The sequence below is a fragment of the Fibrisoma limi BUZ 3 genome, from assembly GCF_000296815.2.
Lineage (GTDB): Bacteria > Bacteroidota > Bacteroidia > Cytophagales > Spirosomataceae > Fibrisoma > Fibrisoma limi.
On sequence record NZ_CAIT01000007.1, the window covers coordinates 172,058 to 287,400 of the forward strand.

80 protein-coding genes, 3 tRNA genes and 1 pseudogene (1 of these 84 cut by a window edge) are annotated in these 115,343 nt (G+C 51.4%); 48 read left to right on the forward strand and 36 right to left on the reverse strand.

Annotation, left to right across the window (positions count from 1 at the left end):
* Positions 1–17: 17 nt before the first annotated feature.
* Positions 18–752, reverse strand: a complete 735-nt coding sequence (locus BN8_RS17030; protein WP_009283159.1) for an HAD family hydrolase — start codon at positions 750–752, stop codon at positions 18–20.
* Between the two features lie 206 nt (positions 753–958).
* A complete protein-coding gene (locus BN8_RS17035; RefSeq protein ID WP_009283160.1) occupies positions 959–2,455 on the reverse strand; it encodes a nicotinate phosphoribosyltransferase in 1,497 nt (498 codons plus the stop codon).
* Between the two features lie 153 nt (positions 2,456–2,608).
* Here BN8_RS17035 and rpoN point away from each other — a divergent pair, with 153 nt between their 5' ends.
* The 15 genes and pseudogenes from rpoN to BN8_RS17100 all read left to right on the forward strand — a co-directional run bounded on the left by rpoN (position 2,609) and on the right by BN8_RS17100 (position 22,578).
* Positions 2,609–4,060, forward strand: coding sequence for an RNA polymerase factor sigma-54 (gene rpoN, locus BN8_RS17040; protein WP_009283161.1), 1,452 nt, complete (start codon positions 2,609–2,611; stop codon positions 4,058–4,060).
* A 132-nt stretch (positions 4,061–4,192) separates the two neighbouring features.
* The gene (locus BN8_RS17045) at positions 4,193–4,837 is read left to right on the forward strand and encodes a hypothetical protein (RefSeq protein WP_229368095.1); all 645 of its coding nucleotides are present in this window, start codon (positions 4,193–4,195) and stop codon (positions 4,835–4,837) included.
* 99 nt (positions 4,838–4,936) lie between these two features.
* Positions 4,937–5,734, forward strand: coding sequence for an enoyl-CoA hydratase/isomerase family protein (locus BN8_RS17050; protein WP_040006191.1), 798 nt, complete (start codon positions 4,937–4,939; stop codon positions 5,732–5,734).
* A gap of 67 nt (positions 5,735–5,801) precedes the next feature.
* Positions 5,802–5,875 (forward strand) — tRNA-Arg (locus BN8_RS17055).
* Positions 5,876–6,077: 202 nt separating this feature from the next.
* The gene (locus BN8_RS33935; RefSeq protein WP_083882515.1) at positions 6,078–6,221 is read left to right on the forward strand and encodes an Arm DNA-binding domain-containing protein; all 144 of its coding nucleotides are present in this window, start codon (positions 6,078–6,080) and stop codon (positions 6,219–6,221) included.
* Positions 6,222–6,272: 51 nt separating this feature from the next.
* A protein-coding gene (locus tag BN8_RS17065; RefSeq protein ID WP_374755517.1) for an IS3 family transposase occupies positions 6,273–7,381 on the forward strand; the annotation gives its coding sequence in 2 pieces (ribosomal slippage) (positions 6,273–6,534 and positions 6,534–7,381; 1,110 coding nt in all).
* 114 nt (positions 7,382–7,495) lie between these two features.
* Positions 7,496–8,575, forward strand: a complete 1,080-nt coding sequence (locus tag BN8_RS17070) for a 5-methylcytosine restriction system specificity protein McrC (protein WP_262493849.1) — start codon at positions 7,496–7,498, stop codon at positions 8,573–8,575.
* A 133-nt stretch (positions 8,576–8,708) separates the two neighbouring features.
* Positions 8,709–10,070, forward strand: a complete 1,362-nt coding sequence (locus BN8_RS17075; protein ID WP_009283166.1) for a gluzincin family metallopeptidase — start codon at positions 8,709–8,711, stop codon at positions 10,068–10,070.
* A gap of 44 nt (positions 10,071–10,114) precedes the next feature.
* On the forward strand, positions 10,115–12,268 hold the full coding sequence (locus tag BN8_RS17080) for a hypothetical protein (protein WP_009283167.1): 2,154 nt from the start codon (positions 10,115–10,117) through the stop codon (positions 12,266–12,268).
* Positions 12,269–12,298: 30 nt separating this feature from the next.
* The gene (locus BN8_RS17085) at positions 12,299–12,745 is read left to right on the forward strand and encodes a hypothetical protein (protein WP_040006193.1); all 447 of its coding nucleotides are present in this window, start codon (positions 12,299–12,301) and stop codon (positions 12,743–12,745) included.
* Between the two features lie 10 nt (positions 12,746–12,755).
* Positions 12,756–14,135: a hypothetical protein gene (locus tag BN8_RS17090; protein WP_040006194.1), complete on the forward strand. Its 1,380-nt coding sequence runs from the start codon at positions 12,756–12,758 to the stop codon at positions 14,133–14,135.
* Positions 14,136–14,207: 72 nt separating this feature from the next.
* Positions 14,208–14,354, forward strand: a complete 147-nt coding sequence (locus BN8_RS33370) for a hypothetical protein (protein WP_192579071.1) — start codon at positions 14,208–14,210, stop codon at positions 14,352–14,354.
* 388 nt (positions 14,355–14,742) lie between these two features.
* Positions 14,743–15,372, forward strand: coding sequence for a hypothetical protein (locus BN8_RS17095; RefSeq protein ID WP_040006195.1), 630 nt, complete (start codon positions 14,743–14,745; stop codon positions 15,370–15,372).
* Positions 15,373–15,614: 242 nt separating this feature from the next.
* A pseudogene (locus tag BN8_RS33940) lies at positions 15,615–15,749 on the forward strand (helix-turn-helix domain-containing protein); the annotation flags it as partial.
* 1,969 nt (positions 15,750–17,718) lie between these two features.
* The gene (locus tag BN8_RS17100; protein ID WP_009283169.1) at positions 17,719–22,578 is read left to right on the forward strand and encodes a cellulose binding domain-containing protein; all 4,860 of its coding nucleotides are present in this window, start codon (positions 17,719–17,721) and stop codon (positions 22,576–22,578) included.
* Positions 22,579–22,756: 178 nt separating this feature from the next.
* On the opposite strand, the gene BN8_RS17105 is transcribed toward BN8_RS17100, so the two are convergent.
* Positions 22,757–23,299, reverse strand: coding sequence for a hypothetical protein (locus BN8_RS17105; RefSeq protein ID WP_009283170.1), 543 nt, complete (start codon positions 23,297–23,299; stop codon positions 22,757–22,759).
* Positions 23,300–23,903: 604 nt separating this feature from the next.
* Positions 23,904–24,836: a DUF808 domain-containing protein gene (locus BN8_RS17110; RefSeq protein WP_009283172.1), complete on the reverse strand. Its 933-nt coding sequence runs from the start codon at positions 24,834–24,836 to the stop codon at positions 23,904–23,906.
* Positions 24,837–25,338: 502 nt separating this feature from the next.
* Here BN8_RS17110 and BN8_RS17115 point away from each other — a divergent pair.
* From BN8_RS17115 to BN8_RS17125, 3 genes are all read left to right on the forward strand, one after another.
* Complete coding sequence (locus BN8_RS17115) at positions 25,339–25,698, forward strand: hypothetical protein (protein ID WP_040006196.1); 360 nt, start codon at positions 25,339–25,341, stop codon at positions 25,696–25,698.
* Positions 25,699–25,902: 204 nt separating this feature from the next.
* On the forward strand, positions 25,903–27,063 hold the full coding sequence (locus BN8_RS17120; RefSeq protein ID WP_063827474.1) for an efflux RND transporter periplasmic adaptor subunit: 1,161 nt from the start codon (positions 25,903–25,905) through the stop codon (positions 27,061–27,063).
* Positions 27,064–27,084: 21 nt separating this feature from the next.
* Positions 27,085–30,270 (forward strand): efflux RND transporter permease subunit, encoded by a 3,186-nt coding sequence (locus BN8_RS17125; protein ID WP_009283176.1) that lies wholly within the window; start codon positions 27,085–27,087, stop codon positions 30,268–30,270.
* A gap of 201 nt (positions 30,271–30,471) precedes the next feature.
* On the opposite strand, the gene BN8_RS32930 is transcribed toward BN8_RS17125, so the two are convergent.
* Positions 30,472–31,020 carry a hypothetical protein gene (locus tag BN8_RS32930; protein ID WP_144051760.1) on the reverse strand — a complete coding sequence of 183 codons (549 nt, stop codon included), beginning with the start codon at positions 31,018–31,020 and terminating at the stop codon, positions 30,472–30,474.
* Between the two features lie 501 nt (positions 31,021–31,521).
* On the opposite strand from BN8_RS32930, the gene BN8_RS17135 reads away from it, so the two are divergent.
* Complete coding sequence (locus BN8_RS17135) at positions 31,522–33,366, forward strand: alkaline phosphatase (RefSeq protein ID WP_009283178.1); 1,845 nt, start codon at positions 31,522–31,524, stop codon at positions 33,364–33,366.
* A 26-nt stretch (positions 33,367–33,392) separates the two neighbouring features.
* Positions 33,393–34,775 (forward strand): purple acid phosphatase family protein, encoded by a 1,383-nt coding sequence (locus BN8_RS17140; RefSeq protein WP_009283179.1) that lies wholly within the window; start codon positions 33,393–33,395, stop codon positions 34,773–34,775.
* Positions 34,776–34,878: 103 nt separating this feature from the next.
* Here BN8_RS17140 and BN8_RS17145 read toward each other — a convergent pair whose 3' ends face one another.
* Both BN8_RS17145 and BN8_RS17150 read right to left on the reverse strand, forming a co-directional pair.
* On the reverse strand, positions 34,879–36,486 hold the full coding sequence (locus tag BN8_RS17145; protein WP_009283180.1) for a calcineurin-like phosphoesterase C-terminal domain-containing protein: 1,608 nt from the start codon (positions 36,484–36,486) through the stop codon (positions 34,879–34,881).
* Between the two features lie 73 nt (positions 36,487–36,559).
* Complete coding sequence (locus tag BN8_RS17150; RefSeq protein WP_040006285.1) at positions 36,560–39,067, reverse strand: phosphocholine-specific phospholipase C; 2,508 nt, start codon at positions 39,065–39,067, stop codon at positions 36,560–36,562.
* A 249-nt stretch (positions 39,068–39,316) separates the two neighbouring features.
* On the opposite strand from BN8_RS17150, the gene BN8_RS17155 reads away from it, so the two are divergent.
* Positions 39,317–40,303 (forward strand): ThuA domain-containing protein, encoded by a 987-nt coding sequence (locus BN8_RS17155; RefSeq protein WP_009283182.1) that lies wholly within the window; start codon positions 39,317–39,319, stop codon positions 40,301–40,303.
* A gap of 225 nt (positions 40,304–40,528) precedes the next feature.
* On the forward strand, positions 40,529–41,218 hold the full coding sequence (locus BN8_RS17160) for a YceI family protein (protein ID WP_009283183.1): 690 nt from the start codon (positions 40,529–40,531) through the stop codon (positions 41,216–41,218).
* A gap of 155 nt (positions 41,219–41,373) precedes the next feature.
* Here BN8_RS17160 and BN8_RS17165 read toward each other — a convergent pair whose 3' ends face one another.
* The 5 genes from BN8_RS17165 to BN8_RS17185 all read right to left on the reverse strand — a co-directional run bounded on the left by BN8_RS17165 (position 41,374) and on the right by BN8_RS17185 (position 45,762).
* On the reverse strand, positions 41,374–42,426 hold the full coding sequence (locus BN8_RS17165; RefSeq protein ID WP_040006198.1) for a sugar phosphate isomerase/epimerase family protein: 1,053 nt from the start codon (positions 42,424–42,426) through the stop codon (positions 41,374–41,376).
* Positions 42,427–42,523: 97 nt separating this feature from the next.
* On the reverse strand, positions 42,524–42,973 hold the full coding sequence (locus BN8_RS17170; RefSeq protein ID WP_083882516.1) for a four helix bundle protein: 450 nt from the start codon (positions 42,971–42,973) through the stop codon (positions 42,524–42,526).
* An 18-nt stretch (positions 42,974–42,991) separates the two neighbouring features.
* Complete coding sequence (locus tag BN8_RS17175) at positions 42,992–44,137, reverse strand: Gfo/Idh/MocA family protein (protein ID WP_009283185.1); 1,146 nt, start codon at positions 44,135–44,137, stop codon at positions 42,992–42,994.
* Positions 44,138–44,202: 65 nt separating this feature from the next.
* Positions 44,203–44,577 (reverse strand): four helix bundle protein, encoded by a 375-nt coding sequence (locus BN8_RS17180; protein ID WP_051041092.1) that lies wholly within the window; start codon positions 44,575–44,577, stop codon positions 44,203–44,205.
* Positions 44,578–44,628: 51 nt separating this feature from the next.
* Complete coding sequence (locus BN8_RS17185; protein WP_040006199.1) at positions 44,629–45,762, reverse strand: Gfo/Idh/MocA family protein; 1,134 nt, start codon at positions 45,760–45,762, stop codon at positions 44,629–44,631.
* 243 nt (positions 45,763–46,005) lie between these two features.
* Here BN8_RS17185 and BN8_RS17190 point away from each other — a divergent pair, with 243 nt between their 5' ends.
* From BN8_RS17190 to BN8_RS17205, 3 genes are all read left to right on the forward strand, one after another.
* Positions 46,006–47,262 carry an MFS transporter gene (locus tag BN8_RS17190; protein WP_009283188.1) on the forward strand — a complete coding sequence of 419 codons (1,257 nt, stop codon included), beginning with the start codon at positions 46,006–46,008 and terminating at the stop codon, positions 47,260–47,262.
* Positions 47,263–47,655: 393 nt separating this feature from the next.
* On the forward strand, positions 47,656–49,197 hold the full coding sequence (locus BN8_RS17195) for a serine hydrolase (RefSeq protein ID WP_009283189.1): 1,542 nt from the start codon (positions 47,656–47,658) through the stop codon (positions 49,195–49,197).
* An 867-nt stretch (positions 49,198–50,064) separates the two neighbouring features.
* A complete protein-coding gene (locus tag BN8_RS17205; RefSeq protein WP_040006201.1) occupies positions 50,065–50,661 on the forward strand; it encodes a hypothetical protein in 597 nt (198 codons plus the stop codon).
* A 70-nt stretch (positions 50,662–50,731) separates the two neighbouring features.
* Here BN8_RS17205 and BN8_RS17210 read toward each other — a convergent pair whose 3' ends face one another.
* Both BN8_RS17210 and BN8_RS17215 read right to left on the reverse strand, forming a co-directional pair.
* A complete protein-coding gene (locus tag BN8_RS17210) occupies positions 50,732–50,923 on the reverse strand; it encodes a hypothetical protein (RefSeq protein WP_009283191.1) in 192 nt (63 codons plus the stop codon).
* A complete protein-coding gene (locus BN8_RS17215) occupies positions 50,920–52,374 on the reverse strand; it encodes a pyridoxal phosphate-dependent decarboxylase family protein (RefSeq protein WP_009283192.1) in 1,455 nt (484 codons plus the stop codon). Before BN8_RS17215 ends, BN8_RS17210 begins: the two co-directional genes overlap by 4 nt.
* Before the next feature lie 73 nt (positions 52,375–52,447).
* Here BN8_RS17215 and BN8_RS17220 point away from each other — a divergent pair, with 73 nt between their 5' ends.
* The 4 genes from BN8_RS17220 to BN8_RS17235 all read left to right on the forward strand — a co-directional run bounded on the left by BN8_RS17220 (position 52,448) and on the right by BN8_RS17235 (position 56,983).
* Entirely contained in the window at positions 52,448–53,362 is a 915-nt protein-coding gene (locus BN8_RS17220; RefSeq protein ID WP_009283193.1) for a LysR substrate-binding domain-containing protein, read from the forward strand.
* Entirely contained in the window at positions 53,328–54,305 is a 978-nt protein-coding gene (gene meaB, locus BN8_RS17225) for a methylmalonyl Co-A mutase-associated GTPase MeaB (protein ID WP_040006202.1), read from the forward strand. Before BN8_RS17220 ends, meaB begins: the two co-directional genes overlap by 35 nt.
* A gap of 129 nt (positions 54,306–54,434) precedes the next feature.
* Entirely contained in the window at positions 54,435–55,466 is a 1,032-nt protein-coding gene (locus BN8_RS17230; RefSeq protein ID WP_144051776.1) for a plastocyanin/azurin family copper-binding protein, read from the forward strand.
* A gap of 2 nt (positions 55,467–55,468) precedes the next feature.
* Positions 55,469–56,983 carry a PQQ-dependent sugar dehydrogenase gene (locus BN8_RS17235; RefSeq protein WP_009283196.1) on the forward strand — a complete coding sequence of 505 codons (1,515 nt, stop codon included), beginning with the start codon at positions 55,469–55,471 and terminating at the stop codon, positions 56,981–56,983.
* Positions 56,984–57,093: 110 nt separating this feature from the next.
* Here BN8_RS17235 and wrbA read toward each other — a convergent pair whose 3' ends face one another.
* The 4 genes from wrbA to BN8_RS17255 form a co-directional block, all read right to left on the reverse strand.
* On the reverse strand, positions 57,094–57,699 hold the full coding sequence (gene wrbA, locus BN8_RS17240; RefSeq protein ID WP_009283197.1) for an NAD(P)H:quinone oxidoreductase: 606 nt from the start codon (positions 57,697–57,699) through the stop codon (positions 57,094–57,096).
* A gap of 189 nt (positions 57,700–57,888) precedes the next feature.
* A complete protein-coding gene (locus tag BN8_RS17245) occupies positions 57,889–58,347 on the reverse strand; it encodes a hypothetical protein (RefSeq protein WP_009283198.1) in 459 nt (152 codons plus the stop codon).
* A 53-nt stretch (positions 58,348–58,400) separates the two neighbouring features.
* Positions 58,401–58,919: a hypothetical protein gene (locus BN8_RS17250; RefSeq protein WP_040006204.1), complete on the reverse strand. Its 519-nt coding sequence runs from the start codon at positions 58,917–58,919 to the stop codon at positions 58,401–58,403.
* 206 nt (positions 58,920–59,125) lie between these two features.
* Entirely contained in the window at positions 59,126–59,680 is a 555-nt protein-coding gene (locus tag BN8_RS17255; protein ID WP_040006205.1) for an RNA polymerase sigma factor, read from the reverse strand.
* A 674-nt stretch (positions 59,681–60,354) separates the two neighbouring features.
* Here BN8_RS17255 and BN8_RS17260 point away from each other — a divergent pair.
* Positions 60,355–62,052, forward strand: a complete 1,698-nt coding sequence (locus tag BN8_RS17260) for a T9SS type A sorting domain-containing protein (protein ID WP_009283201.1) — start codon at positions 60,355–60,357, stop codon at positions 62,050–62,052.
* Between the two features lie 384 nt (positions 62,053–62,436).
* Here BN8_RS17260 and BN8_RS17265 read toward each other — a convergent pair whose 3' ends face one another.
* The 6 genes from BN8_RS17265 to BN8_RS17290 form a co-directional block, all read right to left on the reverse strand.
* The gene (locus BN8_RS17265; RefSeq protein WP_009283202.1) at positions 62,437–63,963 is read right to left on the reverse strand and encodes a SusD/RagB family nutrient-binding outer membrane lipoprotein; all 1,527 of its coding nucleotides are present in this window, start codon (positions 63,961–63,963) and stop codon (positions 62,437–62,439) included.
* A 21-nt stretch (positions 63,964–63,984) separates the two neighbouring features.
* Positions 63,985–67,221: a SusC/RagA family TonB-linked outer membrane protein gene (locus BN8_RS17270; RefSeq protein WP_009283203.1), complete on the reverse strand. Its 3,237-nt coding sequence runs from the start codon at positions 67,219–67,221 to the stop codon at positions 63,985–63,987.
* Positions 67,222–67,559: 338 nt separating this feature from the next.
* Entirely contained in the window at positions 67,560–69,011 is a 1,452-nt protein-coding gene (locus tag BN8_RS17275) for a SusD/RagB family nutrient-binding outer membrane lipoprotein (RefSeq protein ID WP_009283204.1), read from the reverse strand.
* A gap of 102 nt (positions 69,012–69,113) precedes the next feature.
* Positions 69,114–72,320 carry a SusC/RagA family TonB-linked outer membrane protein gene (locus tag BN8_RS17280; protein WP_040006289.1) on the reverse strand — a complete coding sequence of 1,069 codons (3,207 nt, stop codon included), beginning with the start codon at positions 72,318–72,320 and terminating at the stop codon, positions 69,114–69,116.
* Between the two features lie 398 nt (positions 72,321–72,718).
* Positions 72,719–74,215 (reverse strand): glycoside hydrolase family 130 protein, encoded by a 1,497-nt coding sequence (locus tag BN8_RS17285; RefSeq protein WP_009283206.1) that lies wholly within the window; start codon positions 74,213–74,215, stop codon positions 72,719–72,721.
* Between the two features lie 173 nt (positions 74,216–74,388).
* Positions 74,389–76,701, reverse strand: coding sequence for a glycosyltransferase family 4 protein (locus BN8_RS17290; RefSeq protein WP_009283207.1), 2,313 nt, complete (start codon positions 76,699–76,701; stop codon positions 74,389–74,391).
* A gap of 449 nt (positions 76,702–77,150) precedes the next feature.
* Here BN8_RS17290 and BN8_RS17295 point away from each other — a divergent pair, with 449 nt between their 5' ends.
* On the forward strand, positions 77,151–79,514 hold the full coding sequence (locus BN8_RS17295) for an efflux RND transporter permease subunit (RefSeq protein ID WP_009283208.1): 2,364 nt from the start codon (positions 77,151–77,153) through the stop codon (positions 79,512–79,514).
* 2 nt (positions 79,515–79,516) lie between these two features.
* Here BN8_RS17295 and BN8_RS17300 read toward each other — a convergent pair whose 3' ends face one another.
* A complete protein-coding gene (locus tag BN8_RS17300) occupies positions 79,517–80,530 on the reverse strand; it encodes a bestrophin family protein (protein ID WP_009283209.1) in 1,014 nt (337 codons plus the stop codon).
* Positions 80,531–80,601: 71 nt separating this feature from the next.
* On the opposite strand from BN8_RS17300, the gene BN8_RS17305 reads away from it, so the two are divergent.
* Both BN8_RS17305 and BN8_RS17310 read left to right on the forward strand, forming a co-directional pair.
* Positions 80,602–81,411 (forward strand): glucose 1-dehydrogenase, encoded by an 810-nt coding sequence (locus tag BN8_RS17305; RefSeq protein WP_009283210.1) that lies wholly within the window; start codon positions 80,602–80,604, stop codon positions 81,409–81,411.
* A gap of 88 nt (positions 81,412–81,499) precedes the next feature.
* Positions 81,500–84,121: an MGH1-like glycoside hydrolase domain-containing protein gene (locus tag BN8_RS17310; RefSeq protein ID WP_009283211.1), complete on the forward strand. Its 2,622-nt coding sequence runs from the start codon at positions 81,500–81,502 to the stop codon at positions 84,119–84,121.
* A gap of 72 nt (positions 84,122–84,193) precedes the next feature.
* Here BN8_RS17310 and BN8_RS17315 read toward each other — a convergent pair whose 3' ends face one another.
* The 5 genes from BN8_RS17315 to BN8_RS17335 all read right to left on the reverse strand — a co-directional run bounded on the left by BN8_RS17315 (position 84,194) and on the right by BN8_RS17335 (position 89,719).
* The gene (locus BN8_RS17315) at positions 84,194–84,736 is read right to left on the reverse strand and encodes a DUF6580 family putative transport protein (RefSeq protein WP_009283212.1); all 543 of its coding nucleotides are present in this window, start codon (positions 84,734–84,736) and stop codon (positions 84,194–84,196) included.
* A 9-nt stretch (positions 84,737–84,745) separates the two neighbouring features.
* Positions 84,746–85,330, reverse strand: a complete 585-nt coding sequence (gene cobC / locus BN8_RS17320; RefSeq protein ID WP_009283213.1) for an alpha-ribazole phosphatase family protein — start codon at positions 85,328–85,330, stop codon at positions 84,746–84,748.
* Positions 85,315–86,103, reverse strand: a complete 789-nt coding sequence (locus BN8_RS17325) for an adenosylcobinamide-GDP ribazoletransferase (RefSeq protein WP_009283214.1) — start codon at positions 86,101–86,103, stop codon at positions 85,315–85,317. Before BN8_RS17325 ends, cobC begins: the two co-directional genes overlap by 16 nt.
* A gap of 76 nt (positions 86,104–86,179) precedes the next feature.
* Positions 86,180–88,180: a porin family protein gene (locus tag BN8_RS17330; RefSeq protein ID WP_009283215.1), complete on the reverse strand. Its 2,001-nt coding sequence runs from the start codon at positions 88,178–88,180 to the stop codon at positions 86,180–86,182.
* Positions 88,181–88,939: 759 nt separating this feature from the next.
* Positions 88,940–89,719, reverse strand: a complete 780-nt coding sequence (locus BN8_RS17335; protein WP_009283216.1) for an HpcH/HpaI aldolase family protein — start codon at positions 89,717–89,719, stop codon at positions 88,940–88,942.
* Positions 89,720–89,852: 133 nt separating this feature from the next.
* Here BN8_RS17335 and BN8_RS17340 point away from each other — a divergent pair, with 133 nt between their 5' ends.
* The 3 genes from BN8_RS17340 (at position 89,853) to BN8_RS17350 (ending at position 94,298) form a co-directional block, all read left to right on the forward strand.
* Complete coding sequence (locus BN8_RS17340) at positions 89,853–92,918, forward strand: ligand-binding sensor domain-containing protein (RefSeq protein ID WP_009283217.1); 3,066 nt, start codon at positions 89,853–89,855, stop codon at positions 92,916–92,918.
* Positions 92,872–93,522: a response regulator gene (locus BN8_RS17345; RefSeq protein ID WP_009283218.1), complete on the forward strand. Its 651-nt coding sequence runs from the start codon at positions 92,872–92,874 to the stop codon at positions 93,520–93,522. The genes BN8_RS17340 and BN8_RS17345 overlap by 47 nt, the downstream gene beginning before the upstream one ends.
* A 287-nt stretch (positions 93,523–93,809) precedes the next feature.
* The gene (locus BN8_RS17350) at positions 93,810–94,298 is read left to right on the forward strand and encodes a YciE/YciF ferroxidase family protein (protein ID WP_009283219.1); all 489 of its coding nucleotides are present in this window, start codon (positions 93,810–93,812) and stop codon (positions 94,296–94,298) included.
* A 93-nt stretch (positions 94,299–94,391) separates the two neighbouring features.
* On the opposite strand, the gene BN8_RS17355 is transcribed toward BN8_RS17350, so the two are convergent.
* Complete coding sequence (locus BN8_RS17355) at positions 94,392–95,294, reverse strand: histone deacetylase family protein (RefSeq protein ID WP_009283220.1); 903 nt, start codon at positions 95,292–95,294, stop codon at positions 94,392–94,394.
* Between the two features lie 136 nt (positions 95,295–95,430).
* On the opposite strand from BN8_RS17355, the gene BN8_RS17360 reads away from it, so the two are divergent.
* From BN8_RS17360 to BN8_RS17370, 3 genes are all read left to right on the forward strand, one after another.
* The gene (locus BN8_RS17360; RefSeq protein ID WP_009283221.1) at positions 95,431–96,180 is read left to right on the forward strand and encodes a glucose 1-dehydrogenase; all 750 of its coding nucleotides are present in this window, start codon (positions 95,431–95,433) and stop codon (positions 96,178–96,180) included.
* 64 nt (positions 96,181–96,244) lie between these two features.
* Positions 96,245–96,685 (forward strand): hypothetical protein, encoded by a 441-nt coding sequence (locus tag BN8_RS17365; protein ID WP_009283222.1) that lies wholly within the window; start codon positions 96,245–96,247, stop codon positions 96,683–96,685.
* Positions 96,686–96,748: 63 nt separating this feature from the next.
* Positions 96,749–97,012: a hypothetical protein gene (locus BN8_RS17370; protein ID WP_009283223.1), complete on the forward strand. Its 264-nt coding sequence runs from the start codon at positions 96,749–96,751 to the stop codon at positions 97,010–97,012.
* 92 nt (positions 97,013–97,104) lie between these two features.
* Here BN8_RS17370 and BN8_RS17375 read toward each other — a convergent pair whose 3' ends face one another.
* The 3 genes from BN8_RS17375 to BN8_RS17385 all read right to left on the reverse strand — a co-directional run bounded on the left by BN8_RS17375 (position 97,105) and on the right by BN8_RS17385 (position 98,520).
* Positions 97,105–97,881 (reverse strand): YciE/YciF ferroxidase family protein, encoded by a 777-nt coding sequence (locus BN8_RS17375; protein WP_009283224.1) that lies wholly within the window; start codon positions 97,879–97,881, stop codon positions 97,105–97,107.
* Positions 97,882–98,354: 473 nt separating this feature from the next.
* Positions 98,355–98,429 (reverse strand) — tRNA-Glu (locus tag BN8_RS17380).
* Between the two features lie 19 nt (positions 98,430–98,448).
* Positions 98,449–98,520, reverse strand: a tRNA-Glu gene (locus BN8_RS17385).
* Positions 98,521–98,680: 160 nt separating this feature from the next.
* Here BN8_RS17385 and BN8_RS17390 point away from each other — a divergent pair.
* The 3 genes from BN8_RS17390 to BN8_RS33805 all read left to right on the forward strand — a co-directional run bounded on the left by BN8_RS17390 (position 98,681) and on the right by BN8_RS33805 (position 103,936).
* On the forward strand, positions 98,681–101,275 hold the full coding sequence (locus BN8_RS17390) for a M14 family metallopeptidase (RefSeq protein ID WP_009283225.1): 2,595 nt from the start codon (positions 98,681–98,683) through the stop codon (positions 101,273–101,275).
* 214 nt (positions 101,276–101,489) lie between these two features.
* Entirely contained in the window at positions 101,490–103,655 is a 2,166-nt protein-coding gene (locus tag BN8_RS17395) for a carbohydrate binding family 9 domain-containing protein (protein WP_009283226.1), read from the forward strand.
* The gene (locus tag BN8_RS33805; RefSeq protein WP_310589791.1) at positions 103,631–103,936 is read left to right on the forward strand and encodes a hypothetical protein; all 306 of its coding nucleotides are present in this window, start codon (positions 103,631–103,633) and stop codon (positions 103,934–103,936) included. The genes BN8_RS17395 and BN8_RS33805 overlap by 25 nt, the downstream gene beginning before the upstream one ends.
* A gap of 134 nt (positions 103,937–104,070) precedes the next feature.
* Here BN8_RS33805 and dapA read toward each other — a convergent pair whose 3' ends face one another.
* Together dapA and ligA are read right to left on the reverse strand one after the other, a co-directional pair.
* The gene (gene dapA, locus BN8_RS17405; RefSeq protein ID WP_009283228.1) at positions 104,071–104,967 is read right to left on the reverse strand and encodes a 4-hydroxy-tetrahydrodipicolinate synthase; all 897 of its coding nucleotides are present in this window, start codon (positions 104,965–104,967) and stop codon (positions 104,071–104,073) included.
* Positions 104,968–105,030: 63 nt separating this feature from the next.
* Complete coding sequence (gene ligA / locus BN8_RS17410; RefSeq protein WP_009283229.1) at positions 105,031–107,145, reverse strand: NAD-dependent DNA ligase LigA; 2,115 nt, start codon at positions 107,143–107,145, stop codon at positions 105,031–105,033.
* Positions 107,146–107,426: 281 nt separating this feature from the next.
* On the opposite strand from ligA, the gene rpe reads away from it, so the two are divergent.
* The 6 genes from rpe to BN8_RS17440 form a co-directional block, all read left to right on the forward strand.
* A complete protein-coding gene (rpe, locus tag BN8_RS17415) occupies positions 107,427–108,098 on the forward strand; it encodes a ribulose-phosphate 3-epimerase (RefSeq protein ID WP_009283230.1) in 672 nt (223 codons plus the stop codon).
* A gap of 57 nt (positions 108,099–108,155) precedes the next feature.
* Positions 108,156–109,562: an alpha-amylase family glycosyl hydrolase gene (locus tag BN8_RS17420; RefSeq protein WP_009283231.1), complete on the forward strand. Its 1,407-nt coding sequence runs from the start codon at positions 108,156–108,158 to the stop codon at positions 109,560–109,562.
* Between the two features lie 117 nt (positions 109,563–109,679).
* Positions 109,680–111,716 carry an OmpA family protein gene (locus BN8_RS17425; protein WP_009283232.1) on the forward strand — a complete coding sequence of 679 codons (2,037 nt, stop codon included), beginning with the start codon at positions 109,680–109,682 and terminating at the stop codon, positions 111,714–111,716.
* Positions 111,717–111,746: 30 nt separating this feature from the next.
* Positions 111,747–113,513: a glycosyltransferase family 39 protein gene (locus BN8_RS17430; protein WP_009283233.1), complete on the forward strand. Its 1,767-nt coding sequence runs from the start codon at positions 111,747–111,749 to the stop codon at positions 113,511–113,513.
* 95 nt (positions 113,514–113,608) lie between these two features.
* A complete protein-coding gene (locus BN8_RS17435) occupies positions 113,609–114,451 on the forward strand; it encodes a transketolase (RefSeq protein WP_009283234.1) in 843 nt (280 codons plus the stop codon).
* Positions 114,423–115,343 carry the 5' end (the start) of an NAD-dependent epimerase/dehydratase family protein gene (locus BN8_RS17440; RefSeq protein WP_009283235.1) on the forward strand. It continues 1,080 nt past the right edge of the window, so the window shows 921 of its 2,001 coding nt (coding positions 1–921); the start codon lies at positions 114,423–114,425; its stop codon lies beyond the right edge, outside the window. The genes BN8_RS17435 and BN8_RS17440 overlap by 29 nt, the downstream gene beginning before the upstream one ends.

Sequence of the window (115,343 nt, forward strand, 5' to 3'; positions counted from 1 at the left end):
ATAAACGTTGACCGGAATCAGACGACTGCCGTCTCGCGGGTGGCCAGAAGCTCGGGCAGCTCACGCAGGGACGACAGCAGAAAATCATGTGGATAGGAATCGAGCTGGTCGCGGGTGTGCGTACCGTTGGTTACCCCCAGGTTGAGCGCGACCCCGGCTGCCCGGCCCGACAGCAGGTCGGAGGGCGTATCGCCGATGTTGACAACCGACTTCACATGTTTTACTTTCAGGAGCTGCATGGCCCGCTCGATCATGTTCGGATAGGGTCGGCCGCGTTCTACTTCATCGCTGGCAATCGACACCTGAATCAGGCTATCCGGCCCGCCCAGCCGCTGTTCGTTGAGGCCGTCGAGCCAGCCGAGTTTACCCAGAATAATGTCCGTTACGACGCGGTAGAAGCCCGTGGTCAGGGCAATTTTGATTCCCCGCTGCCGGAGGTACTCAAACACCTCCAGGCACCCTTCCGTAGGCGTAGCGCCCTGGGTGAGGTAATGGGTTTCCAGGATTGTTCGGAAGGCGTCGTAGGAGACATCAACCTGATGCGGTACGTCGGGGTGGTTTTCGCCCAGTCGCTCCTTCCAGAGCGTCTCGAAGACATACCGTTTCGATAGACCCTGCATCGCCAGAATACGTTCATCGCTTACGTACAAGCCGGTTTCGGCGGCTGCTTCGGCAAAACACCGCTCGACCTCATGATGGTCTGTCACGGTCGTCCCGGCCATGTCAAAGACCACTAATTCAATTGGTTGCATACGATATGGAAGGAGAAAAGGGACGGTAAACAACGCAAAAAATCGAATACGGTCCGTCACTCTATCATTAACAAATTAAGAAAATCAGAAACGTATACCATGACATGCGTTAACACAACCGCATTGTGGGTGGGTTATGTTTTCGTGATTTCCGAAGGATAACGGCTCAGCAGGCGAACACCAGGCAGCCTCACACCCGTTGCCCTTTACCGTTTGACAACCCCCTCTTTTTCCCGCAAGGACAGGATTAGGTTGGTCTTTAATTCATGCAAACTCTTCTCCAGACCAACCGGATACGTATGCGGGTTGACGAACCGCTTCACGCCCGCGTGCAGGCTGTTCATCTGGGTCTGCACCCGCGCCCGGATCGTGTGGATGTCGGGGCTTTCGTACACCCGCTTGCCCGCCCGAAACACCGGTACGAGCAGGTCTTCCGATACATACGCTGGCTCAAATCGCCGGCGCTTGGTAAAATCCAGCGGGTCAATCATCGTAACGGTTCCTTCTGTGCCCCGCTCTTCGTCAAAGATCATGTCGGCCAGGAAGTTGGGCGTACCATCGGCGGTCAGCTCATAGAACCGACGTACCTGCTGGATGCCCGGCGTTGATGTTTTGATGGCCTGCTCCGATAGTTTGATCTTGTATTCCCACGTCCCGGTGGATTCATCCCGGAGCGCAGCCAGTTTGTACACCCCGCCCAGCGCCGGCTGATCGTAGGCCGTCACGAGCTTGGTACCAACGCCCCAGACGTTGATTTTTGCGCCCTGCTGCTTCAGGCTGTTGATGATGGTTTCGTCCAGATCATTGCTCGCCACGATGGCCGTGTCGTGGAAACCCGCTTCGTCCAGCAATTTGCGGGCCTCTATACTCAGGTAGGCCAAATCGCCGGAGTCCAGCCGGATACCGGCCAGTTTATGCCCGCGAGCCACCAGTTGCCGCCCGGCTTCGATTGCGTGCCGGACGCCCTGCAACGTATCATACGTATCGACCAGCAGCGTTACGTTGTTAGGCAGTACGTTGGCGTAGGTTTCGAACGCCTGCAATTCATTGTCGAATGACATCACCCAACTGTGGGCGTGTGTGCCCCGCACCGGAATGTCGTAGAGCTTGCCGGCCAGTACGTTGGAGGTAGCGTCGCAGCCGCCGATATAGGCCGCCCGGCTGGCCGTCATGCCTCCATCAACGCCCTGCGCCCGGCGTAGGCCAAATTCCAGAATCGTATCGGTTTCGGCCACCAGCCGCAACCGGGCCGCTTTGGTTGCTATCAGTGTCTGAAAATTAATCAGGTTCAGCAACGGCGTTTCCAGCAGTTGGCATTGCAGAATCGGGCCACGAACCCGTATCAGCGGCTCATTCGGAAACACAACCGTTCCCTCCGGAATAGCCTCTACCTCGCAGGTCAGTTCGAGGTTGGCCAGATACTCCAGAAATCCTTCTTCAAACAGGGGCTGTCCGTCGTTGCCGGTGAGCGTCCGCAGGTAGCGGATATCCTTTTTCGACAGGCTGAATTCGTCCAGATACCCAAGTACACTCGCCAGTCCGCAGGCTACCGTGAAGCCTCCGCCGAACGGATGTTTTCGAAAATACAGATTGAAAACGGCTTCTTTTTCGGCGGTACCGGACTTCCAGTACCCGTAGGCCATTGTGACCTGATAGAGGTCCGTGAGCAGGCTGAGCGAGGTGTCGTATAATTTATTGATCATGCCGCGAAGGTAGTTGGATTGGGCTAATGAGAAAATTTTTCATGGCCCCTAACAAACTTTTAACTAAATTGGTCTGATAATTGTGAGGGGCAATTTGCAACTGTTTCTCCACTCAGCGTAACCTATTGACTCATAGCCCAAAGTGTACCACCCATGCAGAAGTTAAGCCTAACCCAATCGCTTCAGCAGAAACTGTCTCCTCAACAGATACAGTTTATCAAGCTGCTGCAAATACCCACGGCCGAGCTCGAAACGCGGATTGAAGAAGAACTGGAAATTAATCCGGCGCTTGAAGAAGGAATGGGCGAAGAGTCTGATACGAACGAAGATGACCCCTTTGCCGACGAGTTCGAAGACGACTACAAAGACCGAAACGACGACCTCGACATTGACAGTTACCTTCAGGGCGAAGACTATACCGGGTATAAAATGCAGGGTGACGGCAACTACGGCGACGAAGACCGGGATATGCCGCTCGCGACCAGCTCGAGCCTGATCGACTCGCTCATGCAGCAGTTCGGCTACCTGCAACTAACGGAGGAACAGCGCCTTATCGGCCTTCAGTTGATCGGTAGTATCGAAGCCGACGGCTACATCCGCCGGTCCATGCAGGCCATTGTGAACGACCTCGCTTTTTCGCAGAACGTCTTCACCGACGTGAAGGAACTGGAGGAGGTGCTGAAAAAAATTCAGACGTTCGACCCACCCGGGATTGCCGCCCGGTCGCTGCAGGAATGTCTGTTGCTTCAACTGCATCGCAAAGACACGACCGATCCGTACGTCATACTGGCCATTCGGATTATTGAAGATTTCTTCGACGAATTTTCGAAGAAGCACTACGAGAAAATTCAACGGCGGCTGAACATCAGCGACGATTCGCTCAAGAAAGTCATCGATATCATCATTAAACTGAACCCGAAGCCCGGTTCGGTCGAAGGCGAAGAAGGCACGGCCCAGTACCTGATTCCGGATTTTATTCTGACAAACAACAACGGCAAGCTCGAACTGACGCTCAACTCCAAAAACGCACCCGAGCTACGTATCAGCCGGTCGTTTGCCGAGATGCTCGACACCTACGACAAGAGCAGCAAGCAGAACAAATCCCTTCGCGAAACCGTAACGTTTGTCAAGCAGAAACTCGACGCGGCCAAGTGGTTTATCGACGCCATCAAGCAACGCCAGCAAACGCTGCTGAAGACAATGAACGCCATCGTGCAGTTCCAGTACGACTTCTTCCTGACCGGCGATGAATCCAAACTCCGGCCGATGATTCTGAAGGACATTGCCGGGATGATCGATATGGACGTATCGACCGTTTCGCGGGTGGCCAACAGCAAATCCGTACAGACAGAATTCGGCATTTATCCGCTGAAATACTTCTTCTCCGAGGGGATTTCGACCGATACGGGCGAGGACGTCAGCAGCCGAGAGGTGAAAAACATCCTGAAGGAACTGATCGACAACGAACCCAAACTGAACCCGCTATCGGACGATAAGCTCGAAAAGATTCTCAACGACCGGGGCTACAACATCGCCCGGCGGACTGTGGCCAAGTACCGCGAACAACTGAATATACCGGTTGCGCGGCTGCGAAAACAATTGTAAAACCCATATTTACCGAATGTCGAGCCGCCGGAGCAGACTGAACTTTACAGTTTACTGGTTTTCAGGCGGTATATTTGCCGGGCAGACCGGTCGCGCCGGTCTGCCCGTAAACCGACAACGCAACATTTGATTTTGAGTACGCGCGTAGCTAAATTTCTTTCCGTCGTTTTCCACCCGCTGCTGATGCCAACGCTCCTGTTTGGCATCTTGCTGTATCTGGCCCCCGGTGTTTTGGGCGTCGACGCCTTTACCGGTACGTTGCGGGCAAGCCTGCTTGTGCTGCTGTTCATTGGTACGTTTGGCGTTCCGGCCCTGCTGATCTACTACCTCTATCGTAGCGGTTTTGTCAGCAGTCTCCACATGGACGACCGGCAGGAGCGTCGGGTACCGTACCTGCTGACCGGTTTGATCTATACGTTCCTGACCTTCCTGTTTGCCTTCAGGATGCAGCTTATTTCGGTGGTTGCCCCCGAGATTGCAGTGCTGCTGGGCAGTACGGCCGTATCAGTCCTGCTGGTTGGGATCATCAGTCTGTTCTGGAAGATCAGCGCCCACAGTGTTGGTATTGGTGGGGTTATAGGGACTATTGCGGGCATCATGCTGAAGTTCAACCAGACCGAACTGTTTTTAGTACTTCTGGCGGTAATCATCCTGGCTGGTGTGCTGGCCAGCGCCCGGCTTCAACTAAACGCCCATACGCCGGGGCAAATCGGAGCGGGCCTGGCGCTGGGGCTGACTATAAGCCTGATCACCGTCTTTCTGTTCATCAGAACGTAAGCTTTCGGACTCACGTATTCATTGCCGATACTGCGCATACGGTTTTGCCGTATGAGCCAAAAACCGTATGCTTGCATACCAATACGTGTGATCATCGCCATGTACGACTTGATAACCTACGAACTGCAAGCCGGAGTTTGCCGCATTACGCTCAACCGCCCGCAGGTATACAATGCCCTGAGCCAGGGGCTTATTCGCGACATTACGGCCGCCATTGAAGCCGCCGGTGCCGACGAGAGCGCACGGGTAGTTGTACTGACTGGAGCGGGCGACAAGGCATTTTGCTCCGGCGCTGACCTCAAGGAAGGATTCGCGAACGCAACGGCAGCGGGTGGTTCCATGCAACTCGGCGATACGTTGCGCAGCGGCTACCATCCGATGATCAAAGCCATCCGAAATCTGCCCAAGCCGGTCATCGGCCGCATCAACGGCGTAGCAGCCGGAGCGGGCTGTTCACTGGCCCTGGCCTGCGACGTCGTGATTTGCGCCGATGACGCGTATTTCAGCCAGATCTTCGTCAACATCGGTCTCATGCCCGACGCAGGCTCTACGTTCTTCCTGCCGCGGCTGATTGGTCCGCAAAAGGCGTTTGAGCTATGCAGCACCGGTCGCCGTGTGTACGGTCCCGAAGCCGCCCAGCTTGGACTCGTCAGTCGCTCGGTGCCCGCCACGGAGTTAGATCAAGCCGTCGACGACGTAGTAGGCTACTACGCTACGGCTCCCACCAAAGCCATTGGTGCAATGAAAAACGTGCTGAACCAATCACTGTATTCCGATCTTGATCACCAGTTAGAGCAGGAAGCTGACAATCAGGATGCTCTGGGCCGTTCGCAGGATGCGGCAGAGGGCATCGGTGCCTTTCTGATGAAGCGGAAAGCAAATTTTTCAGGAAAATAGATTGACAAGCGCCTTTTTTATCCCTACTTTTGCACTCCCAATCAACGGGAAACGCACTACGCGTGTCGCATTCGTAGCTCAATTGGATAGAGCACCTGACTACGGATCAGGAGGTTTGGGGTTCGAATCCCTACGAGTGCACAGAGTATCAACAACAGGAGCCTTGCAATTCACTGATTTGCAAGGCTCTTTTGCTTGTAATCAATAAGTTAGGTCTAATTGTGAGTGTTCGCTATCGTTCGCTTTAATTCTATCTTATTCGCCAAGTGTGATACGCTTTTGATACACACAGTCAAAGCGTTTTACCCAAGTAGGTTTGTGCCGTATTTAAACCTACGGCAAAATGATAACAGCAAAAGTTAACTTCAAACCTGTGTATAATCGACGTAAACAACTAGACCGTAATGGCAGAGCCTCCGTACTGATAGAAGCCTACCAGAATGGGAAACGTCGATATTTTAAAACAGGTATATGTAAGTATCCCTAAAATTCGGACAGTTTTGAATTAGAGAAAAATGCTAATTTTAAACTGATTCCCATGAAAAAGACCCGATTCACCGAATCCCAAATTGTCAAAATCCTTAAGCAGCAGGAGAATGGCATCCCCACCAAGGAAATTTGCCGCGAACATGGCATTTCTGAAGCTACTTTTTATAATTGGAAGAGCAAGTATGGTGGTATGGAAGCTTCCGATGTCAAACGGCTCAAAGACCTCGAAGAGGAGAACGCTCGCTTGAAGAAGATGTACGCTGATCTGGCGATGGACAATCAAATCCTGAAGGATCTGTTCACAAAAAAAGGTTGGGCCCTGCCACCAAAAGGCAATTAGCCGAGGAGATTGTTCAGGAGCACGCTATTCCCGTGAGCAGGGCCTGTCAGCTAGTGTCTTTACCGCGTTCGCAATTCTATTATAACACCAGGAAGGATGATACGGCTGTGATTGAGGTATTGCAGGATTTGGCTTTTGCCCATCCTTCGTATGGGTTCCGGAAACTGTTTGCCTATATCCGAAGATCTGGCCAGACCTGGAATCATAAAAAGGTGTATAGGATTTATAAACTGCTCAAGCTGAATAGAAAACGTAAGGGGAAGCGTAGGCTGCCAACTCGAGTGAAGCATCCGCTGCAACAACAGACCGCAATTAACAGCAGTTGGAGTATGGATTTCATGAGTGATACGATGGTAGGTAACCGTAAATTCCGGACGTTCAACGTCATCGATGATTGTACGAGGGAGGTGCTGGCGATTGAGATCGACACCTCACTTTCCAGCAAAAGGATCATCCGAACGTTGGAACGGGTGATAAAAGAACGAGGAAAGCCCAAGACCATTCGAACCGACAATGGCCCGGAATTTACTTCGGGTGATTTTGAGCTTTGGTGTAGGGGCGAGAAGATTGAGATTCAATACATCCAGCCAGGCAAACCGATGCAAAATGGGTACGTTGAACGGTTCAATCGACTATACCGGGAGGCTATTTTGGATGCTTACCTATTTTTTGACCTTGAACAGGTCCGGCAATTGACGAGCGATTGGATAGAGGAATATAATCTAAGAAGACCCCATGAGTCATTGGGTAATCTCACGCCCGAAGAGTGGAAAAGCAGGGTGATTGAAAACGAAGAAACTCTAATTGGTACTGTCTGAGATTAGGGGTACTTACAGTTAGCCTGGTTCAATTATAAAGATGGTAGATGGTGGGCAGGTCGATTCATCGGAGAAGCAACATTTTCTTATAATCAGCAAACTTACAAGATAATCATTACACCTAGATTTGGCCATGCATTCATCATGCGAATGTTTGAAGTAATCTTTAACATACGCTTGTTGGACTCTCAATCGGTCATCGCCAAATCAGATAATTATGAATCACTCCTGCGAAAGCTAATAGCTTTAATCTGGCTACAAAAACTTGCTGACGCTAACAGACACGGCTTACCTAGAACAAACGCAACTGACACTCATACTGGCTCATCCGTAAAAGGCCAAATCAATGTAAAGAAGACAATCCAAGAATACATATCGCACAATCACATTACAAGTAACGTACGTCACAGAACATACGATCCTATAGTTACAACTATTTTATGGCAGGCTTACCTTATACTAAGTAAACAATACAACATCAGGCAAATTAGCCACACAGACAGTGCTTTAGATGCTATTCAACACCTTCAACGTATTGCTGTACTCAACCAAAAGGTTACCCTTCATCAATATCGAAGCATTAAATACAAGGTATTATACCAGTCCTACAAGCCAGTGGTAGACTTGTCGTGGCAAATTTTAGCTAACAGCATGTTTAGCAACGAGCAAAAAGACAAAACAAAAGGATTTGGTTTGTTCCTAGATGTAGCTGAACTATGGGAAAGCTACTTGTACACGCTTTTCAAGCGAGCTTACACACCTCTAGGCTGGAACATTGAAAAGCCTGAAGTCGTCGCCTATCCAGGTAAGCTTTTCCAACGGAAGCTCATACCTGACATTGTACTTTCAAAAGATGACAAGTATTGTGTCTGGGATGCAAAATACAAACGAATGAACTTCAATCCTTACGACGTTGACAGATCTGATTTCTTTCAGATACATACTTATGTTCAATATTTTGCAGCTAACTATCAAGTAATATCCTGCGGTCTTATATATCCAGTAAATAATGAGCCTACTGACTACGAAAAACTAGTGGATAACACGCTTTTCGGACTCGGACAAATTAAAACGACATTCTCCATTTACACAATGAATGTAAATGAATATAAAGCACACAACAACATTAAAGAAACTGAAACAGATTTTACGAAAACATTTTATATTAATTTGCTAATGAATAATAATATATAAGCTTTCTTTTCAAAAGGGTTTACATATAACATATATTTAATATCAAGTAATAACTAGTACAAAAAGGGGATTTTTCCCGTAGACTTGAAATATTATAGAAGCTACTTTTGGCTGTCAAAATACAATATATGTAATGTCAGTCAAGCTAGATGTTCGTCTAGAAAGCGTGGGAACACGCTTTAGACTATTCCCACAACCCCGATTTCTTTCAGCATTTCAGACACCGGAAACTGTATATATATCAGTACCGCCTGAAGAAATAAAGCCAGGCCCAGCTGACAACAGGATGATTGTGATTGATGCAATAAATAAACTTCCATATTCAAGGTTTTTCCGCCCACCATACATAGGTGCTAAAAACCCACCTGTTCAACCGAGCTCAGATGGCCATTTTGATCATTTAGATATTGAAAGCAGGGAATTTTCCTGCGCAACCATGTACGCCACTGTGAGAAGAGTGTTAGATATATGGGAAGATTACTTTGGACATCAGATTGAATGGCATTTTGAAGCTGACTTCAGCCGACTAGAGTTAATACCACTAATTGAGTGGAATAATGCTCAATCAGGTTATGGCTTTTTGGAATTTGGATATGGGCGGTCAATAACCGGAGGTATTGATCGAACTCGTCCTTACTGCCAAAATTTTGATGTGTTAGCTCACGAAATTGGACATAGTATAATTTTCTCAAAAATAGGAGTACCCGAGAATAGCCAAGAAGAGCATTTAGATTTTTGGGGAATGCATGAATCGGCTGGTGATCTAGTCGCTATTGTTGCCTCTTTGCACTTTGATACTGTAATTACATACATCTTAAATAAATCGTGCGGCAACTTATTTACGGTTAATGAACTTGATAGAGTTGGAGAACTTTCTGAAAGTAGAGAAATAAGAATTGCGTTCAACTACAAACGAATGTCTGATGTGGGGGCCGAACCTCACGACCGCTCAGTTCCACTGACCGGAGGCATCTTTGATGTGTTTGTTGAAGTATTCCAGAAGGAATTAGTGAATAATGGTCTAATCACACAAGCTTTGGCAGATCTCTCTAATTCCGGCCCCAATCAAAGTCAAGACTTATCGGACATCCAGAATCGTTTTGCTGCAGCTTACAAAGGCAACGAAGCCGGTTTTAAAGACGCTTTATTATTCGCAAGAGATTACCTCGGTCAATTATTGGCAATAACCTGGAGTAATTTGTCGCCTAATCATTTGACTTACCATACTATTCTGAGAGGTCTACTACGTGCTGATAGGCAAATCACTAACGGAGAACACCAAGATACCATTAGAACTTGTTTTGCTTGGCGGGAGATTAGTTTGATTCCCGGCTCCCTATTGTTGCGCCCACATACGGTACAGGAATGTGGTCTTACTGCTGGCCCTGATTTTGTAGATGGATTAATAGAAAGACTTAATCAAAAAGATCCAAAAGTTATAGAAGCATTGCAACAAATTTTAAGGGATAAGCCAGCGAAAAAGAAGAAAAGTTAGAATTCAAAATATTTAATTAGCAAAAAATTCTAACAATCAAAACAATGAAATTTGCTTGTACTTTTATAATTGTACTTATTATCACAACATTGTCTGAAATTAATATAGTCAAAGGTCAAACAATATCTTTAAGGTATAATGAATATGATATAAGCGACAAGCATGCCCAAGATACAATTTTACTTGAAATTAATAGACCAGATCCAGCAATACCTTTAGCACAACTCACCATAGAAAAGAAGGGAGTACGATTTAATAAGCGTTCAGATCAGCAATTATTTAACGCTTTTAAAATAGATTCAACACCAATAAACAATAATATAAGGGTTATAGTAGATACAAGAGTAACTCAAAATACAGGTAGTTACGAGCTTTCTTTAGATGTATCTTCAAACAAGCCCTTAAATACCCTATTGATAAAGTTTAACCATTCACCAGCAATTATTAAAAATATAGAAGAACTAACAATTGAGCAGGAACTATATCACTATGGAAACCCTACCATTGTTAAACAACCAATACTTAGAATACAAGAGACATCAGGCAGTTCAAAAATAACGACTAGATTAACAGATATACTTGTAACAAACCAAATAATGATAGACTTTGAGCAAGACTCAATTAACTTAAACCCAAATCAACAAACAGATCTTACTTACACAACAAAAGGTAATTTTCCGCTTGGTCCATTAAAGGGCTCCTTTGAGATAAATGCCCCACAACTAACATCTGCCAAACAAATAAATTATAATATTATTACAAAAAGACCTTACTGGTACATACCAATAACATTAATAATGGGTATTGCCTTGAGCTTTCTTTTTAAGACAGTTTTATCAAATTACATTTCTTTGAATGAATCTAAGTTAATTATATATGAGTTAATAACTTTAATTAAAAAAGATCAACAAAAACATTTAGACGAAGAATTTAACAAGAAGTGCAATACTATTATAAGTGATCTTGTTAAGGAGGCAAAGTCAAGACCAAGTTTCAGAACAGCTGCGCTTAAACTAGATCAAGAGAAAAAGCGAGTAGAAGATTTTCTTAATGATAAAAGGGATGAGTTTAACGAATTAGTAAAAGATCTAAATAAAAGGAGAGAAATAACAAAGAGTGCATTTGAAGAACTAATCTCACTCCCTAAGTTTACCTCATTTACATTACAATCAATATTATATACAGTGCTTTTAAGTAAAGAAAAAACGATAGAAAATTACTTTATTGATGATAATATTTATGAACTTTCTAAACTACTAACTAGTATAAAAATGAATTTAGTGCTTGAGGTTTCTAAAAGTATTATTCATTGGAAAAATAAAATAGATAATTTGTTGCCAATACTAGAAAGTCACTTAAAGCCTTATTCTGAGACAGACTTAGAGCTGTTTAACAAATTAATTGCCATTAGGACGGCAGTGATAAAATCACCGAAAAATTTTCCAGAGGTAAAAACATCTATACCAATAACTAATGAATTGCAAACAAACTTAGAAGATGTTATTAAACTATATTCTTTGAAGATTATACAAACATTATATAAAGTTGAACCATTAATACGGCAATATTACTCATCTATGAGTAGTTATGAAGAATTGTCTACTAAAATAACTAGCTATATACAATTAATTAGGTCAGCGGCCCCTGAAGATCTTGTGCAGGTGATTAGTAAAAATTATAAAGATATAGCAAATGCTTGGAGAGAGGTAGTTTATCAGTCTCCCTTATCTGGATTAGATAAGGGTATAGATAATGACTTAATAAATCATAGATATGAGGATGCAGTTCAAAAAGCTATAACGATTATTAAAAACTCGGCAGGAGGTTTAGCACTCCAAGCTAACGCTGCCATGGTTTTGAATACAAACAAACAAATTATATTACAACACTTAAGCTCATCATTTACTACAAACACCAACGTTCTAACAATTCCATTTAACTCAGTATTTCAAGCGAGTAGTCAATTGGATAGAGAAATTATTGAAAATCGTATAATATCCTTTAAATCTTTACGGACTGCGCTTGTCTTGATAGGCATCATCTTTATTGGCTGTATGATCTATAAGACTACTTTCATTGGCACAATCGAAGAGCTCTTTGGAATATTTATATGGGCGTTCACATTTGATTTGTCCATAAATACAGCATTTGACTACTTAACAACTGGACTACAGAAATCTAAAACTATTATTAGTTGAACCAACATATTAACTTAAACATAATTAATCATGGCAAAGAAGAAGCAGCCTGAAGAAGAGGCAAGAAAGAAAGTATCTGAGCATAGAAAGTTTACCACAAAAGTCTCTAAAGATTTTTTTGTTAATAGCTTATTAGGGAGTGTACTAGTAGCTAGTGCAGACGGCCCAGACCCCTTTACTTTTGTAATAACAATAGATATTATACCTGGATTGACTATTAAATCCATTAATGTAAATGGAGTAATGGCTAAAGAAAACGATTTTAAGGTGTCTGGCAGTAAAATAACATGTGAGGTTAAAGCCTTTGTATCTACTTTCAACTTTCTCTTAATAATTGAAGCCGAAGGGACCTCAAATACATCAACTACTTTCAACCTTACTTGTGACAAAAAGAAGGTATTTGATAAAGACCAAGAAATTGTTATACTTTCAACAGGGCGGGGAGGTTTTGCCAAATCAAACGTACCACTACCATAACAGAACAGCCATGAAATACTTGTTAAGCTTCCTACTTATAATCGGGTTTACCGATAACGTATTTAGTCAGTGGTTAACTCAAAGTGCAGAAGGGCAAGGTAGCTTTTTATTTAAAGGAAGCAATATAGGAATTGATTTGGGGAAATCAGAATTTTCATTTACTATGAATAATCTCCACAAACCTGTACAGCTTTCTTCATCAAAAGACAATTCATTTGCATTTTACGGAATAGGACTTAAAGCTAAAAGTGAAGAAGGGTTAGGAAATCTTTTTTCAACCGGAGATTTGGTTCCTTCTGCTAAGTTAAACGGATATTTCGGATGGCAACTCAGTAATTCATATAATGCAGTTCGAAAAGCAAGTGATGCCGAACTAAGTGGTCAACTACAAGCTCTCACAATTGATCAAATTAAGCGAAGGTTTATACCTCTTATGGAGATAGCAATCGATGAGGAAATCAACTTTAGTCCACTTACTAATACAGTAGTAAAAGCGAAGCTATCAACCGATTGGGTAACACAACTAAGGACATCTCAACCAAAAACATTTCATGCCTATCTTAGCTCATATTTAGCTGCACAGGGAGCAGCTATTCCAGCACCAGACCAAATTCTCGTCAGCAATATTATTACAAACCTCCTCTCTAGACTTAAGAGTATAGTTCAAACTTTTGATTTGGAACTTAAAGTATTAAAAGATGAACTTGTAAAGTCTTTTGAGCAAAATATAAGAAATACATATTGGAGAGTCTCTTTGTTTACATTCGGTGGTATTGATGCCTTGAGCTTTAGAAGAGTTGATCAAATAAATACAGGTAATTTATCAAAAAGCTTTATAAAAGAAGAATTCCGCGGAGGTAACCTTGGTGTAGGCTTGAATTGGCAAGTTGACTGGTTCAAACTTGGCTTAACATATGCTTATAAGAAAACGAACAATTTCAATCTACTAGATAAAACTGAATATAAACTAACTACAACAACACCCTCTACATCGATATCTCAAATTTTAACTCAGGAGAGAGCAATCACTGGTTATTCAGGAACATATGGAGAAGTTGAAATCAATGAGCTCAACGCCGATTTACTTCTTAACATTAGCCTTGGAAAAGAATCTGAAACATATACTTTAATAAACCCTTATTTCAGAAGCAACCTCCTGAGTCGAAATAAACTATTATTGCCAGACAGCTATAGCTTTGGATTTGGAACTTATTTCTTTTCAAAACAATCAAAGTTCCTTGGTGGTCTATACGTCGAACTTCCTGATGTTGAAAACGCTTACGAAAAATTAAAGCCAATTGAAGATCAAAACATAAGAACAGCAATCAGGAGATTTAATTTCGGAATTGTTGCTAAATTCAGTTTAAATTCGATTATTTCATCTCAATGAACATATTACAATCGGGATATGATCTGATTTTTATTCTTGTATTCGCTTACGTCACTTTTTCTCAATAAATTTATGGCTAAGACAAACGTGCTCCATATTATTTTTGAAGAAAGTGGCGTTGAATATGTCGCTCGCCCTGCAACTCAGGAGCAAAAAGATGCAGTGCTACCAAAGATGAAGGTAGCAGGCTCGGATTTCAATTGCGAGTGTGGCGATTAATTTTGTGATGGTGCATGGTTTAGGCGGTGTATGTACTCAGGAGCATACCTGCTGCTATGGTAACAGAAAAATTAAAAATTGTTATCAATAATTTAATTGGCGATAAAGAGATTAGGGAGCTTAACGTATATAATGATACACTAATTCAGGATACAACCTCCCAGGAAACATTTTACTACTGTAAACATGGATTTAAAAATGCGACGCTAAATTTATTTTGATTTTACATGTTTGTTGGTGGTTTTCACATCCTGAAATTTCAATTAGAAAATCGCCAACAAACATGTATTTTTAATTAATTTGAGCTGAACTAGAAAAGAATTTTAAATTAAAATAAATAGCTTGATTAAGCGGACAATAGGGTATGTATAAAGTAAACTTTAACAGAATGAGCCGAAGCAATAATTTCATAAAAGCTGTTATAGAACAGTTCAAAAATAATTTCATCGACATAATTGCGCTTATAGTAGCAGTTATTGCTGTTATTATCAGTATACAGCAAGGAGAAAGCCAAAAGAAAATGACATTGGCGGGATGGCAACCTGTTCTCGCTATTGAGTTACTAAAAGCAGGCCTTAAAATAGATTCAACAAACCTAAAAGGAATTCTATTAAGAAACGTTGGTTTCGGGCCTGCAGAAATAAAAGAGTTTAGATATTATAAGGATAGTACTGCTTATGAAAACAAAATCTATAATCAAAAATGGTTGAACGAAAGTGATAAATTTATATCTTTTTCAAGTTTAGATGGATTTGGCTGGAGTGAAATTAATTTCTTAAATGAAGGTTATGTTCTTCCAAGAGAAGTAGGAGATAATAAGTTATATTTACTGGGAACGCCCAAACCTATATACGAGACTTCTGTAAGACCCGTTTTAGAAAATATAATAATAGAAATAAAATATAAAAGCCTTAGTAGTGAGGATACAACAACCTACTATTTGAGATTTTGCGAAAATTTCATCAAGAATAATATTAGAGACTCCCTTGAGAAACATCATTATGAGAAAAAGTTATAACTTTTAACAAATATTTCAAATTAATCTTAACTCTATATAACGAGCTTATGCCTAATTTACATTTATATATGTTTATATATTTTATTAAACCCTCTACAGGTGTGTTTAAAGAAGAAGTTCTCATATACTTTTAGGTCTTGATAGCTGGAGCTGTAATATGGTTATAAAGGTTCTGACACGAAGCTTTTTTAACTTCGTGTACCATGAACAAATCCCAACATCTGAAATGAAAGTATACCGCCGATTTTAAAGCTAATATGCTGCGGCTAGTGGCTAATGGTGAATCCATCATGGCCGTAGCCCGTAAGATGGGCATCAGCGATGGTCTGATTCTTGCGCGGCGAAAGGCAAATTGTAAAAGGAAAAAAACCGATTAAATCCTTCAGTAAGAAGTTGATCTTTTACACACACAGCTGCGCCAAGCGGAGATGGAGCGCGATATCCTAAAATAGCTGTCGCCAATTTCATTCAACAGACACAAGGCAAATACATCGATTCATTCAGGCCGAAGAAACCGCCTTTCCAGTCAGATTGATTTGTAAAGCGCGGGCTGTAAGTAGGAGTAGTTATTATGCTTATCGTAACGGCATAACCTTTACACAAGCGATTAACGTTCAACTCATGACAACGGCGATTGGAAACGATCTTTTAGGGTATACTCGCGACGCTATGGGAGTCGTCATGTGCAGGAATCGCTGAAAAACAGGGAGTAAAGCCAGGGCGACATCGGGTTCGAGGATTGATGCAAGAACAGGATCGGCGAGCGATTCAGCACTGTAGTTTCGTGCCAAAAATGACTAACTACCGGAATGGCTTAATAGTTTGACCTAACCGGTTACTTGAGTTCTGCAAGCCTACTGCTCCTAATCAGGTTTGGCGATATTAAGTATTTGCCTTTAGCAAGTGGAAAATGGGCTTATCTAGCCAGTTGGTCAGGTTTATTTCCCCGTTAAATCGTCGGTTGGTGGGTCGACAAGCACATGAAAGAAAGCCTAATTATGCAGGCTTTTATCAGGCACCAAACAGCGGCAACCGAAACCAGGCCTTATCGCCCACACAGACCAGGATAGTCAGTATTTTGGTCATTCTTTTCGGCAACGGCTGGAACATGGCGGTGTCGGCAAAGCATGGCTGAAGCGGAAAACCCCTATCAAAACGCCCATGCAGAATCATTCTGGGGGCGTCTAAAAGCTGATTGTAGGAAGATGGATGTTTTATCTACCTGCAAGACGCACGTAATGAGTTGTTCAACTATATAGAAGGGTGTTATAACGTTCGTAGACTGCACTCATCGTTAGGCTTTCGCTCACCGATTGACTTTGAAACCAATTTCATTAGACAATTTTGTTTAACTCTCATAGGCAAAGTGTCCGGCAAAACAGGACCACCCATTCTTGTTCGTTTGCCCTCATTAAGAGCTATGGTTCCTCCACCTCTGTCTATTAAGAATTGTCTCACGTAAAGGTGATTAAAACATGTAGCCACTTAGATAAAGTGTTTTATACGTGCTTTTCTATAATAGCTATTTTAAACTTAAACATTAATTGATAAGAAGGAATCAAATTATATATGTGGTTTTTGCTATATTTTTGATACGTGATAACAATAAACGATTACAAACGCCTGACTTTTAATTACTTACAAGGGTCCCTACGAGTGCACAAAGCCATCTCATATGAGGTGGCTTTTTTGTTTACTGGTAGTGTTACTTTATGCGCGAATGAAATTTAAAACCTACGGATTAGGTACATTAACTTTACCGCTCACAGTCTACTGTATTAACTAATAGTGACCTCAATTTGGGGAGGTCATGAACCTAACTTCAACTAAACTCATACATTGTTTATACATTACAAGTCAACTAAAAGCAATTTATACGCTTCAAAAATTGATATTTATAAATTTAATCTACAATTAAGTAGGGTATATTAACTATTTGGGGTCTAACACGTGAAGTCATCATCCCGGAAAACAGCACCACTCCATTCGTGCGCCCGTGGATTTAAGCCTTGGATGTCAACATCTAACCCGCTGAACCCGACTAAACATGAAACCTATTCCCCAAGCCTCCTTTGTCTTGCCCCCGGAGCATAGTGCCTGCAACAAGGTCAACGTCGACAGAAACGCGGGCAGATCAATACTACCAACTCGGAGTTCGGCTCTGGTCAGCCAACTGACTCTGGCTCTGCTGCCAATGCGCGTTTACTCTTCCCGATTCAACTGAACGGAACAGTCAATAACCCGGCCGTGAATCAGAATTCGGCTACTGACAATCAATTTATTACCAATCAATACCCCGGTCGAATGCCCGGACTCAATTTTCCTTTACCCTTAATTTAAACGTTCATGAAACGCAATCTACTGCGAGTGTTTACCGCCTTACTTCTTACCTGCGGGGGGCATCTGTTACCAACCAATGCCCTTGCCGATCCGGCTTTAGGCTACCGGTATGTCCGGCTGATCCTGGAAAACTCTCCCACCGGAACTGGGATAACAATTAACGAACTGGAATTTCTCAACGGCGACGTCGTTTACCCGAAACTGGCGTTTACGAGCAATACCGGCACGACCCTTGAAGCTTCCATCACCCCGGCGTCGAGCTGGCAGATGGCTAATAAGACTACCGCGACCGGCGCATACCTGGCCGGAACTGCTTCGAACGAAAGTACTCCGCTTACGTTTGACTTTAGGGACCGGCCCATCTACCCAACAGCCGTCCGCATCAGTAAGGCGACTTTCGCGACCATGCGCGAGTTCCGGGTAGAAGGCTCCAATGACAACACGACCTGGACGCGACTCTACGAATCGCCTGCGTCGTTGCCCAATTCCACGTATTTCCCGGTCGGCAATGGCGCTACGGGTACGTTTCAGTTCGGCACGGACCCCGTCGCGGTTGATTTGACGCCACCAGCAACACCCGTTCTGACAACCTCAAACATTACCCATAACAGCCTGACGGCTTCGTGGAATGCGGTGACCGACGAAGGGGGCGTCAAAGGTTACGAAGTGTTCCTGAACGGCACCTCGCGGGGCTTCACGCAGGACACGCAACTGGCCCTGAATTATGTTTTGACACCAGCCACGAACTATACGGTCGCGGTGGTGGCTTACGACAAGGAGTTTAACGCATCCGAACGGGCCAGCACCGTAGCGACCACCCAGCCGCCCGCGACGGCCGTGGGGTACAAATACCTGCGCTTCTGGATCAATAAAACTCAGAATAACGCGGGTTCAACCCTGCCGGAAATGCGCTGGTTGATGGGCGACAAGAAGTTTCCGTTTAATAACATTACCCTGAATACGGGCGATGCTGACGTAGCCATTTCGACATCCGTGCCGGGCACCAATACGTTTGATGCACCCTGGAAAGCACTGGATGGCCAAATGGGATCGCACTGGTACGAAGGTAATATTGGTACAGGCAAAGAATTTACCCTGGAGTCGAAGAGTGCCCTGATCTACGCAACCGGCGTTCAGTATACGGTACAGACCTACTCGACGATGAGCATTCAGGGGTTTCGCTGCGAGGGTTCGAACGACAAAACGAACTGGACGCTCCTCTACGAGCGCAATAGCGTTTCATCCAGTGACTTTGTCGTAACGCCAATTAACGGGTCCAACTATGCGGTGGGGACGTTCAATTTTGGTATGCAGTTGCCCGCCGACCTGGACGTGACACCGCCATTGGCCCCGACAAACCTACGGGCGACACAAACAACCAGCACCTCTGCTGACCTGGCCTGGGACGCGTCGACCGATGCCGGTTCGGGCGTGTCGGCGTATAAAGTTTACGTCAATGGCGCTCAGTGGGGTATCACGGCCGGAACGACGTTTACAGCCTACGCACTTTCGCCAGCCACGTCGTACAGCGTAACGATCAAAGCCGTGGATAAGCTGGGCAACGAGTCGACGCTGAGCGAGCCACTGACCGTTACGCCCAACGCATTATCCCCAGCGATCGACGCCATGGCGCTCGGTACGGATTTCTCCAACGATGTAGCGGGCGTCTGGAAGCCCGGTGTCAACTTCGCGACCGAGTGGGCTAATTACGCCACCGCCAACCCGTTCAATCCGGTATTCCTGGAGGAAATTAAAAACTACCGGGTGCTGCGGTTTATGTCCATGACAAGCACGAACAACAACTGGATCATCAACTGGAGCGACCGCCGTTTGCCCAGCGATCAGGACCAGACCGCACCGGCCAACTACACCAAAGACCGCGTGGTTGTGCTGAAAGGTGTGGCCGTAGAGTGGATGATTAAACTGTGTAATATCAACAAGTCCGACTTGTGGGTCAACGTACCGCACGCGGCCAACGATGATTACATTCGGCAGTTGGCTGCCACCGTCAAGCAGCATCTGGACCCGTCGCTGAAGGTGTACATCGAGTACTCCAATGAAGTATGGGGTGGTTTCGGTTCGGAAATCTACGCGACCCAAAAAGGAAAGGAACTGGGCTTCGATCAGGGTGACTTTAAACGGTATGCCTGGTTTGGCCCCGATAACTACGCTCGTTTTCGGTATTACGTGTACCGCACTACGCAGATGTTTGGGCTATTCAATGAGGTATTCGGCGCGGAAAGCAGTCGCGTCAAAAAAGTTTTAGCCGGGTGGAGCGGTCAACCTGACATGACGCGAGTGCATCTGGACGCTCTGGCCGAGGCAAAAATTAACCCGGCGGGTATCTGGCCGGATTACTACGCCATTGCCCCGTATTTTGGTTTCAATGGGGCAGGTACTGACCCCAACCTGCTCGCGCTGCTGCGGACGGAGGTGGGCAAAACCATCGACAATGTCAAACAGCACTACGCTATCTTGTCGGCGACGGGGCGCAACATTCCCTTGATTACCTACGAAGCCGGTCAGCACCTGACTAACAGTGGCGAAGTGGCCAGCCGCAACCCACTGATGTATCAAGTGTACATCGAATACCAGAATGCGCTCGCTCCTTACCTCGAAACGCTGGTGCACTTTGTCCACTCGGCCACTTTTGGGCAGGGCATGGCCTGGGGTTCCAAGGAGTTCATTGGTCAGCCGGACCTGACGTCGTTTAAATACCGGGCTCTGATGGACTGGCGGGCGGCCAATGTCAACACGCCAAAGATTCTGGCACCGTACATTACCGAGCAGCCAGAATCGCAAACGGTGGCCGAAGGCAGTGGTGTTACGTTCAAACTATCGGTAATTGGTGAGCAGCCGATGCAATACCAATGGCTTGAGAACGGACAGCCCATCGCCGGGCAGACGGGTTCGGAACTGGCACTGAGAGGTTTGGGTATGGAAGCCAATGGCCGACGCTATAGCGTACAGATCACCAACAGCCAGGGAGCCGTCACCAGCAGCGACGCTACGTTGACCGTGCAGGTTGTCGAGAAAATTGCCGCTCAGAAAACCACCAGCACCCTAACCATCGATGGTCAGGCTGATCCGAGCTGGAGTTCAGCCAAAGCGTATCCCATCAGCAAGGTAAGCGCTGGTTCACCGGGTGGTGATCAGGATGTTTCGGGGACGGTCAAGATGCTGTGGGATAACCAGTTTCTGTACGTACTGGTCAACGTAACCGACGATCAGTTGGTCCCGCAGAGCGGCAATTCGCCCTCCGCCTGGAACGCCGACGGCGCGGAGTTGTACATCGACGCGACCAATGATAAAACCACGGCTTACAACACCAACGACCGCCAGATGGTCTACAACGTGCAGGCTGCGGGCCTGACCTTTGGCAGCGGCCCTCTGTCGCTGACCGGAACGCAGGTAGCCCAAACGACAACCGCTACCGGCTACCAGATGGAGATTGCGCTTCGGTGGTCGGAGTTGGGCGTAATGCCGAAGGTGGGTAATTACCTCGGCTTCGATGCGATGCTGATTGACAACGACCAGCCCGGCACTAACAACAAAGATGGCAAAAAGTCGTGGTGGACGACCGAAGACAATTCCTGGCAGAACCCGTCGAAGTTTGGTACCGTCCGGCTCGAAGAAGCCGCTATGTCGGACAAGCTGAGCGTCTACCACCGGGACGGTGACAATAACCAAACGACTAACAACGCCATTCGACCCTATTTGACGCTCTATAATGAGGGTACTACGTCGGTTCCTTACAGCGAGATTACGATCCGCTACTGGCTGACGGCCGAGAACTTTGCGCCGATAACTAATCTGTCGGTGTACTGGGCAGCGCTGGGTACCAGCAAGGTAAAGATGAACTATGTGCCTCTGGAAACACCTCGCCAGGGAGCCTTTGGGTACGTAGAATACAGTTTTGACAGCTCTGCCGGAACGCTGGCGGCTACCAGCAACTCCGGAGAAATTCAGACCGGTGTGGGCAAACAAAACTGGACCAACTTCAGCGAATCCGACGATCATTCGTTTGCGGCCAATACCACCTACACCAAGACAGATCGCATTACTGTCTACCGCAACAATACGTTAATCTGGGGTACCGAACCAGCCGCTATCACGCCAGTAACCGCCCTGAAGGTGTATTCGGAAAACAAAAACAGCAACTCGACTTCTAATCAGATCAGCACGCATCTGAAGCTCGTCAACGAAGGTAACCTCCCCGTCGATTACAGCCAGCTGACGGTACGGTACTGGTTCTCAGCCGACGGTGATAAGCCCTTGGTGCACACCATTGACTTCGCCGAACTGGGCAACGCCAGCGTTCGGAGCAAGTTTGTGAAGGAAAACCGACAGGGTACTGACACGTATCTGGAGTTAAGTTTCGCGCCCTCTCTGGGTAAGCTTCACCCGGCCAGTTCAACAGGAATCATCCAGCAGCGGATCAACAAATCAGACTGGTCGGCCTTCAACGAAACGAATGACTACTCGTACCGGGTCGCCGGGCCACTGGCTGAGAATGCCAGAATTACGGCTTACCTGAACGGCACGCTGGTGTACGGTCAGGAGCCGGGGGTGGCCTCTGGCGCCCGCGTCGGCGCTCAGGAAGACGACACTCCCATGCGGGTGGTGGTGCTGGGCAACCCCATCCAGGGCGATGTGGTCAACGTGTCGGTCAGCGGGGTTGAGGGCCAGCCCCTGCGCCTACAACTGACGGACATTCAAGGCCGATTGGTAAGTGAGCGATCGGTTGAGCGGGCATTTGCCAACGGAGCGTATCAGCTCCCAACCGGTCAGCAGCGGGCAGTTGTGCTGCTCTTGCAGGTCAGTACGCTTACCGAGCGCCAGACAATCAAGTTGATAAAAGAGTAGTCGTTGCTCACTGCAACTACTGCGATATCAACTCGTAATCGGCAAACTGGCGTAGCTGCTCATGAATGAATTTCGTTCCTCTCAGGCCGATTAATCGGCCTGAGAGGAATTAACCAGTGAATCAGCAGACGTTACCTTGAACATTAGACAACTTCCATCTATGTATTTCATGATTCACTTAGCAACCGGCTTTGCGAGGAGCACGTTTGTAAATTAGTTTACTATCTCGTTCTACATAGTCAAGCGATATTATTGAATATGAGTATTTGGGCGTATGCAATACGCCACGGCTTCTAATAATTATGTTGTCGCCAACTTTCAGGCTAGGCAATTGCTGCAATTCATTAGCCTTTACCGGCCCATAACCAAGAATATAATCGTCGCCATTAATCCTGACCATCACTCCGAAACCTAATCGTGAGCCTGGCGGAAGAGAAAGAGAGGTTACAACAGCCTCCATATTGGTAAAAGCACGTATATGCTTCCTTATTTTAGCTTCACTGGCATATACTTTTTTACCTTCGGGAGATGCTTCCCATTTTTTGTACTTTATGCCATCAGGGGTAGCCTCCCATTTTTTCAATACAGCTTTCCTTTCGGCAGCAGAGATTGGCTTTGCCGTTGACGTTTTAGAATCTTCGTTTTTACTTTCACGATTAGCCAATACTAGTCCACTTACCACAACCAGCGATACGATCAGCGCATAAATGATTGTTTTCATTTTTTTGTAGTTTTAATTAACACAGACCTATCCCTTAAAGGATTTCAACCACTGCGGTGGGCTGTAAAGCTAGAAGTTTCTATCCTGGCGTCTGGTAATGACCTGTAAAAGAATATCAACGAAACGTAAAAGCTGCCGCTTCGGCGCAGGGCGACCTGTGTCATCTGATTTTACAGACGGTTATCGGATTTTACCCTCTACATAGTAGGACATACTGTACAATAATGTTGCCTATACAACAGACTTACCCAAACGCTCCCTCGTGAGGTACCTCATCTGCTTGGTTGATAAGGTGCCTTACGAGGAAACGTTATTAAGCATGTACAATTCGTATGGTTACATCGCTTCAGACATGAGCCATTTCAACAAAGGCGTCATGAGATTTACGGGTAAGAAACTGAACGCAGGGCTGCTCAAATCCAACGGGTGTATGAGCCAGTAAAGCGTATGGCCTCAAACACTCATAAATTGTTTTACCCATTGATTAAGGAGCTAACAGATTGAGACAGGTCAAGCTACTATTTAACCCATCAGGCCAGCCGCTATTTTTTCTAAAAAACGGTCGTTTAATTGAACAACCAGTTTTAACAACTGGCAAACTGAGTTAGTGGCGTACGCCTGGGGTAAAGAAGATCCTCTTTACAAACATGACAAGCTTCTCAATGAGAAACCCTAAAAAGAGACCGGCCACTCCACATGCCAGGGCCTTGGCAAACCAGGCTACTACCGGCATGGAGGACAAGCCCTGTTCTAAGTCATGCAATAGATGAGCGGTAAACGGTATGCCATGCGCGATGATTTCGGCGCCTACCCAAAGCATGGCGGCTGTACCCACGTAGCCTAGCCAACTCAAGAAATGCGGCATAAATTTGACAATGCCACGGCCTACTTTTTGAGTAGCAGGAGGATAGTTACCACCAGCGAGGTGTAACCCGATATCATCTGCTTTGACAATTAAGCCAACAAACCCATAGACGGCCACCGTGATAAACACTGCCACTGCCAGCATCACCATGATCTGGTTGACCAGGGGCTGGCCGGTTACTTGACTATAAGCAATGGCCATAATCTCGGCCGATAAGATGATGTCGGTGCGAACGGCACTCGTCACCCGTTGCTGCTCCAGTTGTTCGGGTGTTATAGGGGTTAAGGGCTCACTTTCTGGGTTCTCATGGTGGTGGGGGCTAAACAGCGAATGTACCTTCTCGTATCCTTCGAAGCATAAGTAAGCCCCCCCTAGCATAAGAATAGGTGTAATGGCCCAGGGGGCGAAGTAGCCCAGCAGCAAGGCTGCTGGGCTTAAAATAAGGAGTTTGTTGATAAGGGACTTTTGGGCAATCCGGTAGATGATCGAAAGCTCACGGGATGGATCCAGACCCACGACATACTTGGGCGTCACGGCTGTATCATCAATGACGATGCCCGACACTTTTCCGGTCGTTTTCGCTACCTGAGTCGGCACATCATCCAAACTGGCGGCACTTGCTTTTACCAAGGCCGAGATATCATCTAATAACGCAAAGAATCCTGAAGGCATCTGCAATAAGTTGGCTACTTCTACTATCAATGGAGAGGTTGCATGTATAAATTCTTACAGTTTTTGGGGGCGCTCCTTGAATGGAATGGTATCGGTGGGAGCAATACCCGTTTACCGCCAGATAGGTGCGCTTGTTTTACCCAAAAATGCTGTATTTACTCCTTTGTAGCAGCCTTTACAATAGGTTAACCGGCTTACGGGGTGAAAGTTGGCAACAGATTAAAAAATCATATGCATTGCCAATTTCCTGGTTATCATTCTGCCAGTTTACTTGGGCTGCTTGTACGTACAAGACTGTCTGGTTTTGCGCGGAACTGATTTGCAACAGAAATGCGAACCTGTGCCTGATTGTACCTTATTAACAAAAAATTCAATAAATCCCCTAACCTGCTGCAATCACTAATCAAACAGCTTGAGATTGAATTATATTTGTATACTCGTTGAAAAGAGGTACATGATCAAGCGTCGGCATACGTGGTTTCATCGGCTCTACTGTCTATTGATGGCTTTTTATGTCATTAACGTCAGTATTGATGCCCCCGATGGCTATGTAACCCCGAATACCAAAGGGGAGTACCACGAAGATTTGTCCGTCAACGAAATAGAGAGTATTGGAGAACTTGTGCTCGAGCACTGGTTTGGCCTGCATGATGCCGTTCCTGAGCATGATGAGCCCGAAGAAGACGAAGGGACTAATCAATTGACCAAACTCTTCTTCGACTGGTCAGTTCCTGCCCCGTCGGTTTGCTACCAATTTTTCCGAACGGAGGGATACCTATCCATTACGTACCTCCCCTACGTTACTTCCTGCTATTTCTTCAGCCCGGCTAAGGTAAATACCCCTCCCCCTCGGCTCGCATAGCCGTTTGCGATTACCCCCTGATGCGCAGATCACCGTACCGATTTGCCAATAATTCGTTGTTTCCCCTGCCAATACGTCTGCCACGGTCCCGCCGACGTCACTGAACATCTATGCCGTTTAGGCCCTGATTGTCAGCGTACGAGATGGATCATGGGTGCTTGCGCAGGGACAGTTCAGTCGATTATATCCCATTTATCCAATCATATGCGTATTCACATTGCGCGACCAGCACTGGTGCGCCAATTCAACACGCTTGTTCTGAGCGTGTTCAGTGCCGTTTCCTTGCTGACGGCCTGCTCCTCATCAGAGCAAAAACAGGAACAGGCCAAAACAGAAACGTATCCGGTCATCCAGCCCGTAGTAACGGATACCCTTTATACCAAGGAGTACGTAGCCGATGTCCAGGCAGTGCAGAATGTCGAGATTCGGAGCCGAATTGAAGGCTATCTGGATCGGATTCACGTCGATGAAGGGGCTTTTGTTCGAAAAGGTCAACTGCTCTTTAGCGTCAACAATCCCGCCTACCGGGAGGAACTCATAAAAGCCCAGGCCAGCCTCAAAAACGCGATCGCGGAAGCAAAAGCCGCCGAAGTTGAGTTGAAAAGCGTCTCAATCCTGATCGGAAAGAAGATCGTTTCGCCCATTGAGCAGGAGAAAGCCGAAGCTAAAGTAGCGGCCCTGCAAGCGCGTATTGACGAGGCCAGAACTGCGGCAACCGGCGCTAAACTTAAGCTGGCCCTGACCCAGATTCGGGCTCCGTTCGATGGTATCGTCGACCGGATTCCAAACAAGGCGGGCAGTCTGGTCGACGAAGGAACTCTGCTAACCACTCTGTCGGATAACCGGCAGGTGTTTGCCTATTTCAATGTTCCGGAAAACGAATACCTGGACTTCGTAACAGCCAGAGACGCTGTGCGTAAGAGCCCGGTTTCGCTCATCCTGGCGAATGATCAGGTCCACGCCAGTCGGGGAAACATCGAGAAAATTGATGGACAGATCGACAGAGCTACGGGCAACATTGCTTTCCGGGCCCGTTTTGCCAACCCAGGCAACCTGCTTAAACACGGTGCCAGCGGCAAAGTCCGCATGAATCAGTCCTTGACAGGCGCCCTGCTGATTCCGCAGAAAGCCGCCTTCGAGTTGCAGGATAAGTTATTCGTGTTTGTCGTGGGCACTGACAACAAGGTCCACATGCGCAGCATCGTCCCGAAACTTCGTCTACCTCAGCTCTACGTCGTGGAGTCGGGTCTGTCGGCCTCCGACCGGATTCTCTACGAGGGTATCCAGACAGTGAAAGAAGGCGATCAGATTGAGCCGCAGCTACTCCCGGCTCCGCAGTTCATGGCCCAGTTAGTGAACCAATAAACGGACTTAACCTCAGACAGTATGTTTGCCAGCTTCATAAACAGACCGGTTCTGTCCATTGTCATATCGCTCATCATCACCTTACTGGGCGTTTTGGCTATCGGGCAGTTGCCCATGACCCAGTTTCCCGCTATTGCCCCACCTGAGGTGAACGTAACGACCGAATACACGGGGGCCAACGCCGAAACATCCATTAAGGCCGTAGTTACTCCCCTGGAGCGGGCCATCAACGGCGTACCCGGCATGAAGTATATGTCCTCAGATGCCGGTAACGATGGCGTCAGCGTGATTCAGATCATCTTCGAGGTTGGTACCGACCCCGACGTAGCGGCCGTCAATGTGCAGAATCGCGTGGCGGCCGTCATGGCCGAACTGCCCTCCGAAGTGATCAAGAATGGCGTTAAAATTGCCAAAGAGGAAAACTCCATGCTTATGTACCTGAACATCTTCAGCAGCAATAAGGACCTGGACGAGAAGTTCCTCTACAATTTCGCCGATATAAACGTCCTGGCGGAGTTGAAACGTATTCCAGGTGTGGGTTTTGCCGACATTATGGGCGCCCGCGAATACGCTATGCGCATCTGGCTTAAGCCGGACCGAATGCTGGCGTTCAATTTGTCGGCTGAAGAAGTCATTGCGAAATTACAGGACCAGAACGTAGAGGCAGCTCCCGGTAAGCTGGGGGAAAGTTCTGACAAAAAAAGCCAGCCTCTGCAATACGTGCTTAAGTACACGGGCAAGTACACAACGGAAGAAGAATACGGTAATATTCCGCTCAAAGCCAATGCTGACGGTGAACTGTTGCGGCTGAAGGACATTGCCGACATTGAGCTAAGCACAACGTACTACGATGTAGTTTCCAAACATAATGGCAAGCCGTCTGCAGCCATCATGATCAAGCAGTTGCCCGGCTCCAATGCCAGTCAGGTCATCAAAGACATCAAAACACGCATGGCTGAACTGAAGCAGGAGACGTTTGCAACGGGTATGGATTATGAGATCACCTACGACGTTTCCCGGTTTCTGGACGCATCCATCCACGAAGTGATCAAAACATTGATCGAAGCCTTCATCCTGGTAGCCCTGGTCGTGTTCCTGTTTTTACAGGACTTCCGTTCGACGCTCATTCCCGCTATTGCCGTACCCGTATCGTTGATCGGTACGTTCTTTTTCATGCAGCTTTTCGGCTTTTCCATCAACCTCATTACCCTTTTTGCGTTGGTCCTGGCCATCGGGATTGTGGTCGATGATTCGATTGTGGTCGTCGAAGCCGTTCACGCCAAGATGGAACGGGAAAAGCTCAGCCCCTGGGAGGCAGCACAAGCCGCCATTAATGAAATAGGCAGGGCCGTTATTGCCATTACACTGGTGATGACCGCCGTATTTGTGCCTGTCACTTTCCTATCCGGGCCGACGGGTATTTTCTTCCGGCAGTTTGCCGTTACCATGGCCGTGGCCATCCTCATCTCGGCCGTAAACGCCCTTACCCTTAGCCCGGCCCTTTGTGCCCTCATTCTCAAACCAGTACATGAGCATAACTCCAGGCAGACACTCATGGGGCGTTTTTTTGCTGGCTTTAATGCCCGGTATGAAGCTCTGGCGGGGCGTTATCGTCGTTTTCTGGAAGTCATCATCAACCGGCGGGTCATCACCTTCGGCGTACTGCTGGCTTTCTGCGGGGGTACGTGGGCCGTTCAGTCGCGGGTACCGGGCGGTTTTATTCCCAACGATGATCAGGGTACGTTCTACGCCAGCGTTACAACCCCTGCCGGCGCTACCCTGGAGCGGACCCGGGCGGTAGTCGACCAGATTCAGCAGGCAGCTTCCTCGCTCAAAGCGGTCAGGTCGGTTTCGTCGCTGGCGGGTATCAACGTACTCTCGGACGGAACCGGAGCTACCTACGGCACCTGTCTGATCAACCTCAGCGGCTGGGACGAACGGGAGGAGTCCGTCGACGAGATCATTGCCCAGCTAACCGAAAAAACCCGTCATATCAAAGACGCTACGATTGAATACTTCCCTCCCCCGGCAGTGCCTGGGTACGGTAACGCCAGCGGTTTTGAATTACGACTACTGGACAAAACAGGACGCGCCGACTATAAAAAGCTGGAAACCGTCACCAACCAGTTTATCAAAGACCTGGTTGCCCGGCCTGAAATTGAGAATGCATTTACCATCTACGACGCCAGCTTTCCGCAGTACATGCTCTACGTAGACCCGGATAAAGCCGCTCAGAAAGGCGTGTCGGTCGGCCAGGCCATGCGAACGCTGCAAACGCTGCTGGGCTCTGAATACGCAACGAACTTCATTCGCTTCGGGCAGATGTACAAGGTGATGGTGCAGGCCCTGCCCGAATACCGGGCTCAGCTCGATGATTTGCTGAAGCTGTACGTCAAGAACGAAGCCGGTGAGATGGTACCTTACTCGGCATTCATGCGCGTAGAGCGGGTGTACGGTCTGGAACAGGCTACCCGCTACAACATGTACCTTTCGGCAGAGCTAAACGGCGAAGCCTCCCCTGGCTACAGCAGCGGTAGCGCTATCAAGGCGATTCAGGAAGTAGCCGCTACCAAACTCCCCAAGGGCTACGGCATCGACTGGGCCGGTATCTCACGCGACGAAGTGCAGACGGGCAACGAAGCCGTTTACATTTTCGCCATCTGTCTGGTCTTTGTGTACCTGATTCTGTCGGCACAATACGAGAGTTTTCTGCTTCCGCTGCCGGTTATTCTGTCGCTGCCCACGGGCGTTTTTGGCGCTTTCTTTTTTCTGTGGATAACGGGTCTCGAAAATAACATCTACGCCCAGATTGCCATGGTCATGCTGATTGGTCTACTGGGCAAGAACGCCATTCTGATCGTGGAGTTTGCCAACGGACGGCGTCAGGAAGGTCTGCCGGTTATCAAGGCCGCTATGGAAGGGGCGCTGGCGCGTCTGCGTCCTATTCTGATGACCTCCTTTGCCTTTATAGCGGGGTTGATTCCTCTTTGTATCGCTACAGGAGCGGGTGCTGTGGGTAACCGTACGATTGGTACAGCGGCAGCCGGCGGTATGCTTGTCGGGACGGTATTTGGTTTGTTGCTGGTGCCGGGCCTCTACGTAATCTTTGCCGGACTGGCCAGCCGGATTAAGCCTAACCGTCCTAAACAACATCAAACGGCGTTAGCTAAACAGCAGACCAACGGTGCCGTACTTCAAACCTCATAAACAGCTCGTCTTTTGCCTTGTGTTGAGCGTACTTAGTGGGTGACGGGAAACCTGCTGATCCCCAATACGACCCCGATTACTTCGCAGGAGTCAGGGCCTCGTGTGAGGTTGATATATGATGAACGCCCCGGCACATGCCGGGGCGTTCATTTACGGAAGATAATAAGATGTCTTACTCAGCCATGTAAAAATGGAGGTACATCACAGCTTATCATCGTAGTTGTCTCCACCAAGTAAGGCAAAGGCTTCCTGCTCTTTTTTGGTTAAGCCGTAACCAATAGCAATCCGTAAGCTGTTAGGACTTGAGGGACGGTACGTATCCGATTTGGTAAATACCAAAAAGCAATCTTCGTTGATATGAGCTACCCAGATAGGTTTAAGCGCGGAAAAGTCTCCATTCGATTCGGTGAATTGTAACGGTTTAAGGGGCTGTTTATAGTATTGCTCCAACGCGGTTTTGACTGAGTCAAACTTACTTTCCTTGTTGCTCAGAAACATGACGACTCCATGAGAGGGACCAGCAGGATAAAAATTATCTTTTTTATCAATTCCCCAATCGTCAAACCACCATTCCGTCTTGACGGATTGTGTTGAATCAACAAACTGTTCATAACCGACAGTGCACCCATTAGGATACTCCTTCTGCAACTCCGCTACCGTTATGGGAAAACGAATGGCGTAGCCTGCCAGTTGGGTTTGAAAAGGTTTAGGCGTGTGGCCTGGTCCGCAACCGCAAAGCAACAGCAACAAGCTTATTCGTAGAAATACCTGCTTTCGTATCTTTGGTTAGTAGGGGTTAGATGGGTAGCACTCCAGCCTCCTTTCATTTGTTTTGAACCTATCACTAATAAACGTTTCGAGTCATATCCCCTATTTGGACAACACATGACTGATTGTTATTATTTTCTAAGCTACTATATTCGGATAAACATGTAACTAATTACCAAAAATAGTTAAAAAATTAACACTTCTGTAAAGTATAATCGATTATACTAGCCTATACGATTTCGCTCAAATTATTAACAGCTTCATCTAAAACGGCTTTTTAGTTGGTCTCAGGTTTAGCTTCCTACCAGACGTCTTCCCAGTTATATCAGCCCCGTTTCAACATTACCAATCTATTAAGAGTGGCTCTGCGCCGTTCATGAAGGGTGGCTCCTGTCTACTTTTGCGCTTCAAAACGACTTTTCAAGTCAGACGAGCCACTTAACGGAAGGTACATTTCCTATCAGTCTGGCGTTTATAATCACCATGAACAAACACGTTTTGTTAGTTCTGCTCTTGTGGCTGAGCCTGGCTGCGGGGGCCAGTGCCCAGCCTGCAGGAACCTACTCCCCTGCTCAGGCGCATTCGCACAACGATTACGAGCAGACCATTCCGTTCTGGCAGGCATACGACCAACAGTTTGGTTCGATTGAAGCCGACATCTACGCCCGTGATGGCCAGCTCTACGTAGCCCATGCTCCGGCCGACATTAAGCCGACCCGATCGTTAGAAGCGCTGTACATCAACCCGATCGTTGAAAAAGTACGGGCGAACAAGGGCAAGGTGTACGCCGATGCTACGTATGGATTACAGTGGCTGATCGACCTGAAAACACCGGCTCCCGTATCGTTGCCGCTCCTGGTACGTTCGCTCAGCGCCTATCCCGACGTATTTGGGCAGAATGGCCCGGTTAAGGTGGTCGTGAGTGGCAATGTGCCTAAACCCGATCAGTTCGCCGATTACCCCGACTGGATACAGTTCGACGGGCGGCCGGACGTTGTCTACACGCCCGAACAACTGGCGCATGTCGGCCTGATCAGCCAGGATTTTAAGAAATACACGCGCTGGAATGGAAAAGGGTTGATCGTCAAAAAAGAGCGCGATAAAATTCAGCAGGTAATCCAGCAGGTTCACCAGCAAGGCAAAAAGATTCGGTTCTGGGCTACGCCCGACAACGTGAATACCTGGAAAGCCCTGATGAATCTGGGCGCCGACTACATCAACACCGATCAGATTGCGGGGCTTGGGCAGTTTCTACAGCAACGCCAGACGGCTGAGTACCTGAACCCGACACCCCACACACTCTACCATCCGACCTACCGTAACAACGACAGCCGCAGTCGCGTCCGGAACGTGATTCTGCTGATCGGCGATGGTATGGGACTGGCTCAGATTTACGCCGGGCTGACCGCTAACCGGGGCGATCTGAACCTGGCTAAACTCCTGAACATCGGGTTCTCAAAAACCAGCGCGGCCGATACGTACATTACCGATTCGGCGGCCGGAGCAACGGCGATGGCAACGGGGCAAAAAACAAACAACCGCGCCATTGGAGTCGATTCAGCGGGTAGATCCGTGTCGGCGATTCCGACGCTGATCAAGAAATGGAATATGGTTAGCGGGTTAATTTCGGCGGGGGCCATCACCGACGCTACGCCGGCCGCTTTTTACGCCCACGAGCCCGATCGTATGTTTGAGCGGGAGATCGCCCATGATTTTCTGCGTGAGCCGGTCGACATCCTCATCGGGGGTGGGTATCGGTATTTCAACGAGGAAAAAGTGCTGGATACCCTTCGGCAGCGTGGGTATCAGATCGGCACTACGTTCGACCAATTAACGAGCCTGAAGCGTCCGTTCATACTCCTCGACGATCAGTCGGTCGTTGCCATGAACAAGGGCCGGAAAGACTTCCTGCAGAAAAGCCTGCAAAAAACGCTGGACGAGCTAAAAGCCAACAAATCGGGCTTTTTTGTGATGGCCGAGGGCGCGCAGATTGACTACGGCGGCCATGCAAACGATGTGCGCTACGTGGTGCAGGAGATGCTGGACTTCGACCAGACCATTGGCGATGCCATTCGGTTTGCCGACTCGAACGGTGAAACGCTGGTCATCATCACGGCCGACCACGAAACGGGTGGACTAAGTCTACTGGATGGCGATCTGAAGCGGGGGTACGTCGATGGGCACTTCAGCACCAACGACCACTCGGGTATTATGGTGCCTGTGTTTGCCTACGGGCCACATTCCCTGGATTTTCGCGGGGTCTACGAAAACACCGAAATTCAGCGTAAAATCATGGCTATTTTGCAGCAGTACCACAAGGAAAACTAACCCTGAACCAGAATAACCCTCTCACTATGAAACCTTTCGGTTTATCTATACTCTTCGCGTTGGGTCTGCTTTCGGCTCAGGCCCAGACCCACAAAGACTATCCGCCATCGCTGTATCCGGATCGGGTCATCCTGGGCTGGCAGGGCAATCCGGCTACGTCCCAATCAGTCAACTGGCGCACCGATTCGACCGTCAGCAACGCGGTCGGCGCCATAACGGAGGCCGACCCTTCGCCCGATCTGGCCGGTAAAGCCATGGTCGTTCCTGCCACAACCGAACGCGTTGTGATCGACGGCAAGACAGTACTCTATCATTCGGTACATTTCACTAACCTGAAACCCGCTACACAGTACAACTACCGCGTCGGCGACGGAGAACACTGGACGGAATGGTTTCAGTTTAAGACAGCGCAGGATAAACCCGCACCCTTCTCATTTCTGTACTTCGGCGATGCGCAGAATGACATCCGGTCGCTTTGGTCGCGGGCCATTCGGGGCGCTTATTCCAAACTGCCGACCGCGAGCCTGATGATCCATGCGGGCGATCTGATCAATACGTCAAACACCGACTGGCAGTGGGGAGAATGGTTTGAAGCGGGCGGCTGGCTCAACGGCATGGTGCCGACCCTGGCTACGCCCGGCAACCACGAATACTACCGTAATGAGCAGGGCAAGCCGAGCGTATCGAAGCACTGGCGACCTTCGTTTGTGCTGCCCACCAACGGACCTGCCGGATTTGAAGAAACGGCTTACTACGTCGACTATCAGGGAACGCGCTTTATTTCCCTGAACTCCCAACTCGCTATTGTTGATTCGTCGGCGATGACAACCCAGGTCAATTGGCTCGTCCAGGTGCTAAAAAATAACCCTAATCGCTGGACCATTGTCACGCACCACCACCCCATCTATTCCACGGCCAAAGGGCGCGACAATACCAGGTGGCGGGAGCGAATGGAGCCGATCTACAAGCAGTATAAGGTGGATCTGGTGCTGCAGGGCCACGACCACACCTACGGCCGGGGGCTGAACATGCCGCTGGGCAAAAGCCGCAAACATCCCGATGGACCTATCTACGTCGTCTCGGTGAGCGGCCCGAAGATGTACGACATCGGCTTGCAGGACTGGATGGATCGGGCGGCTTCAAACACGCAGTTGTACCAGACCATTTCGATCAACGGCGACAAACTGACGTACCAGTCGTACACCGTAACAGGCGAACCCTACGATTCATTTGAAATCGCCAAGAACAGCAAAGGGCAGAACACGCTCACTGACCAGTCGCCGGTGCTGCCTCCTGAGCGGCTCGAACTGCCCGCCGAGTATCAGAAACGATACAAGCCTGAGCAACTGGAGGAGTATCGAAACCGGTTTCAGGAGTATAAAGCCCGTAAACAAGCTCAGAAAAAGTAGAGATAGAAATAGGCGGCCGGAGGTGGCGTGGTTGACGTGGTGTCAGGTTCCGAATCTGATACCACGTCAACCACGCCACCTCCGGCCATCAATTTTACCAAAGTTATTTAGCTGCCGTCGGGGACGGGTCCGCTACAACCCGGAACGACGTATTGGCCGTGAACGTCCGACCGTAGACATCCAGCGCCTGCACCTCAATCGTATGTTCACCAACGGCCAGTTTGCCTCCCAGACGGGCTTTCCACAGGTGCGTAGATGGTACCGGATTGGAAGGCCGCGTACCGACTAGCGGTTTTTCGGCCGTATCCCAATGGTAGCGTACACCACTCATAACCGGATCGGGCTCCTCAGCATGCTGCATTGACCGCCAGTTGCCGCCGTCAATACGGTACTGCAACGAGTCGCGCTCACTCCCCTGAAAGAAGTTAGCGTACACATCGTAGCGTCCGTTTTGTCCTTCAGTAACCACTTTAGGAACGTACAAGCCAATCTTGTGGCTCTCCGGCTGACCCGCTATCCGGTAGTCAAAAGAGTAGCGGTTCCCCTCGAACGTAAGGAAGCAATACCCTTTGGGCGTGCCGTCCCGCATGGTCGACACCGGTACGCCCTGCTGGTTCATCTCCCCGGAATACCAGTCGCCGGAGGTTGTACCGACATTGTATTCGTGGTGGGGTGTGGGCCGATCAAAGCCGTCTCTGGCACCGTGGAAGTAGTGCTGCTGTACGTGCGTATGCGCCGAGAGCGACAGTGTATTCGGGAACGACTTCAACGTAGCAAACAGGCGCTGCCGGTCGGCACTGCGGAACGATTCGCTGTCGCCTTCACTGAAAAGCGGAATGTGGTGACAAAGCACAATCAGGTAATCTTTTGGTACGTATTTCAGGTCGTTCTCCACAAAAGTCAGTTGGTCGGAGCGCAGGCCGCCCTGATAACCGGCACCGTCGCGGGGGTCGGGATACAGGATATCATCCAGCACGATGAAATGCACTTTACCCTGATTGAAGGCGTAGTTGTTCGGGCCGTACATGGCTTCGAAACTCTCGTCGGATAACGTATCGGCTTTCACATCGTAGTTCATGTCGTGGTTGCCGATTACCTGAAACCAGGGCAGGGCTAACCGCCGGATAGCGCCGTTATAGGCCGGGTACAGCGTTGGATTATCGCCTACCTGATCGCCCAGACTGATGCCGAACTGGAAAGGCTTGGTTTTACCTTGCAGCTCGTCAATAATACCGCGCTCAAAAAATTCAACCTGCTGATTCGTGTACACCTGCGGATCACCAAACACCAGAACCTGGTAGTTGTCCGACTCTTCAGCCTTACGCAGTGCAAAATCCACCGATTTAGGCAACTGGCCTGTTGGTGCCACACCCGCATACTTCAGCGAGGGCGAACCGGCGGGTTTATGGCGGCAGTAGAACTGAGGCAAATTCTGGTCATTCGTTGGCAGCTTATACCCCGTCGGCTTGATAACAAACAGAATATCATCGCCGTCGACGGGCAACTGGTACCGGCCGTTCTGATCGGTGAGCGTAACATCATGGCCGTTCGAAACAGCGACATTAACGACGCCCGGTTCGGTTTTCTCTTTCTTACCGTTACCATTCCGATCTTCATACACCAGCCCGGTGGCGGTTTGTTGAGCCCATGCGGATACATTACCGGCGAGGACTGCCGCCAGCGCCACGCCACACATTACTGTAAACTTCATACGTTGTTATTACTTGATAAATAAAAAATTGCGACTGTAGTCCGGGCTGAGCAATATACCCGAGGTCGTGATGTTACCGGCTGGCCAGCGTATCGACCCGCCCCATCAAGGGGTCGGTGAATCCGTCTTCTCCCGTTTCAACGCGCCCGGCGTACCGCTGCTCAAATGCGTCAAAACTGGCGACCTTCACGCTGAAGTCGTACCAATGGTGGCTACTCGCCAGCGGCAGGACAATCGACCGCTGAGAGTCCCGAATGAGCTGAATCGTCTGCGGGCTGGCTCCGTAGGCATTGTCGATCAACTGAACGGCGTAGCTGTACACCGGGTCGGTATTGTGCAGCGTCACGACGACGTTGCCGGTAACCCTGTCTTTTGTGTCCAGTTCATAGAGACAACCCACTTTAACCGGGGGGGTGGCCCGGCTGCCTTTAAACTCCCGGTAGAAGCCGTTCGGCCCCTGCACACACAGGTGAAAAGGACCATCCAGCGGCCAGGAATCGGTCAACGTATCGCCGGGAGCCACCGTGTATGACCGAAACTGCATGGTCGTACCGCCCCGTTCGCAGACCTGAAACGGCGCCCCGGCCGACCGCTTGCCAAACTGTTTGCTACCCGCCGATAGCGTCAGGATAAACTGACCGTTCTTCGTTTGCCCATCGGCGTAGAGTTCGTACGGCAGCGCGCTGGACGGCCGCACGCCCGTTTCCTGCTTAGGCAGCAGTGCGGCCGTCGTCGGGTTGGTGATGCTCTGGCGAATATCCGCTTCGGTCAGTTTCTGAAAATTTGTCGGTACGTCTTTGAACTGCGCCTTGTGAATACCTTCGATAAACGGCTCTTTAGCCACAAATGCGGGCAGTTTGATCTTTTCCCCTGTATAGGGCCGGAACGCCGACGACAAATCCCCGCAGACAGTACGTCGCCAGGTACTGATATTCGACTCCTTAATTGGCCGACCCGTTTTATGGCTGATCAGGTTTTCGATCAACCGCAACGTAGAGGTGTGATCAAACACTTCTGAACACACGTAGCCACCCCGGCTCCAGGGCGATACGATCACCAGCGGCACCCGGTAGCCTAACCCAATCGGGCCGGTCCGGCCAGCACCCGACCGTTTGGCTTCCTGTTCGGGGGTCACAAACTCCAGCCGCGTATCGATGCCCTTACTACTCCGACCTGTTTCGGGCTGATCGGGATGGGCAGGCACAAAGGGAGGTATATGATCGAAATACCCGTCATTTTCGTCGTAGGCCAGAATGAAAATCGTCTTTTGCCAGACCTCCGGCTTCTGGGTCAGGATGTCCAGCATTTCGGACAGGTACCAGGCACCATACCAGGGCGCCGACGGGTGGTCGGAGAAGTTCTCGGGAGCTACCACCCACGATACCGCAGGCAGCTTATTGGTCGTTACGTCCTGCCGGAACTGGTGCAGCACGTCTCCCTTCGGGATATTTACTTTGCGTTCAGTGTCGCCGTCCCGGTACGTTAGCGTCGTCAGGCTGCGGTAATCCGGATCGCCCGTGTTGGTGGTAAATGCCCGCCGACACAGCTCCTGTTCGCGCTCCGGAAGCTGACTGAACTTTTCGGGTGAATAGGTAACCAGGTCCTGCTGGACGGTCTGCTGCCACGCCCGTTGCCGGTCCAGGTTCTTCCTGACCGCCGAATAGGACGAATCCGTTTCAGCCAATTCGCCCAGTCTGGTCTCCAGCGCCCGCAGGCGTTCGGGCAGGGCTTTTTCTTCCTGCTGTAGATAGCGGTAGTACGCCGGGTGGAACCGCACGCGGTACTGCGTAAACCACTCGATGGGGTTGTCGGTGAAATTGCTCAGCCAGCCATCTTCTTCGCCGGTTAAGCCCGTGGGCAGGCTGATCTCATTCTGGTAGATTTTCCAGGAAACCCCCGCATCCTGCAGGCGTTCGGGAAACGTCACCCAGCTTACTTCGGCTCCGTAATCTACGTTTTCGTTCCGCACGTTGGCAATAGCACCCGGATCGCGCGGGTCGCGGGCCGTGCCCGTCCAGAAGTACAGGCGGTTCGGTGTTGTACCGGTAAGCGACGAACAGAAGTTCTGATCACAGACGGTGAACGCATCGGCCAGGGCGTAGTAGAACGGCAAATCCTGCCGGTTGTAGTAACCCAGCGTCAGGGGCATATCGGCGTATGCTTTACGACCCGATCGCTTGGCATCGAGCCATTTGTCGTACCGCCCCCCGTTACGGGCATCGACCTGATCGGTCCAGGAGTGCGGCAATGAACTCATCCAGGTGGCTTTAGTGTCGTGGATGTTGAGCCGGAAAGGTGCGTAGGTCTCCCCTTTTGCGTTCGTCTGAAGCCATACCGGATGGTTGCTGGGCAACGAAAACGAGCGGGGATCGTTGAAACCACGCACGCCCTGCAGCGAGCCGTAGAGGTGATCAAACGAGCGATTCTCCTGCATCAGAATCACTACGTGCTCGGCATCCAGATACGTTGTTCCGGGCTGAGGGTCGATAGTAAACGCTTTCTGAATCGATTCAGGCCAACTGCTCAGCCCGCTCGTGGCCAGCAAAGTTGCTTTTTTAAGGAACTCCCGTCTTGAATCCATCATCGTTACGCCGAAGGCTGGTAGCTTTTGATGACCCTAAAAGTACGGAATGCGGCCTATAAGCGGCTGCGGATTGTGTTATGATTACGTTATGTTCCAGCAAGAGGCAGTCGGTGGATTGCCCGAACGCGTACTTACGAAGCCGGATGAGACAAATGAATTCCCAGGTACTGACACTTCCGTTTTTCATCCGTTCTGCCCACCTTTACAAACAAGAGTACATCCCTTAACCAATCCTTACCCTCTGCTATGAACGTACGATACGTCTGCCTGCTGCTGTTACTGGTCGGCCTATACTTCCCGAGTGTCGCGGCAACCATCAACGAAAAGCCAAAAAAGGGGCTGAAAGTCCTCATCATCGACGGTCAGAATAACCACGTGCAGTGGCCCAAGATCACCTACATGATGAAGCAGTACCTGGAAGAGACCGGCAAATTCACCGTCGACGTTAGCCGGACGTACTACACCTGGAACGGTGATGATCTGGTGCAGCAATACCAGGTTCCGGGCGTCGGCAAATCCGTGCCGCTGCCAAAACCCCGCATGGACTCGGCTTATCACCCCGATTTTTCGAAGTACGACGTAGTGATCTGTAATTTCGGGTGGAACGCGGCCCCCTGGTCGGATGCTACGCAGGCCGACTTTGAGCAGTACATCAAAAAAGGCGGTGGTCTGGTTGTTGTCCACGCGGCCAACAACTCGTTTCCCAACTGGCCGGCTTATAACCGGATGATTGGGCTGGGTGGCTGGGGCGACCGCAGTGAAAAAGACGGCCCCTACGTCTACTACGATCAGAACGGCAAACTCGTACGGGATACCAAACCCGGTAACGCAGGCTCTCACGGCGCACAGACCGAATTCATGATCACCGTTCGTAATTCAAAACACCCCATCATGAAAGGCATACCCGAACGATGGCTGCACGCAAAAGACGAACTGTATGACCGGCTTCGCGGCCCGGCCGAAAACATGGACGTACTGGCAACGGCTTTTTCGCCCAAATCCAACCGGGGTACCGACCAGAACGAACCCATGCTGATGACGATCCAGTACGGCAAAGGCCGGATTTTTCATACCGCCCTCGGTCATGCCGACTATTCGGTAGCCTGCGTAGGGTTCATCACCACCCTGCAACGGGGCGCACAGTGGGCCGCTACCGGCAAGGTAGATATTCCCGTTCCCGACGATTTTCCAACCGAGCAGGCAAGCCGCCAGCGATCCTTCCCTCAGAACTAGCCAGCTTTCACAAAGTCCCGTTCACAGGTGACCGGCAGAAAACCAGTGCTCTTTGTCAGTAGCTGCTTCGGGCATTTGTTCGGCCTATTCTGATTAATAACCAAAAATGATGTAGGTACATCAGTATGAAATGGCCGCTTTACAGCTTTTGGGATAAAAGCGTTAAATCACCTGCTACCGCGTTTTCACCTTAGCAATTTGTATTTCAACCAATCCATTTCTTTCATGAAAGCCAACCAATTCGTTGCCGGTCTGCTGTCCGCAGTTCTACTCGCCAGTTCTTCCCTGATGGCTCATTCGATCGTGGGTAGTGGTCCAGGCGAGACCTCCAAAAAAGTAGTCGCCAAAGCTGTAAACTATACCGTCGACACCGAGCAGAGTTCGCTGACCTGGAACGCCAAAAAAGTAGGTGGTGAGCATACCGGAACGCTGAAGCTGGCCAAAGGGCAACTGACAGCAGAGGGCAACAAGCTGACGGCCGGTAATTTCGTGATTGACATGACGACCATCGTCGATACGGACATCACAAATCCATCCGGTAACAAACGGCTGACCGACCACCTGAAGTCAGAAGATTTCTTCTCGGTGGAAAAGAACCCAACTGCTACGTTCAAGATTACGAAAGTAGCCCCTATTGCCAGCGCGAAAGCAGGCGAACCCAATCATACCGTAACGGGCGACCTGAGCATCAAAGGGACAACCAAATCGATTTCCTTCCCGGCCGTGGTCAACGTATCAGGCAGCCGGGTTGAAGCTACGGGTATGGCCACCATAAACCGGATCGATTACGACATCAAATACCGGGCGGCCATCATCGGCACCGCAGCCGATAAAATCATCGACGATACGTTTACACTGAACATCAAGCTGGTTGCGAATAAAGGCGACAAGCTGACGGCCGAAAAAACGAAGTAACCTCTCCAGATCGATCAAGGGCGGTGGTAGTGCTGTGGTGTCAGATGCAAGAACCTGACACCACAGCACTACCACCGCCCTTGCATTTATCGTGGCTGCACAAATAAAAAGTGTCGGGTTTGTGAACCCAACACTTCGCACTTGAAAATCATAGTTTATAAACCCAGCACCCGCTTGTTGAAGGCTTCATCAGCGCCCGTTCCGGCGAAGTCGTCGAACGCCCGCTCAGTGACACGGATGATGTGATCGGCAATGAACGGCGCTCCTTCGGCGGCTCCCTGCTCGGGGTGCTTCAGGGCACACTCCCACTCCAATACGGCCCAGCGGTCATAATCGTACTGAGCCAGTTTGGAGAAGATACCCGAGAAATCAACCTGACCGTCGCCCAGTGAGCGGAAGCGGCCGGCCCGCTCAACCCAGCCCTGATAACCACCGTACACGCCCTGCTTACCCGTTGGGTTAAACTCGGCATCTTTAACGTGGTAGGCGAAAATACGCTCGTGGTAGAAATCAATGAACTGCAGGTAGTCAAGCTGTTGCAGTACGAAGTGGCTCGGGTCGTAGTTGATACCCACCCGTGGGTGATTGTTGGTATGCTCCAGGAACATCTCAAACGTGATGCCGTCGTGCAGATCTTCGCCGGGGTGCAGTTCATACGCTACGTCAACGCCAGCCTCCTCGTAGGCGTTCAGAATCGGCATCCAGCGCTCAGCCAGCTCCTTGAACCCGGTTTCGACCAGGCCCGCCGGACGTTGCGGCCACGGGTAGATAAACGGCCACAGCAACGCCCCTGAGAACGTAGGACTGGCCTTCAAGCCAAGGTTTTTGCTGGCTTTGGCCGTCATGATTAACTGATCAGTTGCCCAGGCCTGCTGCTCCTTCGGCTTACCGGCCAGTTCAGCCGGGCCAAATCCGTCGAACATGGGGCCATACGCCGGGTGAACAGCTACCAGTTGGCCTTGCAGGTGCGTTGCCAGTTCCGTGACCTCTACGCCGATTTCGGCCAGCTTGCCTTTGTAGTCATCGCAGTACGACTGGCTTTCGGCAGCCTGTTTGAGGTCAATCATACGGGGGTCCCAGGTCGGCACCTGGATGCCTTTGTACCCCAGATCAGCCATGTATCTGGCAATGGATTCAAGGCTGTTAAACGGCTCCTGATCGCCCAAAAATTGAGCCAGAAAAATAGCTGGGCCTTTCATTGTTTTCATGTGGTTTGGGAAAGAGCGAAAGAGTGAATGAGAGAAAGAGTGATCAGCGGATTCGACTTTTTCGCTCATTCACTCTTTCCTTCATTCGCTCTTTATTTCAGTCGCTCACTGTTTTGCGTGATTTTGATAGAATTTTCAGTAACTGATAGCCTTCATCGATTAGATCTGATAAGCGATGCTCGGGCATAAGATCAGTAAAAACAAGCGTTTCGAGCCAAAATAACGACTCGTCAAGCTCTTCAATCGTGACGCTCAACTTTGCAAAATATTCTTTCTGGCTTCTCCCTCGACTAACGGCCCGGAAATTGGCAGCCGCTGAGGAAGATGAGCGAATGAGCTGTTGACCAAAATGTTTCGCATCATACGAGTCAGGCAGCGTGCGACAAACTTTCACACATCGAAGCATAAACAGTTTCAAGCGACGTTCAACATCGTCTAGAAACTGACTCTTCGTGTGATTCGAGTAGTCGGCGGGCGGTTCGCCAACATCTCCGTCGTCCCAACCGTTCGCCCGATCTCCCATGATCTCATTCGCTCTTTCGCTCATTCACTCTTTCCTTTTATCTTACACCTCCACCCAGGCCTGCTTCCGGTTGCTTTCCAGAATCCGCTCGCAGATGAGCAGTTCGCGGTAGCCGTCAGCAAAGGTCGGGAAAGTCGGGTTTTCAGGCTGTTTACCGGCTTCGATGGCCGCATACACTTCCTTGAACATCTGCTTCGACGTATCCGGGAAGCCTTCGTTGTGGCCACCGGGGAAGCTGATCACCGACCGAACGTCCGGATGCACCAGCGCCGGGTCACGCATCAGCGTCTCGTTGTAGCCGTCGCGGTTACCGATCCACATCTCGTTTGGCGCTTCCGAATTCCAGGCAAACGTTTTCTTCGACCCGGCAATTTCGAGCTTCAACTGGTTCTTGCGGCCCGCCGATACCTGCGACACCGTAATAACCCCCCGGTTACCATTGTCAAAACGCAGCAGTACGTTGGCGTGGTCTTCGGTGTTGATCGCTACGTCGGCGTAATCCTCCGGTTGCAGCATCTTGCCCGAGTAGGTCTCCACCGGTTTCAGCGGCTTCTTCCGGGTTTTATGGATGGTGTTGAAATCGGCCAGAACCGCCGTTGTCTTCAGGCCGGTGATGTACTCGATGATGTCCATCAGGTGCGAACCAATGTCAGCAATCGCCCGCGAGTCGCCCGATTTGTCCGGCTCCAGACGCCAGTTGTAGTCCGTTTCGTAGAACAGCCAGTCCTGGAGGTAGGAACCAATAATGCTGTACACATCGCCCAGCTCGCCCTGCTCGCGCATGGCTTTCATCTGCCGGGCCAGTGGGTAGTAGCGCAGGTTGAAGTGTACGGCGTTGACAAGCCCGGTTTCTTTGGCCAGTTGTACCAGTTCTTCAGCTTCGTGCAAATCCTTCGCCAGCGGCTTTTCGCAGATGACGTGCTTACCAGCCAGCAACGCAGCCTTCGACTGCTGGTAGTGCAGGAAATTGGGTGTGCAAACGTGAATCGACTGAATGTCGTCCTGCTTAAGTAATTCATCAAACGTGTAAGCCCGGGCGATCCCGAGCTGATCGGCTTTTTGCTGAGCCAGTTCCTGGTTTACTTCGCAGAGGGCGGCCACTTCAACATTAGGCAAGCGACGGAGGGCTTCGATGTGTGCGGGGCCAATGAATCCGGTGCCAACAACACCAACTTTGATTTTTTGCATGAAATAATTAGTGAATTAGTGAAAGAGCGAATTAGTGAATGTTTACCGGGCCACCGAAGCAGCGCCTATTTTGTATTACTCCGTGATTTTGACAGAATTTTCAGCAATTGCTGACCCTCATCCAAGAGATCAGACAAACGATCAGCCGCTATAATGTCAGTGAAGACCAACATTTCCAGCCAGAAAACAGATTCATCGAGTTCCTCTACAGTTATGCTTAACTTAGCAAAAAACTCATTCTGACTACGCGAGCGACGAACAGCCCGATAATTACTGGCTACAGAAGAAGATGAGCGAACAAGCTGCTTACCAAAGTGCTGGGCTTCGTATGAGTCGGGCAGTTTCCTAAAAACCTGGATGCATCTCAGCAAAAACTGCTTCAAGCGCCTTTCCATGCTTTCGGCAAATTCAGCTTTTTCTTCAGGGGTATGATACATCATTCTGACAAACTAAAACCAAGCATTCGCTAATTCACTCATTCGCTCATTCACTCATTGGACAAACTTCGTCCACTTCTCCGTCGACTGGTTGGAGGCAATGACGGTTTCGATGAACGCCAGGCCCCGAACGCCGTCGTACACGCTGGGGAAGTCATACACCGGATCGAGTTGCTCACCGTTCATGTGAGCTTTCACAGCGTAGGCAAAATCCCGGTAGATGTTCGCAAAGGCCTCGAAGAACCCTTCGGGGTGCCCCGACGGAAGCCGGATGTGCGCCTTAGCCGCGGGCGACATCTCACCGACATTGGGCCGGATAAGCCGGTGCCCCTCCTGCGATTTGTAATGCAACGTATTCGGCTCCATCTGGTGCCACTCCAGCCCACCCAGTTCACCGTAGACAAAAATTTTCAGGGCATTTTCTTCACCATTGCTGATCTGACTGGCGTGCAGCACCCCCTTGGCTCCATTGTCGAACCGAAGCAGTACGTTGCCGTCGTCGTCGAGCAGGCGGCCGGGCACGAAGGTGGTCAGGTCGGCACACAGTTCCGTAATTTTCAAACCGGTGATATACTCCGCGAGGTTTTCGGCATGGGTACCGATGTCGCCCATGCAACCAGCCGCCCCCGAACGGGCCGGGTCTGTCCGCCAGATAGCCTGCTTGTAATCATTCCCTTCCTCATATTTCGACAGCCAGCCCTGCGGATACTCGACAACGACTTTGCGAATCTGGCCAAGCTTGCCGCTGCGAACGATTTCGCGGGCTTCCTTGACCATCGGATAGCCGGTGTAGTTATGCGTCAGGGCAAACACCAGCCCTGATTTTTCGACAATCTGCGCCAGCTCCTTTGCCTCCTGCAAGTTCAGCGTCATGGGCTTGTCGCAAATGACGTGGAAACCGTTTTCGAGGGCCAGTTTAGCTGGCGGGAAGTGCAGGTGATTCGGCGTAACGATAGAGATAAAATCCATCCGCTCCCCTTCAGGCAGTTCCTTTTCGCGCTGAATCATTTCCTCGAACGAATCGTAAATGCGGTCGTCGGGCAGGTAAAGTGATTGACCGGTACGTTTCGATTTTTCGGGCGATGCGCTGAATGACCCGCAAACCAGTTCGATTTCGTGATCAAATACGGCCGCGCGCCGGTGAACAGCCCCAATGAACGCGTCGAGGCCACCCCCGACCATACCCATTCGTAATTTCCTATGCATAGGTTGTGTTGTTGATTATGAGCGGTTTAAGAAATGATAGGATGAAAGGCAGAAAAATATGCCGTAGATTCTGGCCCGATTTAGCCATTTTTTGTGGCGGGAAATTAGCGGTTTTACTTTTTTTTCGGAAATTTTGCACAGAGAGTGCCTTTTTGTTGGTAAAACTGCAACGATTGGCGCTTTACTGTTGAAACCTGTTTCATCCAAACCCCTCTTCTGCATACAATGAACCTAACCGTCAATCAAACACGGCTTTTTTACGCAAGCTGTTTCGCACTTATCACCACGGCCTTTTCGTTCAGTATCCGGGCCGGTATTCTGGCTCAGTTAGGGTCGGAGTTGAATCTGTCTGCCGAACAACTGGGCTTTATCAACTCCATGTGGTTTTTGGGTTTTCCCATTTCCATGATTATTGGGGGGTTGGTGTATTACTCCGTTGGCCCAAAGACAATCATGCAGATCGCGTTTTTGTGTCACCTGATGGGGATTCTGCTGACGATCTATGCCGGTGGTTACACAACACTGCTGATTTCAACGTTCCTGATCGGGATTGGCAACGGTTGCACGGAAGCGGCCTGTAACCCCATGATTGCCGACATGTACTCGGGCATCACCATGAACAAGATGCTCAACCGATTCCACATGTGGTTCCCCGGCGGCATCGTGGTGGGTAGTTTGATCTCATTGTTCATGGGTCCTGAGAATCTGAACCTACCCTGGCAGGCACAGATCTGGGTAATTCTGATCCCGACGCTGATTTACGCATTCCTGTTCTTCGGCCAGACATTCCCCAAGGCCAAGATGGCCGATTCAACTTCGTTGGGCAGCAATTTTTGGGCGATGCTCACCCCGCTCTATATCTTCATGTTCTGCTGCATGGCCCTGACGGCTATCAGCGAATTTGGTCCGCAACAGTGGGTGGGTTTGATTATGAGTAAGTCTGGAGCCAGCCCGCTGCTGATTCTGGCCCTGGTAACGGGTTTGATGGCCGTTGGTCGCTATTTTGGTGGTCCTATCATTCACCGGCTCGACCAGACGGGCGTGTTGCTCGGCGGAGCGATTTTTGCAGCCATTGGTATTTACCTCTTCAGCAGCGTGACGGGCCCGATGGCCTACGTAGCGGCCGTTTTCTTCGCCATTGGCGTATGTTATTTCTGGCCCACGATGATTGGTTTTGTAGCCGAACGGATTCCGGCTTCGGGCGCACTTGGCATGTCGGTCATGGGCGGTGTAGGTATGTTCTCAACATCGATCTTTCAGCCGATTATCGGCGGCTGGATTGACGCTGAGCGGGTCGAAAAGCAAGCGGCTGGTCTGACAGGCGACGCATTGGAACTCGCTGCTGGTCAGGCTACGCTGGCCAAAATGGTTACGTTCCCGGGTATTCTGATCGTTGCCTTTATTGGGTTATACATCTTCATGCGCAATCGTCGGCCGGTGTACGTTGACGAGAGCAAGGTAGCGCAGCAGCCGCAATTATAATTCAGATTATAAAATCACAAAAAGCCCTGAATCACGACGGTTCAGGGCTTTTTTATGAATGACCGAAACATAGAAGCCCTGCCTACTACGTTCGTTCTGTCCACCATTCCGTGGCGAAACGCACGTGGGCGGAGTTCCAGCTACGTTGCTGAAATAACCCGTTGCACTCCGAACGGGCGTTAGTCAGTTTCCAACGCCTTCATCAGCTAAAAACTAAAAGCACAGACTTACTTCGAGCTGGCCAGCGCATCACTGAAGGCGGCTATGGTCGAGAGCCGATACATCGTTCCTGGGGCAGAACTTCACAAAAAACGCCGTGGCCGGTGATAAATAGCGCTTATTTTGGTAGCGGGTATTATCTTGTGAAGCACACATCATCTCGGTTTCCACGTCATGCGTCGCCCCATCGCTTTTCTGTTTGTTCTAGCTTGCCTGACCAGCCAGGCCTTATCTCAGTCCCAACCGGCATTTATCACCGATAGTCTCGATACGTACATCAAACGCGGCATGGCCGACTGGCAGATTCCCGGGCTGGCCATAGCCATCGTAAAAGACGGGAAAGTGGTGGTTTCCAAAGGCTACGGCGTTCGTGAAGTAGGCAAAACCGATCCGGTCGACGAAAACACGCTGTTTCTGATTGCGTCGAACACCAAGCTGTTTACAGGCACGGCGCTGGCCAAACTGGAAGACGATAAGAAGCTGTCGCTGAACGACAAGGTCACCAAGTTCTTTCCGGATTATAAACTCTACGACCCGGCCGCTACGCAACTGGTCACGGTCCGCGACCTACTGTGCCACCGGCTCGGCACCAAGACCTTTCAGGGTGATTTTACGTTCTGGGATACAAACCTGTCGCGGCAGGAAGTCATCAACCGAATGCGGCTGCTAAAGCCACCGGGACAATTTCGGCAGGATTACGGCTATTGCAACTCGGGTTTTGTGACGGCAGGCGAAATCATCCCGAAAGTGGCGGGGCAATCGTGGGAGCAATACGTCGAAAGTAACATTGTTCGGCCGCTGGGCATGACCAATACGTACATGCTGACCGCCGGTGCCGAAGGACGACCGAACATAGCCCGCCCCTACACAACCAGCTTCACCCTGGACGGAAAACTGGTCCGTCTGCCCTACGACAACGTTGACAACCTGGCCCCGGCGGGCAGCATGGTTTCCTGCGTGAACGACCTCAGCAAGTGGCTGATAATGCAGCTCGACAGCGGTCGTTTTGACGGTAAGCAGATTTTACCCTGGCGGGTTTTGCAACGTACCCGCGATGCCAATACGATCATGGGTAGCCGCAAATCGACGGTGTATCCGCGGCATTTCCAGGCATACGGGCTCGGCACGATCATGTCGGATCACAACGGTCGTCAGGTGTACGCGCACACGGGTGGGGCCTTTGGATTCGTGACCAACACTTGTTTCGTGCCCGAGGAGAAGCTGGGCATCACCATCCTGACCAACCAGGATAATCAGAACTTCTTCGAACTTCTGCGCTACATGATTATGGACGCATACCTGGGCGTTCCGTACACGGACCGTAGCCGGTTCTTACTCAATCTGATCAAACCCGACGAACAAAAGCAGGTGCAGGAACTGGAGGCTCTGGCCAATCGGGTAGCGAAGAAGAATAAACCGACTTTGCCGCTGGCTGCTTATGCCGGTACGTATCGGAATGAGTTGTACGGCTCCATCACCATCCGCCCCAACGGCGATGGCCTGAAAATAGCCTTCGAACATCACCCCAACCTGACCGCCACGCTCGATTACATGGACGGCAACGAGTTTCGAATGACCTATTCCAATCAGGCATTCGGGGTATTCCCAGCCAAATTCACGATCAATGGCAATACGGTGCAGGGGGTTGAAATCAAAGCCAGCGACTTTGTCGAATACGATCCGTATCAATTTACGAAAGTAACACGGGGACAGTAGCTTCACCCTTATTTGTAGAAGTTGGTGAGAATCTTTAAGCCCAGAAGTTACGGGGCTACCGAGCGGTGTGGATTTCAATATTATTACTTCCGCTACTATGGATAACGCTTACCATTAGCCACTTATACTACATCACAAACGGCTTTCAGTATGGATAGCAACTGGAGAGTGTACCCACCCTTGACCAAGGATCAAGGCCCTACCAATATTTTACCTGGATCGCCTATCAGACAGGATTTCAATGTGCTCAAACACACTTCTGAGTTCGAAAGTATGACTAGTCTTGAATGGACCGGCCTATCTAATCAAGAAGTGGCAAACCTAAGAAGTCTGATTGACTCTCAAGAACTAAGAGAATTACTACTATCGTATGATTACGGACTTAGTTGGGGAGCGGAAGTAAGCCTTGACTCTGCTGAAGACGCTAATGATGCAACATGCGGTTTTACGATTCATTCCAGGACAAATATACCCGCGGTCCTAATGCAGGAAATAGTAAGTTTTATCAAGGCTTACAGGATTCACTAAGAAGTATTTTTGCAGGATAAGTTCAAAGCTTACCAGGTGTCATTCATATATTTTAGCATATGACATATGATAAGTTACAAAACACAACCTTTTAAAATACAGCTTATGCAAAGGTTTAGAAAGCTGGCTTTTCTGCAATTTTTACCTTAGTCGCTTGCGAGTGCTCAGCAACTTCTAGAGCGACAGCTCCTGTTAAAGAATAGGTCATCGTATTGAGTTATTTGCATTTCGTTGCTCTTTTGTGGTGTCGGGTATTAAGCCTAACATCACAAAAAATGATACATTGAAAACTAGCCATTAGCCACTTATTAACAGTAACTGATTCTACCTTCTCAGCTTATGAAAATTTTTTTGTTCTTGTTACTGATACTTTCTGTATGTGCAAACGGGCAGTCAATATTACCCGATAAGCCAAAAAATTCTGTATCGTTTGGAGTTAATTATTTGAAATTAGATGCTCCTGATGCAACTGGTCCACATTTTCAATTTGCATATACTCGATTTATCACTGCTTATAAGCTGGCAGTGTCTATATCTTCCGGTTATTTTGAGAGCAACAATCGAATCAACATTGCAAATGATTATTATGTTAACAGCAACTTCAGAAGGCGGATAACTGGCGATTTAACGGTGGCATTTACACCAATCCGTACCGCTAAAAACCTTGTTACCATAGGTCTAGGCCCGTCCTTATGGCACAGAACCGACAAAACATATCAAAGAATTGATTACACCTTGACTCCCGATGGCGAAGTAACAAACCTCTTAGTTGATGGCAATTACGTGAAAAAGATTGATGCTGGTTTTCATGCAAAAGCGACCTATTCACACACTGTTACAAGGCGTTTAGTTGCATCAGGGCAGGTTGCCTTGACTAGGTTTAAAGAACTAAGTGTTATTCCAATGATTGGCATCAATATTGGCTACAAACTTTAATCTGTATCATTCATTATGTCAGGTTCCCAAACCTGACACAACGTTCACAAACCAACCTGTTCAATCAGGCTTATTCAGTCCGGTGCGGGTTACGTTTCAGCCAGAAATACCCACTGATCGACACGCCGAAACACGGCAGGGCAGCCAGCATTTTGAGCCAGTCAATGCGTCCAAACTGAAGGTACGTCGTGTAGGCGTGAACCAGTTGAAGAGCCCCTAAAAGGGTGATAAGACCGATTGTCAGTTTGCTTCCTCTATTCATAGCACGATAGCGTCTTTCTTGCTAAAGGCACGACCCAGCCGTTCTACTTCCGTCAGCAACGTAGCCAGATGGTCGTCGGTAGTGAGTGGATTCATGAGTGAAACGCGCAGGTACACCCGGCCCCGCAACGTTGTCTGCACAATATAAAACTGCCCGTCCCTGAGCAACTGCCGACGAATCTGGTTGTTCAAGTCATCGAGCTGGCCCGGATCGGTCAAGTCGCCAACGTAGCGAAAACACACGATGTTGGATTCCGGCTCAACGGCCAGTTCAAAACCCGCCCGCTGCTGAATCTGCCCCGCAAACCGACGAGCCAGGCCATAAAGCGTATCCACGTTTTCGGTGAAGATTTCGTCACCGTACGTCCGCAATACGGCGTACACCTTCGCGCTCATCATCAGCTTGGTACACTCGAACGCCCGCTTGCCTGAGTTGAACCAGTCCTTCGCGTTCGCATCAGCCCAGAGGTACTGCGCCTTCTGCTGGAACGTCCGGTACGAGTCGGTGTCCCGTTTGTAAAGCACTGCCGTGACCAGGGCCGGTATCATCATCATTTTGTGGAAATCAACGACCACCGAGTCGGCCCGTTCGATGCCCTGCACCAGCGGTCGATACGTATCCGACAAGGCCGCTACGCCCCCGTGTGCCCCATCGGCGTGAAACCAGATGTTGTGTTTGGTGCAAAAATCAGCGATGGCCATCAGGTTGTCGTACGAGCCGGTGGACGTAGAGCAGGCGCTACCTACTACGGCAAACACAGTCAGGCCCCGTGCTTTTGCCTGTTCCAGATACGGCTCAAGCAATTCCGTCTGCATCTGGAAGCGGTCATTCGTGGGTATCTTGATGATTCCGTCCGTTCCCAGGCCCATGATCCGGGCCGCCCGGTCCACGCAGTAATGGGCCTCGTCGGACACCATAATGGCCAGGCGGTCCGACGTACCGTTCTCCCAGACATCGGTTGGAGCCGCCACGGCCCGGGCTGTCAGCAAGGCCGTTAGGTTGGCGAGCGTTCCGCCTGACGTCAGCAGGCCACCCGCTTCGGAGCCGAGGCTTAGTCGACCGGCCAGCCAATGTGTCACAATACGTTCGAAGGCGTTGGCCGTCATGCCCATTTCGTACACGGCCATACCCTGGTTGAGCAGTCCGGTCAGCAAACCCGTCAGGGCCGCCAGCGGCAGCGGGGGTGTCACCTGGTGGCCCATGAACTTCGGGTTGTGCAGATGAATGGACCGCCCGATCATGTCGCGCAGCAACGGCAACGGGTCCGCGTTGACCGGCTTCTTAAAATCGGCCTGCCAGTACGCCAGTTGATCGTCAGGGTCGAGGTAGTTCAGAGTCGGTTGCTGACCGGTTTCGGCCTGCGCGAGGTGATCAGCCAGTACATCAACCAGCGCATGGGCTTGTGCTCGAAACGTCTCGGGCGAATAGGCGGTATGCAGTCGTTCGTTCATGACTCAAAGCAAACGAATCGTTGTGATAACCGGAAATACTTAATTTTGATGAATTGATACCAGAAACGCATCAATGGATCTCTACCAGCTCAAGCATTTTCTGGCGCTTGCCGAAACGCTGAACTACCGCCGAACGGCCGAAGCCGTATTCATTGCGCAACCGGCCCTGAGCCGGCAGATTCAGCAACTGGAGCGTGAAGTAGGTGCTCAATTGTTTCGTCGCGACAAACGTACCGTAACGCTCACCCCAGCCGGCGCGTATCTGCAACAGGAAGCCCGGCGACTGATCGAGCAACTGGAACAAGCGTTTCGAAAAACCGCTCAGATTCACCGGGGTGAAGCAGGCGAAATTCGTATTGGCCATGCCAGCTCGGCGATGCAGTCCATCCTGCCACGGCTGCTGGCAACAATTCGCGAGCAAACCCCGGACCTGCGGGCGCTGCTGATGGAGACCACCAACCGGTTTCAGATGGCGGCTTTGCATAACCGGGAGATCGACGTCGGTTTTTCGCCCAACGTCATTGCCCCGGCTGACATCAGCAGTCGAATTGTGTATGCCGAAAACTTCGTGGTGATACTACCTGAAAGCCACCCGATTACTGCTGAAACCTTCACAAACCTCTCGGTGTTTGCCCACGACGATTTTATCCTACCACCGTTGCCGGAGGGCATCGGCTACGTTGAAAGCATCCAGTCGCTGTGTCAGTCGTACGGATTTCTGCCCCATATTGCCTACGAATCGGCGTATTCCAGTACGGTACTGCGGCTGGTCGAAGCGGGGATGGGCATTTCCATCGAACCCGCGTCTACACTACGAGGCCAGAATTTACGCATTAAAACCATCGAATTAACCGACGTACCGCAGAAGGCCGAAATGCGGATGCTCTGGCTCACCGAACGTACCACCGAACTGACCCCGTTTCTGGATCTGATTGACCGACTACTTGATGCCCATGCGCAACCGACTCCCGCCCGATCAATACATTAACGGCATCCTGGCTGGCGACCGACTGGTGCTGAGCCGGGCCATCACGCTCATTGAAAGTCGGCTACCGAATGATCAGGCGCTGGCCCAGGAGGTGCTGAATGGCGTACTGACACAAACCGGTCATTCCATACGCGTGGGCATTACGGGCGTGCCGGGCGTGGGAAAAAGCACGTTTATTGAAGCCTTTGGCAAATACCTGACTGGGCAGGGGCACAAACTGGCGGTTCTGGCCGTCGACCCCACCAGCCAGCGGTCGGGCGGAAGTCTGCTGGGCGACAAAACCCGGATGGAGCAGTTATCCGTCGATCCGAACGCCTACATCCGCCCTTCGCCCGCGGGCGACTCGCTCGGGGGCGTTGCGCACCGAACCCGCGAGACCATGCTGCTTTGTGAAGCGGCCGGCTTTGATGTGATTCTCATAGAAACGGTGGGCGTCGGGCAGTCTGAAACGCTGGTACATGGTATGGTCGATTTCTTTCTGCTGCTGATGCTGGCGGGGGCCGGTGATGAGCTTCAGGGTATGAAACGGGGCATTATGGAACTGGCCGATGCGCTGGCCATTACCAAAGCCGATGGCGACAACCGCCCCGCAGCCGACCGTGCCCGCGTCGAATACCAGAACGCCCTGCATCTGTTTCCGCCCACGGGTACCGGCTGGTATCCGCCCGTACTGACCTGTTCTGCAACAACCGGCGATGGCATCACCGACATCTGGCAGTTGATTCAGAACCATCAGGAGCAGATGACCCGCAACGGGCACCGCGATCGTCGGCGGCAGGAGCAGCAACTGGCGTGGTTTCGCAGCCATCTTCGGCGTCGGCTCGAAAGCCGCTTCTTTCAGCAGGCAGGCGTTTCGGAGCAGTTAAAAGCGATGGAGGAACAGATCAAAGACGGTACGTTGCTGCCCGTGCAGGCAGTAGAAAACCTGCTGCGAAACATTTAGAAATAGTGGTAAATTTGGTGATTGGTTATGCAGTTTAACTGCATAAACTTAGTCATTTACGCTCATCCAATGCCCAAACTTTCTGTTTTCTGGCTGTTTATACTGACCAATTTGTTCAGTTCCTCGACAATGGCACAAGTACGTCGGGATACGACCATCGTGCTGAAAGCAATCACCGGTCTCCAATTCGATCAGCCCCGATTAGTCATTAAACCTAATACGCGCCTGCGTCTGGTGCTGCACAACACCGACGACATGGCCCACAACCTCGTGCTGACCAAACCCAACTCCCGGCTCCGGGTGGTTGAATTTGCCCTGGCACTCGGCGAACGCGGTCCCAAACTGGATCACGTACCACCCATGCCCGAGGTACTGGCCCATACCCGAACGGTCGATCCGGGCAATGCCGATACGTTGACCGTAACCCTGACCGAGGGCGCTTACCCGTACGTCTGTACGTACCCGGGCCACGGGTCCATCATGTACGGTGTGCTGTATGTAGTCGACAATGCTAAACGCCTGCCGCCCCTGGATGCTGACCCGAACGTACCGAATCGGTCGGGAAGCGAGGATCATGCCCACCACGCGCAGAAGGCGCCGGACCATCCCTATTCGGTTCAGCTTCCGGCCGTTTACCGGACGTTTATGCCCGATTGCAGTCCGGCCGCTATCGCCGTTGGCCTACCGGCTGTCGGTACCGGCCCGGAGCAGTCGTATTGCTGGGATGCCGGTACGTGCCGACTCCGCTACGCCTGGGCGGGCGGCTTCGTCGATAACGGCGAACAATGGGAAGGCAAGGGCCAGCGTCTGACCAAGATTGTCGGCGACATTTACTACCGGGAACAAACCGAGTTTCCGTTTCAGACGGCCGCCGGAAAGCCCAAACCGGACGTACGATTCCGGGGGTATCGCCTGGTTAACCGCTACCCTGAATTTCAGTATTCGATCGGTGCCGTGACGGTTCGGGAGTTGATCAAGCCCGTAGCAAAAGGGCGTGGACTAATCCGGACGTTCACCTTTGACAAGCTGACGGAACCGCTTACGTTCGCCGTTGCCGACGACGGAATGCGCTACCAGACGTCGCTGGGGCCCGTTACGAAAGGTTCGGTCCGGATTCCGGCCGGTACGCGTCAGTTCACCGTAACCATGTCGACCTTGTAATCATGCTGACTACCCTGCTCATTTCGGCCGTTCTCGCCTGCTCGGCCCCGGCTGATACCATTTCCGATTATTATGAGGTTGAAACCATCCCGACCCCGCCCGGCCTGACGGTTGAAACGGGTGGCATCGCCTTTCTGCCCGATGGGCGGCTGGCGGCTTGCTTCCACCGGGGGGAGGTGATGCTCTACAATCCTAAGACTAAAATCTGGAAGCTTTTTGCGGAAGGTTTACACGATCCGTTGGGCATTCTGGTCATCAACAACCGCGAGATGCTGGTTATGCAGCGCCCGGAGCTGACTCGCCTGCGCGATACGGACGGCGACGGCGTGGCGGATCAATACGAAACCGTAACGGATCAGTTCGGGATGTCGGGCAACTACCACGAGTTTGCCTTTGGCCCTGTTCGCGATGCCAAAGGCAATTTGTATATCGGCCTGAATACAGCCTCCAACGGCGCGGGCATCCGGGCTGAACTACGTGGGCAGTACGATTCGCTGGGTCGGCCGGGCCGCATGTATTCGTGCGTACCGTATCGGGGCTGGGTTATGCAGATTACACCCGACGGCAAAATTCACCCCTACGCCAGTGGTTTCCGATCGCCAAATGGCCTTGGGTTTGATGCGCAGGGGCGCCTGCTGGTACCCGATAATCAGGGTGACTGGCTTGGCACCAGCAAGATCTACTACGTAGAGAAGGGGAAGTTCTACGGCCATCCGGCCAGCCTGGTCTGGAAAGACGGCTTTCCGGACATCAATCCATTGACGCTCCCGGTCAAAACCCTCGACAGCATGCGAACGGTTGAAGCCGTGGCACTACCACACGGCCGGATTGCCCACTCCCCTACGCAGATTGTGGTGGATAATTCCAACGGCAAGTTCGGGCCGTTTGCCGGGCAAACGTTCATGGGCGATATGGACTACCCGCACCTGATCCGGGTGCTGCTGGAAGAGGTAGACGGTCAGGTGCAGGGTGCGTGTATTCCGTTCTTTGCGAAGGCTGGCTCGGGTACGACTCGGTTGCGCATCGGTAACAACCGCCTGGCCTTTGCCCCGGACGGCAGTTTGTGGCTCGGCCAGACTGATCACGGCTGGCTCGGCACCCGGGGTTTACAACGTATCCGCTACAAGGGCGGTGTTCCGCTGGATATTATGGCTATGCACCTGACGCCAACCGGCTTTGACCTGACGTTCTCCTTGCCGCTCGACGAAGCAAGCGCCCGGCAGCTAACCAATTACCGGTTCCGGCGCTATTACTACAAATACCACCAGACCTACGGTTCGCCGGAAACCGACATCAGCGAGGTTCCCGTCACAAGTGTTCGCCTGTCGGCCGACCGCAGAACGGTATCCATTACGCTCAATGAGCTTAAGCCGGGCTACATCCACGAACTGACGCTGGGGAACTTACAGACCGAAGGTGGTCGTAAGCAACTGATGAATAAGCTCATCTGCTACACACTTAACCGCTTAACAACGGAAGCGAGCCGGATTGAATCGGCACAAAAAAATGGCCGCTAAGCCAGGCTGTAAAATGGTACCCAAGAAACGTACGCTCCTTCATAGGAACGTTCACGTATCACCCCAAACCCCTGAAAGGGTTTGGGGTAATTCTCAAAATGAAAGCGGTACTATTTCTTCCCGCCAAGGAACATCTCCGTTACCTCTGCAACGCGCTTACCCTGGAAACGGGCCGCATTGAGAGCCGTCTCGTCGGGCGATAATGAACCATTCTGGCTGACAAACGACGTACCGTAGGGCGTACCCGACTGAAACTGAATCGGATCGGCATAACCTGGCGATACGATAATGCTCCCCCAGTGGTAGAACGTATTGCTTAGGGACAGAATCGTTGATTCGTGCCCGCCGTGTGTAGTAGCACAACTCGTAAAACCCGACGTAATTTTGTTCACCAGTTTACCTTGTCCCCAAAGTGGCCCCGTCGTGTCGATGAACTGCTTCAACTGAGCAGCCGGCATACCGTAGCGGGTCGGTGCACCCATGATAATACCATCTGCCCATTCGAGATCGGCCAGCGTTGCTTCGGGTACGTCCTGCGTTTCAAGCCGGTGACTCGACCAGCCGGCGTTTGAGGCAATAGCTTCGTCCGGAGCCAGTTCGCGTACTTTTAGCACTCGTACTTCGGCACCCGCCTGTTTAGCACCTTCTTCCAGGGCACGAGCCAGTTTGTACGTTGTTCCGGTCGCGCTGTAGTAGATAATCGCAATTTTAGCCATGTTGTATTACAGATTAATGATTGTGACGCAAATTAAATGTATCTACTTTAAATGTATATACTTTTATTATCAAATTTTTGAAGCGAGGCTTAAAACCGATTAATTGGCCTCGGCCGATGTCTGGATCGTACAAGTACAATAAAGGGCGAACTATTTTGTCCGCCCTCTATCACCTTACTAGTCAATAAATTATGAATTGCCGTATGTCCGGTCCGGGTCGCGGGCATTGTCGGGTGCCATTCCTCCTTCGCTCGTCGTCCGGTTCCAGTCGGCATCAGCTACCTTGTCATCAGTTTCATCAGTGGGTTGCTGATAAGCTGTCATCGGCTCCGTTTTATCCATTGTAGCATCTTCTGCGTTAGCTGGCAGGGGTGGTTGTCCCCATGAAGCTCGTTTGGCTTCTTCTACCTCAGCGTCAGATGGTGCGTCGTTATCGTCTGATTCGGCTGCCATCCGCTTAATATCCTGATAGTCATCCGAAAAATCGGTATCGCTACCGGACGCTACCCGCGATGGTAGCTCGTTGTCCAATTGCCTATCATTCAACTGCGTCAGTCCCTGCTCCGGGCCCAGCCCCTGCGTACTATGCATTTGTTTTGCCGCATAGGATTCATCGCTCTCTTTGCGGAGTTTGCTGCTTAAGCTCATAACGTTGTTGATTTAATTTATGTATGGTGTACTCAAAACACATTCATGCAGGCTCAGTACGTCGGTTTATGATCAGTATCTGTACCGGATTGCGACACCTGTTGCATGTCGTCACTATCCGTTCCTGCTTCATCATCCTGTTCGGCGGCCTGTGCGTTATCCTTCGCATCGCGCTGCGCTTCCGGCGCATCCACCTCATCGGCTGATGCGTAATCATCCGGACCGTGGGTCGTGACATCGACCGTGCTGGTATTCGTTTTCTCCTGATTGGCAATGGCATTTTCCTTGCCTTCATCAGTAACTTCCATGGTGCTGTTATCCATGTCGCCCATACGGATAACGCCGTTATGGCTGTCCATGTCCATACTGCCTATACCTCGGTTGTTTCGGCCATCCTGACCACCTCGGATCTGTTCACTATCCAAACCATTGGAACTGTTTTCCATCTCCCGGCGGTGTTTGTTATCACTGACGGCCCGATCTACATCTGAATCGTCGGTACCGTATGGTCCTTGTGTCCGACCGCTGATTTGCGCTTCTTCACGATCGACACCTTTTTCTTCTTCTTTCATAACGTTAAGCCGGTTTATTACTATGATTAACCTCCAAACGCCCAAAAAGTTTATGTCGCAAATAGGTGTACTCTCTGGCTGCATAGGTTAACAAAGGCACCGTTTTTCTCGCCATCGTGAACGCTATAAAACACAAAGACCCACCAGGCAGGCGGGTCTCTAGCAAGTAATAGAGGGTTTACAAACGTAGCATTGGTGACGTAGAACTATTCTGCATAATGCTGCTGGTATAATCGGTTGACTTTGTCGCGACTTCGTTTCAGGCGCATCTTCACTGCACTGGGGGTTGCCTGATAAAGCTCAGCCAGGTCTTCTATACTGAGCCCCTTTTCGTATTTAAGCTCCAGCATCATTTTCTCCTCAGGAGCCATCCCATTCATAATAAGTTGCAACTGTCGGTGGCGATCATCAAGGTCCTGCGCCCCTTCGGAATCGGCCCGGTCGAATTCATCACTCTGGTCTGCTCCCATAGTTACAGTGTCCAGCCGTTTAGACAGCCGAATCTGATCCATGCAATAGTTGTGAGAAACGGAATACAACCAGGTAGAAAAGCTCGACCGTTGTTGGAACCGATCCAGCTTCGCGAACACTTTCAGAAAGATATCATGCGTAAAATCCTCGGCCCTAGCCGAATCCTGTGTTAACGACAAACAACGCCGATAAACCTTATTGACGTACCGAGTGTACAATGTTTCAAAACAAACATTCGGATCACTGGAGTAGTACGTTTCAATAATCTCTTCGTCGCGTAAAGATTCCATACTGAGAGAGAATGTATAGTTACAAGTGGTGAACATTGCATGTAGCTACATGCAATTGATACATATACGAGTAAGAGTATACTACGGTTTGACTGTATATGAAATATATAAGTATTCCTAAAAATAGATCAATGAAACTATAAAATACACTTAACAAGTTGCACTTTTCAGTTCTTTAGCTGAGAATCGTCTCCATTATAGGCATCGAAATACCATTGCTATAGAATCAAAGCTGATAAAAGGTAAATTCCTTTGAAAAATCACATTTATAACCCTACGTTCATTTGAGCGTATTCATGGATATTACTTGGTTTTAAGGTTAAAAAAACTATTTCTGATAACCTGTTTATCGGTTAATCAAGTACTAGATCAGGTCTCAATTTTCCACAAATACATTTTAATGTTTTCATGTAAAATCTTTATGAATCGGCATTTCGGGCTTACAAAAGCAACTTTTGCAATAGAGAGCAACACCGTTTAGTAAATACCCTTCCTTATAGTAAATCATATCCTTAAAAAATCCCATTAGGCAGGGTCTTCGTTCTACATTTGACCCCTAACAAGCCTCCTGTACCAGTAGAGCCGCTTTTTACCGCTGGACATCCGGTCAGATGGTGATCACACTCACGTTACATGGTAGCTTCTATGTTTAAACACCTTTCATCATTTGCCAAATGAAAAAACTTCTATTTTCTCTGTTAACCTTTTCGATCTCTCTTGTATCGGCTTCAGCACAAACTATTGAGAACGCAACGGTTGTTGGTGCTACCACTAAGATCGCTGTTGTTTGCCCCGGTGGTACCTTCAATCTATCATTTGATCTGAAAAATTTCAAGTGTGCAGGAACTACGTTTACAGTAGAGCTGACAAAACCAGGTGGCAACGGCCCCGTAGTAGTCAATTCGCAAACAGTTGCGAATCCGCAGGCGTCAAACGTCGTTTCGGTTACCATGCCTAACGATGCACCCAACGAATCTCTGTATCAGGTTAAGGTGTACAGCACTCGACCATCTGGCTGTTCACGCGACCCGTTGCGGGCGACAAGTAATACGGTTAACCTCCGTGTTCGGACTGGCAACAGCGTTATGGCAGCGTATCAGTTACCGCCTTACAACACCAATCCTAAAGCCGGTCCGCTGAACATCTGCGCTGGTCAGGAATTTCGGCTGGCTGCTGTTCCATCTGAGGCTGGTCTGAACTACAACTGGACAGGTTTGGAAAGTGGTTTTGCTCCGCTGGTGAACGTAACGCCGAATGGCGAAAGAGTTCAGACCACCGCATTGGTTGCCGGCAATTACACGGCTACGGTAACGCCTTCATTCCCGGCCTCAAGCGGTTGTAGCGTGAGCGGTTCTGACATTGCCATCAATGTAAGCGGTGGAGCTACCAAGCCGCAGATTCAGGCTGCTAACTCAACTATCTGCGAAGGTGGCAAAACGACACTGTCGTTAACCAACAGCTGCGAGGGTACAGTTACCTGGAGCAACGGTATGTCAACTATCGGCTCAGGTAACAGCATTGATGTAATGCCGACTGGAACGACTAACTACACCGCTAAATGCACCACTACGGGCCAGTGCAGCAGTTCACAGACCTCAGATCCATTGACGGTAACCGTTAGTTCAATCACGATCGACATGATTGCAGTTGGTGTTACCCCCCAGTCTCCAACCTCAGGTCCGCGCGCCGGCGATATTAAACTGAACCTGTCAAACGGCGATGTACTGACGTATCCGTCGCCCCGGATGTGGACGGCGCTTATCAGTGCCTGCCCGGGTGCCAGCAACGTTGAATCGGTTCAGATGCAGTTGACCGGCCCTGGTATCAACTTCGCTACGGTTGAGAACTTCGCGCCATATGCCCTGTTCTTCAACCAGGGTGAATCTACCTTCTACACGATCAACGATCCGGACCGTGCGATTGGCCCAGCGTTCAACAATGGCTGGCCAACTGGTAACTACACGATTACGATCACGCCCCGCGACCAGGATGGTACGTCTTCTGGCGCCTTACCTAAAGATCGGACGCCGGCGGGTAACGCAGTGGGTGGTAAAACAGTCAACTTCACTATTCAGGACCCTGTTTCAGCTCGGGTTGGCGTAAGTGAAAACACCAGCACAAAAGTTCGTCTGTATCCAAACCCAACTACTGATTACATCAGCGTAGAAGTAAACGCTGGTCTTCGTCAGCCGGTTACCGTGCAGCTATCGGATCTGCAAGGCCGCTCAGTGTATTCTAATTCAGTAACAACTACTGATGTGATGCACCGTGAGCGAATCAATATCCAGAAACAGCCGCAAGGCCTGTACTTACTGAAAGTGGTGACGAAAGGTGGTGTTGAAACACTGAAAGTACTGAAAGCACAGAATTAATTTAATAGTTGGATAAAGCGTAATGTAAAAAGCGGGCTGACGATGTCGGCCCGCTTTTTTGTGATCATACATCGCCGACAACTAAGTTAACGTGCTTTATTGGCAGCTCTTTTTCATCGGCATTTTCCTCGTGCTTTGGCCTTCACAAATCCTATATCAACGCTAATGTCCCTGATTGGTGCCGCTAATAGTCAGGGGTTCTAGTCGCTTCGTTTTTCAACACTGACACACTGACAATACGACAATCAGCGCCTGATCCTGTTAATCAATAACAGAAAACCCTTTCGGTTTAGAACCGAAAGGGTTTTTACGTTTGGGACAGCTACGTGTTTCCATAGCTACCCTGTTCATATTCTACTAGATTGAGGTCTGCTTACACGCAAACTAATCAACATCCCAGAACAAGCGGCTGGTAAACACGTCAATCGTACCCTGACTAGTTACGTTGGCCGTATTCGAGCCAGCTTCGGTGTTCGGGTAGAATAGTCGCACCGGCCGACGAGCGTCGGTTACCTGAACGCTCTGGGGCGTAACGGGCTGCCCCGTCTTCCGGTACTCCGACCAGGCTTCAAAACCGCTCAGGTTTGCATGAGCCAGCCATTTCTGCGTGGCGATAGCAACCACCTTATCGGTCGACGCGTCCCAGTCGTAGTTGTTGATCTTGCTGCCTTTATACGCGTCAGCACCGGCCGTATTGGCACCCAGTGCCCGGAACGATTGCTTGATACCTTCCTCAAAGTACGACTTGGCTGTTCCAGACAACGTAACGTCGGGGAAGCGTTGTTTGGCCTCGGCCAGATTCAACTGCACTTCGGCCGCCGTCATGATAACGAATGGCCGGTTAAACTGGCCTCGAATCAGCAGACTTGGACCAACGGCGCTGGTATTGGCAGGCAGGTAACCTGACGAAGCGCCGAACGGTGTACCGGTGTAGTTAGCCGCTACTTCACGAGCTGTGCTGACGCCTGGAGTAGATTGGTTTTCATTTCCAACGGCGTAGGCAATGCGCTTCAGGCGGAGTGTGTCACCCGAAGTTTTCAGGGTACTGACCAGAAACTGCGTGATACGCGGGTAGTTGTTCAGCGCCCGGCGAGCTCCCGTTTCGCTGTAACCCCAGCGATCATAAATTGGGTTGATCTTGCCGGCAGTGGCTACATAGAAGCTCGGACCACCAACACCCACGTCTTCGCCCGTAATGAAGCCGGAGCCACCCGTTACGATCTTGTTGATCTCCGTCTTGATATAAGACTCCCTACCTGCCACGCGGGCCTGACGCATCAGAATCCGCATTTTTACAGAATTTGCAAACTGCGCCCATTTGGTCGTGTTGCCGCCAAACATGATATCGGCTGATCCGAACGTTCCCGAAAACGCATTGGCCTTGATGTCCACGATAGCCTCATCCAAAAGAGTAATCAGCGATTCGTAGACAGCCTTCTGATCATCAAATTTAGGAGCCAGCACGGCGTTTGCCTTCAATGCTTCTGTGTAAGGCAGATTTCCGTACATGTCCACCAATTGCTGATAAATCATGGCTTTCATCACTTTAGCGGGGCCTTTCAGAAACTTCTGACCGGTCGCGTCGGCATTGTCAATCACAAACTGATAATCATTCAGGTTGTCGTAATAGCCATCCCAATAGTTAAAATCCCCATTGGTGAAATTATAAGCGAATTGCGTGGTGCTGATAATGTACCCGTTAGACTGCGTCCACTGCCCCGACCAGTACTCACCCAGTTCGTTTATGCCGAGCAGGTTCTGCGTAGTTGTATTCTGGGCATTGGTAAACACGAAGTTCGGCGTGGCCGTTGGCAGCGTGTTCGGGTTAGTGTTGATATCAAAGAAAGACTCCTTACAGGCACTGTTGGCCAGCGTCAGAGCGGTTAATAGAAAAGCAACTTTTAGTTTCATGTCGGTCAGAATGACGGATGGTTAGAATGTCAGGTTAAGATTGATACCGTACTGCCGCACCGGTGGTGTTTGCAGCGTATTGTTGATACCAATACCAACTGCCGTGTTCGTTGACGGAATCCCAATGTCGCCCGGTGACGGGTTACCCTGGTAGCTGAATTCCGGGTCGGTGTAGTAGTTCTTCTTGTCCACGAATGTGAATACGTTACGACCATACAGGGCGATACTGCCTCCTGAAAAAAGCCGCGTCTTCGACAGCAGGCTTTGCGGGAAGCTGTACGACAGGTTAATGTCACGGAGTTTGATGAACCAGGCCGGCGTAACGAAGTTTTCGGCAATCAGGCGGTAGCTGTCCACCCATAGACCATATTCGGCCTCACGTACCTGAACGGTCGTGTTCGGCGTAACCGTTACGCCATCCGAACCAAGAATTGCTGAGTTCGGGAAGATGTGCGGGTAGCGATTCTCGGTCCACTTACCGGATCCGGTGAAGGTCATCTGACGGCCCAGATCGCTGTACATTACGTTACCACCCCGATATTCGAAATTGAACGTAAACCCAAAGTTACCATACTCAACCTTCGAGCCGAGACCGGCAATGTGACGAGGCAACGTACCACCCCGGGGAGTCAGCGTCGTCTGGCGGAGGGGATAGCCCGTCGTCGGATTCACCAGTACATAGCCTGAACCATCCGGAGCGTACTGATAACCGTCAGTTTTCAGGATGGGGAATCGCTCCCCTTTAATGACGTTCGTGTTGGCGTATGAATAACCACCGTACTGGAACTCGTTGATGCCAGGATACAGGTCGATTACTTTGTTGTCGTTGTATGAATACCGCAGGCTGGCATCCCAGGTAAATTTACCACCCCGGGCGATGAGGTATTTCACTTCGGCTTCATAACCCCAGTTCTTGGTTTCACCGACGTTGATCAACAGGCTGCTAAAGCCCGTGGTATTCGGCACACGCACCGTAATTACCTGACCTTCCGACCGCTGCGAATACGCTGATACGTCAACATTGATTCGGTCGTTCAACAACTGAAACTCACCACCGATTTCGGTTGAATACACAACCTCAGGGCGCAGATTTGCATCAGGCAGGCGATTACCTACCGTCAAACCGACCGTGTTACCATAGGGGAAACCACCCCCGTTGCCATACGCCAGGTCCAGTCCATAGAGCGGAATGTTGTCGTTTGCGTTCTTGTTGTAGTTCGCCCGGATTTTGGCGTAGTTCAGGAACGACGACTTGATGGCGGGGAAAGCGTCGGTTGCGATGAACGAAACGGCCGCCCCGTAGTACGGATACGACCATGAGTTAGTTGGCCGGGTCGACTTGTAGAAACGAGACGTCTGGTCATACCGGAACGTACCGTTCAGAATCAACCAGTTTTTATAGTTCGACGTCAGGTCGGCGTAATAACCTACCCGGCGCTCCTGCGTGTTGTTCTCTCCCCCGGTCAGTTCGCCCTGCCGGTTCGCTACGTTATAAACGTCAGGTACTACAATTGAACTTGATCCTACAGCAATGCCTTTCGTTGTACGCTGATACACGCTGTTACCCAGAATCAACTTATTCTGGAATGCACCAAACGTCTTATCGGCCTGAATCAGGAATTCATTGTTGACTACGTTCTCCGTGCCGGAGTAATCCAGTATAGAACCGAGAACGTCTGAAATAGCCCGGTAGATACCCGTACCATCGCCCTCACGGAAGAACGGTTCGGGAATGAACGACTTCGTTTTGGCCCAATCTGAGTAGATAAACTTACCCGTTGTGTTCTTACCCGTCCGCGAGTTGTTCATCACGCCAAGCCGTTCGGTGAACGTCAGCCAGGGCGTTGCGCGCAGGTTCAGGTTGATGTTTCCGTTCAGGTTCGCGTCCTTGTATTTGGCCCGGTTGTTATCGGCTTCGAAATACGGGTTATTGTAGTAGTCGTTATAGAATCCGTTGGGATTGGCCAGCGGATTGGTCTGCCAGTCGCGAAGTTCACTAAGGGGCAGGTTGGCCGGCTGGTTAATTACGTTGAAATAAAAATCAGACGTTGTCCGGTCGTAGGCGGCCTGAACATAAGCAGCGTTGAAACCGGCTGTCAGCTTACCGTATTCTTTCGTTCCCGACAGACGTGCGCCCGTCCGCTCACTCTTATCGTGAGGAACGATACCGGCAATCTTCTGATTCTCCAGCGACAGGTAGAACGAACTTGTTTCATCGCCCCCCTGAAAACTTACCTGGTTGTTCATCGACACGCCTGTATCGAATGCTTTCCGTCGACCGTTTTTAACGGCCGCGTAGGGAACAATTAGCTGGCTGCCATCTTCGGCCGTACGACCCAGAATACGTAGCGAGCCATCGAAGGGATCGCCAAACTGCTGGTTCTCGTACGAACGCCAGTTACCCTGCATCCGAACCAGCGGATCGTTGCTGTAACCGGCCGAGCCGTAGGCGGGATAATAGTGTGAACCAGAGCCGAACTTAGTCTGGAACTGAGGCAGGAAGCTAATCTGCTCGATGTTGGTGCTGTTTGAATAACTCACCCGCAGTTTGCCTTTCGTTCCTTTCTTGGTCGTGATCAGAATAGCCCCGTTGATACCGGCTGAACCATACAACGTAGCGGCCTGACCACCTTTCAGAATCGACACGCTCTCGATGTCGTTCGGGTTGATTGTAGCCAGAATAGTCGAGGTTGTCTGCATACCGTCCAGCACGACCAGTGCTTCGTTGTTACCGGTCAGCGAGCGGTAACCACGTAGCACGACTTTCACGGCCGGATCTACGCTGTTGTTGACGTTATAAACAGCCAACCCCGTTACCTTGCCGGAGAGCGCCTGCGCCAACTGAGGAGAGCGGCCCACCGTTACGTCGCCGGTTTCAACCTTCGACACGGCATAGCCAATTTCGCGCTGGCTTTTCCGAATTCCCTGGGCGGTTACGACAATCTCCTGGAGATTAGACGCATCCGGTTTAAGCGAAAAGTTGATTGTCGACTGCCCATCTACTTTGATGCTTTGCGTGGCAAAACCGATGAAGCTAGCCTGTAGTTCACTCCCCCGGGCAGCCGAAATCCGGTAGGTGCCGTCGGCATCGGTCGTTGTTCCCTGCGTTGTTCCTTTGATGAGGATGCTTACCCCCGGCAGCGGGGTGTTGTCTTCGGCCGATACGACCTTTCCGGTAATGGCCCGATCCTGAGCTGATACCAGTTGGGGAATAGCAAACAAACACAGTAGAAACTGCGTCAGTAGAAATTTACGCATAAAGTTAATTTAGGTTAGAGATGTTGCTAATTGGCACTTAAATTCCAAAATTAGGACAAAATAAAGTCTTTAACAATATATGGTTTATAGATATTTTCAAAGAACATACTATTGATTTGTCTGCATATCAGCCAATAATATTGCGAAACGCCACTTTTAGCTATTAAAATGCACAAGTAATGTATCTTATTTAAGTTAGTTATTTATTACTAGGTATAAAAATTGAACACACTATTTTACTAATCATTTTCAAGCAAAAATACCGGGCAGTCGGCCGACTACCCGGTATTTTTGTACTTTTTCGAGTTCTTTTTACGAACCCCTTCACGAATCAGGACTTACTTGTCCCACCATACGCGGGTGTACTGATCATCTTTTCCCTGGCGGGAGATGACTGCGTCGTAGTTCGACTTGTTTAGGGTCACTTCCGTCACCGGATAGGCCAGTCGGCGTGGAATGTCGGTACCGCCATTCAGCGTTGAGGCTGCGGGCTTCAGTTGGGGGAAGCCCGTGCGACGCCATTCGTTCCAGGCTTCCGTGCCCTGGAAGAACAGGTGAATCCAGCGCTGGGTCGCAATCCGCTCAATCGCATTAGCATCTGAATACGCTACGTCCGGCTGAGCAATGTAGGCCGTGTAGGCGGCTTCGGAGTAGCCGGTTGCCATCCATTGCTGCATCGACGCTTTGATGGCGGCTTCGTAGAGCGATTTGGCGTTACCGGTCGTCCAGCCCAGTTTAGCCGCTTCGGCCTGAGCCAGCAGCACCTGCCCGTAGGTCAGGACGTTCACCGGTGAGTTCTGCTGACGGATGGCCGTAGCGGCCAGTGAGAAATCCTGTGCCTTACCCGGCGATGGGAACGCCCCGTACGGAACCCCACGGTATTCGCCGTTGATGTTCTTGTCGGCCAGGAACGGCAGCCGCGGATCGTTTACCTTCTTGAGGTAATCGACAAAGGTGTTGCTCAGAGCAAAATCCTTCCGGTTCGTCGTGATGTAGTTGTTGTACAACGGGTTCTCGTTGTTAGCCTCCGACAGGTAATTATATTGTACGTTGTCGGCGTTCGACGTGAAGACCCCATCGGCCATGGCTGCAGCAAATTCAGCCTTACCTTTCGCCGGATCAGCCTTCGACAACCGCAGGGCCGCGATCAGGCGTAGCGAATTTGCGAACTTCTTCCACCGGGCGGCATTACCATTTAGCAGAATGTCGCCCTGGGCCGTTGCGCCACCATCAAACTGAGCCGCTGCTTCTTTCCACTCCTTAAACAGGTCGTTGTAGATGTCCTGTTGCTTGTCAAAAGCCGGGGTAAAATTCTCGTTGGCTTTCAACGCCTGCGAATATGGCACATCGCCCCAGCGGTCGGTGACGAACTGGAAGAAATAACCCTTCAGAATGCGGGCAATAGCAATCTGGTTCGCGTTTGAACCGGCTGCGGCTGCCGCCGTCTTTGTATCGGCGTTCGTATTCAGGTCGATGACCTGCTGAAGGCTGAGCAGCGGCCCCGTGTAGAGCCCATTGTAGCTGAAATTGATGGTCTTGTAGCGCGAGTCCTCAATGTAGGTAATGTCGCCAAACTGCTGTACGTACAGCGCGGGCGTCATGTTAAACGAACCCGGTCCTACCTGTCCGTTGATAGCCCCTACGTTCCGGATCGCCCCGGTCAGCAGCGCGGGCGTGCTGGGCGTCGACGGGTTGTTGGGGTTCACATTCATATCACCAAAGTCGCTACAAGCCGTCATGGTTGACAGTACGGCCGCAAAAACAGTGGATTTGAACCAATATCTTTTCATAAAAGTATGCTTATCTTTTTATATAACCGGTATTGAGTCAGTAAACGAGAACGAGGGTGCTAATCGTATCTTCTCCGACCCAATACCGGCTGTTTGTTGTGATTAGAAACCAAGACGAACGTTAACACCGAATGAGCGAACCGGGGGCAACTGACCACCTTCGTACCACAGCGTTTCCGATTCAGAGATATCGATACCGCCACCGATAGCGCTGTAGATCAACAGCGGGTTCCGGGCAATGAACGATACGTTGGCCGACTTGACACGGTTACCCAGCAGGCGCTTGGGCAGATTGTAGCCGAGCGATATTTCCCGCAGTTTGACGTAGGTTTTGTCGTAAATCCAGCGCTCGTTCAGGGCGAACAGCCAGTTTTCATACAGGTTCTGTGCATCTACCCGCGTCGTGTTCGGCTGCCCTTCTTCCGTAACTGCATCAAGCAGAATACCACCACCATCAGCTACAGGATCACGCTTCGGATTACCCAGCTCGTTCAAACCGGCCGTTTCAGCCGCCAGACCCGAGTAGGCGTTGAACATCTTGGTCGTTGAGAAGAACTTACCACCAACCACAAAGTCAGTACTGATCCGCAGAACGAGGTCTTTGTACGATAACGTGTTGATCATCCCCCCTTTAAACTTCGGCAGTACTGAACCCAGTTCGACGTTGTCTTCCTTAATGTACAGACCGGCGTTCGGACCGCTGCCATACACTACCGGCTTACCCGTAGCGGGATCTTTCCGGATTCCCTGGCCAACCAGCGTACCCCACTCTTTACCTTCGCGGGCATTCAGCGTCAGCGTACGCCACTGCGGACCATCCAGTTGGTAATTGGTCAGACCCGGCAGCAGTTCCACCACTTTCGAGCGGTTGCGGTCGGCGTTGATGTCAAACTCCCAGTTGAAGCCCGACGACGACCGGACCGGATTCGCGTAGATGTGCAGTTCCAGACCCGACGTTTCGATCAGACCGGCGTTCACGTAGGCGTTCGAGTACCCACTCGTCGGTGTTACCGGCAACGGGATGATCTGGTCGCGGTTCTTGTTCTGATACGCTGTGAACTCCAGGCCGATCCGGTTGTTCAGGAATCGCAGGTCAATACCTCCTTCGATGGATGCCGAGCGGCCTGGCAGCAGACTTGCGTTAGGCAGGGCAGTGGGCAGGAACTGCGTCGGGTTGTTCAGGTATGGGTTACCCACCGTGTAGGCCAGGGCCGTCTGATACGGGTCAACGTCGGTACCTACCTGCGCGTAACCAGCCCGGATTTTACCGTAGCTCAGCACCGTGTTCTTCGGAATCAGTTCCGTGAAGATCAAACCACCCGAAATCGACGGATACAGGTACGAGTTGTTACCGGCGGGCAGCGTCGACGACCAGTCGTTCCGCACCGATCCTTCAACGAAAATGAAGTCGCGGAAACCCAGGCTCACGTTGGCGAACACGCTGTTTACCTGCCGCTCGTACAAATAGTTGCGGGCCGTGGGCCGATCGCGCGAAGCGGCAATGTTGTAGAAGCCCGGCACCGACAGACCACCTACCGTTGCCTGGAACACACCTTCCGTACGGTTGTAGCGGATGTTGCCCCCGGCATTGGCGACGACCGACAGGTTATCGGCGAAATCCTGATTGTAGCTGACGAGCAATTCGTAGTTATTCTCGCGGGAGTTGGCGGCAATGTTTGAGTAGCCACCACGGCCTCCTTCGTTCAGCGTACCGGCAGCAATGCGGCCTTCCTGGAAGAAGTTGCTCTGGTCACGACGCACGGTACCGGATGCTTTCAGGTTCGGCAGGATCTGATACGTCAGGCCGAAATCCCCGAACAGCCGGTTGTTGCGGCTTTCGTTCGTGTTCTCATATACCTGCGTATAGGGGCTATCCCAGTATTTTGGGCGTGGATCGAGCGGACCGCCAATATTCCAGCTCCGGAACGTACCGTCCGGGTTTTTGTAATTACGCAGATCCTCAATGCTGATCTGACGCTGGAACCACTGGTTAAACGAGCCGATTGTCTGGTTATAGCCGTTCAGAATCGCGTTGCTCACCCCGAACAGGTTGTTGCTCGTACCCGTACCACCCGACGAGCCGTAGCGGTCGGCCGGCTGGTTAAACGTGTGCGTCGCCGTGTAATTGACGTTCAGATTAGCCGTCAGGTTCTTGCCGAACAGGATCGAGTTCTTGGCGCTGATGTAGTCACGATTCTGCCATGAGTTCGGGATAATACCGTTGTTGGCAATGTGCGTGTACGAAATCCGGCTCTGAAACGCATCCGTACCCCGCGAGAACGCGATGTTCGTATTGTGGCTGAACGGCTTCTCGAAGAAATCGCGAACGTTGTTCGGCTGCGCCACAAACGGCGACAGTTGGCCGAATTGCGGACCGGGCAGCCACGAAGCTGCCGAGCGATACAACGTACCATCCAGGCGCGGCCCCCAGCTTTCGTCGGCCGAATAGTCGATCAGGTTTTGTCCGTTAAAAGCCTGCCACTCGGCGGGGTGAATAGCCGGGTTAAACTCAAACGTTTCAAACTCCTGCGAGTAGCCACCGCCGTATTCGTTCTGGTACTTCGGCAGCAGGGCCACCATATCGAGCGTCGTGCTGTGGTTGATGTCCAACCGGGTTTCGCCGGCCTTGGCCCGCTTGGTCGTGATCACAATAACGCCTGCCGAGGCCCGGTTACCGTAGAGCGCCGTAGCCGAAGGTCCTTTCAGTACCGTCAGGTTATCGACGTCGTCCATGTTCACCTGGCTGATGTCGGTCGGCGTACCGTCTACGACATAAAGCGGATCGCTACCAGTCAGTGAGTTGACCCCCCGAATCCGGATCGATGGCGAACCAAACTTTGCCCCCGACTGCCCCAGTACCTGCACCCCGGCAATCTTACCGGCCAGGGCGTTAGCTACGTTCTGTTCGCGGGCGATGTTCAGCTTTTCCTGCTTGATGTCCTGAACGGCGTAGTTCAGGGCCTTCTTTTCGCGGGAAATACCTAGTGCCGTTACAACAACTTCCTGAAGCTGGGCGGCATCGTCGGTCAGACGGACATCAACGGTCGTACGGCTACCAACGGCCACTTCCTGCGTGGCAAAACCAATAAAGCTAAAAACTAAAGTGGAGTTAGCAGGAACGTTGAGCCGGTACGTACCGTCGCTGTTGGTGGTCGTACCACGCGACGTTCCTTTCACTGCGATGTTTACTCCGGGGAGTGGAGAACCATCCGAAACTGACGTGACTTTACCCGAAACAGAGAGGTCCTGGGCAAAGAGCGGAACACTTAGTAGACACAGTAAGAACTGTACGACTAAAAGTCTTTTCATACAGATGAAGAGCATTAAGTTAGTGTTAGATTAAGAAAACTATATCAAAAATGTACAAAAATTCAGTTCGAACAAAATTTTATGGTCTATCAACTCTACCAAATATTTGACTTCGTAATGGTTTTTTTGTAAAATTTTATTCTGGCAATAAATATATCTCTTGATAATCAAACAGTTAACAAAAATTTTATTTAATTTTTTAAATTCAAAAAAATTAGAAAACGATTAAAATGGCAGCTATTAGGCTTATTTACAGTAGCTTTTGACGATTTGTCTACTCTTTTAAAAGACAAAATATAGTTATATTTCTTAAGTATAAATACGCACTATTAAAAAAATAAAGCCATAAAAAAACGGGATACTGTATGAGTATCCCGTTCGCTTAAATTTTACCGTATTCAGGCTACTTCCTGCGACGTAACAGACCCCACCGTTTGTGGTTTGCCCGCCGTTAATTCGTTAAGTAGTTCATCGATGTTTACGGTGGCGAAACTACTGGCGTAGTCCGACATAGCATACGGAATGATGAGTTCCTTACCGCTGATCAGCCCTCCACAACTATACACGACGTTCGGTACGTAGCCCTCCCGTTCGTTCTCATCGGGGCTAAGAATTGGCTCCTTCGTTCGCCCAATCACCTTACTAGGGTCGTTCAAATCCAGTAGGAACGCCCCAATGGCATATTTCCGCATCGGCCCTACGCCGTGGCTCAGCACCAGCCAGCCGGCTTCCGTTTCGATGGGCGACCCGCAGTTACCCAACTGCACAAACTCCCAGTTGTAGGTGGGTTTCAGGATCAGTTCTTTGGTCTGCCAGAAATACAGGTCGTCGGAATACATCAGGTAGATGTTTTCGCCGTCCTGCCGCGAAATCATAGCGTACTTGCCGTTGATCTTGCGGGGAAAGAGCGCCATGCCCTTGTTCGACACTTCGGCCCCATTCAGCGTATTGATGTTGAAGTGGGTAAAATCTTTGGTTTCGAGCAGTTGCGGAAACGTAACGCGACCATTATACGCCGTATAGGTAGCGTAGTAGGTTACCTCACCGTTGTCGTCGGTGAACTGGACAAAGCGGGCATCTTCAATACCATTCGTTTCATTCGGCGACGTGGGGAAAATGCACTTTTCGTCCAGGCTCTGGTCTTCATCGAAATGTACTTCGTAGTTGGCCCGGGCCAGTCCCAGCAGCCCGCTGGCGATGGTTTCGTACTCGGCATTGTAGCGGAACTGCGACGTAATGCGCTTGACCTGCGTTTCCAGTTCGGGCAGGGTGAACTCCTCCCCCAGTCCGGCCAGCATCTTCTCGGAGATGCTATTGGACAGGTGGAGTTCATACAGCTTGCGTTCAAACTGCGCCCGGTTGAATTGGTGGTTGGGTACGATCTCCGGCGATGTTACGTAGCGCGATGGCTTACGCAGGATGATTTTTCCCTCCTCATCGATATAGCCCATCCGGAACGAGATCGACGAAATGTGGCCCTCACCCGTAGCCCGCAGACTCAGCACAAACCGTTTATAGCCCGGGGGTACGTTGGTCTGGTCGGGGTGCCACACCATCGAGGGGTTGAAGAGCGCAGCCGATTCCAGTGAATACTCCATCGTGAAGTAGGCCCCCAGCAACAGTTTCCGTTCCAGACTCTGCGGCTCGTCGGTCAGCAAATGGGGTTTCAATTGGTCGAAACGCTTCAGGAAGAAGCGTTCCAGTTTATAATGGCGGCTACCGAATTCACGAATCACCTCCCCCAATTTCTGCTCCACCTCAGGTTCGCTCAGGGCGTTGACGCGTGCGATGATTTTCAGGACTCGGGTATTGCTGCCCAGTTCGAACGGGCGGAACAACACGCGGGTTGGATCAGGCCGGAGCACAATTCCGGTCCGGGTCGCTTTTACACTCATTAGTTTTCGTACAGTCTTACGTGATCGACATTTAGAACGAAACAGACGCAGACAACAAGATGTTTACCGGCGGTAATCTTGTCGTCTGCGTCTGTTTCGTTATTACGTTCAACGTCTAAAGTTAAATGATATTGGATAGCGATCTGCCCTTGAACGCTGAACTTTATCTAAAACTATTCATTGATCAGTGACGAAATTGCCGCTTTGACCGACTTGGTTTCCGTACGCTGCTTTTGCATGCTGTACAGTTCGGTCAGCGCCAGCAGATAGGACAGCGTCGATTCGGCCCCCTGGTTCTGGTTAACCCGGTCGATGTGCAGTCCGTCGCGGCAACCACCTGTCTGCTGATCATAAAGGGGCAGGTTCAGATCATTCAGCCCCGTAAACCACTTGAATACATTGATGGCTCTGCGGTACCACTCTTCCTGACCGGTCACTTCGTAGGCCGCCAGGCAGGCCGACATGGTACTTTGCGCTTCCAGGGGCTGCTGATCGAAGTAAGCCCGGGGCTGACCTTTCACATAGAAACCATTGGAACCGATGGGCTGAAAATGGCCCCGCTCGGCGGTTTGCAGTTTAAGCAGCCATTGCAGGGCGTTCAAACCGATGTTGAGCAGCCGCTGGTCGTCAGACCGCAGTAGTGCGTGAGCCAGCACGGCGTTATCGTACGACAGTACGTTTTCGAACCACGGCCAGTCTTCAGTAGCGGTCTGGTCGTAAATGGAGGCCAGTTTCTCGAGTAACTGCTGCTGGATAGTCTTGGCCAGTCGGTCGTTGTTGAATTTTTTCTGGTATTCATGAATACCCAACAGAGCAAACGCCCAGGCACGGGGCGAGGTCATTTCTACCACGCGGGGTAGTACGTTCTCGAGCAGCCCCATCGCCCAGGTTACGGTATTCCGTTCGGAAGAGCGGCCAATGCAGGTACCCAGTGCCCAGACGGTCCGGCCCGTACTATCGTCGGACCCAACATCTTCGAGCCAGCGACGGTCGTAGCTCATGAAGTTACGGAACTGCCGATGATCCTGTGAATAGGCGTGGTTCAGGAAAGCTTCGTACGTATCGGCCACGCGGGCCAGGTTGCGGTCTACAAACCCGGCTTCCTGCAACATCTGGGTCAGAATCAAGGCCCGGGCATTATCGTCGGTACAATAGCCTTCGTCGTAGAACGGCAGGTGGTAGCGCGCATGCTGCACAATTCCGGTCGAGTCGGTCAAACGGAACAGATGATCGAGCCGCAGGGCCGGGAGTTTAAATGCCCCCGTACCACCCATCGTGAAGGTTGTCTGCGAACTGATGGTGCTCATACGTTCGTTGCGCGCCTTGGCAAACGAATCGGCATACTGCTGGATCACGTGGCTCCAGATCATCTCGCGGCCCATCAGGTAACCTTTCTTCCGCATAGCGTGGCGCGTCGGTTCATCGCTCAGCAACTTGATGATTTCATCGGCAATCGCTTCCGAATCCCCAAAGGGTACCAGCACACCCCGACCATCGGCCAGGAGTTCTTCGGCATGCCAGTATGGCGTTGATACAACCGCTTTGCCGCAGCCAAAGGCGTAGGATAACGTACCGGACGTAATCTGGGCCGGATTCAGGTACGGCGTAATGTAGATATCAGCCGCACCGAGGTATTCAAGCAGGTCGTTCAGTTCAACAAACTGGTTATAAAACTGCACGTGCTGCCGCACCCCGCAGTCGGCCGCGAGTTGTTTCAGGCTTTCGCGGTACACCTCACCCTGCTCACGAATCAGGTTTGGGTGGGTAGCACCGAGGACCATATAGACCACATTCGGGAACTGCTCAACAATACGCGGCAAAGCCCGGATTACGTTTTCAATGCCCTTGTTCGGCGACAGCAGCCCGAAGGTCAGCAGCGTTTGCTTGCCCTCCATACCGAACCGATCCTTATAAAAATGCGGGTCCACAAACGGCATATCCGGAATGCCGTGCGGTACCAGATCAATCTTTTCGGCGGGAACATCGTAAATATTGATGAGGAAATTCCGTCCCTTCTCCGACATGCAGATCACCCGCGACGACAGATCAGCTATACTTTTTAAGACGAGTAGTTGTTCTTCACTGGGATTATTGAGGATGGTATGAAACGTGGTTACGATAGGCATGGTCAGGTTTCGCAGCAGCGTCAGGATGTAGCTACCGGCTGGTCCGCCATAGATACCGTATTCGTGCTGCAGGCACACAACCTCAACATTTTTAGAGTTCAGAAACTCGGCAGCCTTTCGGTACGATTCCTGGTCATGCTGATACAATTCGTAGCGAACCTCACTGGGATAGTCGTAGCCCTCGACGGTATCGTTTACCGAAACGACCATGGCCCGCGAATCTGGAATGAACTGATTATATGACTGGTATAAGTCAGCAGTGAATGTAGCAATGCCGCATTGGCGGGGCAGGTAGTCCCCGATAAAGGCGACATTTTTGGGGTTATGCGCCCCCGTTATCAACTCTTTTGTACTCATCATAACCGTTAAGTATTGGTGCTATAAGGTAAAATTACGTATACATCTATAACTACCTGACCGATATAAGCGACTTTACCGACGTTTTGTTTGCAAACTCAAAACAATTTTCTACATAACGGCCACCAATGTTAACGCACACAAAATTTCATCCAATTTTTTGTTAATTTTACAATATAATCGTTTGGAAGAAACGTATATTCATTCATATGCAAAACATGTTTTTCACTGGTTTCCATCTTACTCCTGTGTACGCTTGTTTTTAAATGAAGATTGAATTCAACAAACTTGATTCGCTGGTTTCCTATGTAAGTAGACGTCCAAACAAATACGCCAGTTTCCCGGCCCCTCCCCAATTTTTGACTAACTTGCGGGCTCAAATGCGCTGAAGGCCGCCGTTCAAGCGTTAGGTATGTGTTGAATCATTCCAGCGGCCTGTATTCCACTCGCTTATGTTCTGGCACCGCGTTTCCGCTTTCATCCTCAAGAATAGAGTCGCTCTCATTGTCCTGATTCTGGCCGGTACGGCGTTCATGGGCTACCAGGCCTCCCGCGTCCGGTTGTCTTACGAAATCGCCAAGATCCTGCCCAAGTCCGATCCCGATTTCAAACTGTACGATAGCTTTAAGGCCCGATTCGGACAGGATGGCAACGTACTGGCCATCGGCGTCGAAACCGACAGCATGTACCGGCTCAGCTTCTTCAACGACTGGTACGCCCTCAGCCAGAAAATTCGCCGGATCAGCAGCATCCGGGATGTGGTGTCCAACGCGAACCTGTACAACATCGTCCGCGACGACAGTTCTCGTACGTTCCGCTTTATGCCCCTGGTGCCGCGCCCCGTCACGACCCAGGCTGAGGTCGATAGCATCCGCAGCCAGATTGCCCGGTTGCCGTTCTACGAGGGCTTCGTATCCGATAGTTCGGGACGGGCGCACCTGATGGCCGTTACGTTCGATCCGACCCAGGTCAACACCCGCAACCGGATCAACGTTGTGCGTCAGATTGAGGCCGTGGTCGATTCGTTCGGGGTTCAGCACGGGCTGGATGTCCACCTGTCGGGCATGCCCTATATCCGTACCGAATTTACGGCTAAGGTCAGCAATGAACTGACCTTGTTTATGGTGCTGGCCTTCGTCGTGACGGCCCTGATTCTGCTGTTTTTCTTCCGGTCCGTTACGGTCATGGTGGCTGCTGCGCTGGTTGTCGGTGTGGGGGTTGTCTGGTCGTCGGCTTATATTTCGCTCCTGGGATTTGAAATCACCATCCTGACCGGCCTGATTCCCCCGCTGATCATTGTGATCGGGATTCCGAACTGCATTTTCCTGCTCAACCGCTACCACGAAGAACTGAACAAAGGCCGCGATCAGCGGCAGGCGCTGGCCATTGCCATCGAGAAGGTAGGCGAGACAACGTTCTTTGCCAACGTTACAACCAGCATTGGTTTTTTTGTCTTCTACTTTACCAATAGCCCATTGCTGCTTGAATTCGGGTTGGTGGCTGCCCTGGGTATCATGACGACCTACGCCATCTCACTCATCCTGATTCCGGCGATTTTCAGCTACCTGCCGGTACCGTCGCCGAAGAAACGGAGCCACATGGACCGCCGGTACGTAGCGTCGTTCCTGAACTGGGTTAACCACCTAGTGAGTCAAAGACGGGTAGCCATCTATACGTTCATCAGCCTTGTCACGGTCATAGCCATCATCGGCGCGCTACGTATCAATGCCATTGGTTTTGTGGTAGACGACCTCCCCAAAAACGACCCGATCTATACCGACCTGAAGTTTTTCGAAAGCCGGTTCCGGGGGGTGATGCCGTTTGAGGTAAGTATCGATACCAAACGCCCCGGGCGCGTGCTGACACCCCAGACTCTGACGAAGATGCGGCTGCTAGACCGGGAGTTTTCGAAGTACCCGGAGTTTACCCGCCCGATCTCGCTGGTCGAAGCCGTGAAATTCTTTTACCAGTCGTATCGGGGGGGTGATCCGCGCTACTACCTGCTGCCGCCCGCCCTCGAACTGCAAAAACTTTCGGGGTATCTGCCTAAGCTGAAAGGCAGCGAAAACAGGTTTAAGGGCTACCTCGACAGCACCCGGCAATTCACCCGCATCAGCTACCAGATGGCCGATGTCGGAACGGTACGTGTCAATCAGCTTCTGAGCGAACTCCAGCCAAAAGCCGACTCCATCTTTAACATCGACCGGGCCACCGGGCAGCGCGTTGCGCCGGACGAGCAATATGATGTACGGATCACGGGCAACAGCGTTGTGTTTACCCGCGGCAACGATTATCTGCTGAAGAACCTCGCCGAAAGCACGGTGCTGGCGATTGTACTGGTATCCATTATTCTGGTCATTCTCCTGCGTGACATCCGGCTGAGCCTGATTGCTATTCTGCCAAGTGCGCTGCCGCTGGTTGTCACGGCGGGCATCATGGGCTTTGCAGATATTCACCTCAAACCGTCAACCATCCTGATTTTCAGCATTGCCTTCGGCCTATCGTCGGACGGGACCATCTATTTCGTCACTAAATACCGCGACGAACTACGGAACAGCCGACTGAGTCTGTCGCAGGCCGTTGCCGCAACCATCCAGTACACCGGCGTCAGCATGTTCTACACAGCCATCATCCTGTTCGCGGGTTTCGCCATTTTCACAGCCTCCACCTTCCAGGGGACAATTGCGCTGGGTATCCTGGTATCCATTACGCTGCTGATGGGAATGGCCTCGAACCTTATTCTACTGCCAGCCTTCCTGCTGTCGGTGGACAAAAAGCGCAGCAGCCGGTCGGCAGTACGAACGGAACCGTTATAGAATTACATCAGAATATTGTTAATGGCCTGCACACGCTTGGGCAGTTCGGCCTCACCCAGCATGTCGCGCAGATCGATCTCGATATTCCGGCAGATGGCCGTCATCGGTACGTCGTTGATGCTGTTTTCGAAGGGATTCTCGCTGGTATCGCCCACGATTTCCATGGTGTTGAACACCCACGCAATTATGGTAAAGAACGGTACGGTCAGCCATACGTGCCAGCCGCTGAACTTGGCCATTTCGCTCAGCAGGCCGTAGGGCAGAACGAAAATAAACAGCCAGACGAACAGGTAGCTGAAGAACGCGTACTGCCGTGGAAACGGAAACGTTTTGATCCGTTCGCAGGCGCCCTGCTGGTTGTAAAACTCCACCAGCATCCGCTCCAGATCTACGTGGTAATACTCTGATAAATAGCCGCTCTGGCGCAACTCACGCAGACAGGCAGACTGCTTACGTAGCAGCATCGTGGCCGGGTTCGGGTGCTTTATGATCTCCTCCACTTCTTCGACCGATAGGAATCGGCTCAATTCTTTATCCAGACTACACTGGCGAAATTCCTTTATCCGTTCAATGGCCTCGTGGGCTGGATCGTGGTGCAATTCCCAGACGGGCTTCTGCCGGAGCTGGACCCGAACCGACGTAATATAGGCCAGGTGCTGGTAGATTAACTTTTTGTGAATTTGTTGCAATCCCTCAGCGGGCAGTGGATCGGCAGTGTCGTAGTTCCTGATATAGTCCAGCACCATAATGCCCCACGACCGGCTGGCGTTGGTGATGCTGCCCCAGATACGCCGGGCCTCCCAGAGCCGGTCATAGGATGAGTTGTTCTTAAAACCGACGTAAAACGCGACGGCTGTACCGATGGTGGCCACCGGCACGAACGGAATGGCCAGATTTTCCCATCCAGCGAATGAATACAGCGAACAGATGATGGACGAATAGATAATGAAACCCAGCACAGCCCGCCAGGCGAAGGGAAAAACGATAGAAAAAGGAACGCGTTTGGTAGTGAACATGAGGTAGAAGAAGATAACGTTTAAACCAAATCTATCTAAATCAGCTTACTTTTAAAAACAGCCAAGCAAGAATGGACAAGGTATTACAAGGACAGATTGCTATTGTTACGGGTGGCAGCAGCGGCATCGGTACCGGCGTATCACGGGCGTTGGCGGCAGCCGGCGCTACAGTCGTTGTTAATCACTCCCGCCCATCGTCAAAAGAATCGGCCGAGAAGGTACTGGCCGATATCGAAGCGCAGGGTGGCAGCGGAATGATCTACCAGTGCGACGTTGGCCAGGAAGATCAGGTCATCGACATGTTTAAAGAGGTGATTACCCGCTACGGTACAGTCGATATTCTGGTCAACAACGCCGGTCTGCAACGCGATGCTCCTTTTACAGAAATGACCCTAGAGCAATGGAACGAGGTCATCAGCATCAACCTGACGGGCCAGTTCCTGTGCGCTCGTGAGGCCATTAAGGAGTTTCTGCGCCGGGGGCCACAACCCGAAAAGTCGAAAGCCCTGGGCAAGATCATCTGCATGAGCAGCGTCCATGAACTGATTCCCTGGGCGGGTCATGCTAACTACGCGGCCAGCAAAGGCGGCATCAAGCTCCTCATGCAGAGCATTGCCCAGGAGTTTGCCAAAGACAAAATCCGGGTAAACAGCATTGCCCCGGGTGCGATCAAAACACCTATCAACAAAGAAGCCTGGGATACCCCCGAAGCCGAAGCCAAACTGCTTACCCTGATTCCTTACGACCGCGTCGGCGTGGTTGATGACATTGGTAACGCGGCCGTCTGGCTGGCCAGCGACGCCAGTGATTACGTCATCGGCACCACCTTATTCGTCGACGGCGGCATGACGCTGTATGAGGACTTCGCGGATAATGGATAGATTTGGTTTTTAGTTTTCGGTTTGTGGTTTGTAGTTGCTCTGCCGGGTTTGACGACAACCTACGAACCACAAACCATAAACCACCGTCATGACCACCGAACATCAACGCCTGCACGATCCGGCCTGGCGGCAATGGGGACCGTATGTCTCCGACCGCCAATGGGGTACCGTCCGCGAAGATTACAGCCCCAACGGCGATGCCTGGAATTACGTTACGCACGATAAAGCCCGCAGCTACGCCTACCGTTGGGGTGAAGAAGGCATCGCGGGCTTCTGTGACCATCGACAACGGCTCTGTCTGGCCGTAGCACTCTGGAACGGGCAGGACCCTATTCTGAAGGAGCGATTTTTCGGATTGGCCAACAGCGAGGGTAACCATGGCGAGGACGTAAAGGAACTATACTTCTACCTCGACGCAACGCCCTCGCACTCGTATCAGCGGATGCTGTATAAGTATCCACAACAGGCGTTTCCGTACGGTTGGCTGGTCAGCGAAAACAGGCGACGGTCGCGGCAGGACCCGGAGTTCGAACTACTCGATACCGGCATTTTCGATCAGGACCGCTACTTCGACGTATTTGTTGAATACGCGAAAGTCAACCCACATGATATTTTGCTAACAATAACAGCCCATAACCGGGGGCCAGACTCTGCCGATCTGCACCTGCTGCCGACAGTCTGGTTCCGGAACACCTGGGCCTGGGACCCGGCGCAGGCGGCTCATAAGCCTTCGCTGGTCTGGCACCCCGATGGTTCAGTCATGGCCACCCATCCTGACCTCGGCCAGTACATCGTCTATACCGATGGAGCTCCGAACTGGCTGTTCTGTGATAACGAAAGCAATTCCGAGCGACTCTGGGGGCAAGCCAATCGCGCAGGCGTGTACCCCAAAGATGGCATCAATGAACACCTGCTCCACGGAGCAAACACCATCAATCCCGCCCGAACCGGAACCAAAGCAGCCGCTCACTACGCCCTGACGATCGCGGCCAGTACGTCAGCTACGGTCAGGATACGGCTCAGCAAATCGGTATTGACTGAGCCTTTCGCCGATTTCGACACCCTTGTTACCCAGCGAAAAGCCGACGCCAACGCATTTTATGAGAGCATTCACCCGCGGCAAGCTACTCAGGATGAAAAACTCGTTCAGCGGCAGGCGCTGGGAGGTATGCTGTGGAACAAGCAGTATTATCACTACGACGTAACGCAGTGGCTTCACGGCGACCCGGCGGGCCCTCCCCCGCCCCGACAACGGTTACAGGGGCGCAACCATACCTGGGAGCACCTGATCAACGAGGATATTATTTCCATGCCTGATAAGTGGGAATACCCGTGGTATGCCGCCTGGGACTGGGCGTTTCACTGTGTCACACTGGCGATGGTTGATCCGGCACTGGCCAAACAGCAGTTGCTGCTGCTTACTAACGAATGGTACATGCACCCGAATGGCCAGTTACCGGCCTATGAGTGGTCGTTCGACGACGTGAATCCACCGGTGCAGGCCTGGGCAGCCTGGCGTATCTACCATGATGAAAAGAAACAGCACCCCGATCATGACCCGGATCTGACCTTCCTTCGCTCCATCTTCCACAAGCTCATGCTAAACTTTACGTGGTGGGTGAACCGCAAAGACGAACTGGGCAACAACATTTTTGAAGGTGGTTTTCTGGGCCTGGACAACATCGGCGTTTTTGACCGCAACACCGTTCTGCCTGATGGCAGTCACCTGGAGCAGGCCGACGGTACGAGCTGGATGGCCATGTACGCTCTGAACATGATGCGTATTGCGCTGGAATTGGCCCGTCATGATGCAGTGTATATCGATCTGGCAACGAAATATTTCGACCATTTCCTCTACATCGCCGGTGCGATGACCCAGCTAGGCGAAAACAGCAGCGGCTTATGGGACGAAACCGACGGTTTCTTCTACGACCAGCTACGTTTTTCCGACGGTCGCGTCGAAAAAATGCGGGTTCGGACAATGGTCGGCCTTATTCCTTTGTGTGCCGTTGAAGTCCTGAGCGACGACCTCCTGCATGAATGCGAATCGTTCGTCAACCGGATGCGCTGGTTTCAGCAGCACCGCCCTGAACTGTACCAGCAGGTGTCGCGGTATTTTGAGCCGGGTGTCGGCGAAAAACGGTTGTTGAGTCTGCTACGTGGCTTCCGTATAAAATCATTGCTGACCCGCATTCTCGACGAACACGAGTTTCTGAGTCTGCACGGGATACGAGCCGTATCGAAGGTGTACCAGGCGCATCCCTATGAGTTCAGGCTCGACGGCACTACGTTCCAGCTCGCCTATACCCCCGCCGAGAGCGACAGCGGGATGTTCGGGGGGAATTCCAACTGGCGCGGCCCGATCTGGATGCCGGTCAACTACCTGCTTATTATCAGCCTCCAGCGGTTTTATCACTACTTCGGCGACAGCTTTACAGTCGAGTGCCCCGTGGGCTCGGGCCAGATGCTCACCTTAAACGAAGTGGCTATTGAGCTAACCGACCGCCTGATTGGCTTGTTCACGACCAATGAGGACGGCCTGCGGCCTACGTTCGGAGCCCATCCGAAATGGCGTGACCCACATTTCCGGGATTATATTCTATTCTATGAATATTTCCACGGCGACAATGGCCGGGGCGTAGGGGCGTCGCACCAGACGGGCTGGACCGGACTGGTGGCTGATTTAATTTCACGGAAATACCGCAACTAAGCAAAGGCCCTAAACAGAACGAGTCCCCGCTACATACCGGGGACTCGTTCTGTCTTTTGAAAAATATCGTTTTTAGACGCGGGCCGCGCGTAGTACCGTAAAGCGCTGTTGCAGCAGGTAATAACCACCAAAGAGCAGACCGCTGAACAGCAGGTCCCCCATCAGGCCATTTAACGCAAACGACGTTCCGTCGTAAAATGCAAGGCCGGCTACGTAGCAGCTCATCAGCCCTGCCCATGTCTGGGGATAAAATGAACTACCGTACCATACGGCGAAGTTAGTGATCAGAAAGAACAGCAGGGAGGAAGCGACGGACGCGGTGGCAATACGCGCTGCCGTTGGTTTCTGAAGCAGCCACAGCCCCAGCAACCACGTCAGACCAAAGCTGACATAAACTGCTCCCATTCCCCCATGAAAGCCAATCAGGGCATCGCTCAGGACCATCGCTGCCAGGGGAGCAGCCAGCCCGAGCCATTTCCGCTCAAACGTTGCCGCGCCAAACAGGGCCAGTGCCGCTATAGGTGTCATATTCGGCCAGTGTGGCAGCAGGCGAAACAAGGCTGCTGTCAGTACAATGGTCGTAAGCGTAGCTAAACGAATTGTCAATGGTTTCATGCGGTCAATTCAGCGATTAATGTATTGTATCGTATGGTATAACCCGTTCGTGGTTACTTTAGTTACCGAGCCATAGTCCAGATGAAGCCGGTAGGCATTCTGCAAAGATAAATCCAGAAACAGACACAGCAAAGCCCGAATTACCCCCCCGTGTGTAATAACAAACACCGGCTGCCCGGTGCCAGTTTCCGCGAGGGGGACAATCTGCTCCCGCCAGAACGTCCCAACCCGATCGAATACATCCTGAAAGTTTTCGCCGTTCGGCGTCCGTACGTTCACAAAGTCAGCCATCCAGGGGTCCAGTACCTCCCGGCTAATGTCGCTCCAGGGTACTAGCTCCCAGTCGCCAAAGTGAATCTCTTTGAGCCGATCGTCAAAAAGAACCGGCTCGTCGGCTTCCGTTAGCTCAAGCGCCAGTTTCCGGCATCGGCTAAGCGGACTCGCAAACGTAACGGCCGATAACTCCGTTGGCAGAAACGTGCGTAGCCGGTCCCGTTGTTCAATGTAATTGTCGGCCAGCTCCACATCGGTCTGCCCGTAGGCCACGCTACGCCCCACGGCAACTTCGGTATGCCGAATCAAATAGATATCCATAACAACGAAACGTACGACAGGTACATAATTACTTCCGCAAGTTGCTGGGTGGCCCCCAGGCAATCGCCGGTATAGCCACCGATCCAGCGCCGGAAAAACGCTATAAGCCGCCAGCGCAGCAACAGCAACGGAATCAGGAACGTCAGGTAAATCCAGAGCCCTGTGAGCGCCCAGAGTACTATCAGCGGCCCAATACCAAACACACCCGCTATAACGACCTGCCCGGCGCTGATCCCCTCGGCTACGGGTTTTGCCTTGGCCGCTTCATCGTCTTCCCGAGCATAAGGCAAGGCCGGAATGACCGTTGCTGCCACAAATCGACTGACGCTATGCGCTGATACGTATTTCAGAGCTACGCCCCAGCCAAATGCTTCCACCGACAGGAGCGATTGCAACGCAAAAAACTTGACCGCCAGCAGCAAGACCAGCCCGATGGTACCGTAGGTTCCCAACCGGCTGTCTTTCATGATGGTCAGAATCTGCGCTTTAGTCCAGCCGCCCCCGAAGCCATCGCATACATCGGCGAACCCATCTTCGTGAAAAGCACCCGTAATCCAGATAGTTGCGATCATGCTGAACAGAATGGGCAGGTAGGTTGGCGGAAACAGTACCGTACCGAGCCAGTAAACTCCAACCCCAACCGCGCCCACAATCCAGCCAATCAGGGGAAAGAACACAGTGGCCCGGTTTAGTGCATCTGCCGAATGGTCAATTCCTTTCGGAACGGGCAGGCGCGTGTAGAACATCAGGGCGGTAAAAAAGAGCTTCATCATATTCCGTACAAGTTGGGACAAACATAAAAAAACCGGGAGCCTGAGCCCCCGGTTTTTGCATTCGATTTATCGTTGCTTAGTTCAGATCAAAGCTTACATCTGAACGGCGGCCGCTGTTGCCAGCCCGGCGACGAGCCGGAGCTTTGCGAGTCGGTGCAGGCGGTGCCAGCAGGCGAGCCTTCTGCTCATCCGTCAGCGGCTTCAGGTCAGTGATCGACATAGTGTTGTCGCTGATCGTCGTGTTGAAGCTACCCACCGGCTGCTCAGGCTGACCGTTGCACGGCAGTTTCGTAACCGTGAACACAGCGCGGAAGTACAGCACCTGCGGACGTACCCGACGGCCTCTGTAGCGGATGGCATTGCCGCTTTCGATCCGAGACTTCTCGGTTTGCAGCGTCTGAGCCAGCGTACCCGGCAGTTGGTTCAGGTTCAGGATCACGGTGTTCGTATCGAACTCGACAGCCGCTTCAGCCAGACGGCGGTTCAGCGTGCGGTATCTCAGACGCAGAACAGTGTCGCCCACGGACGTGATCTGACCGTTACAGTAGCAGACGTTCGCAATTTCACGCGTGTATGGTGTGCGGTAGTATACTTCCAGACGCTCCAAACGGTGGCGGAACTCACACTCTTCAGCACCACGAGGTCCGAGGATTGTGAAGCTGGCGGTTGCCACTTCACTCATACACGTGCCGCATTTCGCTTCCTGACGGTTGTGAACCGTTACGTAGTAGAAACCACGTGCCGGGCGACCAGCCGAATCCAGGTATGCCTGCGGGAATGTCAGCGTCGTGTCGGTCGTATTTACAACCTGAGCGATGATTGTGTCGCGGGCGGCACCCAGCGTGTCAGCCTTGTAGTGCAGACGAGCCGTGAAGGTTTCGTTCTGAGGGTTCGGAGTCGTGCTGCGCCAGCTAATAACCGGCGTTGAGTTCGACGGCAGGCTGTCGGCTGCGTATGACAGACCGGCCAGCGGGTTGTTGTTAGCAAAACGTACGGCCAGTTGCGGGATTGAGTCGCAAACCGGGCAGACAATCGGAGCCTTCGGGATCAGCTTGCGCTCGATGAAGCTCTTCCGTACGGCAACGCCGGCGCTGAAACCACCGTGTTTCCGGCTGAACTCAAGCAGTTGATCGTCGATACCGTTAACGATCAGGTAGTTGAGACGCGTGTAGAAGCCCTGCGCCTGCACACCGATGTGCCAGTTGTTACGCAGCGGGAAGAACACGCCCAGCGACAGAATACCACCCGGGCGCAGAATCTTTGTGCTCGGGTTAACCGACCGGATCAACAGATCAGCCTGGCTCGGTACTGAAGCTGTGATGGTAGCGGCTTCCGTCCGGAACAGACCGCCACGCAGACCCAGTTCGAGGAACGTACCCGTCCGCAGGCCCGTCCGGTTCCGCGAGAAGTTAAACGTTACGACCGGTCCGAGAGCAAGGTAAAAGTCGTCGGACGCGCGCTGCTTAAACAGCACCTGATCACTTGAAATACCGCGGGCATTAGCCAGCGAAAACAGATAATCCCGGTAGATCCGACGCGTTACGTAGTTCTGATAACCCAGCACTCCACCAACACCGAAACGCAGCCGGCGCTCAGGACGAGTCAGGAAGTAATCAACGTTGGCCGTTACGTTAATACCGGCACCGTTGTACAGGGTATTATCACGACGGTTAGGTCCGAACGTATTCTCCCATGTACCGCAATAGGCAAAGTTTGGGCCCGCAAAAAGTCCAACCCGCCAGGGAGATTGTCTACGTACGAGAATAAACGTCTGGAAGGTTGTGTCGCAATCATCCAGTTCGGCGACGTCGCTGGCCACGGCTTTGAAATCCTGCCGGTTCAACGTGTCGGCGAAGGGACGCTTGCCCAGCCTGTAAATATTATCACGATAAAGGTCACGGTCGCGGGGTCGGACCGTATCAGTTGCCGCGGATGAGGTAGCAACCGTAGATTGCTGCACCGCATCTCGCCGGACAGTATCAACTTGTTGAGCAAGGCTGATGGAAGGCATAGCGCAACTCAGCCACACGAGTCCAGCCAGCATCCGCAGGGGGTGTTGTTGGATAAATGTTCGCATAGAGACGGATTTAATTTTGACGCAATGTTTCTAACTAAACTGTTAATTTCACAAAAGCCCCTAAAGAAAATTAGGGAACGGTCATCCTACAAAAACAGTGGATTTTATCGCCCAATGAACCAATTGCCTATGTATTAGTGCGCTGAAATTTGCAGTGAAGCCGTTCATCGCCGACGGACGAAAATAATTTTTTTTCGAGTTGATGTACGTGCTCAGCATACTATTTCATAAAAAAGTGCACACTAAAGATGGCAATGGTCAATTTTCGTAACCTCTTATCCGGGATTTCGCGGAAGACAGTGCTCTCTCAAAACCGCTAATGTTGTATTTATGCGGCAAACGTAAGCACTAGGACGTAAAATTTGCACCATCAGATTATTATTTTTTTATGGTCAAAAGCTGACATTACTCTCTGAAGACGGCCTGTTTCCATTCACCTGAGCCATTAACAGTGTTGACATGGCATTCTCTGTTGTCGTCGGACCATGTCCTTATCCTTGCTGTATATTAGCTGATTACGGAACCTGGTTTCTGCAAATTACCGAATAAACTACAAGCACAATTTTGTGTTCACGCTTTGCCGAAAACGATCGGCCTATAGTTATCCGTTAGTGATTCGGGCAGGCTGTCCCAAACTCATCAGAAAAACCTTAATTTTTTTTGTTTTCCTGTTCCTCCGATTCACTCCACTACTAAATCGTTGGAAAGGCAAGAATGTTTTTCAGCAGGCCCTCGATTTAGTTTGGACAATTGATCTCATCAGGAGGGTTGCCCGGCCGGTTCTTTTCCTTTCAAATAATCACCAGCCGCCGATCGGAGCAAACCGGCTACCGAGTTCAGGCAGAATAAAACCCCGCGGTCGATCAGCGCCCGGGCCTGATCGCCTGTGGCAGCCGTTGTGCCGATTACCAACCCGGCCTTCAGCACGGTTTCCACAATACCGGCAATTACTTTTCGAACTTCACTATTGGCCGGCCCATCGTAATAGCCCATTGACATAGCCAGGTCCCGCGGTCCAACGACAAAACCATCGATTCCCGGCACCTGACACAAAGCCTCGAGATTGTTGACGGCCTCAACGGTTTCAATCTGGGGCAACAGCAGCGTCTGTTCATTGGCATACTGAACGTATTCGCCCTGACTCATGCTTCCCAGCAGGTAATCGGCAGCTCGTACCGGGCCCAGTCCACGGCTACCTACCGGCGGGTACTTCACCGCCTGAACCAGCGCTTCTACTTCGGCAACGGAGGTAACGCCCGGAATCATGACGCCCATTACACCCGCATCCAGAAATTGCAGAATCAGCTTAGGATCACCACTACGGACCCGGGCCAGGGCCGTAATGCCGCTAGCTTCGCACGCCCGCACAATGTCCTGCACCTGAGCCGTAGTGACGGGGCTATGTTCGCCGTCGATCATGTAAAAATCAAGATCCGAAAAGCCGCACAGTTCGGCAATGGTTGGGTCGGCACTATTGGACAGTACGCCCAGTACGGGCTGTTTATTAATCAGTTTTTGCTTGACCAGATTCTCCTTCATCTACCCTCAAAAGGTTTACCGTTTTCGCAAAGAACGAAAAGAAGTTCGTCGATGCAACAAATACCAGTATCCCGGTATTTTATACCGATTAACCAAGTCGTAAGTTTATAGCGCTATCCTACACCTTGTCGCTATGCGCTGGCTTTTATTTGTGCTTGCCTGTTTGTTCAGGCTTGTTCATGCCCAACACCCGTTTCCGGTGCGTCACCTCACCACCGCCGACGGGCTTTCGCAGGGCACTTGCTACCACATCCTTAAAGACTCGCGGGGATTTATCTGGGTGGGCAGTCAGGACGGACTCAACCGCTTCGATGGTACGCGGTTTACGCGGTATCAGTTTGACGAACTCGATTCGACAACGATCGGCAAAGGCGAAATTCAGGGGCTGGTTGAAGCACCTTCAGGCGATTTGTGGGCGGGAACCGAAGATTGTCTCAGCCAGTACGTCCGCCGAACCAACTCGTTCCGGCGCTACTACGTAACCAATAACCGGGGGCAGAAACGCTTCAGTCTGCACACGCCTTTCTACGCCGACGACTCAACGGTCTGGTACTGTAATGCCATTGAAGGTGTTGTCAAACTTAATTTCCGTACTCAGCATAAGACCTTTATTAACCAGCAGATAAGACCCAAATCGACTATCACTACGGAATGGATCAACTACCGGCCCGCCGATCAGTCACTGGTTTTTCTGCTGCCTGTGGGGTTTGCCCGCTACCACTGGCCAACCCGTCGTTTAACCACCTACTATTCGGGCCAGCCAACCGACGTCATTCCCGGCCGGCAACTTTTTCAGTCGCTTTACCGAGCTCGCAACGGTCATTACTGCTTAGGCAGTTCGGCGGGTATTTATGAATTTGACTCTACGTTAACGAGTCTCCGGCACCAACATACCCTCCGGCCGGGTATTGGCCTTTACCGATTCCAGAGCATGATGGAAGACCAGCAGGGACGTTGGTGGCTGGCTGTCGAAGGGGCCGGAGCCTGGCTGTATGACCCCCTCCGGATGCAGATCGTTCGGGAAGTGGCACCTGGGCTAAATAGAGCGCGTTCGCTGTTAACCAACCAGATCTCAGAGCTATATGTCGATGATCTGGGTTTAGTCTGGGTAAACAGCGACCCGTTCGGCATTGACATAATCTATCCTGATAATTACCGTATTGAAACATTTTCCGATAACCCCGCCGACGTTAATGACCTAAACAGCCACGCCATCCGGGGCCTCTGCGAAGATCGGCGGCATCAGATATGGATCGGTACCGTCGACGGAGGGATTCGACGCCTTGATCCTGCTTCGGGTACCATGCGGGCGTATACCGTAGAGATGGGCGTAACGACCAAGGGCAACATCCGCCATATTGTTGAGACTCGAAACGGTCGGCTACTTATTGCCAACCAGCGTGGTATTCAGCAATATGATCCTGTCGGCGACCGGTTTGTGGTCATTCCGAATCCGCTCTGTCGCGACGATCAGGACTGTCAGTACATTCGCGGTATTAAGGAACTACCCGACGGCAATTTCATCGTGGCCACCTACGCCGGCCTTTTTATCCACGACCCTCAGCTTCGTCCACTGGGTCAAGTAGATGCTGGAAGCAATTACTATGGCACACTTTATTTCGACGCTGTCACGCAGCTTCTGTACGCTGGTCGCCGGGATCAGGATTTAATGGTCTATCAGTACAAAAACGGGAAGTTAACGTGGGTTTACAACACGCTGCCAGGATTTAATATCCTGGACATTTATCCCGATCCGGCCCGCCGATGTCTCTGGATCTGTACTGACCGCGGTCTCGTCCGCTTTGACCCGGCTACCCGCCGAACTCTTCGCATTTACACCACCCGCCAGGGACTCCCTAACAACGTAGTCTACGCGCTGCTTCCCGATCAGAAAGGACGGTTCTGGCTCAGCACCAACAACGGCCTGGCCAAGTTTTTTCCGGCTCAGGAAATGATAACCCCGGTTTCCATGACCAGAGGGCGGGAATACAACAGCTTCGCGGCCCTGGCCAGCTCGGACGGAACCTTTTATTTCGGCGGAGTGCACGGCCTCGACCATTTTGTGCCGAACCAGCTCGATTACAACGTTGTCGTTCCGGTACGTATCGCTGACTTTCAGGTCAATGACAAACCGTACCGGGCCACCGGCTTCATTGGAGAAACCGGTCAGGTGACGCTTACATCGCAGCAGCGTACCTTTTCGATCAGTTTCGCGGCCCTCGACTACTTCAGTGACGGCAATAATCCATTTTTTTACCGGCTTAAAGGCGTTGATAATAACTGGGTTACCCTCACAAAAACCAATACCGTCCGGTATGCCGATGTATCGCCGGGCGCGTATACCTTTCAGGTACGAGCACTGGACGCCCGGGGGCAACTCACCCCCATTACCCAGGTTCAGATTCGTATTCAGCCGCCTTTCTGGCAAACCTGGTGGTTCATACTATTGAGTCTGGCCGCGTTGGTTGGGCTGGTAGTCTGGGGCGTCAGTACGTTTGACAAGCAGCGATTTGCCCGCCAGCAACGCCTGACGCAGAACACATTGGCTGCGCAGGAAAGCGAACGCCGACGAATTGCCCAGGACCTTCACGACGACGTTGGCAATACATTGGCAACCATCAAAGGAATGCTGGAACGAGCCCGGGAACAGGAACCTGTCCAAAGCATGCATCCTGAAGTACATAAAGCGTACGATCTGATCGATAAAGCCAGCAATGATCTGCGGGGCATCACGCACGACCTGATGCCGGTTGAATTCGAAAAATACGCCCTTCCAGATGTTATCCAGCAACTGGTCGATCGGGTCAATCGGTCATCGCGTATGCAGTTCGAATTCATTCTGTTCGGAACGGTTCGCCGACTGGAGCCGGCCCGCGAACTCGTTACGTACCGCATCATCACCGAACTGATCCAGAACGGGCTAAAACACGGCGGGCAGGGATTAGCAATTGTCCAGCTCGGTTATCACCTTCGCCATTTAAGCATACTTGTTGAAACTCCTTTGGCACAAACGTCTACGGATCAACCGTTTCCTACTAAGTTGTCACCAGGGATAGGACAAAATAACATATCTTACAGGGCCGAATACTTGCATGCTTCGTTGGAAATAGATCGCAACGAACAAAGCTACATTGTCATGCTCGACGTGCCCTATGACGCAACCGGAAACCACACCCGTCATCAACATACTCATCATTGATGATCACCGTCTGTTCAACGACGGCCTGAGGGCTATGCTCGCCGACGCTCCGGATATAACGATATTGGGCCAGATATATCATAGCCGGGACGCGCTGAGCCAGGTTCGGCAGCTCCGCCCCAGGGTGCTCATTATTGATTTTAACATGCCTGAAATGGATGGGCTGGAACTTACGCGGCTACTCCTAACGCAACATCCGCAGTTGTGCATCCTGATTCTGAGTATGTACGGAGAAAGTCGGTACATCGACGATTTTCGGAAAGCGGGTGCTCTGGGTTATATGCTCAAAACCTCCACCAAGGACGAACTACTGACAGCTATCCGGGAGGTAGCTCGCGGTAATACGTACTTTGACCCGAAGCTGGCGGATCAGAAACAGTTCAGCAACCACGCCGATGATACCTTTCTGAAAAAGTATAAACTTTCACCGCGGGAGGTCGAAATTATCCGGCTCATTAAAGCCGGTTTAAGCACTCCACAAATTGCCGACAAAGTGCACCTTAGCCCGTATACCATTGAAACTCACCGCAAAAACATTTACGCCAAGCTCGGCATCAGTACGGTTGCCGAATTGGTTCGGTTCGCGGTTGAGGTGGGTATCTAAAAACGTATAGATGTATGAATATACCCGGATTCGGGTATTGTAGTGGTGTAGATAGGAAAGTAACTTTGTTGGCATTCTATCCACACTATATTTTCGCTATACCAACTATTCAACCCTTCCTTTTTGCGGCCCGGCTTCTTTCGATTTACCCGGAAAGAAACCGGGCCGTTTGATTGTCCGCTCTCTCGATTTTCAGCCTTTTTTAAACATCCACTTTTAACCTGTGTTGACTCTATGTTGTCTATATACTTATAGATTACAATTCAACAGTCAAATCAACTTCCTTTATGAAAACCGTTAATGAACTAATGGAGCACATGATCCAGGACTTGTACTCCGCCGAAACCCAGGCTCTGGAAGCTATGCCGCAATTGGCTTCGCGGGTTCAGAACAACGAACTGCGTCAGGCTTTTGATACGCACCAGCGCGAAACTGAACAGCAGGTACGGCGTCTGGAGCAGATCGCTCAGCAAATGGGCATCAGCACGGAAGGTGAAACCTGCATGGGTATGCAGGGCCTGATCGAGGAAGCGCAGGATCTGCTGGATCAACTGGAGGATGATCAACTGGCCGACGCTGCCATTATCGGAGCGGCTCAGAAAATGGAGCATTACGAAATTGCCGGCTATGGTACGGCCCGCACCATGGCCCAGCAGGCGGGTCAGCAGGAAATTGCCGACCTACTGGAGCAAACCCTTCAGGAAGAAAAATCGACAGATGAAAAACTGACTCGTATTGCCACCAGCAAAGTTAACCAGCAGGCTACGAAGGCATAATAGGAGGAGGAAAGGAGAAAGGGACTAGTGAAGTTAAATCCCTTTTTCCTTTTCTCCCCTTTCTCCCTTTCTCCCCTTCCTTCCTCCCTTCCTCTAAAAATACATCTCATTCGCCAGCCGGAACGTATTGCAGTGGGCTTCAACGATGTCGGCAATCCGGGGAGAATATCCTCCACCCATCGATACGGCAATCGGCAGTTGATGTCGCAGAGCCTCTCCAAACACGAACCGGTCCCGCTGTCGGCATCCCTCGCGACTAACATTCAGTTTGCCCAGCCGGTCGGAAGCCAGAATATCGACCCCTGATACATAAAACAGGAAATCCGGCTGCACCTGCCGAATCAGTTTGGGCAACGTATCATACAATACGTTCAGGTATTCTTCGTCTTCCATACCGGTCGGCAATTCAACATCCAGATCCGATTGCTCTTTATGCAGCGGGTAATTGTCTTTGCCGTGCATGCTAAACGTAAACACGCGCGGCTCATGCTGAAACATCACGGCCGTTCCGTTGCCCTGGTGCACGTCGAGGTCAATAATAAGAATTTGCCGGACCTGCTGCGTTTCCAGCAGGTAGTGCGCAGCTACCCCTACGTCGTTCAGTAAGCAAAAACCTTCTCCCTTATCCGGAAAGGCATGGTGAGTACCTCCAGCTACGTTCATCGCTACGCCATCGCGCCGGGCTTTGTGGGTGCAGTCGATGGTACCCTGTGTAATTACCCATTCGCGTTCAATCAGCCCCGCCGACAGGGGGAATCCGATTCGACGTACCATTTTTGGGTCAACGGTCAATGTCTGAAGTTGCTGAACATACGTAGCCGTGTGTACGCCCAAGACCCACCGATCGTCCACAGGCTGCGGATGAAAAAAGTTGGCATCCGTACAGGTGCCTTCGTACAAAAGCTGTTCGTGAATCAGTTCGTATTTAACCATCGGGAACCGGTGTCCTTCCGGTAGCGGATGCCTGTAAATAGGCGCAAAAGCAATCTGCAACATGAAGCGAATGTGAACGCCGGGCGGCCACGCGGGGCAGTGTCCCGTTTAATAAGGATACAGACCTCTTAACTACTCTTTGGCCGGTTGTGTTAAAAAACGGCCTATCTTCCCCGTTCTTACGCTTTACCAAATTGTTATGAGAACCGCTATTGTAACGGGTGGCGGACAAGGAATCGGACGTGTCACCACACAGTACCTGCTCACGCATGGCTACCGCGTAGCTATCTGGGAGGCTGATACCGACGCCCTTGCCGAACTTCGCGAAGCATTTAAGGCATCAACCGCCCAGATACTGTTCGTATCCTGCGACGTATCGAGTGAACTGAACGTTCGGAAAGCCGCCGAACAAACGATTGGACATTTCGGGCAGGTAGATGCCCTGATCAACAACGCAGCCATTCAGATTGAGAAACCGCTGGATAAGCTGACCCTCGACGAATGGAACCGCGTGATCGGTACTAACCTGACCGGGGCGTTCCTGTGCGCCAAACACACGGCCCCTTATCTGGCCGCTCAAAAGGGTTGCATTGTAAATATTGGGTCTACGCGTGCTTTTCAGTCAGAACCGGATACCTTTGCCTATTCTGCATCGAAGGGTGGTATGCTGGCCCTGACGCACGCATTGGCGGTAAGCCTGGGGCCCGATATTCGGGTGAACTGCATTAGCCCCGGCTGGATCGACGTATCGGCCCTTAAGAAGAAAGCGAAAGCAAAGCCCGACGAATTGCGGCCCGAAGATCATGCCCAGCATCCGGCCGGGCGCGTGGGACAGGCCGATGATATTGCCCGTATGATTCTGTTCCTGATTAGCCCGGAAAACAGTTTCATTACCGGCCAGAATTTCGTAGTTGATGGTGGCATGACCCGGAAGATGATTTACGTGTAATTACATATAAAACACTCGTTGGTTTACTTAGTTTATTACCTAAATATTAACTGCTTCATCAGCTATGGATATAGAATTTTCTACATCAAGCGAAACAGCCCCCGTGGAAGTGCTCGACACACAGGTTACGTTACGGGCTTCGGCCGGGCACTCGCTGCTGTCGTTGCGCTTCCTGTACCGTAAAAACCGGGAGGCTGATCACCTTAGCATGCCGCCCCTGTCGTGGTTCGATGCCAGTCAGTTACAGCGTTTTTCGCTGGATCTGGCCAAAATCCACCACCCTGAAACCTGCACGATCGATCTGCCGGACGCGGGCATTCGATTGACCGGTTCAACCCGCCGGATTGCCGGGCGATGGACGGCTGGCCGTACGATTCAGGTTGAACCGCTGCCAACCTCGGACCGCCGGTTTACGCCGTTTACCATTCATGGGTCACAGCACGACATTAACTCCTACGCCCGAACGTTGTATAATCGGTTGTGGGAAGTTTTTATCCGCGGTTAGTTTAATAGAATAGAGGTCACGGTAAGGAAAACCAAAACCGCATAACACAAAACTCAACGACACATGGAAAACGTAAATCAGGATGCCATGCTGAACGAGCAGTCGCAAACGTACCGTCCCGAAACGGGTGGCCCGATGCAGATTCCAGATCAGGGCGAGATGGGTAATGAAGAGTATAATCCCTCGGATCTGGTCGGCGACGTCAATGCACCCGCCAGCACGCCTATTGATAGCACAGCCCCGGGCGATGGAACAAGCGTAGGGAACAACGATGGGACAGAACCTGACCCAGAGTATAGCGATGGTAACAGTCCTTTAACTAAATGACTATTCTGGTTCTATAACCTTTCTACGAAAAAGGCTCCCGATGGGAGCCTTTTTCATTATAAGCCTTACTGATTATCGGTTAACGATACGCCCTACACGCCGGACATACCACCCAGCGTAGCGTCGTTACTTGTACCGGTGCTACTCGGGCTTGAACCTACCGTGCCTGATCCATACGTAGTGGTACCGCCCATTTGCGAACCGCTGCTGTAAGATGAGCCAGACTGGTAGGTTTGGCCTGTACTGTTTCGATCATCGTAACGAGTACCATCCGGGCGTAGCGCATCGTTATCACGATCACCATAGGTATTATTCATGTCAGATTCAGAAGCGGCCCGCTGGTTAATGAACGACTCAGCCAGTTGCGTCAGTTTCTGATCCGTATTCTTCTCTTCCTGGAGCGTCTGCTGAAGTAATTGGGCAGCTTCGCGATAGCCAAGTACTTTAGCCAGCGTTACGGCCGAACCATAGGCAGCAATTTCATGGTGTTCTACCTTCTGCCCGGCAATGATCAGACCCGCATCCCGCGTCAGCGATCCAGAATCGGTCATAGACACCACTTTCTGAGCATCTTCAGCCAGGCCGTCGATAGCCTCACACGTCATGCTGTCGGCTTCGACACCGATGCTGTCAAATACGCGCTCCAGCCGCATGATCTGGTTACGGGTTTCTTCCTGGTGCATCAGGAATGCATTCCGCACCTCATCCGTCGAAGCCGCATCCGCCTGCTCGCCCAGCGCGTCAACTGCTTGTTTCTCGGCGTAATAAATTGCTTTTAATTCATTGATAAAGAGGCTACGTAGTCCTTCGCCGGTTTCAGCGTCATTGCCTCCGAAGAAATTCGATACTCGATCCATTAGGGATGCCATAGCTTGTGTAGTTTTATAGTTAGTAAGTTGATTGACACCCCTCCTTTGCCAACTACCGTGCCAAGTGCTGATTCTGTGATGGTTACACTTTTTTAATAAATAATTGTGTTTATCTTTTTCCACATAAATAGTAGACTATACTCGCGCTGAACCGTGCCATGGTTAACGTGCATTAGATAAATTTAACCAGAAGTTTAGCGATGAGACCAAGCCATCTGTGGTTTATAAGCTGTTACCGTGCCAACTAGTTAGACCACACGGGTTGGATTCAGTCAGGCGAAACGTCTGACCGAATGAACCACCTTGAAAGAACGAACAAGAAAAACCCATCCATTGCTGGTTGGGCCCGGTGACCCATAGGGGAATCGAAGTGGTGCGTCACCCCGGCCCTGTTTCATCTGTGAAAGGGACGTGTCCTAACCTGTACGAACAAGTTATGAACATAAAAAAGCCCGACCAATGCTGGTCGGGCTTGGTGACCCATAGGGGAATCGAACCCCTGTTTCATCCGTGAAAGGGACGTGTCCTAACCGCTAGACGAATGGGCCGTTTGCGCCAATGTGGTAGTGACCCATAGGGGAATCGAACCCCTGTTTCATCCGTGAAAGGGACGTGTCCTAACCGCTAGACGAATGGGCCAGATGGCGGTTTGTACCGGACGTTGGCGAAACGTGGTGCAAAAGTACGTATATGATTTTATAATCCAATATCTCTAATCGAAATTTTGCCACAAATCGCCTTTCTGTCCGATTTACTACTATTTTTGATGAAATCAACTTAGCTGTAGTAACCCCATTTCATGAAACAACTGTTGCTGCTGGCGGGTCTGACGGTTTTATCCTTATCAGCCCCGGCGCAAACTTCACCCACTGTACAAAATTCATCCGGCATCGTCGCCCCGGCACAATTCCTCGGGTATAAAATTGGCGAACGTTTTACGCCCCACCAGCGCGTACTGACTTATGCTGAGCAGGTTGCCCGCCAGGCCCCTAACCGTGTCAAACTGCTTCCGTACGGTACAACGCACGAGGGGCGTCAGCTCATGGTTGTTGTGGTAGCATCAGAAGCTAACCTGAACCGGCTGGAAGAGATCCGGACCAATAACCTAAAACGTACTGGTCTGCTTGATGGTCCCATCGTGGATTCGAAGGCGTCATCGGCGAGCCAACCAGCTATCGCGTGGCTGAGCTACAACGTACACGGCAACGAAGCGGTCAGTTCGGAAGCATTCATGGACGTACTGTACCGGCTGCTTGACCCGAACGATGCGGTGTCGAAAAAAGTCCTGAACACAACCGTGGTGATTCTCGACCCGGGCCTGAACCCCGACGGTCATGATCGCTACGTGAACTGGTATAACCAGATGGCCGGTCGAAACGCCGATCCGACGACTTTTGCCCGGGAGCATAATGAACCCTGGCCCGGTGGTCGGTACTCGCACTACCTGTTTGATCCGAACCGCGACTGGGCCTGGCAAACGCAGGAAATAACCCAGCAACGGATGGCGCTGTATCATCAGTGGATGCCCCACGTTCACGGCGATTTCCACGAAATGGGCGTCGAAAGTCCGTACTACTTTGCGCCATCGGCCAAGCCGTATCACGAAGATATTACGCCCTTCCAACGGCAGTTTCAGCAGGTGATCGGGCAATATTGCAGTCGGTATTTCGACCGGAACGGCTGGCTTTATTACACCCGCGAACGGTTCGACCTGTTCTACCCCAGCTACGGCGACACTTACCCGACCTACAACGGCGCAATCGGTATGACCTATGAACAGGGTGGCAGCGGTCGGGCCGGTCTGGCGATCGAAAAAGCCGACGGCGATACCCTCACACTCCGCCAACGGATTGACCACCACGTAGCATCCAGTATTGCTACGCTCGAATCCATCGCGGATCGCTCGGCGGACGTTGTGAAGGAGTTCGGTAATTTCTTCGAAAAAGCCCGAACCACGCCGGTTGGTACGTACAAGTCATACGTAATCAAAGCCAACGGCGATCCGGGTCGCCTGAAAGCCTTGCAGCAACTGCTGGAACGCAACCAGATCCGGTTTGGCTACGCTGGCAAAGCGCAGAACGTAGCTGGTTTCAATTACACCTCTCAGAAGAACGAGAAAAATGTATCGGTGGCGGCTGAGGATATGGTCATCAGCGCCTACCAGCCCAAATCAACGCTGCTGAAAATTCTATTCGAACCCAATTCAGCGCTGGAAGATTCGGCTACGTATGACATTACGGCCTGGTCGCTGCCGTATGCGTTCGGACTGCAAACGTACGGCCTGACAAACCGCATCAATCCGGAGAGCCGGGCTCCGCAGGCAACGACTCAGCCTCAAAGTCCGTCGGCTGCAACCTCCCGTCCGTATGCCTACGTCGCCCGCTGGCAGTCGTTGCCGTCGGTACAGTTGCTAGCGGCTCTGCTGAAGCAGAAGATTCGGGTACGGGCCGCTGAAAAGCCGTTCGAGCTGGACGGTAAGACGTACCAGTCGGGTACCCTGCTCATCACCCGGGCGGGCAACGAACGGCTGGGCGACCGTTTTGATGCGGTGGTTTCGCAGGCCGCAACCAAAGCCGGCGTTGCGCTTACGCCCGTGCAGACGGGTTTCGTTACCAAAGGGTCTGACTTTGGGTCGGATTTTGTGACGGGTCTGAAAGCGCCCCGGGTTGGGTTGGTGCTCGGCGACGGAACGCTCCCCCCAGCCGCCGGTGAAGTCTGGCATTATTTCGATCAGGAACTAGAGTACCCCGTAACGCTGATCGACGGTAACGCGCTGGGGAACGTTGAGTGGAGCAAACTGGACGTACTCGTGCTGCCGACCAACTACAATTACAGCCGATTCCTGAATGAAAAGAACCTCGCGGCCATCCGCGAATGGGTTCGGGCGGGCGGTAAACTGATTGCCATGGAACGAGCCGCATCATTCCTTGCCGGCAAAGACGGTTTTGACCTCAAAGAGAAGGAAGATAAGGACGGTAAAGACAAAAGCAGCAAGGACAAAGGCAACCCTGCCGACTCGCTGAAGATTTACGGCGACCGGGAGCGGACGGCTATTTCCGACGAAACACCGGGCAGTATTTACCGGATCAATCTGGATACAACGCATCCGCTCGCATTCGGCCTGTCAGACGGGTACTATTCTTTGGTGCAGAATGCCTATAATTTCGATTTCCTGAAAGATGGCTGGAACGTCGGCTATTTGAAAGCGAACAACTACGTAGCTGGTTTCTCGGGCAGGAATGCGAAGGAGAAGCTGAAAAACACGCTGACAATGGGTGTGCAAAGCCTCGGCCGTGGTACAGTCATTTACCTCGCCGACGATCCGTTGTTCCGGGGTTTCTGGTACAACGGCAAGTTGCTGTTCGGCAATGCTGTATTTATGGTGGGTAATTAACTAATTGGCTTCAATAGCAAAACGCAGTGGCCGCTGGTCGCTGCGTTTTGCTATACGGTAAATCATGTTCTTCTCTTTCTTTGCTTGTTAACGTATTGCTTACATCTACTCCGTGCGGACATTACTAATTTTGTGTATTGGCTGGTTGTTAGTTCCCTCTTTCGCGTGGGCGCAGAAGAAAAATGATGCGTATCAACTCCACATCCAGCGAGCCATGTCGCCCATTACGCTGGACGGCTCTGTTGACGAACCCGCCTGGCAGGCTGCCGAGGTTGCCGGTGATTTCTGGATGGTGCTGCCTATGGATACCAGCCGGGCCGCCGTTCGGACCGACGTTCGGATGACCTACGACGACCACAATCTGTACCTGAGCGCCGTCTGTTTCCACGGCAACGTAGCAGGGCCCTATATTGTTGAGTCGCTTCGGCGGGACTGGAACTTCGGCCGGAACGACAACTTTATCTTCTTTATGGATACGTTCGATGACCAGACCAACGGTTTCACCTTCGGTACCAACGCGGCCGGAGCGCAGTGGGACGGTCTAATCTATGAAGGCAGCAAGGCCAACCTGAGCTGGGATAACAAGTGGACGTCGGTGGTGCGCAACTACGCCGATCGCTATGTGCTGGAAATGGCCATCCCGTTCAAGACCATCCGGTATAAACAGGGCATTACGCGCTGGGGAATCAACTTTAGTCGGCAGGATCTAAAAACCACCGAAAAATCGGCCTGGGCACCGGTTCCCCGGCAATTCCCGACGGCCTCACTGGCCTACACGGGCGTACTGGTCTGGGACGTACCGCCACCCAGGCCGGGACCAAACATCTCGCTTATCCCCTACGCCCTGAGCGGTCTGACGCGCGACTATCAGCATAGCATTCCGACCAAAGGGCGCTTTACGGCGGGGCTGGATGCCAAAGTCGCCATTACGTCGTCGCTGAACCTGGACCTGACCGTAAACCCTGACTTTTCGCAGGTAGACGTGGATCAACAGGTGACTAACCTCGACCGGTTTGAGTTGTTTTTTCCAGAGCGCCGACAGTTTTTTCTGGAAAACGGCGATCAGTTCACCAACTTCGGCTATACCAACATTCGACCGTTTTTCAGTCGCCGGATCGGGCTGGGTGGGGTACCCATTCGTTTTGGTGCCCGGCTTAGCGGTAAACTCAACAAAGACTGGCGACTTGGCGTAATGGATATGCAGACCGGCCGCGTGGATGCGCTGGAGCTACCGGCGCAGAACTTCGCAGTGCTGGCCCTGCAACGGCGTGTGTTTGCCCGATCCAACGTAGGAGTTCTGTTCGTAAACAAACAGTCGCTGAACTATACCCCCTCGACTGAAACCCCGCCGTATAGCCAATACAACCGCAACCTGGGGTTGGAGTATAATCTGGCTTCATCGAACAACCTCTGGACGGGCAAAGCTTTATACCTGAAATCATTTCAACCCAGCGTGAATACGCCGGGCGTATCCACGCCGGGCGTATCCACGCCGGGCGTATCCACGCCGGGCGTATCCGCCAATAACAATGTGTATGCCGCCAACCTACAGTACAACAGCCGCCAATGGCTGGTGGGCGCTCAATTTGAAGCGGTGGGCCGGAACTACACTGCCGAAGCGGGCTACGTACCACGCCGGGGCTACCAACGCCTGCTGGCATTACTCGGCTATACGTTCTTCCCGACGGGTGGTCAGGTACTGAGCCACGGCCCGCAGGTGCAGTCGACGTATTTCTTCGATACCTTCGGGCGGCAGAGCGACAACGAAACCTACCTGAGCTACCTGGTCACCTTTCGGAGCCGGGCCACCCTGACAGGCTGGATTGCGACCGACTACGTACGACTGCTAAGCCCCTTCGATCCGACCAACACCGGCCGCGAAACCCTAACGACGGGCACCGAGCATACCTGGAAAGCGTGGGGCACTCAGTTTACGTCCAAGCCACAGAGTCTGTTTACCTACGGCTTTTCATCACGCTACGGCGGCTATTACGCCAACGGCACCCGGCTGAACCTGACCATCGACGGAGGCTACCGGTTCCAGCCATACATCAGTCTGGCGGCCAGCGCGAGCTACAACGACATTCGCTTGCCGCAACCCTGGGGACGTACTACGTTCTGGCTGGTTGGGCCACGCTTAGACGTCACCATGACGAACACGCTTTACCTGACTACGTTTGTGCAGTACAATGAGCAGCAGAAGAACATGAATGTGAACGCCCGCATCCAGTGGCGTTATAAACCCGCATCCGACTTTTTTCTGGTCTACACGGATAACTACCTGCCTAACGGAGCACAGATTGGCCAGGATGTACCAGGATTCTTTTCGGTGCTGAACCGGGCACTGGTATTAAAATGGACTTACTGGTGGAACGTTTGATGACCAGCGAAAACATTCTTTCTGAGGTGAAGTTGTTACGTCATCTGGCTGCGAAGAGCGGTCAGGTTCGCTACATCAAACACTCAACGATTATGAAAGATTGGTTTCGGTTTCTAACAACGGCCTTTGTGGCCCTCTTCCTGACTCTTTCGCTCACCAGTTGCGAATTGATCGGAGATATTTTTGAAGCAGGTGCCTGGACGGGTGCTGTCCTGGTTATTGTTGTTATCGTCGGCGTCATCTGGTTGATAGCCCGGGTTTTTGGAGGAGGGCGCCGTTGACATAGTTTCTTACTAATTGAGGGTGGGTGAGGTTGATTGATGTGGTGTCAGGTTCGGAACCGACACCACATCAATCAACCTCAACGACCCTCTCCTATTTAATTCATAAAGCGAATCCGGTTCAACTCAGCGAATTACGCTACGAGTTCAACCAACCCGTCTTTCTGCATAACCACCTTAAATCGTTCGCCCAGGTCGTCGGAGGCCTTTGCCAGCGGCAGACGTACTTCGGAGCTGATAAAGCCCAGGATTTCAAGAATCTTTTTCACCCCGACCGGATTTCCCTCTTCGTACAGCAACGGATCGATGCGCAGGAAATGCCCCAGTTCGCGCTGCGCAAACGCAAAGTCACCGCGCAGGGCCGCGTCGATCATGGCGCTGAACCGAGCCGGGAATGCGTTGGCAATCACCGACATCACCCCTACGCCACCAATGCTGATGATGGGAACTGCCTGCACGTCGTCGCCGGAGATAAGCAGAAAATCCTCGGGCTTGTCGCGGGCGATTTCCATGCACTGCTCAATGATACACGACGCTTCTTTGACGCCGATGATGTTCGGGTGCTCGGCCAGCGTACAGATCGTATCGGCCGTCATGTTGATGCCCGTCCGGGGCGGAATGTTGTACATGATCACCGGTACGGGACACGCATCAGCGACCCGGGTAAAGTGCTCAATTACGCCACGTTTGCCGGGTTTGTTGTAGTACGGACAAACTGACAGAATAGCGCTGACGCCTTCGAAATCCGTATCGTTCATAGCGGCCACAACATCGGCCGTTACGTTACCGCCGACACCGTAGACAATGGGCAGGTTTTTCGGGTTGTTCTCCTTCAGAAATTGCAGCAACTGTTTCTTCTCGGCCTTGGTCACCGTGGGCGATTCGCCGGTGGTGCCCTGCAGGACGATGTACTTGACGCCCCCATCGGAGACGTGCTGAATCAAACGGCCGAAACCGTCGAAATCAATCGAATGATCGGCGTTGAAAGGTGTCACAATGGCGACGCCGACGCCGTGAAAACGAGTATTCATGAACGAAACTGTTGCTTAGAATGACAAAGTTACGGCTTTTTTGCAGCAACTAATAGTCTGTATTTACCCACCCAGCATGGCCGTAAATTCGTCTTCGCCAATCAGCGGTACGTTCAGCTTCTGCGCCTTCTCAACTTTCGACGGGCCGGGGTTTTCGCCAACGATCAGGTAGTTGAGTTTTTTGGACACGCCACTCAGCAACTTGCCCCCGTTGGCCGCAATCCGCTCTTCCAGTTGCTCGCGGGTGAAATTGGTAAAGGTACCGGTATACAAAAACGTTTTGCCCGCCAGCGTATCACTTTCCTGAGCCACCACTTTCCGCTCCGACGCAAACTGCAGCCCGGCCGTCCGCAGCCGCTCGACGTACTCGCGGTTGTCTGGGTCGCGGAACCACTCGAACGCACTCTGGGCGATGCGCGGCCCGACGTCCGGTACGTTGGCCAGGGTTTCCAGCGGAGCATTCAGCAGTTCGTCCATGGAGCCGAAGTAATCCGCCAGCCGCTCGGCCGTAGTGTTACCGACGTACCGTATCCCAAGCGCAAACAGCACATTGGCAAACGGTTGTCCCTTCGACGCTTCGATGGCATTGAGGATGTTGTCGACGGTCTTCTGCCCGAACTTCACGACGCGGACTTTACCAGTCTCCTCCGCTCCGCCGTCGCGCGGTCCGCCGTCGCGGTCTTGGTATGCCTTCTCCAGACCGAGTAATTGCTCATTCGTCAGTTTATACAAGTCAGCCGGATCCCAGACCAGCCCACGCTCAATGAGCAGTTGAATTTTTCCTTCGCCCAGGCTCTCGATGTTCATAGCCCGACGCTGAATGAAGTGCTCAAACCGAGCCTGCCGTTGCGGTGGACATCCTTTCTCGTTCGGGCAGTAAAAATGGGCCTCGCCTTCGTTGCGGATCAGGGGCGTACCGCAGGCTGGGCACTCGGTCGGGTAGTTGATCGGCTGACTGGCTTCAGTACGTTTGCTGAGATCAACGCCGGTAATTTTAGGAATAATTTCGCCCCCTTTTTCGACAAACACCGTATCGTTGATCATGACGCCCAGCCGCTGAATTTCGTTGGCGTTGTGCAGCGACGCTCGCTTTACGACGGTTCCGGCCAGCAGCACGGGTTTCATATGCGCTACCGGCGTAACGGCACCCGTTCGGCCCACCTGATAACTGACGCTGTTGAGCGTCGTGCTTGCGGCCATTGCCTTGTATTTGAACGCAATCGCCCAGCGCGGACTCTTGGCCGTATACCCCAGTTCGCGCTGCTGGTCGTAGCGGTTCACTTTAATCACAATCCCATCGGTGCCGAGCGGCAAGTCGAACCGTTTCGTTTCCCATTCGTTGATGTACTCCATTATGGCCTGGATGTCGGCGCATTTCCGCCAGGTGGGCGATACGTTGAACCCCCACTGCTTCATGGCAATCAGGCTTTCTTCGTGGGTCTGGAATACCTCAGGCTCCGACAGAAACGAATACAGATAGCAATCGAGCCGGCGTTTGGCCACTATGGCCGAATCCTGTTGCTTGAAAGTACCCGAGGCCGCATTACGTGGATTAGCCAGCAGGGGTTCGCCTATATCTTCGCGCTCTTTGTTGATACGATCGAACTCGGCCAGCGGCAGAAAACCCTCACCGCGAACTTCGAAAAGCGCGGGGGGCACGGGGTTGTGAGAATCGATGCCATGCTCCTGGCCCCCTGCCCCACGCCCAATGCGCAACGGCAATGTGCGAATGGTCCGAATGTTGTTAGTAATATCGTCGCCCCGAACACCGTCCCCCCGGGTAGCTCCCTGGACCAGTACGCCGTTCTCGTAGGTCATGCTCAGCGCTACGCCATCGAATTTGAGTTCGCAGACGTACTCATAAGCCTGACCGTTCAATCCTTTCCGAACGCGGTTGTCGAATTCGGTCAGTTCGGCTTCGGAATACGTATTCCCCAGCGACAGCATCGGAAAGCGGTGGTAGACCGTCGGGAATTCTTTGCTGATAGCCCCCCCTACCCGCTGCGTTGGGGTATCTGGTCGACGATAGTCAGGATACTGACGTTCCAGATCAGCGAGTTCCTGTAATAATCGGTCAAAGGTAAAATCGTCAACTTCCGATACGCTGTTCTGATAATACTGGTGGTTATAATAGTTTAACCGATCCGTTAATTCATTGATTTGATCCTGAGGAGTCATTGATTAGCAAGATGTTTGCACTACATTCAGGTGGTGGCTTTGCTGTTACGGCAGACCACCTTACCAGGGGTGATGAAACGAATTGTTGAAGGTGGTTGACACCGCCGTACGACGGACCGATGTGTCAATAATTGTTTCAACTATCAGGTAAAAAAACTTAGATTTACTGCCACTTTTACAAAGGTCTACAATTTTTTGTTTAGAGTTTCTCGTTATCTACGCGGTGACCGGTATCCAGTGCTACGTCAAAAACCCTCGTAACGAGTTAGTTTCTTAGCCTTATGAACCAACCCCTGATCGCTCCTTCTTTGCTCGCAGCCGACTTTGCCAACCTGCAGCGCGACGTGGAGATGGTTAACCAAAGCGAAGCGGATTACCTGCACATCGACATAATGGACGGGGTCTTCGTTCCCAATATTTCCTTCGGCTTTCCAGTACTTGATGCCGTGCGTCGTTACTGCCGCAAGCCACTGGACGTGCACCTGATGATCGTCCAGCCCGAGCGTTACCTCGAGGCCTTTGCAGAAGCCGGAGCCGCCGTCATTCATGTCCATTATGAAGCGTGTACGCATCTGCACCGTACCCTGACCCGCATCCGCGAACTAGGGTGCCGGGCTGGTGTCGTTCTGAATCCACATACGCCAATTGGTGAACTTGAAGACGTACTGGAAAACATTGACGTCGTTTTGATCATGTCGGTCAATCCCGGCTTTGGGGGGCAGACGTTCATTGACCATACGTATCGTAAAACGGCCCGGTTGAAAAATATGCTGGCTACCGGCGGCTCATCGGCTATGATCGAAATAGACGGGGGGGTCAGCGTCCATAATGCAGCCCGGCTCGTCGAAGCCGGGGCCGACATACTCGTCGCGGGTAGTTCGGTATTCAACGCTCCCGATCCGGCTGTTGCGATACGGGAGCTTAAAGAAGGTCGCCTGCCGCTGGTGGCCTGATTTTCTCTATTTACCTGGTACCATCCGTGTTGTACTGATTTGAGTAAACGCTTTTTTATGAGAAAAACGTACCTGGCCGTTGCACTCGGTGCAACCTTGCTCACAACGGCCTGCCGCGATACACAAAAGACTCAGGCCGACGCTGCCGTCGCAACGACCGACAGTTCCGGCACGCCACCACCCGCTCCGGACTGGTCGCACAATGCTACTATCTACGAAGTCAACACCCGTCAGTTTTCGCCGGAAGGCAATTTCAAAGCCGTAGAAAAACAGCTTCCCCGGCTAAAGGAGATGGGGGTCGATATCATCTGGATGATGCCGATCTATCCCATCAGCGAGAAAAACAAAAAAGGCTCGCTTGGCAGCCCGTATGCCATTGCCGATTATACGTCCGTTAATCCGGCATACGGTACGATGAACGATTTCAAGGCGCTGGTCCGCCGGGCTCATGAGCTCGGGCTCCGGGTCATTCTCGACTGGGTCCCGAATCATACGGGCTGGGATCATGTGTGGGTCAGGGAACACCCCGAATGGTATACCCAGGTTAACGGAAAAATGACGGCCCCTATCGATCCAACGACCGGTAAGCCCACCGACTGGACCGATGTAGTGGATCTGAATTACGACAACCCCAACATGCGGCAGGCCATGATCAAAGCCATGCAGTTCTGGCTGCGGGAATGCGACGTAGATGGTTTCCGCTGCGACGTAGCGGGCTTTGTTCCGAACAATTTCTGGGCCGAAGCCCGGCCGGCGCTCGACAAGGTCAAGACTGTATTTATGCTGTCGGAGTGGGAAGATCAGCCCGAACAATTCAAGAGTTGCTTTAACATGAATTACGGCTGGACCATGCACAACATGATGAAAGCTATTGCCAAAGGGGCACGACCGGCAACGGGAATCGACTCAGTACGGGAGAAAAACCAGAAGCGGTTCCCCCGTTGGTATTATCAGATGCTTTTCACCCAGAACCACGATGAGAACACGTGGAATGGCACCCTGACCGAATCTTTCGGACCGGGGGCTGATGCCTTTGTCGTGCTGACCAGTACGCTGGAGGGCATGCCTCTGGTATACAACGGCATGGAAGCTAATCTTAACAAACGACTGGCTTTCTTCGAAAAAGACACGATTGATTGGGGTAATTACCCCAAAAGCGATTTCTTTAAAACCCTGCTCACGCTTAAACACCGCAACCGGGCATTGTGGAATGGGACAGCAGGTGGCCGTGCGGTGAAAATACCAACTGATCACGACGACAAGATCTACGCATTTTACCGCCAGAAAGATAGCGACCGAATTGCCGTGCTGGTTAACCTCAGCACTCAGCCCCAAACCTTCCGGCTGGATGGAGACGGATATGAAGGTATTTACACCGAGGTATTCAGTCGCCAGTCGATGGAAATCAAACCCAATATGTCCTTTACGCTCCGGCCGTGGGAATACCGAGTGCTGACCAACTAGCTACGTTCCGATCGTTTACCGGCCAAACACACAAACAACCTACCATATAGATTTCCGTTGTTGCCCTTGCTCAAAGCCGCTGACTTTTCTATCTTGAGCCAATTTTACGCGTTTTTTATGCGAATGCAGCGTCTTTTATTGAGCATTGGCTTCGTTAGCATAAGCCTGGTTAGCCCTGCCCAATCGGTGCAGTGGGCTACCCGGGTTATTGGCTTTTCATCGGAAGGGAAGAGCGACGCGAACGGCAGGCAGTATAAAGCAACGCAGGCACTGGGGCACCCGAACAAGCTACCTCAGTTGGGTGCAAGCCCGTGTGCATGGTCACCGCTGAACCCCGACGCCCCTGAGGAATGGATACAGGTTGCTTTTGAACGGCCAATGCGCATACGGCAGATTGTCGTAGCCGAGAACGTAAATCCGGGGGCAGTCGTCCGGGTTATTGTCATCGACGACAAGGGCCGGGAACATCCGGTGTATCAGATCGTCAATACGTTGCCCCGTCAAAATCCCCTGCTGCACGTCATGCTGAAAGACTCCGCCATAACGGGTAGTCAGGTGAAAGTAGTTATGAACGGGGCCGTGCTGAAAGGACCGAACCAGATTGACGCCATCGGTATATCAGAAGATACCAAACCCGTTGCCGTTGGTATTAACATCTCCAAAGACCCCCCGAAGGATATTCAGAAGGAGAACCTGGGCAAAACGGTCAACTCACCCGGCCAGGAGGTAGCCCCCGTGATCGCCCCCGACGGCAAAACGCTGTATTTCACCCGGAATTTCAACAAAGCCAACATTGGCAAAGCTGACCGGCAGGACGTCTGGTATGCAATACTAGACCCGGGTACCGGCAGTGAACCGGACCGCTGGAACGAGGCCGTTAACATTGGTGCCCCCATCAATAATGCCGGGGATAACGCCATCAGTGGCATGGCCCCCGACGGTCGATCGGCCTATCTGATCAACGTCTATAAACCAGACGGCGGCTTATCGTTCGGGATTTCAAAATCAACAAAGACCAAGCAGGGCTGGTCGCAGCCGGTGGAGTGCAGGATCACGAACAATTATAACCTACACGAAAAAAACCAGTTGGAGTTCTGCGTATCGGCCGATGAACGAATCATGATCCTGGCGGTACAACGGAAGGATAGCGAAGGCGACCGCGACCTGTACGTATCGCAGTTGAAGCCCGACCAAACGTGGTCGGAGCCGCAATGGATGGGCCCGGTTATCAATTCGGCCGATTTTGAAAGCTCACCTTTTCTGGCAGCCGATGGTCGTTCGCTGTACTTTACGTCGGGAGGACATCCCGGCTACGGCAACGGGGACATCTTTATGACCCGTCGGCTCGACGACACGTGGACAAACTGGAGCGAACCCGAAAATCTGGGACCGTCCATCAACACCGCCGAATGGGATGGTTATTTCACCATTCCGGCCTCGGGCGAATACGCCTATCTGAGTTCACGGGCTAACTCAATGGGCGAAGACGACATTTTCCGGCTAAAGCTTTTCCCAGCCATCAAACCAGACCCGGTGGCCATCATATCAGGGCAGGTGCTGGATACGCAAAGCAAAAAGCCCGTTGCTTCAGAAATTGTGTCGGATGTGGTCGATGAAAACAAAGAGGTATCCCGGGTCGAATATGACCCCGAAACAGGCGAGTACAAGATCATTCTGCCGACGCAGAAAACTTACAACCTGACGGCGAGTAAAGAGGGGTACTTCTCAACGACCGAAACACTGGATCTGTCGAAAGACAAACGGTTCCGCGACATACGGCGTAATTTGTACCTGACTCCCATTCAGGCCGGGCAGAAGATCGTGATGCGGGAAGTCCTGTTTGAGCAGAGTAAATTTGACCTGCTGCCGGGAGCCAACAATGAACTCGACCGGGTGGTGGAAATGCTTAACAAGTACCCCGCCATGGAAATCCTGATTGAGGGACATACCGATAATCAGGGGGCCTGGGAACCGAACCTGAAGCTTTCGGAAGATCGCGTACGGGTTGTAAAAGAGTACATTACCGGCAAAGGTATTCCACAGACCCGTATTCAGACCAAAGCCTGGGGCCCCAGCAAGCCCATCGCCAGCAACGAAACCGAAGAGAAGCGGAAGCTGAACCGGCGGGTAGAATTTACCATCCTGAAAATGTGAGATCCCGCGAATACCACTACTTTTGCGGCCATGTTTCGTTTATCTAACCGAAACGCACTGCTTTTGCTGGGCATTGTTGTCCTGATTGCCTTTGCGCTTCGCCTGTATCGAGCCGGTACGTACGGCATTTACTTCGACGAAAAATCCACCCTGCTCATCAGTCAGGGCGTTGTGCTGGAAGGAGCTAATCAGAAAGACGTTTTCAGCAAACCGTACTTTACCCCCGCCGAATTCTGGAAACCCAAGACGTTTGCTGATTTCATTGACGCCAATATCCGGGGCGACATCGGCAACAGCCCGGCGTACTACGGTGTATTATACATCTGGATAAAGCTCTTTGGCATGAGCGATTGGGCCATTCGGATGCCCTCCGTATTGTTCAGTACCCTGACCGTTCTGCTCCTCTACGTATTTGTCAGGCGGCATTTCAAGTCAGAGAGCCTGGCACTCCTGAGCGCCTTTATCGCGGCTATCGAACCGTTCTTTGTGGCCTACAGCCACATGGCCCGCAACTACTCCATGACGTTTTTCCTGACGTTGCTGGCCACACATATCTTCCTGCTCATTATGGAGAAGATAATGAAACGGGAACAACCGACAGGATTATACATCGCCTACGGACTGACATTCATCACCTCGGTACTGTCGCACTACCTGACCGTAACTGTTTTCCTGTGCCACGGCCTGTATGCTCTTCTTTACCTCCGGAATGTTCGCGCCTGGGTTACGCTTGGCATCACAGGGGCCGTCGGGCTGGGGCTGGTATCGCTCTGGTTTATCTTCGGCGGGGGTAAATACACCTTTTTTACACTCAACTATCAGGCGCAGTTTTACCGTAATATCGCCCTGACAAACCCCACCGGTACACCGTTTGGGCTGATCCTACCCGCTACAATCCCTAACATTACGGTCCGGGCTATTCCAATTTTCGCCGATCTGTTCATCTTCACTAATGGCCTGGGTAAAGCGCTGTTAGGTGTCCGGAACTCGTTGGTAGCCCTGGGAATTGGTACCCTGGCAACGCTGATCATTCATCAGTACGGAGCAGTGAAGCACCCATCGATCTGGGTTCGGGTGGCCATGCCCGTATTGCTGGCGGCTGGTTTGCTGTACTACACGGTGGTTCCGTTCCGGTTTCTGGTGCTGTCGGCGGCTATACCATTCGCCTACCTGATCGGCCGGTACGTGGTTGATCAGACTGACAACCGCGAGAAACGGCTGGTTATCATGCTCGCGCTGCTGACGTTTGTACCGACGTTTTTTCTGCTGTTCATGGCCTGGCGGTCGGGTCACACCTTTGGCATTACGCAACGGTACTCAGGTTTTTCGTTCCCCTACGTTTGTATTCTGGTTGCGATGGGGTTACGGCAATTAGCAACGCTGCCGTGGTGGTTCAGTACCCCACTGGCCGCAGCGCTGCTCATCCAGCTTGGTTTCCTTACGCAGTTATTGATTGAAATTTACGCGGATGCTCAGCCAAAATACACGTATTTCGACCGGCCACGGATTGCAAACCCGTACTGGACCTCAGCGCAGCAACTCAAGGAACTCTACACGCCGGGCGATACGATCCTTTATCCGAACCTGAAACGCCCGATTTATTCGGAGAAAATTGATAAAACCTATTCACCGGTCGGTTTGCTCGACGCCCAGTTAGTAAACGTGTATTTACCTGAAAATGCGCAGTTTATCCAGCGAATTGACCCTAACGAACACGATCGTATCGTACTGGTAAAAGCAAAGACTGGCCAGAAAATTACTATTTTTGACTTCGAAGGCACGAAGTTTAGGTACTAAGTTCCAAGTGTAAAGTTTACTGTTCGACGTTAAACTTATCATGGCGGCCCGAAAAACACGGGGCTACGAACTACTAACCTGAAATCAACAAACCTGTGCGAACCACATTCACCAATACTCAAGTCCTCCAGGGGCAGCTACGGCTCAAAATTCTGGGTTTATACCACCAGGCCCACGCTGGTCATATCGGCTGTTCGCTCAGTTGCGTCGATCTGATGATTGCGACACTGATCCTTCGCAAACGCGAACAGGATACGTTTTTGCTGTCGAAAGGGCACGCGGCTGCCTCACTCTACGCCTGCCTGAACCACCTCGGCGAAATTTCGGATGAAGTACTGGCTACGTATTACCTTAACGGCACTACTCTGCCCGCTCACCCGGCTCCTAACAAACATCAGGGTATTCCGTTTGCAACGGGCTCTCTGGGGCACGGCCTGCCAATTGGTTCCGGTATCGCGCACGCCAGCAAACTGATTGGCGACGACGCCCGGGTATACGTACTGATGTCCGACGGTGAAACCAACGAAGGCACTACCTGGGAAGCCGCCCACTACGCGCTCCAGAACGGACTGGATAACCTGGTGGTGCTGATTGACAAAAATGGCCTGCAGGGATTTGGCAGCACGGCCGATGTACTGGGCGATACGGCTGATGCCCGAAAATGGGAAGCCATTGGTTTTGAAACCGTCGAAGTCAATGGGCACGATGTTGACGAACTGCTCGGGGTTATTGATCAGTTGACCGCGGCCCCCAATGGCCGCCCGAAGGCTATCATCGCCCATACGGTGAAAGGTAAAGGTGTATCATACATGGAAAACCGGCTCGAATGGCACTACCTGCCCATGAACCCGGCTCAGTATGAACAAGCCTGCGCCGAAGTCACCGAACGCTACCTAACAACCATTCCGAATGTCGCCGAACGAACAACCGTTTACTAATACCATTCAGCAACTCAAGGGTCCCATTGTCGTATTTGGGGCCAGCGGCTTCATCGGAGCCAATCTGTTTGAACAGCTTTTCCGCGTCAGAAAGGACGTGTACGCCCTGACCCACGACGCAACCAAGGCCTGGCGACTGAAGTTACTCGACGTCCCGGCCGAAAACATCGTCCACTGCGACATTCTTTCCAATACGTCGGTTAAGGATGTGTTCGAGCGGTATAAGCCCCGTACCATTTTTAACCTGGCGGCCTACGGTGCCTACAGTAAGCAGAAAAACGTAAGCCTGACCTACGAAACAAACGTAATCGGGACGGTCAACATTCTGGAAAACTGTTCGACCGAGATGGTATACGTCCATGCCGGCAGCAGCTCTGAATACGGCTTCAACTGCACGGCCCCTAAGGAAACCGATCGCGTTGAGCCGAACAGCCACTACGCCGTCTCGAAAGTATCGGCGGCTTATACCCTGGAATACTACGCCCGGCTACACGGACTGAATACGCTCAACCTCCGGCTCTACTCCATTTACGGTGGCTGGGAAGAACCTGACCGGCTTATTCCCCGGCTGGTTGAAGAGTGCCGCAAGGATAAACTACCGCCCCTGGTGTCACCCGACATCAGCCGCGACTTTGTGTACGTTGATGACTGCGTGGAAGCGTTTGTACTGGCCGCTTTGCGGGTCAATGAAGCGATTCGGGGTCGGTCGTATAACATCGCTACAGGGCAGAAAACTACCATGCGGGAGCTGGTCGACGTAGCGCGGCAAACGTTCGCGGTTAAGCAGGAACCGGTCTGGGGCAGTATGAACAACCGCAACTGGGATCTGGCCGAATGGTACGGTAACCCCGATGCTGCCGAAGCAGACCTCGGCTGGAAAGCCCGGACATCG

Excerpts from the sequence above, each read along its gene's own strand:
- BN8_RS17030 (WP_009283159.1), bottom strand. The coding sequence starts at position 752 with ATGCAACCAATTGAATTAGTGGTCTTTGACATGGCCGGGACGACCGTG.
- BN8_RS17035 (WP_009283160.1), bottom strand. The coding sequence starts at position 2,455 with ATGATCAATAAATTATACGACACCTCGCTCAGCCTGCTCACGGACCTC.
- rpoN (WP_009283161.1), top strand. The coding sequence starts at position 2,609 with ATGCAGAAGTTAAGCCTAACCCAATCGCTTCAGCAGAAACTGTCTCCT.
- BN8_RS17050 (WP_040006191.1), top strand. The coding sequence starts at position 4,937 with ATGTACGACTTGATAACCTACGAACTGCAAGCCGGAGTTTGCCGCATT.
- BN8_RS33935 (WP_083882515.1), top strand. The coding sequence starts at position 6,078 with ATGATAACAGCAAAAGTTAACTTCAAACCTGTGTATAATCGACGTAAA.
- BN8_RS17075 (WP_009283166.1), top strand. The coding sequence starts at position 8,709 with ATGTCAGTCAAGCTAGATGTTCGTCTAGAAAGCGTGGGAACACGCTTT.
- BN8_RS17080 (WP_009283167.1), top strand. The coding sequence starts at position 10,115 with ATGAAATTTGCTTGTACTTTTATAATTGTACTTATTATCACAACATTG.
- BN8_RS17085 (WP_040006193.1), top strand. The coding sequence starts at position 12,299 with ATGGCAAAGAAGAAGCAGCCTGAAGAAGAGGCAAGAAAGAAAGTATCT.
- BN8_RS17090 (WP_040006194.1), top strand. The coding sequence starts at position 12,756 with ATGAAATACTTGTTAAGCTTCCTACTTATAATCGGGTTTACCGATAAC.
- BN8_RS33370 (WP_192579071.1), top strand. The coding sequence starts at position 14,208 with ATGGCTAAGACAAACGTGCTCCATATTATTTTTGAAGAAAGTGGCGTT.
- BN8_RS17095 (WP_040006195.1), top strand. The coding sequence starts at position 14,743 with ATGAGCCGAAGCAATAATTTCATAAAAGCTGTTATAGAACAGTTCAAA.
- BN8_RS17100 (WP_009283169.1), top strand. The coding sequence starts at position 17,719 with ATGAAACGCAATCTACTGCGAGTGTTTACCGCCTTACTTCTTACCTGC.
- BN8_RS17105 (WP_009283170.1), bottom strand. The coding sequence starts at position 23,299 with ATGAAAACAATCATTTATGCGCTGATCGTATCGCTGGTTGTGGTAAGT.
- BN8_RS17110 (WP_009283172.1), bottom strand. The coding sequence starts at position 24,836 with ATGCCTTCAGGATTCTTTGCGTTATTAGATGATATCTCGGCCTTGGTA.
- BN8_RS17115 (WP_040006196.1), top strand. The coding sequence starts at position 25,339 with ATGGCTTTTTATGTCATTAACGTCAGTATTGATGCCCCCGATGGCTAT.
- BN8_RS17120 (WP_063827474.1), top strand. The coding sequence starts at position 25,903 with ATGCGTATTCACATTGCGCGACCAGCACTGGTGCGCCAATTCAACACG.
- BN8_RS17125 (WP_009283176.1), top strand. The coding sequence starts at position 27,085 with ATGTTTGCCAGCTTCATAAACAGACCGGTTCTGTCCATTGTCATATCG.
- BN8_RS17135 (WP_009283178.1), top strand. The coding sequence starts at position 31,522 with ATGAACAAACACGTTTTGTTAGTTCTGCTCTTGTGGCTGAGCCTGGCT.
- BN8_RS17140 (WP_009283179.1), top strand. The coding sequence starts at position 33,393 with ATGAAACCTTTCGGTTTATCTATACTCTTCGCGTTGGGTCTGCTTTCG.
- BN8_RS17145 (WP_009283180.1), bottom strand. The coding sequence starts at position 36,486 with ATGAAGTTTACAGTAATGTGTGGCGTGGCGCTGGCGGCAGTCCTCGCC.
- BN8_RS17150 (WP_040006285.1), bottom strand. The coding sequence starts at position 39,067 with ATGGATTCAAGACGGGAGTTCCTTAAAAAAGCAACTTTGCTGGCCACG.
- BN8_RS17155 (WP_009283182.1), top strand. The coding sequence starts at position 39,317 with ATGAACGTACGATACGTCTGCCTGCTGCTGTTACTGGTCGGCCTATAC.
- BN8_RS17160 (WP_009283183.1), top strand. The coding sequence starts at position 40,529 with ATGAAAGCCAACCAATTCGTTGCCGGTCTGCTGTCCGCAGTTCTACTC.
- BN8_RS17165 (WP_040006198.1), bottom strand. The coding sequence starts at position 42,426 with ATGAAAACAATGAAAGGCCCAGCTATTTTTCTGGCTCAATTTTTGGGC.
- BN8_RS17170 (WP_083882516.1), bottom strand. The coding sequence starts at position 42,973 with ATGAGCGAAAGAGCGAATGAGATCATGGGAGATCGGGCGAACGGTTGG.
- BN8_RS17175 (WP_009283185.1), bottom strand. The coding sequence starts at position 44,137 with ATGCAAAAAATCAAAGTTGGTGTTGTTGGCACCGGATTCATTGGCCCC.
- BN8_RS17180 (WP_051041092.1), bottom strand. The coding sequence starts at position 44,577 with ATGATGTATCATACCCCTGAAGAAAAAGCTGAATTTGCCGAAAGCATG.
- BN8_RS17185 (WP_040006199.1), bottom strand. The coding sequence starts at position 45,762 with ATGGGTATGGTCGGGGGTGGCCTCGACGCGTTCATTGGGGCTGTTCAC.
- BN8_RS17190 (WP_009283188.1), top strand. The coding sequence starts at position 46,006 with ATGAACCTAACCGTCAATCAAACACGGCTTTTTTACGCAAGCTGTTTC.
- BN8_RS17195 (WP_009283189.1), top strand. The coding sequence starts at position 47,656 with ATGCGTCGCCCCATCGCTTTTCTGTTTGTTCTAGCTTGCCTGACCAGC.
- BN8_RS17205 (WP_040006201.1), top strand. The coding sequence starts at position 50,065 with ATGAAAATTTTTTTGTTCTTGTTACTGATACTTTCTGTATGTGCAAAC.
- BN8_RS17210 (WP_009283191.1), bottom strand. The coding sequence starts at position 50,923 with ATGAATAGAGGAAGCAAACTGACAATCGGTCTTATCACCCTTTTAGGG.
- BN8_RS17215 (WP_009283192.1), bottom strand. The coding sequence starts at position 52,374 with ATGAACGAACGACTGCATACCGCCTATTCGCCCGAGACGTTTCGAGCA.
- BN8_RS17220 (WP_009283193.1), top strand. The coding sequence starts at position 52,448 with ATGGATCTCTACCAGCTCAAGCATTTTCTGGCGCTTGCCGAAACGCTG.
- meaB (WP_040006202.1), top strand. The coding sequence starts at position 53,328 with ATGCGCAACCGACTCCCGCCCGATCAATACATTAACGGCATCCTGGCT.
- BN8_RS17230 (WP_144051776.1), top strand. The coding sequence starts at position 54,435 with ATGGCACAAGTACGTCGGGATACGACCATCGTGCTGAAAGCAATCACC.
- BN8_RS17235 (WP_009283196.1), top strand. The coding sequence starts at position 55,469 with ATGCTGACTACCCTGCTCATTTCGGCCGTTCTCGCCTGCTCGGCCCCG.
- wrbA (WP_009283197.1), bottom strand. The coding sequence starts at position 57,699 with ATGGCTAAAATTGCGATTATCTACTACAGCGCGACCGGAACAACGTAC.
- BN8_RS17245 (WP_009283198.1), bottom strand. The coding sequence starts at position 58,347 with ATGAGCTTAAGCAGCAAACTCCGCAAAGAGAGCGATGAATCCTATGCG.
- BN8_RS17250 (WP_040006204.1), bottom strand. The coding sequence starts at position 58,919 with ATGAAAGAAGAAGAAAAAGGTGTCGATCGTGAAGAAGCGCAAATCAGC.
- BN8_RS17255 (WP_040006205.1), bottom strand. The coding sequence starts at position 59,680 with ATGGAATCTTTACGCGACGAAGAGATTATTGAAACGTACTACTCCAGT.
- BN8_RS17260 (WP_009283201.1), top strand. The coding sequence starts at position 60,355 with ATGAAAAAACTTCTATTTTCTCTGTTAACCTTTTCGATCTCTCTTGTA.
- BN8_RS17265 (WP_009283202.1), bottom strand. The coding sequence starts at position 63,963 with ATGAAACTAAAAGTTGCTTTTCTATTAACCGCTCTGACGCTGGCCAAC.
- BN8_RS17270 (WP_009283203.1), bottom strand. The coding sequence starts at position 67,221 with ATGCGTAAATTTCTACTGACGCAGTTTCTACTGTGTTTGTTTGCTATT.
- BN8_RS17275 (WP_009283204.1), bottom strand. The coding sequence starts at position 69,011 with ATGAAAAGATATTGGTTCAAATCCACTGTTTTTGCGGCCGTACTGTCA.
- BN8_RS17280 (WP_040006289.1), bottom strand. The coding sequence starts at position 72,320 with ATGAAAAGACTTTTAGTCGTACAGTTCTTACTGTGTCTACTAAGTGTT.
- BN8_RS17285 (WP_009283206.1), bottom strand. The coding sequence starts at position 74,215 with ATGAGTGTAAAAGCGACCCGGACCGGAATTGTGCTCCGGCCTGATCCA.
- BN8_RS17290 (WP_009283207.1), bottom strand. The coding sequence starts at position 76,701 with ATGATGAGTACAAAAGAGTTGATAACGGGGGCGCATAACCCCAAAAAT.
- BN8_RS17295 (WP_009283208.1), top strand. The coding sequence starts at position 77,151 with ATGTTCTGGCACCGCGTTTCCGCTTTCATCCTCAAGAATAGAGTCGCT.
- BN8_RS17300 (WP_009283209.1), bottom strand. The coding sequence starts at position 80,530 with ATGTTCACTACCAAACGCGTTCCTTTTTCTATCGTTTTTCCCTTCGCC.
- BN8_RS17305 (WP_009283210.1), top strand. The coding sequence starts at position 80,602 with ATGGACAAGGTATTACAAGGACAGATTGCTATTGTTACGGGTGGCAGC.
- BN8_RS17310 (WP_009283211.1), top strand. The coding sequence starts at position 81,500 with ATGACCACCGAACATCAACGCCTGCACGATCCGGCCTGGCGGCAATGG.
- BN8_RS17315 (WP_009283212.1), bottom strand. The coding sequence starts at position 84,736 with ATGAAACCATTGACAATTCGTTTAGCTACGCTTACGACCATTGTACTG.
- cobC (WP_009283213.1), bottom strand. The coding sequence starts at position 85,330 with ATGGATATCTATTTGATTCGGCATACCGAAGTTGCCGTGGGGCGTAGC.
- BN8_RS17325 (WP_009283214.1), bottom strand. The coding sequence starts at position 86,103 with ATGATGAAGCTCTTTTTTACCGCCCTGATGTTCTACACGCGCCTGCCC.
- BN8_RS17330 (WP_009283215.1), bottom strand. The coding sequence starts at position 88,180 with ATGCGAACATTTATCCAACAACACCCCCTGCGGATGCTGGCTGGACTC.
- BN8_RS17335 (WP_009283216.1), bottom strand. The coding sequence starts at position 89,719 with ATGAAGGAGAATCTGGTCAAGCAAAAACTGATTAATAAACAGCCCGTA.
- BN8_RS17340 (WP_009283217.1), top strand. The coding sequence starts at position 89,853 with ATGCGCTGGCTTTTATTTGTGCTTGCCTGTTTGTTCAGGCTTGTTCAT.
- BN8_RS17345 (WP_009283218.1), top strand. The coding sequence starts at position 92,872 with ATGACGCAACCGGAAACCACACCCGTCATCAACATACTCATCATTGAT.
- BN8_RS17350 (WP_009283219.1), top strand. The coding sequence starts at position 93,810 with ATGAAAACCGTTAATGAACTAATGGAGCACATGATCCAGGACTTGTAC.
- BN8_RS17355 (WP_009283220.1), bottom strand. The coding sequence starts at position 95,294 with ATGTTGCAGATTGCTTTTGCGCCTATTTACAGGCATCCGCTACCGGAA.
- BN8_RS17360 (WP_009283221.1), top strand. The coding sequence starts at position 95,431 with ATGAGAACCGCTATTGTAACGGGTGGCGGACAAGGAATCGGACGTGTC.
- BN8_RS17365 (WP_009283222.1), top strand. The coding sequence starts at position 96,245 with ATGGATATAGAATTTTCTACATCAAGCGAAACAGCCCCCGTGGAAGTG.
- BN8_RS17370 (WP_009283223.1), top strand. The coding sequence starts at position 96,749 with ATGGAAAACGTAAATCAGGATGCCATGCTGAACGAGCAGTCGCAAACG.
- BN8_RS17375 (WP_009283224.1), bottom strand. The coding sequence starts at position 97,881 with ATGGCATCCCTAATGGATCGAGTATCGAATTTCTTCGGAGGCAATGAC.
- BN8_RS17390 (WP_009283225.1), top strand. The coding sequence starts at position 98,681 with ATGAAACAACTGTTGCTGCTGGCGGGTCTGACGGTTTTATCCTTATCA.
- BN8_RS17395 (WP_009283226.1), top strand. The coding sequence starts at position 101,490 with ATGTCGCCCATTACGCTGGACGGCTCTGTTGACGAACCCGCCTGGCAG.
- BN8_RS33805 (WP_310589791.1), top strand. The coding sequence starts at position 103,631 with ATGGACTTACTGGTGGAACGTTTGATGACCAGCGAAAACATTCTTTCT.
- dapA (WP_009283228.1), bottom strand. The coding sequence starts at position 104,967 with ATGAATACTCGTTTTCACGGCGTCGGCGTCGCCATTGTGACACCTTTC.
- ligA (WP_009283229.1), bottom strand. The coding sequence starts at position 107,145 with ATGACTCCTCAGGATCAAATCAATGAATTAACGGATCGGTTAAACTAT.
- rpe (WP_009283230.1), top strand. The coding sequence starts at position 107,427 with ATGAACCAACCCCTGATCGCTCCTTCTTTGCTCGCAGCCGACTTTGCC.
- BN8_RS17420 (WP_009283231.1), top strand. The coding sequence starts at position 108,156 with ATGAGAAAAACGTACCTGGCCGTTGCACTCGGTGCAACCTTGCTCACA.
- BN8_RS17425 (WP_009283232.1), top strand. The coding sequence starts at position 109,680 with ATGCGAATGCAGCGTCTTTTATTGAGCATTGGCTTCGTTAGCATAAGC.
- BN8_RS17430 (WP_009283233.1), top strand. The coding sequence starts at position 111,747 with ATGTTTCGTTTATCTAACCGAAACGCACTGCTTTTGCTGGGCATTGTT.